The following is a 110,739-nucleotide window of genomic DNA, read 5'->3' on the forward strand; positions in this document are numbered from 1 at the left end:
GGGGTGGAGCAGCCCGGTAGCTCGTCAGGCTCATAACCTGAAGGTCGTAGGTTCAAATCCTACCCCCGCAACCAAAAATAATCGACATACCAAAGGCCTAGACCCTGACCGTTCGAGTCGGGCTTTCGGCGGTCCAGTTCTTGTCGACGCCCAGTCAACGTTTGAAGCGGCCACCTACGCCGAACGACGAGCTCCGGCTTCGGTTGGATGAAAGACAGTGGCAGAGCACGGTGAAGAGAAGCGGTCGATCTGCCTGCAGATGACGGCGGTAGAGCGACGGTGAGACGTTCTTTACGGGAATGCTTGTGGATGGCCTCAAGGGCTTACCTCCTCCGTCGGGCAGATCATTGCTGGGCCCCTGCTCCATCATCGCTCTGTCGCCAGCGCCGCCGATGCCGCCGATGTGGCGCAGCTGCTGCTGACCGCCGTAGACCTGCCGACCGACGCCGCAAACCGCTATCTGCACGCCTTTTCCGCCAGGCAGCACCAGCGCATCTCGATTGCCCGGGTGCTGGCCTCGCGGCACCGGGTCCTGATCTGTGACGTACTGAGCTCGGAGCTGGACCTGCCGGTTCGAGCGCAGATCCTGAACCTGATGAAGGATCAGCAGGCGCGGCTTGGGCTGACGATCCTATTCATCAGCCAAGGCCTCTCGGTTCTGCGCGAGATCCCCAAGATCTCGGCCACAGTGGAACTGTTCACCTGCCCCGCTGCCCTGCCCACTGGTTCTGCAACGCTGGCGCGTTTCCTGCCCGGTTTGCGACCGGACAGGATTTCCCTGTGGTTACCGCATCCCGGCCTTGACGAAACTGTCGATCACCTGCCGCTGCAGCGCGATATAGATCGCCAGCACCGGTAGACAGGCCAGCGAGGAAATCGCCATCAGCGGGCCCCATTGATTGCCTTCCTCGGTCAGGAACATCTGGATGCCGATTTGAATCACCGTGGAATTCTCGGACCTTGTCAGCAGCAATGGCCAGAAATAATCGTTCCAGGTCGAGATGAAGAGCAGGATCGCCAGCGCCGCCAGCGGCGCGCGCAGATTGGGGACGACCACCCGCCATAGCACCCGCCAGTGGCCAGCGCCGTCCATCTCGGCAGCCTCGATCACCTCAGTCGGAAATGACCGCATAGACTGCACCAGAAGCAGGATGGCGAAGGCAGAGACCATATTGGGCAAGAGCAGCGCCAGAAGATTGTCGACCAACCCCAGCCGCGAGACGAGGATGTAGTTCGGGATCATTACCACCTGAAACGGCACCAGCCAGGTTAGCGCGATCAACGCGAAGAGCAGCTTGTCCAGCGGAAAGCGCCAACGCACGAAGGCCCAGGCGGCCAGTACTGCGGTCAGCATTTGCGCCAGCGTGCTGGTCACCGCGTAGATCGCCGTGTTGCGCAGCATCGGCCAGACGGCAATGGAGTCCATCGCGTAGGTATAGTTGTCCAGCGTCGGTGAGCCGGGCCATGGCAGGCTGCTGTAGATGTCATTCTCGGGCCGCAGCGAGGTCACGAACATCCACCAGACCGGAAAGATGGACACGATGGCCAACGGGATCATCACCGCATGCGGCACCCAGCCGCGTCCGGTTGCGGTTTTAGTTGTCATGGAAAGTCACCCGGTTCATGAGCCACAGAAGGCCAGCGGCGACCACGCCGAAGCCCGCGAAGAGCAAGATGCCCGCAGCCGAGGCCCAGCCCGCCGCAAGGCTGCCGAAGCCGAACTGCCAGAGCAGATAATAAATGTTGTTGGAACTTCCCAAGGGTCCGCCCTGGGTCAAGACGTGGATGTAGGTGAAGCTCCATTGCGCGCCCAGCAGAATGGTCAGCAGCACCAGAAGGAAGATCACCGGCGACAGCAGAGGCAGGCGGATGCGCCGCGTGACCTGCCATTCGGTGGCGCCATCAAGGCGCGCAGCCTCGATCAGCGCGGGGTTGATATTGGCGAGGCTCGCCGAGACGATCAGCGTGGAAAAGCCGATCAGCTTCCAGCCGGTGATCCAGACGATGGTCCAGATCGCCAGATCGGGGCTTTGCAGGAACCGAACCGGGTAAAACCCAAGCGCCTGAATCGCCATGTTGACCAGCCCGAAGCCCGGGTCCAGCAACCAGCGCCAGACTGCGGCAGCGGCGACAGGCGCAATGATCAGCGGCACGAAGATCAGCCCGCGGTAGAGGTTGCGCCAACGCGGCGCCAGATCCTGGGTCAGGATCGCGGCGGCCACCGGCAGCGCGACGGTCAGCGGCAACAGGCCCAGCAGATACCACAGCGTGTTGCGCAGGGCCTGCGCCATTTCGGGCAGGTCGATCAGGCGTTCGTAATTCAGTGTCCCAACGCTGCGGATCGGCGCGAAGGGCAGCATGTTCCATTCGTGGAAGCTGAGCCACAAAGCGTAGCCCAGTGGTCCGTAGATCCAGACGGCCAGCGCCACCAGCGCCGGCGCCAGATAGAGCCAAGGCGCGAGGGGCTGGCGTAAGATGGCACTAAGCAGGCCGGCGCGGCGCGGAAATGGCATCGTCGTTTCGGACATCGGGCGTCCCCTTCTGGTGTAATGGGGCAGGCCACCGGCCCGCCCCCTTTGGATCACGACGGCATCAGCGCCTGCGCGCGGCGTTGCGCGTCGGCCATCAGCGGGGCGATATCGTCCGACGGGCCGAAGACCGCGCGCTCGGCGGCGTTCACCATCGTCTGCACGATCTGGCTGTAGTTCGGCCCGGCATGCGGCATCGCCGGTTCCAGCCGCTCCAGTTGCGCCAGATTGGGCAGGATCAGCGGGTTCTCGCGGATCCACGGCGCAAGGAATTCCTCGCTCTCGATGGCGTTGGGCCGCAGCGGCAGATAGCCGATTTCCGAGGTGATGACTGTGTAAGCCCAGTCCGAGGTGAGAAAGCGCATCAGATCCCAGGCCGCGCGCTGACGGGCCGGATCGCGGGTCATCAGCACCAGCGCCGAGCCGGAATTCGTCGGCCGCACCGGGAGGTCGCCGAAGGACGGCATCGTGGTCGCCCGCAATTCCCAGTTGCCCTCGGCGCCGCGCAGCAGGGTATTCTGCACCGCGCTGGTCTGCAGGTACATCCCGCCATTGCCCGCCGCCATCGCCTCGATGGCAGCGAAGTCGAAGACGGCTTCATAGGCGCCGGTCTGCGCGAGGCGGCGCAGAATAGTCAGCGCCTCTAGCGCTTCGGGTTCGGCAAACATCAAGGTGCTGCGGTCCTCGGACAGCACGCGCCCGCCGGCCGAGCGGATCACGCCCTGAAACAGCCAGTCGCCGGCCGTGTTGCCGAAGATGCCGGTCAGCAGTCCGGGCTTGCCGGTCGCCTGATGGATGGCGATGGCAGCGGCATGGACCTCTTCCCAGTTGGTTGGCGGGGCGTCCGGGTCCAGCCCGGCGGCGCGGAACAGGTCGGCGTTGTAGAACAGCACCGGCGTAGAAAAGACATAGGCCAGCCCGTAGGTCTTTCCGTCCAGCTGTCCCAGCCGCACGCCATTGGCCACCATCCCGGACAGATGCGCGTCGAGTTCCTCCTGCGGCACCGCGTCTTCCAGCGCCACGGCGCCCAGATAGTCACGCGCATAGGCAAGGCCCGAGAATGCCAGCTGCGCCACATCGGGACCGATGCCGGCGACCATATCGGCTTGAATGCGGCCCATCAGCTCCGACACGGGGACCGGCACGCCCTCGACGGCACGCTGCGGATGCGCCCCGGCGAAAGCGTCGAGCATCTTGCGGGTTGCCTCGGCACCGATCCCGGCCGAGGCGAGGTTGTAGTTATAGAAGCGCAGCGCGTCCTGTTGCTGGGCAAGCAGGCTGCGCGGCCGGAAAGTGGCGGTGGCGGCAAGCGCGCTCACCAGAAGGGTGCGACGGTCAAGCATAGGAAGAACTCCGGGGATGGGCGGAAGGGACGGGCACCGCAGGGTGCCCGCCGGCGGGGTCAGCGCGGGACGAGGGACTGCGCGCGGCTCTGGGCATCGGCTAGGATCGTCTCGATGTTGTCATCGGCGCCGAACACGGCCTGTTCCGAGGCATTCATCATCACCGTCAGGATCTGGCGGTAGCTGGGGCCGGGCAGCGGCACCCACGGCACCAGCGAGTCGAGCTGGTCAATGTTCGGCTGCACCACCGGGTTGGCCCGCAGGAAAGGCGCCAGATACTCCTCGCTGGTCACCGCATTCTGCCGCAGTGGCACATAGCCGATCTGCGATGTGATCACGGTGTAGCCATAATCCGAGGTCAGGTGCTGCATCAGTTCCCAAGCCGCACGCTGGCGCACAGGGTCCTGCGTCATGATGACCAGTGCCGAACCCGAATTGGTCGGCGTGGCCTGCTGATCACCGAAGGTCGGCATCGGCGCGGCGCGCAGGTCAAAGTTGCCTTCGGCCCCGCGCAGCAGAGCACCCTGAACCGCGCTGGTCTGAAGGTACATGCCGGCGTTCCCGCTGGACATCGCTTCGATGGCGGAACTTGAGGGTACCAGCGGCATCGCCCCCGCCTGAGCGATGGCGCGCAAGGTGGCAAGCGCTTCGACCGCTTCCGGCTCGGCGAACATCATCGTGCCGCGGTCTTCGGACATCACTCGCCCGCCGTTCGAACGCAGGAAGCCCTGATACAGCCAGTCATAGGCCGAGGGTCCGAAGATGCCGGTCAGCAGGCCGGGGTTGCCGGTCGCCTCATGGATCGCGATGGCGGCGGCGCTGACGTCTTCCCAGGTGCGGGGCGGTTGATCGGGGTCGAGACCAGCCTCGATGAACAGATCGGCGTTGTAGAACAGCACCGGCGTCGAGAAGACATAGGCCAGCCCGTAAAGATCGCCGTCGACGCGCGCCAGTTCGATCCCACGCGGGAACATGCCCGACAGATGCTCGTCCAGTTCTTCGGCAGGGGCGATGTCATCCAGCGCCGGAACGCCGAAGTTTTCCACCAGATAGCCGAGGTCGGCGAAGATGATCTGGGCGATATCCGGGCCTTGTCCGGCGATCACATCGGCCTGCACGCGGCTCATCACTTCCGAAGACGGGACGGGTACGCCTTCGACATTGATCAGCGGATTGGCCTCGGCGAACGTTCCCAGCATCTCCAGCGTGCCCTCGCGGCCCAGACCGGCCGAGGCGAGGTTGTAATTGTAGAAGCGGATGGTGACCGGCTCTTCGATGGCAGGGGCCATCTGGGCGAAAGCCGGGAAAGGCAGCGCTGCGGCGATAGCGCCGAGCAGCAGGTGGCGGACGGTTTTCATGTCATATCTCCGGGGGTTAGCGTTTCAGGCGGCGAATTGGGCCGCGCGCGCGGCCTCATACGCCTGCAGCTGTTCGATGGTCGAAATTCCCAGCTCGCGCCGGTCGCTGGGCAGGGGCGCGCAGGTCACCGTCAGCCCGCTGTCGCGCAGCGTGCACAGCGAGAAGGACGTGCCCTGAACGGAACGGATGCTGTCCACCATGGGGTGCAGCGGATCGAGCGCCGCATGCAGGCCCATGCCGACGATCAGCGGGATGCCGTGCCAATGGGTGAAGCGGTCCTGATGGATATGGCCCGAGAAGATGCCGGCGATCTGACGGCCCTTCAGCATTTCGGCCAGCCGGTCGGTGGCGGCGAAGGACAGGCCCTCCCATTCCCAGTCCGGGTCCTGATCCAGCGCCGGGGCATGGTGCATGACGAGGATCTTGGGAAGGTCAGGATGCGCATCGAGCGCCGCCTCAAGGAAGTTGAACTGCGCCTCAACAAGATGCCCGCCGATACGCAGCGGGTTCGAGGTGTCGAGGGTGATCAGATGGATCCCGTCGATCACCTGATGATGGTCATAGGTCTGGTCGGCGCTGTCGGTCGATCCCAGAAGCCCGGCGTAGAACCCCTCGCGCGTGTCATGGTTGCCAAGCGCCCAGACGACGGGAATGTCGAACCCCTCCATCATCCCGGCCAGCGCGCGGAACGAGGCCGCGTCGCCGTGGTTGGTAAGATCGCCGCTGGCGATGACGAAAGCGGGGCGCGGTTCGATCTGCCGGATCATCCCGAGCACTTTGCGGACTGTGGTGGTGGTGTCGCTGCGCAGCTTGCTGTCCATCAGTTCGGGGGCGCTGACATGCAGGTCGGTAATGTGGACGAAGGTAGTTTTCATCAGGTTTCTCCTTGGGGAAATTGTTCAGGTAAGGCTCTGCTCGACCCAGGCTTGGAACGGCTTCTCACCGCCCATCGCACGGGCGGCAAAAGCTTCCGCGCTGCTTTGCGTGCGCTTCAGCTCATCAAGTGCGGCGTCCAGATAGGCCGCCTCGATCCCGAAGATCGCGGCATGGGCGGTTTCCGGCACGCGGGACAGCAGCGACGCATCGGGGCGCCAGAGCGTGCCGGTGGCAAGAAAATCCGCCATTACCTGTTCGCGCGGGACCCCCAGCGCGAGCAAGATCAACGCGGCGGCAAAGCCTGTGCGGTCCTTGCCGGCGGTGCAGTGGAAGAACACGCCGCGGCCGCTGGCGCTGGCGAGATGCCTGAGAAAATCGGCATAGACCGGCAGATGCAAACTGGCGAAACCGGCATAGGCGCCGCGCATGGCGCTTGCGGCGCGCTCGTAGTTAGCCGCCTCAATCGCCTGCGCCAGTTTCGCGCTGGCGCCGCTGTCAATGGGCAGGGCGACGGCATGGTGGTGCAGATCCTGCGGCAGACGGTTCGGGCGCTCGGATACCTCATCGGCGCGGCGGAAATCCACGACCAGTGCCAGATCGCGCTCGGCCAGCAGGGTGCGCCACTGATCTTCGGTCAGGTCATGCAGCGCTGGGCCCCGCAGGAACGCGCCGCGCCGGACCTTGCGGCCATCGGCGGAAATGCCCTTCATCACCCGGAAATTGGGGTGAGACCCGTTGAAGACGGGGTCCCAGTCGTTGGTGGCGTTGGTGGTCTGCATGTCCTGCTCCGGCCGCTAACTACCGGATCACCATGCGCCCTGCCCTGAATCGCCCCCGTGACACTGGCCCCACGCTTTTTTGAAAACCGCCAAACAATGTTCGGCAGATGTCATGCGCATGACGGCCGGCTGACACGTCCCCGATTCACCGCGGGCTTAGACAGGGGAAAACTGGAAGGGATATTCACCGATGGCCAAGCTGATCTTCGAGGATGTAACCAAGTGTTTCAACGATGTCGTTGCCGTCGACCGCTTCAACCTCACCATTGCTGAGGGGGAATTTGTCGCCCTCGTTGGCCCGTCGGGCTGTGGCAAGACCACCTCGCTGCGGATGCTCGCCGGGCTGGAATCGATCAGCAGCGGCGCGGTGCATGTCGGCGACAAGGATGTTACCCGGCTCGCCGCCCGCGACCGCAATCTGGCGATGGTGTTCCAGTCCTATGCGCTTTATCCGCATCTGACCGCAGCTGAAAATATCGGCTTCTCGCTGACGCTGAAGAAGATGCTCAAGGCCGAGATCGCCACGCGCGTGCATCAGGCCGCAAACCGCATGGGGATCGCCCATCTTCTGCACCGCCGGCCCAGGGAATTGTCCGGCGGGCAGCGTCAGCGGGTAGCTGTGGCGCGCTGCATCGTGCGCGAACCGGCGGCCTTTCTTTTTGACGAGCCGTTGTCTAACCTCGACGCCAAGCTGCGCGGCACCGCACGGATCGAGATCACCCGGTTGCAGAAGGCGCTGGGGATCACCACGCTCTATGTCACGCACGATCAGGTCGAGGCGATGACCATGGCCGACCGGATCGTCATCATGGAAGGCGGGCGCATTCGCCAGATCGGCGCGCCGATGGACCTGTATCACAACCCCTGCGACCTGTTCGTTGCCACCTTCCTCGGCTCACCGGCGATGAACGTGCTGACCGGGACGCTCGGCAGGGACGGGCACCGCGTGTCCTTCACCACAGGCGGCGTCACCTTGCAGCTGCTCGAAGGCATTGATTGCCCCGCCGGCCCCGCCACGCTGGGCCTGCGGCCGGAACGAATCCGCGCGGAACCGGCCCATGCAGCAGGCGATCTGACGCTGCCGGCATCGGTGGTCCATGTAGAACGGCTGGGCGCCGAGACGCTGGTGCAGTTCGAGGTGACAGGCATGCCCGGGCTGGAATTGACCGCGCGGTTGTCGGGCACGCTGGCTCTGGCGCGGGGCGACAGGCGCGCCTTCTCGGTCCCCGCCGAGGCGCTGTATCTCTTCGATGCCGAAGGCCGCAGCGTTCCTGTCCGCCGCGCGCAGCGCTTCATCCCGGCTTTCAGCGAGGCGGTCTGAGGCTCAGAACCGCAGCAGTGGCACCATTCCGGGGCCGGGGGCCGCAAACATCTGCACGGCGATGTCTAGGACGATTCCAATCACCACCTCGGGATCATCCAGATCCAGCCGGTTGTCGATCAGCACCCGCATCCGCGACTCGCGGCCCTGGACATGGGTGCGGATGCCGAGGATCGCATGCACCCGCCACCCGATCTCAGCCCGGCTGAGCCAGGGTGCCTGCGCCAGCAGGCTGTCGATGATGATCTGATGCGGCGTCATCTCGGTGTCGATCTTGGTCAGCTCGGGTGTCACCGGCTTGACGAGCAGCGAGCCGATCTGTGACAGGAAACGGATCTCGGGGCTTTTGCCCACCGTCGGCCGGATCAGCGCATCCAGCACCTCGCGCAGCGGCGGCGCTCCGGCCTGCGAACGCTCCACCGCCTGTTGGAACAGCTCCACCCGGCGCAGGTTGATCCGCGCATAGACCCGTTGCGCGACCACCGCGATCAGCGCGTCCAGCGAGCCGAAATGATAGGACACCGCCGACAGACTGACCCCGGCGCGCTGCGCGATGGAGCGCACCGTAAGGTCACGCAGCTGCGCGCCATGACCGACAAGGTCGATGCAGGCGTCGATCAGCGCATTGGGGACCGTGGAGGCGGCGGGTAGAGCCATGAGCATCGCCTTGACCAGTGAGCGGCGCAGGATGGCAGGCATTCGTAACGGTCCGATGACAGAAGAAAGCCTGCCCGCGTCAGCCGCCCGTCATCTTCCCGGGTCAGGCTGGACGCTTTACGGTTCTCGGCAGAGGGACAAGTTCGAATTGCGCGTTTGTGGGGGGGAGAGCTCAACTATCATGGCCCCAGCCTGCTCAACCGAGTGATCGCATGCGTGCCGGAGAGGTGCGCCTTGTGCCAAGTCTGCGCGTTTGGGCACTGTGCGCCATCCGGAGGGTGACCAGACCGTCAAACACGGGTCCGCAAGAAAGTTACAGACCCTTGGCAGGGTGATCGTGATCGCCGCGGGGGTCGGGAGCAGCGCTCGGGCACAGTAGGAACTGCGCTTTACCCCCTCTGTGCCGGCAAATTCCTTGATCTATGCCAAGTTCCTTGAAGACTGGGCGCAGCGCGCTACCGTGAAGTCCGAGGGAATGAGACCATCCGGTTGTTCCCGGCGGGCACTCTCGCGCGTGATGCGGCTAGCTACCTCGACCGGATGCGCAGCGGCGGGATCGACATCGCCTGTTTCGTGCCGGGCTACGCGCCGGGCATGATGACCGAAGCGACCATTCCGGAAGCGGGAGGCTTCGGGCTAGGGAATGCGTCGACCAACGGCATCGTGGACAAAGACGTCCGAATAGTCGCCTGTCCGGGTGACTGGGTTCAGTCCGGAATGCAGCGTCTCCAGTTGCGTGTTTCGCACGCAGAGCATGGCCATGATCCTAGCCAACTTCGCCGCAATCCATTTTTCGTCGTCCTTTTTCATTGCCCGAGGATAGCTGCATCCTTGCCCTCTCGCCACGATTCGGACCTTGCATCCCGCCTATCTTCTCGTACAGGCCCGTGCCTGGTCGCGAAGCACGGCATAATCGGCAAGCCAGCGCACAATCAGCGCCCCTTCGGACAGCACGGCGACTTCTTCGGCCACGCGTGCCTGCTCGTCCCGGCTGTACGCCACCACCGGCGGGCAGGCGCCGGGCGGGGCGTCAGAATCCGCCGTCGCGCAGGCGGTCAAGGAGATCATCACGGCTGCGAGGGCGGCGCGCGGCGGCGCCCAGCATCTGGCGTTGGATCGCATCAGCGCGCTCCATCATGTCGAGACGCTGGCCGGCGCGCCCTGCGCGCTCACCCATTCGGCGTAAGTTGAGGATGAACAAAGTGACCGTGAGCGCGACAATAACTATGGTCGCTGCTCGAAGTGCCCAAGACCGGGCAATTATCTGGGTCAGAAGCCAGCCGATCACCGCCGCCCCCTCTTCCAATCATCGATGCGCGCGTGGATCGCGACGGCGATCCCGCCCAGCGCCACGGCGATGAACACCCATCGCAGGGTATCGAGATAGGGCACCAGCGGTTGGATCGACGATTGCGCTTCAGTAAAAGCCTCCTGCACGACCTCCAACCCAGCGGCGCCGACAGTGGCCGCGCAGGCCGCTCCACCCCCACGCAGCGTCCGACTGTCGGCCAGGACCTCGCGCGCGGGCGGGACCTCCGCGGAAAACGGCACTGTGCGCGCCGCAAACGACTCACCCCAGGACCGCGTTGGGCCCAGATCGATGTGCATGAAGCCCAACCGAGGGTAGTACCCAAAGCCAAGGAACCCCACCGTGCGCGCTGCGGCCTCAAACGCCACCGGGTCGTGGTTTGACATGGCGATGTCGAAGGCGGTGCCCAGCATGTGCCTGGACGCCGGCGCGCCGCCGACGGCACGGTTGTGCTCGGGACTGCGATAGGCCGACAGCACGATGAGCGGCTTGGCAAGACGGTTGCGCAGGCGCTGCAACCTGTCCATCGCTTCCGTGTTGAACTTGAGGGCGCCAGTGCCGCGGCAGGCCATCTCGGCCGGAGAGTAGCTGGGCCAATGCCAGACGGTTTCGGGCACGTCGCGCCAGTGGGCATAGGTCAGGGTCGTCATGATGTCCTCCAATTAGACAAAACCCGCCTTTGGGGCGGGTTGCGGTGGGCAATGGGAAAGGGGGCTATGCGTAGCGCTAGGGGCTTGAACCAAAGATCTTGAGCTTGAGCGCGATCCCGGCGAGCAGGCCGAGCATGACGCCGGTGGTGATCATCCGCACGGCCGTCTGCATCGCGGTGCGACGTACGAGCCGGATGCAGTCGAGCAAGGAGCGCAGATCCCGGATGTCGAGGGCAGCCTCCTCGCCGTCGAGGCCGACATTGGCCAGGGCGCGCCTGGCGCCAGCTTCGGCGGCGCGCGCCAGCAGGTCCTCGAACTCGGCATCGGGCATGCGAATAGGGTGCTTGCCGGAGCGGCTTGGTGTCAAGGTGGCAAAATCCTGCGTATTAATTCGTCGCGGTCGGACGAGAGAACTGACTGATCCGAGGTCAGGTCAGGGCGACTTTGTCCATCACCGCGGCGTTGTAGGGCCCCGCGAGCGGATCGAGGGCGAAGACCGTGTAGTCGAACCCGATGAGCGCCGGCAGCGAGAACTCCCCGCTGCCGTTACTCTGGCCGTGGAACAGGTATTTCTGATCCCCCCGGGCGACGGCGACCACGGGTCGTGAGACCGGCGCGTCGTCTGCGCGCACGATGCCCGAGAGCGCCCCGTACAAGGCTGGTGCGCTGTCACCCTCCGTGCCTGTCGAGAAATGCGACAGGTACGCGGGGAAACCTGTCCCGGTGCGACCGATCACCGAGAAGCCGGTATCGTTCGTGCTGGTATTGGACGCAGGGACATCCCAGGCGACGGGCTCGGGCTCGCCGATCGGCCAGGCCTTGGCGAAGACGCTGACGGTCCCGGTGCCTTCGACCCGCAGGCGCACAGTGATGGGCCAGCGATTGCGGCCCAGCGCGGCCAGATCGATCGTCCCAAGGTCGCCCTCGGCGCCCGAGGTGTTCCGGCGTCGAACCGCGACCGTTGACGAATGCGGCGCGACGAACACCGTACCATTCGGCGTCTGCGACCAAGTCTCGGGGGATCGGCAGAAGCACCGGCTGGTCTGATTGTTGAACGGGTACGGCACTACCGCGAGGATCTCGTTGGTCTCGCTGGGTGTGTCATCAGCAGTGATCCGGAAACTCGACCCTCCACCGCCGCCGCCTGCGCGGCCAAAGACCGATTGCAATCCGCAAGGGCCAAAGAAGCTCTTGAACCCGCCGCTGGTCAGCAGGGCGAGATCGGCTTCGGTATTGCTGAAGGCGTTGTCGGGCGTGGCCCAGCGCGCTGGGGCCAGCCATCTGAAGTGGGCCATGGTGTCAAAACTCCACGATGATGGTGTTGCTCGCCGGCGGGGCGAAGGGGGTGTCGGGCACAGTGAGGGTGATGTCCCCGCCTCGGGCGGCGCGTAGGGACCCGGCGCAGGCGGCGATGTCTCGCCGAACGCTAGGGTGAACGCTTCGCTTTCGGGCGGGCTGAAGGGCCCCCGCTGAAGGCGAGGACGATGCTGTCCGCCTCGGGTGGCTCATAGCGGTCCGGGGGTGGGGGCGCTGCACCACCGCGTTGGGCAAGAATCGCGGCCCGCATGAGGAGCAGGCTCATGCGATGCTCCCCGCCAGCGCACACTGAATCACCCAGGCGTCGGCCCCGCGCTTGGTTAGGGCTGCGCCGGAACAAGGCCCGTCGAGGTCAACCGATCCGGCAATCACGCCGTTCAGGGAACCGGCGGCCATCGGTCAGAGCATCGCTGATGAAGTCGAGGCTCCAGCGTTCGTTGGCTACCTGTGGCACGACCATCGGACGCCGTGTGCCCAAAGCCCGTTTGCGTCCGCCGCGCTTGCGCACCTAGAGCCTGCGCAATTTCTTGAGGTTCATCACAATCCCTTGCCGGTCCAGCATGATGTGAATGCGCCGATAGCCAAACCGGCGCCTTTCGGCCGCGACAGCCCTCATCGCAGCCCTCTCGGCGGCATCGTCCGGGCGGATACTCCTATAGCGGATGCTTGAACGCTCCACCGCCAGCACCTCGCACGCCCGACGCTGGCTTATCTCGTGCAACACCACGACATGCGCCACCGCCTCCCGCTTTGCATCGGGCGTCACATTTTTTTTGCTGCAACATCCTTCAGAACGGCCAGGTCGAGCATCGCCTCGGCCAGGAGCTTCTTCAGCTTGGCGTTCTCGTCTTCAAGCGCCTTCAGCCGCTGTGCCTCCGACACGTCCATGCCGCCAAACCACGCTTTGTATTTATAGAACGTCGCCGAGCTGATGCCGTGCTTGCGGCAAACCTCGGCCGTCGGCGATCCGCCCTCCTGTTCCTTCAGGATCCCGATGATCTGCGCTTGCGTGAAACGTGATTGCTTCATTGTCCGTCTCCTTGCGTGGACGGACTCTACCAAAAACTGCAGGAGGTTCAGGGGCTCAGGTCAAGTCCAATGACCAAAGCGCATTGGGATGCGCGGCAACCGGCATCGGCGCTCTCGTGCCGCGCGCCCGTTTCCGGCCGCGCCGTCGTCTCACCGACAGCCCTTCTTCGCGGTAGATCCTGTAGAGCTTCTTGTGGTTCATGCTCATGCCCTTGCGTTCCAGCAGCACGCCGATCCGGCGAAACCCGAACCGACGCCGCGTGCCGGCGATCTCCTGCATCTCCTTGCGGATCTCGGCGCAATCCGGCGGGCGCTCACGCCGGACTGTCTTGGGATCGACACCGACCAGCCTGCAGGCCGGGCGCTGCGAGATGTCATGATCCAGCATCGCCCTGAGCGCCGCCTCTGGCCGCCTGGTCAATGTTGTCGGTTCTTTCCCAGCAGATCTTTCAGAACCACGTTGTCGAGCATGGTGTCGGCTAACAGACGTTTGAGCTTGGCGTTTTCGTCTTCGAGCGCCTTCAGCCTGGCCGCCTCGGACACGTGCATGCCGCCATACTTGGCCTTCAGTTTGTAGAACGTCGCGGTGCTCAGCCCGTGCCTGCGGCACGCCTCAGCCGTCGGCATCCCGGCCTCCTGTTCCTTGGTCATCCCGATTATCTGCGCCTCGGGGAAACGGCTCTTACGCATGTGTCTGCTCCTTCAGAGTTGGCGCAGACCCTATATTAAAGTGACGGATTTCGCGGGGGGCAGGTCAGAGCCCAAAGCGACCCATCACTGTTTCTCGCTATACAATGAGTAACCGCCGTCCAGTATGAGGTCTTTTTATGCGCATGTATCAGGTCGATGCCTTTTCCGATCAGCTTTTCACGGGCAATCCGGCTGCTGTTCTGGTGCTGGAAGACTGGCTTTCTGACGAGCTGATGCTGGCGATCACGCAGGAAAACAACCTTGCTGAGACGGCGTTTGTCAAAGCTCGCCCGGAAGGTGCATGGGACTTGCGCTGGTTTGCCCCCGCGCATGAGGTGGATTTTTGCGGGCACGCCACTCTGGCAACGGCGCATATTCTGTTCACGAAACATGGGGCCGACGCCGATCTTGTGTTTCATACCCGCGTCGGCGAGCTGAGTGTGTCGAAAGAGGCAAAGGGATACAGGCTCGACATCCCTCGCTTGGATCCCGAAGCTATCGCCAGCTTGCCCTATGAAATAGCAGATATTTTTGTGACGACTCCCATAGGCATCTTTCGCAATTTTGAGAATTTCTTCGTGGATCTTGGCAGCGCCGACGCCGTGCGCAACTTCGTACCCGATCTCACAGCAATCGCGAAGCTCGGCTCAGTCGGCCTTGTGGTGACAGGCGCGGGAACCGGAGACGCGCGGGCGGACTTCGTATCCCGTTATTTCGCACCCGGTGCGGGAATCTCCGAAGATCCGGTCACGGGTTCAATTCACGCAACCTTGGTGCCGTACTGGGCAGAAAAGCTGGGCCGATGCCGGATGATGGCCTGTCAAGCTTCGGTCCGCAATGGATGGCTTGACTCTGAGTTAACCAAAGAGCGCGTCCTCCTGTCTGGCAATGCGGTGACATTTATGGAGGCGACGATTTTTCTTCCGAATTTTGCGTGACCGACCGGTAGGAAAGTCCGCTCACCGGACCTTGCAGCAAGACGCTGCGAACGACCGCCCTCCTCCCCCCACAAACCGCAGTGCGTATTTCCCCTCGCCCGAACCCGTCATTTTGATCCCGAACTTACAGGGGGCACAGGGATGCAGACGAGCGAGGGATTGCGTTCAACGAGCGGCTCGAGGGGGTTGTGCTGCGGGCCTATCTCGGCCCGGCGGGCCAATGGACCATCGGCGCCGGGCTGACCAAGGCCTCGGGCGTGGTCGATCGCAAGCCCGGCATGGTGATCACGGCGGTGGAAGCCTCGCGCCTGATGAGCGAAGTGCTGAGCACGCGTTACGAGCCTGCGTCACCCGCGCCATGCCCGGCGCAAAGCAGCACGAGTTCGACGGGGGCGTGTCGTTCCACTGGAACACCGGCGCGATCACCCGGGCGAGCTGGGTGCCCGCCTGGGCTTCGGACAATATCGCCGCGATGCGCGAGCGCCTGGCGCGGTGGAACAAGGGCGGCGGCAAGGCGCCACCGGGCCTGACCCGCCGCCGCGAAGCCAAGTTCCGGCTGATCGCGTACCGCGATTGCGGCGTGCCGGTGCGCGTGCAGACTCCGCGCGGTCTCGCCCGGGAGACGCTCGATGTCGCCCCTGAGGAAGTCGCCGCCGCCCGCGCGGCGCTCACCGCGCGCGGCTAGCCGACGCGCTTCAACATGCGATCGATCTTGATACTACCGACGGTGTGGGGACTGCAAAAGAAGATCGCGGAGAGGATTACGTCCTCGGGAAATACGTACCTTTGAACGAGATCGTATCGTGCTTTCCAATCGCCTTTGCTCATGGCAACAATTGTGGCTCCACAAGAAACCAATGGGCGACTGTCGAAGCGTGCAATAAGGCCTTCTCGCGAGCGTCTTCCTCGATCCCTTGTATCACCTGCCACCCGGCACGCTGCAGTTGCGCGAACGCATGCGGCAAAATTTCTGCGTGCAAGGGACTTGTCATCATCAACAAGCAATCTAGAATAAAAGTTGAATTGAAAATGTACCTTAAGCAACTTCACCACGCAGCCAGGAAAGAGCGATGCATCACCACGATTCCCGTGCATCGACCCAGTACAGCGTAATTCCCCGTCACGCGGCTGATCAGGCGGCGTTTTGCTCCTTTTATCGTGGTGATTCAACTTTGCGTCCTGTCTCAGACGGGACCGATTTTGCTTTCGACACGACCAACTCTGCAATCATGGACAACGGACCTGCCGAGGGGCAGAGCGCGCCACTGCGCCGGATGCGGCGTCCGGACAGCTATCGCGTTTTTGAAGACACCAACTGCAAGCATGGAATGCCAGCATGGACTGCTGCGTTTCTCGCGGCATCGACGTTTCCCATCACACTTCAACCAGCCCTTAGAGACCGAGGAGAACATCCCCATGAATTCATTTCCAAGCACCCTTGCTGCAATCCTGGGAGTGCTCGCCATTGCGGCCTGCACCACGCCAATCCGTAATCAGACCTATACGGCGACCTCGGCAGCGCAGATACCGGAATCTCAGGCACGGGCTGAATGCCAGTTCGCTGTAGAGGCGGCGACGGCCTCAATCGGGACCAACCGTGTTCCGCGTGGTACGTCTTTTGACCAGGAAATCGCAGACGCTATCGCGGATGGCGTTATGAGGGGCGACGAGCAGAACACTCTGTTTGTAAGCTGCATGCGCTCGAAAGGGTTTGTCGGCGGCTGATCGGGATCAGGCGGTCCCTCTGCCGCTGTTCCACGGCAAAGGGACTTTAACGGGTCAAGCCTGAGTGCTGGTCCGCTGTAACTCACTCCCCGGATTGAAGCGCCAAAAGGCACACATAACGACAATAGGAGGCCACTCATGCGGAAGAGATATCTACCCCTTGCGGTGATGTCACTGATGGTATCACCAGCCTATGCCGACAGCTGCGACACGGCAGAGGATCAGGCAACGATGACGCTCTGCGCCCGGCAGTCTTATCAGGCGGTCGACGGGCACCTCAACGCGCTCTACCACCAGATCCGGCAGCGCCTTGGCGACGACGTCGACGCGCTGCGCCTGTTTCGCGATGCCGAGCGTCAGTGGATCGCGTTCCGCGACGCCGAATGCGAGTTCGCCACCGCGAGCGTGGCAGGCGGTTCCGTCTATCCGATGATCTATGACGGCTGCCTAGAAGAGCTGACCGCTGAACGTGTCGCGCGTTTCGAGACGTATCTTGCGTGCGAGGAGGGTGACATGAGCTGCCCGGTGCCTGCGGGCGAATGATGGGCACGCTGAAAACTGTCCCGGCGGCTGGCCTGTTGGCCGTGGCGGGGTTGGTCTTTGGAGATTCGCGCGCGCATGCCGAGATGGTCAGCGCCGGATATGGCCTAACGGTGAGCCTCGCGTTCTCGGAGCTGGCGCTTGCCACCTTGTCGCGCCGCGGCGAGGCGGTGATTGTTGACGCCTCGTATTGGGGCACGCCGACGCCCGCAGGGGCTGCCCAGGCGGATGAGGCAGGGCAGATCAACTTGGGCGGCGACGCCGTCGAAGTGCCCGCCATCGAGGGCGTGGTCGAGATCACCGGCCGAGGGGTTCTCACGGATATGCTGGAATGGACCGTGGCGGGCAGCATCGGCGTGAACGTCAATGTCTACAGTGCGCGGCTGAGCAGTGACGACAATCTGCTCAGTTGCGATTTCATCGACGGCCCGCTTGCCGACGTGCAAACTTTAGCAATGCCGATCACCCTGAACTGCGGTCTGATCGAAGAGAATTTGGATACTGTGGCGCTACCCTGACACAGGCCGCGCTTGCTTGGATCCCCGTTCAGGGGACCGAGCGAACAAGGCTCGGACCATCGACTGACGCTGTTAACGGACCTCTGACGTGAAAACCGTTCTCTCCTTTCTGAACCGGCGGCTGTCTCTGAAAGGGCTCAAGACGCTGGGGCTGGCAATCACGCTGGCAATCTGGGCCGGGCAGGTCGCGGCACAGGATGCTCCGGCGGCCGATATGCCGGTTGGAGAACGCAATCTGCGCGTCGGGGTCTATGTGCACCCTCCCTTTGTCATGCGCGACGGCGACACGTTCACTGGCATGGCCATCGACCTGTGGGAGCGAATTTCGCAAGAACTCTCGTTGCAGAGCATCTATGTCGAGCTCGACAATACCGGAGACCTTGTCACGGCTGTTGCGAACGCAGACGTCGCCGTCGCCGTTACCAACCTGACCGTCACCAGAGCCCGCGCCGAGCGCGTTGACTTCACCCATCCGTGGTTCGACGCTGGCCAGCGCATCATGGTGAACGACGACCGGGGCGGCGGTTTCTGGGACGTCCTGAGGGGTCTTCAAGATTCAGGCCATCTGCGCGGCTACGCCTGGATAGCCTTCGTCATAGCCATGGCGACATTGCTGGTCACGCTGTTTGATCGACGCTTCAACAAAGAGTTTCCGCGGCGCTGGCGCGATGGGATCGCCGAAAGCTTCTACGTCGTCATGTCCGTTGCGACCTCGGGAAAATCGCCCACGCGGAAGAACTTTCTTGGCTGGGCCGGGCGCCTGTGGCAGGGGCTGTGGCTGGTCTGCGGGATTGCCGTTCTTGCCTATGTAACGTCATCGGTAACCAGCGTCATGACCACCTTGTCGCTGACCAACAAGATCAATAGCTTCGCTGATTTGCCCGGACGCGTTGTCGGCGTCCAGCCGGGCAGCGTGTCCGAGAGTTATGCGCAAGAGGCTGGCCTCACGACCCGTCCCTTTGCGCATATCGATCAGGCGGTCACAGCGCTTCTCGGCGGTCGGATCGACGCGATTGTCGGCGATGCGCCGGTGCTCGAATACTATGCGCACACGCACCCCGATCAACCCGTCAGTGTCGTTGGCCCAATCTTCGCACCCGACAAATATGCTTTCGGATTGACCCAAGGCAGCGATCTGACCCGCGCTCTCACCGTCGAGCTTATCGGCGCTCACGAAACCAGTCAGATCGATGCCATAAGAACGCGGTATTTTGGAAGCGATCCGTGATGAGATGGTTCTGACAAGAACAACCTGATCCCGAATATGTCCACGTTCAGAGGTCGTTTCTGGTCACGTTTTGCCCGCCATTGACCGGTTTTGGAACTCACGCGGCGTGAGGCCTTGATGGTTACGCCGCAGCCACTCTCGTGGCGCGGATGGAAGACGCGTCCCTGGATCAGGCGGTTGTCTGGGACGATGTTGCCATCTTCGACGGCCGCCCTTGGCGCTGCGCGGTGGACATCGTCACTGCGGGCTATCCGTGCCAACAGTTCTCCGTCGCGCGAAAGCGCCGGGGCGCGGACGACCCGTAACATCGCTGGCCGCAGGTCGCCCGCATCATCGCCGAGGCCGAGCTGCCCTTCGTCTTTCTCGAGAATGTCGCCCATCATCTCCGCCTCGGCTTCCTAGAAGTTGCCGCAGGACTGGTCGGCATGGGTGACCTGCCACTGAACTTTAATCCAGCCGCGACCGGAGCCCAATTGGTGTTTACGCCGGTTGGCGCAGGTTGAGCAATCGCCCGGCGCGCGGAGCTATCATCTCGCGCAGCGGGGCGGGCGATTGCGGTGGTCAGGGTCCGCGCGTAGTCGACCGGGGACTGGTAATCCAAGGCCGAATGCGGGCGTTCGGCGTTGTAGTCGTTCGCCCCTGCGGCGATCACGACGTGCGCGTGTGTCAGGTTGCGGAACATGGTCTCGTTTAGCAGCTCATCGCGCATCCGCCCGTTGAAACTCCCGACGAACCCATTCTGCATTGGCTTTCCCGGCGCGATGTAATGCCATTCGACCTTGTGTTCGGAGCACCATCGCAGGATCGCGTTACTGGTCCGTTCGGTCCCGTTGTCGCTGACAATAATCCCAGGCTTTCCGCGGCGTTCTATCAGAGCCGTCAGTTCACGCGCGACACGGCGCCCCGAGATCGAGGTGTCTGGAACCAGCAATGCCTTGACCCGGCGATGGCCCGCTCAGCATAAATCATATGTGTGTCATCCCGACATAAAAACCGGCACACGTCGGGGTAGAAACCAACAGGCGGTTCTCACAGGCGACCTATGACCAGCGACACGCAACACTCCCCGCTTCCTCGGCATCTTCGCCAGATTGTGGAAGCGATGGCCGGCAGGGTCGTCATCGTTGATGCGGCGCTTCGCATCACCTGGGCCAACCGCGCGTGGGAGCAGCGGACCGGCTGGTCGCTCGCAGAAGCGCGGGGGCGGGAGTTGGTGCATCTTGTCTGGGACGCGCAGGCCGACGAGATCGCGACGCTCACTGCCGCCATGGCCCGCGGAGACGCCTGTCAGTGCGAGACGCTCAGCCGTGACGCAACCGGAGAGCGACGCCCGGTCGAAGTCAGACTCGTACCGCTACAGGGTGACGACGGCGCGGTATCGGGCTTTGCCGTGCTCGACACAGACATCCCTGCACAGACGGATCACCGGGTCCACGCCGGGCGCCCTCTGGACGAGGCCGAGCGGGCCCGGGCGCAGCTGGCCAATGCCATAGAAGCGCTGCCCGACGGGGTGCTGGTGTGGGATGATCGCAACCGGCTGGTGATGGCCAATTCCGCTTACCGGCGCATGTATCCGCTGCTGGCCGATGTGCTGGTGCCCGGCGTCGACTTCGATCACGTGCTGGCCATAGGCGTGGAGAGGAACGTCTATCCCAATGCCAGCGGTCGCGAACAAGCGTGGCTGGCCGAACAGCACGCGCTTTTCATCAAGGGTTACGTGGGCGAAGTGCGCCTTGCCGACGGCCGCTGGATACGGCGACTGGATCTGCGCACCATCGATGGCGGTTGCATCACCGTGCGCATCGAAACCACGGAACGCCACCGGCATCTGGACGCGCTGGACGCGGCGAACCGGGCCCTGGCAGAGGCGCGCCAAACGCTGAACCAGATCATCGAAAGCACCGATGTCGGCACCTGGGACTGGAGCGTTGACGATGGCATTGAGCGCACCGGCGGGCGCTATGCGCAGATGCTGGGGTACGCGCCCGATGAACTTAGCCCAACGCTGACAAGCGCGTTCACGGATCTGGCGCATCCCGACGACCTGGCCCGGGTCATCGCCACCGAGGAAAAAGATTTGGCACCGCCCGCGGATGGCATCGAGAAGATCCGCGAACATTACGTGCGCATGCGGCGCAAGGACGGAAGCTGGGCCTGGATCCTGTCGCGCGCTTCGGTCACCGAACGCTTTCCGGACGGCCGGTTCCGACGGTTGGTCGGCATTCACATTGACGTGACGCGGCGCAAGCAACTGGAAGACGAAGTCGCCGCCAGCCGCACTTTTCTGAACGAGGTGATGGATGCCTCGATGTCGGCGATCGTGGTGACCGACCGCGACGGGCTGATCACCTACGCAAATGCAGAAGCCGGGCGCATTCTGGGCGTCGACCACCACGATCTTGAGGGGGCTGATGTCGTTTCGTGGGAACTGACCGAGCCTGACGGATCGCCGATGCCGGTATCCTCTTATCCGCTGCGCCGTGCCTTGACCAAGGGTGAAACCGTGCGTGGGATGCGCATCGGGATCATCCGGGCGGACGGATCCCGATGCACCTTGTCGGTGAATGTGGCGCCGCACAGCACTGCACTGGCAGCGGATGCTCCGGCCCGTTTCATCATGTCCTTCGCCGATATAAGCGACGACATCGCCAAAGCGGTGCGGCTGGAGCAGGCCCTTGAGCAGGCGCAGGCGGCGAACCGGTCGAAATCGACCTTTCTGGCCAACATGAGCCATGAGATCCGCACCCCGCTGAACGGCGTCCTCGGCATGGCCGAGCTGCTGGACGAGAGGATCACGACGTCGCCCGAGAAAAGCATGATCGGCACCATCCGTCAGTCGGGCGAGCTGTTGCTGAACGTGCTCAACGAAATCCTCGACATGTCGAAGATCGAGGCAGGCAAGATGACCGTCGAGGCCATCGCCTTTATCCCCGCGGATATTGCCCGCCAGATTGAACCGATGCACAGCCTGCGCGCGCAGGAAAAGGGTCTGCTCCTGGAGGTCTCAACCAGCCCGGGGGCAGAACGTGCCCGTCTGGGTGATCCGTTCCGCATCCAGCAGATTTTGAACAACCTGCTTAGCAATGCTGTCAAATTCACAGAACGCGGCTCGGTGGCGCTGTCTCTTTCTGGCTCGGACGATACGCCGCTGACGATCGAGGTCCGGGACACCGGGATCGGCATGACACCTGAGCAGGTCGGCCGAGTCTTCGAGAATTTTGAGCAGGCCGAGAGCGGCACCATGCGGCGCTTCGGTGGCACCGGGCTGGGCATGACCATCGTGCGCAGTCTGATCAGCCTGATGGGCGGCCACATCGCGATCTCAAGCACCCCCGACGCCGGAACGCGTGTGGAAATTTCGCTGCCGCTGCCGCTGGCCGACGATGCGCCGGCAGCGGATGTCCGCGTGGCTGACGCTATCACGTCGAACTCGCTGGTGGGGTTCAGGCTTCTCGTTGCTGATGATTCCATCACCAACCGCATAGTGCTGAGCGAGATGCTCAAGGCCAGCGGCGCGACCGTCGTGGTGGTGACCGACGGCGTTGAGGCCGTGAAAGAATGGCAACGGATGGTAGAGGCCGATACTCCCGCCGATCTGCTGCTGTTAGATATCTCCATGCCGGTAATGGACGGAATCGAAGCCCTGGCGGCGATCCGCGCGACGGGTGGCGCCGGGCTTTGCGTTCCTGCCGTCGCGGTCACCGCCAATGCGATGGCGCATCAGGTCCAGGAATACCTGACCGCGGGTTTCGCCGCGCACGTGTCGAAGCCGTTCCGTCGTCCCGATCTGCTCGCGGCCATTACCTCTGTGCTGAAGCGCGGGTGACGACAGGATCGCCTGCGGATTCAAGGTGCCTGACCTGCGCCCCGGGTCATCCCTGAGTTAAAACGAGAGTCTTTGGGTTGATAGTCGTCGGTTTCGGGTGCGCGAAACCCCTGATCACCAAGTCCCCGCGCTTCTGCGGCACCCCTTGCCGGAGCGGATCGCAAGATGGTCCGCTACCCGAGCTTGTTCGATCGATAGTGAGGGAGGGAGGAGACATCCACTGCGCGCTCGACCCTCCACCGGCAGACCACTCGCTAACACACCTGCGGCATAGCCCGATCGACCTAAGTTTGAGCGAAACCTGCAAACTTCCGAAAACCGTCTTCGCATGGCTCACTCAGCCGTTCTTGAGGCCCACGCCCTCTGACAGCAGGGTCTCGGCGACATCCATCGCCTCTTTGCGAGTCACTGCAATCCTCAACGGAAAACCCCAGAATTTGGAAAAGACCGCGCCGAAAGTCTTGAAGGCCAGACGCTTGCCAGCGCTCGGCTCAATCACGATCATCGCCCGCACCAGCGTCCGCAATTCGGCCTTGTGCTTCTTCATCCACAGCGCGGTGCGCTTCCTTTCTTCCTGGCTGTGGTCGTGGTCTTCGTCTTCGGTCGGAGCATTATCGCTCAGGATCACGAACGGTGCGCCGCGCTTAAAGCACGCCTCGAGTGCCGAGAAATCCTCGTCGTGGTCGTGATCGGGCGCTTCGTCATAGCTCATCCAGACAAGCGGGAAGTTACTGATATCCAAGGGCATGTTTCGTCTCCTGACGAGAATGGACGGTTTCAGGTCGAGCGAATGTGCTGCCATGTAAAGAGAAGCGCGACCACGCCCGGCAGCGTGACAGCCAGCAGTTCCAGACCCACAAGATGGCCGCCATCGCGCAAGCCATCGAAGACGCCAGCGAGCGTGCTCATGACGAACAGCAGACCGCCGAGGACGAGCATCGCCCAATCGGTCGCCCGCCTTGCGACAAGCGCCAGCAAGGGCGGGACGACCCAAGCGCCATAGAAAATGGACACGCCCCACAAGGCGGCGGGATCGAACGTCATGGCCTGCATCGTTCCGCCGCTGCCGACATAGACGTTCAGATAGGAAAAGCACTGGATCGTGACAAAGAGTGCGGCACCAACTGCAGGGATGAGCCATGCGAGCGCGAGCTTGACCGGGGCATTGTCGATCACGTGAAAACTCCTGTAGCTATGTGTCGGGCAGGTCAGCTCTGCCCCTTCAGTAACGGAGCGCGATCACAAGATCCGCCAGCCGCCTCTGCCCCACAGCAATACGCCAGCCGGCACGTGGCGTCATTGCGCAACCTTGCCATGATATGTTTCAATCCGGCCTGATCTGAGAATGCCGAGGTCTGAGATGTATCTGGACGTCCGTCGCGACTGGCTCGCCTATGTCGACGAGATCCCGCGTGCGTTGGTGGCAGCCAACGCGGTCGCCACCCTTGACGCCCTGGAGCAATCGCCCCGGCACCACCATCAAAAGGCGCAACTGCTCTTCACGGTGCGGGGCGTCGTCAATTGCGAGGTCGACGGCGCAGTCTGGATCGTACCGCCGCAATGCGCGGTGTGGATTCCCGGCGGACTGCCCCATTCCGTTTTCGGCTCGGGCGAGGTGGAGTGTCTCTCGCTCTTCATTGATCCTCCCGACTCCGCGAACCTGCCGAAAGACTGCTGCACGATCACGGTGTCACGTTTTTTCCGTGAGTTGCTGATGCGGGCAAACGCTCTGCCGGACCTCTATGATGTCGACGGTCCGGATGGCCGGATCGTGTCCGTTCTCTTCGATGAGCTGGCGGTGGCACCGGTCGAGGATCTCTGCCTCCCCATCCCCGGCGATCCGCGCCTGAAGAAGCTCACCGACCTGTTGATCGCGGCGCCTGCGGATCATGCGAGCGTCGCGGAGTGGGCCTCCCGCGTCGCGCTCAGCGAGCGCAGCCTGAGCCGTCTGTTAGCCGAAGAGGTGGGCATGAGTTTCGGCCGCTGGCGCCGACAGTTGCATATCGTGCTTGCCTTGCGGCGGCTGAGCGCGGGTCAGTCGGTTCAGGCCGTCGCCATCGATCTCGGCTATGAAAGCGCCAGCAGTTTCGTGACCATGTTTCGAAAGATGGTCGGCAAGCCACCAAGCCGCTATCTGCTCGACCGGAGTCGTTTACGATAGGGAAGAGCGATCGGAGGTGCCGAGTGTCGTCCACAATCGCCGCTTGGCGAATGCTCCGGCGTGGCCCGCACCCCGGCACGCGACGTGTTCACGGTCAAAACCTCTTTGTGACACCAAGCAGGTCTCAGTGCTCGCTTTCGCACGCCTGATGATCGGCAAGGGCGTGCAGCACCCGGCAGGGTTCGCCATCGGACTGACCGTCGCAGGTGTTCACGACGCGTACCAATTCAGCCTCCAGCCGCCGCAACCGCGCGATCCGATCACGGATTTCGATAATCCGATCCTTCGCGATGCGGTGCGCGTCGCCATGGGCAGCATGGGGTGTCTCCTGCAACGCGATCAGTTCGGCAATGGCGTCGAGGTCGAAACCAAGCTGCCGGGCATGGGCGATAAAGGACAACCGGTCCAGCTCGGCATCGCCGTAGCGGCGCTGCCCCCCGCCCGTGCGGCCGGGATCGGGCAAAAGACCACGCCCCTCATAGTAGCGGATCGTGGTCACCTTCACGCCCGTGCGCCTGGACAGCGCACCGATGGAATGGCCCTGCATCGCAATTACCCCTTGAAGCTACAGTGGCTGTAGATCGTATCTACCATGGGGACGAAACGAATCAAGAGCACTGCCATGACCAACCTACACCGCCGCAGCCCTGACCTGCCGGGCTTCGATGCCCCCACAATCCACCGCGGGATAAACGCGCATGTCGCGCGCCCGGCTGACACGGGCCTTTGGGCGGAGGGGCGGTGATGGGACACGATCACAGTCACGATCACAGTCACGGGCACGGGCACGATCACGCAAACGGGCATGGGCACAGCCACGCACATGGGCACGCGGGCCATTCGCACGGCCCGACCCTCTCGGCCAATGACACGCCCGAGGCGCGCCGGTCCAAGGAACGCGCCATCCTCATGGCCGCGGCCCTTACGGGCGGCTTCATGGGGGCCGAGGTCCTCGGCGGGCTCATCTCCGGATCGCTCGCGCTCTTGGCCGACGCGGGTCACATGCTGACCGACTTCGCCTCGCTCCTGCTGGCATGGTTCGCCTTCCGGCTGGCGCGTCGACCGGCGGACTGGAAGCGGACCTACGGCTTCGACCGCTTCTCGGTGCTGGCCGCTTTCGTGAACGGGGTCACGCTGTTCGCCATCGCGGGGTGGATCGTCGTCGAGGCCATCCAACGCCTGCGCGATCCGCATGAGGTGCTGGGCGGGCTGATGCTCTGGGTCGCCGTGGGGGGGCTCGTGGTGAACGTTCTGGCCTTCTGGGTGCTCAGCCGCGCGGAGGGCAACAACCTCAACGTCCGTGCCGCCGCCCTGCACGTCATGGGAGATCTGCTCGGCTCGGTTGCGGCGATTGCGGCCTCTCTCATCATCATCTGGACAGGTTGGACCCCCATCGACCCGATCCTGTCGGTGCTGGTTGCTCTCCTCATCCTGCGCTCGGCGTGGTCCGTGGTGCGCGAGAGCGGCCACATCCTGCTCGAAGGCGCGCCCGCCGGCTTCGATCCCCGCGCCGTCGCGGCCGACCTGGAAGCCACGCTGCCCGGCGTGGCCCGCGCCCATCACGTCCACGCCTGGTCGATCACTCAGGAGCGGCCCATGGCCACGATGGAGGTAGAGCTCGCGCCGGGCGCGGTGGCGGACGACGTGCGCCGCGCCGTGAAAGGCCGCGTGCGCGAGACGACCGGGATGGAGCACGTAACCGTCGAGGTGACGGCATGCGTAGAGCGCCGGACGGGTTAGACGCGATCCATCCCCGGCCAGGAACGGGCCATGGGTGTATCCGAACACGTCAGGCCTTTGCGCGTAGCGTCGCGAAAGCCTGGTTTGTCCAAGGTTTGTTGCTGCTGTCATCGCGAGATGCAGCGGCGATAAATCTGACAGTGAGCAAAGCGCGGGCGGAATTCCCTCCCCCGACGGGTTCTACACGTGCGCACGGCTACGTCGGGCAAGTCGTATCGCGGTGATCACCCCGTCCACCAAACCCAGACAAAGGCTGCGCCAAGCACCGCCTCCGCGATGGCAGACCGAAAGATGCCTGCGCTGGCACGCCGGGCGAGGAACTCGTAAAGACCGAGGCCCGCCAGCAAGACCGCTATTCCGCCCATGATCAGGCACATCGCCGAGCGGATGTCCGAAGGGCCGGCTGTTCGCGCGATGAAGAACACCAGCGCGAGGCCGAGGTACATCAGGCTCATCCGCCGTAGCAGGATGAGCGCGCCCGTGGTGCTCTCAAGTCCCCACTCTGTCAGCAGGCCACGACCGAAGAACAGGAAGCGGGCACCGAGACCAATGCACGCGGCTGTCATGACGAGTGCCAATATCTGGAAGGTCAAAGGTCGTCTCCATTTATCAAACCATTGCTGGATTCGAAAATAGGCAGTCGACGTCGGACGAACTATGCGCAAAACTCCATTCTTTGTTGGAGATCATCCAGAATGGACCCGCTGTCCGACATCATCTCGTTTCTGCGCCTGAGAAGCTATCTCGTGGGCGGCTTCGAGGCCGGTGGGAACTGGTCGGTCGGCTTTGACGCGCATGACGCCGTCAAATGCTACACCGTCGCCAACGGCTCGTGTTGGATCGCAGTGCAAGGCTTGGACGCGCCTGTGTTTCTGCAAACGGGTGATTGCTTCATCCTTCCCCGAGGCCAACCGTTTCACATCGCCAGTGATCTGAGCCTGCCCCCCGACGATTGGCAGCGCCACTTTCTCGGCGCTGAAGAAGGCACATTGGTTAAGCTCAACGACGGGACCGATGTGACCGTGCTCGGCGGACATTTTGCCCTCGCGGGGCCGCAGGCCGAGATTTTGCTCGGTATGCTGGCGCCAATCGTCCATTTGCGCGATAGGCCTGCGCGTGAAACGCTACGCTGGGCCTTGGCGCTGATGCGGCAGGAACTCGTCGATCTAAAGCCGGGTGGCATCCTTGTGGCGCAGCAACTCGCCTCTATGATCTTCATCCAGGCACTCCGCCTGCATCTCACTGAGAGCAAGGGTATCGGCTGGCTGTTCGCGCTGTCGGACAAACGCGTCGGCGCCGCCATTCAGGCGATCCATCGGGAGCCGTCGCGACGTTGGACGGTGGAGACCCTTGCCACTGAGGCCGGCATGTCGCGCTCCGGCTTCGCGGCGCAGTTCCGACACTTGGTTGGCGAAAGCCCGATCGAGTACCTCACACAGTGGCGCATGCGCCTCGCCGGACGCAGTCTGGAACAGGGCGAGCCGATCGGCGCGATTGCCCATGCCCTTGGCTATGAATCAGAAAGCGCGTTCAGAACGGCATTCAAGCGCGTCACGGGCAAGAGCCCCCGGCAGCACGCAAGGTCATTCGGAGGCGGCGACGCGATGCATTCCTCCTTGCCTCGGGGTTAGGTGGGTCAGGCTTCCTAGCCTTCGCAAGCGGGCGCTCGCAAAGTGAGCGCGGAGACTTGAGCCGTGCACGCGTTGCGCTCAGAACATGCTCCCTCAGCAACGTGTAGGTGCGCAGCGAAAGGCCGGTTTGAAGACGCTGCAGCGCACTATCAACTTGACCGACGAACGGCAGGTCTGGGCCGCGATTGACACTTGGCACCGACAACAGACCCTCATTGTCAGCCTCAGGCGTCCGCAATTCGTGCTCAACGCGCAATCGAGAGGGCGAAGGGGATCATGCCGTCGCGCGCCATCAAAGGCGGTACGAAGAGCATGAAGCTCTCGGGTCCGCTGGCGGTCGCGATCCCGCCGAGATCCTCGATCATGTCTTGTGCCCAGCCGAGATTTTCCAAAAGGCTTCGGACCCGCATTTTCGCATCCGGGTCATTGCCTGACAGAAAAACACTCGGCGGGCGCGACAGCAGGCCCGGATTGGCCATGACAATGAACAACATCGTATTCAGGGCTTTGACCACGCGCACATCGGGGAGCGTGTCTTGCAACGCCGACGCAACGCTGCCGTTGGGGTAGAGCAATCCGATCGGGCGGCCAGCGTCATCCCGCTTCAACGCGTTGGACACATCCAACAACACCTTGCCCCGCAATCCGCCGGCATGCGGCGCAAGATGCGCGATCGAGGTCTCACCCGGCGTTGCGTTAATGATGATCTCGGCGCGGCTTATCGCGGCCGCCGTGGTTTCAATTGCAAGGCTTTCCGTGGCCCATTCCGGGCGGGGGCTTTGGGGATCGCGGCGCCCCAGAGTGACAGTGTGGCCTGCGCCGAGCAGACCTTTGGTCAGAACGGACGCCACCCGTCCCGAGCCCAGAATTGCTATCTCAGTCATCTAAGCCACCTTCGTAAGAGTTTGATATTTCGGAGAGAGCAGCACAAACGCCGTTTGTGAATTGGGGCGGCGTGGCGACGAAGTCCCGAGCGTGAAGGGTCCAGTCGTTGCCTGCGCAATCCGTCACCCGGCCGCCTGCCTCGGACACCAGCAAAGCGCCCGACACCAGCCCGGAAAGCACGCCGCTGAACTGCCAGAATCCGTCCATGCGCCCGGCTGCGACCTGAACCAGTTGCAGCGTTGCGGGGACCGAAACCCGCACGGTCAGGACGTTGCCCAGCATCGCTGTCACCGAGGCGCCGATCCGGGCGTGGATGTCTGCGCCTTCGCCGGGGGCCGCCTGTCCGGTTCCCATCATGGCACCGTTCAGGTCAGGCTTGTTCGAGACCCTTATAGGGTGCCCGTTCAACCATGCACCTGTGCCTGCCGTCGCGGTGTAGAGGTCATTTTGAAGCGGCAAGAAGACGGTCGTCAGGACGATGGCATCATCGCGGATGAGGGTCGCAGTGATACACCAATCCGGCAGGCCGTGGATCTGATTTATCGCACCTTCGACCGGGTCGACCACCCAGAAGTCCCCGGCACCAAACCCGCCCGTCGCAAGTTCGTCTTCGATCACTCGGGAACCCGGAACGAGCGCCTCAAGACGAGGGACCAGTATCGCCATCGAAATGGCGTCATTGGCCGCGATCATCGCGCCGATATCGCGGCGGTCCTTGGGGCGGGCATCCGGTGAAAAGCGCGCCAGTATCGCCGCGCCCGCCTCGCGCACGGCGGCTTCGGCGCCTTTTGATAACTCTGAGAGGATGACAGGTTTTTGCATCTGCGCCTTCTTGCGGTTTTTCGGGTTTCACCATATTTACGAGCTATCGCTCACATTGGAAACTCGCATTGACCATGGCCAAGACCGATGCCCTGACAGTGCGCAAAACACCGCGTCAGACCCGATCCGCGGCCACGGTTGACGCAATCCTGGAAGCAGCTGCTCGCATTCTGGAGACTGGTGGTCTGTCCGAATATTCGACCAATGCCGTCGCCCGGCGGGCCGGGGTCAGCGTTGGATCGCTCTATCAGTACTTTCCGAACAAGGACGCGATCACCCGGGAACTGACGTTTCGACGGATCGCCGATCTGGTCGCAGATATTGACGCGGCTTTCTCTGGTGCGTCGAAAGTTTGCGCGCTGTCACAAGTCATCGACATCGCCGTCCGGCACCAACAACAACGCCCAAGACTGTCGCGGATACTGGACGCTGAAGAAAGCCGGCTTCCGCCCGATCCCGCGTTAAGGGAGTTGGCTCTAGGAGTGTTGGCGCATCTTCAACGCGGTCTTCATGCGAACGGGTATGAAGGAGACACAATGGAAGCGTCGCTGGATATCATGGCCATCATTCGCGGTATGGTCGATGCAGCAAACGCGCGGGGCGAGGATGATCCTATCAGCTTGTCATCGCGTGTTCGGCGTGCGGTGTTCGGCTATCTTGAGCACGGCGCGTGAGCACCGACAGTCGCGGCGCCGCCGTTTAGACGTCCCGACCAGGTGAGCGCTGGGTCTCCGGGTGACACTATCTCGGCGCAGTTGGCGTGCGTGTGGCTTTCCTTTCGGTGCCAAAAAGCTGGACGAGAGAATACCGCAGTAGGCAGGATAGTCTCAGGGGGGGCAACGGTTTAGATGCCCGACCTCCTGTACTCGGCATAGGGATGCAAGCAGTCGTTCCTGAGAGCGAGGGGACAGGCCCGGTATCCCCCTATGAGCGCTTGATCTGCGCGCCCTGATGCGCCGCGCGATCTCTTGCCGGCCATGGCACTTCCTGCCCGTATGGCTTTCCTGTACGATTGTCATCATGGAGCCCGCCCAGCAAAAGACGGTCCGCTCGGTCGAGCGCATCTTGCAGATCCTCGAATTGATGAACCGTGCGCCGGTGGTGCGCGTGCAGCACCTCGCGCAGGAGACAGGTCTCCCCGCGCCGACGGTCGTGCGCCTGCTGGAGACGCTCATGAGCGCGGGATACGTGCGCAAGATCGGGCGGCAGGCCGGGTACTGCGTGACCGAGAAGGTCGCGGCGCTCGGGGCGGGGCATCACGGGTTGCCTCAGGTTTTCGACGTGGCGCGTGAGTCGGCAGAAGCGCTGACCCGCCGCACGCTCTGGCCGACGGCGCTGGCGACGCTGGACGTGGATGCGCTGGTGATCCGCTTCAGCACCATTCCCATGAGCCCGTTGTCGCATTACCAGTCGACGATCAACCGCCGGATGACGCTGCTGGATTATGCCCACGGACGCGCCTACCTCGGTTTCTGTCCCAAGGAAGAACGCACGCATCTCGTGGCGTTGCTCCAGCAATCCGCGGCAACCCCGGCGGAGGCGGAGGCCATAGCGCAGCGCGCGGACTCGGTCGTGGCGCTCACCCGGGCCAGCGGCTTTGGCGAGCGCACCGGTAATATTCAGCCCGAAACACATTCCATAGCCGCACCGCTGCGGCTGGGGGCCAAGCTGGTCGGCACGCTGGGGATCACCTATTTCGCGCGCACCCATGTCGACGTGGCCGCGCTGAAGACCGAATTGCGCGCTGCCGCAGAGGCCTGCGAAAGGGGCGAGACCTACGTGTGAGCGGCTGCATCCTCGGGGTAGACGGTGCGCGCTCGGTCGTCGTCCTTTCCGGACGCGATGAGGCGCGGTTCGGCGTGCCGGAGATGGTGCAGATAAGCTTGCGCAGAGGCCGCGATCGCCGCGTCATCGCATTCGCGCGCGCCGGTTAGTGTAAAGGGCGGCAGATAGTGCATGCCGGTATGGACGGCCATCAGTTCGAAAGGCACGGCGACCTCGTCGAGCGTCCGACCGTATCGGCCGTCTGGCTGGTAGTCGCGGCCGTTTGACCCGGTAGAGAACGCGATGCCCAGCGTCTTGAGCCGCAGCGCTCGCCCACCGGGACCATAGGCCCAGCCGCGTTTCATGATCTCGATCTGCCAGAACGATAGCAACGGCGGGCAGGAATACCAAGTCAGGGGAAATTGCAGCACGATGCGGTCGTGATCGGCCACCAGTTGCCGCTCTGCCTCTCCGTCGATCTGCCCATCGGGGTAGCGCGCGTAGAGGTCGTGCAAGGTGATGTCGCCTGCGGCGCGGATGGCATCGGCCCAACAGCGGCTGATGCGGCTGCAGCCCATGTCGGGGTGGGCGAGAATGACGAGCGTTCGGGTCATAGCGGTCTCCGTTTCCGCCAGTCGTTGCACCGCTAGCGAACGCGCACAAGCGCGTGCCCGCCCAATTCCGCAGCGTGGAACAAGCGCGCGTTTCCCGTGCGCCGCGCGTTCCGTCATGCGAGTTGGAAGACCACCGCAGACAACACGCAGGCCCCCCATGTTCGATGACAGCGATCCGCGCAAGGCACTCACGTCCATGTCGAAAGAGCGCCGTTTCTCCGGGCCTTTCTGCGCCCCCGAAGTGGGCCATTTCAGCCAGGAGCCGCCGCAGCAGACGGGGGAGGGCTGGCAGGCATGGATGATGCGCTGCACCAACCTCGTGGTGCGGCTGGTCCGACTGGAGGGCGCCGCCACCTTTGCCCGTGCTGGGCAGATGGACGAGTACATGGTGTTTTCGACCGATGCCGAAGTCCGTTTCGACATCGAGACCGCGGCGGGCGCAGTTACCGACCATCCGGGCAATCACCTGTTTGTCGTCCCGCCGGGAGACAGCACCGTGACGATCCGTGGCACGGGGCAGGTGAGCTTTCTCTTCACCACGCGCTCTGCCGATCTTGTGGCGCAATGCGCCAACCCGAAGATCCCGGCCAATCCGAATATTCCGCCTTTCCAGCAATGGCCCGATCCGGTCGGCGGCTTTCGCCTGCGCGCCTATGACCTTGACGTGCCGGAGCAGGACGGCCGCTTTGGCCGCATCTTCCGCTGTACGACGATGATGGTGAACGTGCTGCCGCGTTTTACCGCGCCGCGCGATGCCTCGAAGGTCTCGCCGCATTACCACGCCAGCTTCGAGCAGGTCAGCCTGACGCTGGAAGGGGATTTCGAGCATTTCCTGCGTTGGCCCTGGACGTCTGACATGGCGGACTGGCTGCCGGACATGCACGTCCGTTGCGCCAGCCCTTCGGTTGCCGTGCTGCCGCCACCCGCGATCCACACGACGTTGTGGACCTCGGAGGCGACGCAGATCGTCGACATCTTCTCGCCGCCGCGCATGGATTTCTCGACAAAGAACGGATGGGTGCTGAACGCCGCCGATTACCCGTTGGCGCAGACCGAGATCGAGTGACCCTAATCCGCGATGTCACCAAGCGCGGGCATCGAAGCGATGACGATGGTGTCATGCGCGATTGGCGGCAGGGTGGGCAGGGGCCGGCGTGACAGGTCGCGCGCCGCGGCCTGAGACATTCCGAAGGCCATCAGAATGTGTTCGGATATCTGCTCGGGGTAGTCGCCGGGGGTCGTGCCGCTGGTGATCGACACCATGGCCGCTGCGACCGCACCCATGAGGATGTCGCGACCGATCTCTGCCGTGGGAATGTGGAACAGTCCTTCGTCCACGCCGCGCCGGATCGTCACCAGCGAATTGTGCCAGACCATCTCGCCAAAGGTATGCCCCGGTGCGCTGGAATGGATCATCGCCCAACCCCACGCGGGGTTCTTTTCCGCCGCATGCAGATAATAGCGGATGGCGACAGCGCTTTGTTCGGCGGCATTTTCCAGCGCGCCGAACATGTGATGCACAGCGCGGTCGAATTCCCCGGTCATTTCTTCAAGCAGCTGGTAGCGCAGCGCTTCGAGATCGTCGAAGTGGTTGTAGAAGGTGCCCCGCGCAACGCCCGCCGCCTTGCAGATGTCCTCGATCCGGACACTGCGTCCGTCCGCACGCCCGTAGCAGTCGAAGGCTGCGGTGAGAATCGTGTTGCGCGACTTGGCCCGACGCGCGGCGCCAATCTCGGCACGGCGGTGGTTCTGCGCAGTGCGATACCCCAAGCGGACAATGACGTCGTCGGCGTTCCCGGTATTTTCTGGCATGCGCGAAAAAAGGCCTCCGGCGATGGATTGCGACTGGCTACTTCCAAGGTATGCCGCAGCCGCAAAGCCAGGGCCACCCCGAAGTGGCACCACCCAGCCAATTCCACTCTGCGAAATTTGCAAAATGACTATTTGTTCAAATTACGATCTGCTGTAGGCTTTGGATATGGCGGCGGTAGGGCTGCCAGCAACGAGGGCCCGGGAGAGCCCGCAGGGAGGACAGCAACATGAACACACGACAACGACCGGGTTAAGCCGTCCGGAGGCGCGATCCCGCGCCATCACCCGACATTTCCGTGACTAACGCAACAGCGCGCGAGACGCACCCATGGGGGCGCGGCGGCTTCTGTTTGCCTGGTCTTTGGTGGGCGCTCTGCGCCAGCCGTCACACGGCGCCGAAACGGCGACCGTCCCGAAAACTTTTGACTGAGAGAAGGATAACATCATGGGGATTAACCGTATCGACCACGCCGCCATCAGGGTCGGCGATCTCGGCCGCGCGCTTGCCTGGTACGAGGACGTGCTGGGCCTGACCGTGCTGTCGCGTGACGCCGAAACCGTCCACCTGGCGTGCCGCGGCAAGGCCGCAGACATTACGTTGGTCAAGGGCACGCAATCGCTGGAAAACTTCACATTTGGCGTCGACGACCAAGAGGATCTCGACCGGGTCGAGAGCATCCTGAAAAAGGAAGGCGTGGCGGCCGAGCGTCTGAGCGGCGACAGCCGTCCGGGCGAGGGCGCGACGCTGAAATTCCACCTGCCGTCGGGCCACGAGCTGCGGCTTTGCACCGGCGGGGCCGAACGCCGCGCAGGCATTTCGGACTTCGATGCCAAAGGCTCGCACATTCCGACCGACATGGACCACATCAACCTTCTGGGCGAAGTCGATCCGGCGGTGATGCGCGACTTTCTGATGATGATCGGCTTCAAGTCGTCCCTGAACATTTCCGTGGGCGGGCAACTGGCAGGCATCTGGCTGCGCGGCTCGGCCTTTGACCATGACATCGCTTACATGCAGGCGACGCGCCCGTCAGATCGTCTCCACCACGTCGCCTTTGCCGTAGAAGACGGCAACCATTACTTCCGCCTGTCCGACCGCCTGCTGGAAAGCGGCCATCGCTGGGAATTCGGCCCGGGACGGCACAATGCGGGTCTGGGCAAATCCACCGGCTTCGGCACCAACAACTACGCTTATGCCTTCGACCCCTTCGGCAACCGCAATGAGTTCTCGTCGGGGATGGAGCAATTCGCCGACGACGCGACCCCGCTCGACGTGAACATCGCACCCGAGCAACTGACGGACGTGATGAACGGCTGGGGCTACGAGATGGCCGAGACCTTCATGACGGTGGGATCGTGAGCCTGTCGGCTGAAACCTTCCTGGCGGCGCAGGACCTTGTCCTGCGCTTCTGGGCGGTGGTGGACGAGGTGGACGACACGCCCGGCGCGGCTCTGTTCACCCCCGAAGGCGCGCTGGTGATCGAAAGCTTTCGCGCCGAGGGCACGGCAGAGCTGTCCCGCTACTTCGCCGCCCGCCGCACCCTGTCTGCCGAACGGCAACGCAGCACCCGGCATCTGTGTACCAACCTTCGGGTGCTGCCCGGCGAGGGCATACGGCTCGCGGCGACGGTAACGGTGTTCTCCGGCACGGGGTCACGCCCCTTGCCACTGGAGGCGCCGTCCTCTCTGGCGGACTTCACTTTCGATTGCCTAAAGACGCCGGACGGCTGGCGGTTTCGCGAAGTTCGCGGGAAGCTGGTGTTTGCCGGGGCCGACACGCCCGACCTGACGAAAGCCGCGCAGGCAGCCAAGGGAGCCCCGGCATGAAGCGGGTCGCACTTGTCCACGGCTGGGGCGGCTCCTACGCCGCGACATGGCAGGCCGATGGTTGGGACGACGCGCTGCGCGACGCGGGGTTCGAGCCGGTCGGCGTCGACATCGCGGGGCATGGTCCGCAGGGCGGTCCGCATGATCCGCAGGCCTATGCCGATCTTGCCAGCGATCTTGCCGCGAAACTGCCCGCCGGGTTGCACGGCGCCATCGGGTTTTCGCTGGGGACCAAGCTGCTGTTGGAACTGGAGGCACGCAATCCCGGCGCGAACGGCAGGCTGGTGCTGGGCGGGATCGGCGACAACCTCTTTGCCCCCGAAGCCGCCGGTCCGGCCCTTGTCGCGGCCCTGCGTGGTGAGGCGACGGACCATGCGCCGCAGGTCGCAGCCCTTCTGGCTTACGCGGCCAAAAGCGGATCGGACCCCGCCTGTCTGGCCGCCGTGCTGGAGCGACCCGCGAACCCGGTCCTCACGGCGGAACGCCTCGCCGCCGCAACGGCGTCGATCCTGATTTTCAACAGCCGCGCCGATGCCGTGGCGCAGCCCGATGCGCGGCTCGTCTCGGCCCTGACAGGCGCCACGCATCAACTGATCGATGGCCCCGGCCATGTCGGCCTGACAGCCGACGACCGCTTTCGTGACGCGGCCATCGCATTCCTGACTGATTGAACCGCATAGGGAGGAGAAGACCCATGTTTGACGACACCACATCGATGATCGACCGCGTTCGCGCGATCCTGCCACAGATCAAGGCCAACGCGCCAAAGGCCGAAGCGGACCGCATGGTCCCGGCGGAAAACATCGACCTGCTCAAGGGCACCGGCCTGCACCGGGCCTTTCAGCCGAAGGCCTACGGCGGTCTGGAAATGCCGGTGCCCGACTTCGAGAACTGCATCGCACTGATCGCCACCGCCTGCGGATCGACCGCCTGGGCGATGTCGCTGCTGGCGGAGCATTCGCACCAGATCGCGCTTTATTCCAAGACGTTGCAGGACGAGATCTGGGGCGAAGACCCGGACACGCTGTCCTCGTCCTCAATCGCGCCTTACGGAAAGGCGGTCGAAGTCGAGGGCGGTGTGCGCTTTTCCGGTGAATTCGGCTGGTCCTCGGGCTGCGACCATGCGCAATGGGCGATCCTCGGGTTCCTGAGGGACGACGCGGAGATGGGCAAGGTCTACAGTTTTGCCATCGTGCCGCGCGCCGATTATGAAATCAAAGACAACTGGTTCACCGCCGGGATGCGCGGCACGGGGTCGAAGACGCTGGTGGTCAAGGATGCCTTTGTGCCCAACCACCGCATAGAAAGCGTGCCCGCGCTGATGACGCTGACTTCGGCAGGAGGCAATCTCTACCCGGACAGCCAGATCTATCACGTGCCCTTCATCTACGTCTTTGCCAGCTGTTTCTCGGCGGTCAGCCTCGGCATCGCAGAGCGCATGATCGAGCTTTACACCGAACGCACGCAGGGCCGCGTGCGTGCCTACACCGGCGCGAAGGTCGGCCAATCGATCCCGGCCTGCATGCGCCTGGCCGAAAGCACCCACCAGGTGGCGGCGGGCCGGGCGTTTCTGGAAAAGACATGGGCCGAGATGCGCGACCATGCCGCACGCCACGAATACCCGACGCCGACGCAGATGGCTTTCTGGCGGACCAATCAGGCCTATGCGGTCAAGATGTTCGTGGCGGCGGTGGACCGGCTGTTCGAAGCGTCGGGCGGGTCGGCATGGTTCGACGATGCCGAGGCGCAGCGCCTGTTCCGCAACAGCCACATGACCGCGGCGCATGCCTATACCGACTACGACATCTGCGCGCAGATCCTGGGACGCGCGCTGATGGGTCTGGAGCCCGATCCCTCGCTCTTCTGATCCATCCGGGCCCGCTTCGCCCACCGGGGCGGGCCCGTCCTTCCCGTCAGATTTTCCCACCCATCTGGAGGTCCCCCATGGCCAGCATGACTTTTCCCGCCGAGAGCGGGTTCGATCCGCGCGCCTTTCGCGCAGCGCTCGGGTGCTTTGCCACCGGTGTCACCGTGATCACCGCGCAGGCGGATGGCCAGCGCGTCGGCGTCACGGCCAACAGTTTCAACTCGTTATCGCTGACGCCGCCGCTGATCCTATGGAGCCTGCTCAAGACCTCGTCGAGCTACCCCGTCTTCGAGGCCGCAAGCCATTTCGCGGTGAACATCCTCGCCCAGGACCAGATCGACCTGTCGAACCATTTCGCCCGCCGAAGCGACGACAAGTTCGCCGGGATCGACGTCACCGAAGGGCAAGGCGGATGCCTGCTTCTGCCCGAGACCTGCGCCAAGATCCAATGCGCCCGCGAAAACATTCTCGACGGCGGCGACCACTGGATCCTGATCGGCCGCGTAACCGGATTCGAGACCTCGGAAAGCGCGCCGCTGCTGTACCACCGGGGTCAATACTCGCTGGCGCAGCCGCACCCGCAGGTGGCGGCCCAATAGGCCCCGGCTTTCGCCGTCTTCGAAAAACTCAGCGAGGAGACCTTGTGACGGTGACCTACACCCTTGGCGACGCAGCGGTCGCGCTGACCGTGGCCGCCGAACCAGCCCAATCCATCGACGGGGGGGCGGCGGATTACACAATCCTGCCAGGCGGCACGACGCCGGGGATGCTGTACGCGAAGCAACAGTCATGGGGCACGTTGCGGCTGAACGGCGCGACCAAGATCCAAGCCCTGTATGGCAAGGATTTCAACGTCGAACGCGGCTTTGAATGCGATGTGAAGGTGTTCTGAAACCGTCCAAGACCCGGAGGCGATCCGGGCTGACCCAAACCAAAGGATTCCCCGTGCCTCGGACTTCGAAAAAGACCATCATTTCCTGCGCCGTGACCGGCTCCATCCACACGCCGTCCATGTCCCCTCACCTGCCGGTGACCGCCGATCAGATCGCCGAAAGCGCCATCGCCGCCGCCGAGGCCGGGGCCGCCGTGTTGCACCTGCACGCGCGCATGCCGAAAACGGGCGCGCCGAGCCAGGATCCTGCGCATTATGCCGCCTTCCTGCCGCGCATCCACGCGGCCACGGATGCCATCGTGAACATCACCACCGGCGGCGGGTTGGGCATGTCGATGGAGGCCCGCATCGCCCCTGCGCTGCAGGCCGCACCAGAGCTGGCCTCGCTCAACATGGGGTCGTTCAACTTCAACATCGCGGCGGCGGAAAAGAGCTGCCGCGATCCACAGCCGTGGGAGATCGACTACCTGCGCGGCACCCGCGACCTCATCATGTCCAACACCTTCACCCAGATCGAGACGGTTCTGGCCAAACTGTCCGAAACGGGCACCCGTTTCGAGTTCGAATGCTACGATACGGGCCACCTTTATAACCTAGCGCTTTTCGCGGACCGGGGTCTGGTGAAGCCGCCGTTCTTCGTGCAGGCGATCTTTGGTATCACCGGGGCGCAGGGCCCCGACCCCGAAAACCTCATGCACATGCGCGCCACGGCAGAGCGGCTTTTCGGCGACGATCACCTGCTGTCGGTGCTGGGCGCAGGCCGGTCGCAGTTCCCTTTGGTCACCATGGGGGCGATCCTTGGCGGGCATGTCCGCGTCGGGCTGGAGGACAATCTCTATATCGCCAAGGGTCAGCTCGCGCAGAGCAATGCGCAGATGGTCACCAAGATCCGGCGTATCCTTGAGGATCTGGGCCACGAAATCGCCACCCCGGACGAGGCGCGCGCGATGCTCGGGACCAAGGGCCGGGACAAGGTGTCTTTCGGATGAGGGCCGGATTTCGCGCCCGCCTGCGCGCGCCCGAGCCGGTGCTGGGCACCTTTCTCAAGATCCCCTCGACCCAGCCCGCCGAGATCCTCGGCTCTCTGGGCTTCGACTTTGTCGTCATCGACGAGGAACACGCGCCGCTGAACCCCGAGACGACCGATGCCATCCTGCTGGCCTGCCGGGCGCACCGCATGGCGGGACTGGTGAGGGTACGTCAGCCCGGCGACATCCTGCGCGTGCTGGACAGCGGCGCCAATGGTGTGCTGGTGCCGCATGTGACTTCTGCCGCCGTCGCCCGCGAGATCGTCGCCCTTGCGCGGTATGCGGGTGGGCGTGGCCTCTCCCCCACCACCCGCGCCGGAGCGTTCGGTGGCATGCCCGTGGCGGACCACATGGCGGCGCAGGATGCACGAACTGCCGTCATCGCAATGATCGAAGACGCCGAAGCCTTGGACCGGATCGATCAGATCGTCGCGACCGAAGGACTCGACGCGATCTTCATCGGCCGCGCAGACCTTGGGGCAAGCATGGGCGCGGCAGCGCAAGATGGGGGGCTGGACCGCGCGGTCGCGGGTCTCTTGACCGCGGCGAAATCATCGGCTCTGCCCGCCCTCGTGCTTGCAGCCGACCGCACCGACGCCACCGCGATGCGCGATCTGGGGGCGACCGGGTTTCTGACGGGGTCTGATCAAGGGTTCCTGAGGACTGCCGCAACCGCCGCACGCACCCGATTGTTCGAGTGACAAAACGCCAGACCGATAGCGGCGCGATGTGGTTCGGCAAACCGTTTCGCCACACGGCAGTTTGCGCGCGGCGGCAAATTCCTGATCGATCCGAAGCGGGAAGAGCATGCGCACCGCTCCTTCTATAGGGTGTACGCACTGTCACTGGATGAAGTCGGTGACCGTCGCGGCGGTCAGCGGCGCGAGCGCAGGCGGCCCAGAATCTCATCCGCGTTTAACGGAACGCCGGGCGCAGCACAGCGTTGCGACAGGACCACATCGCGATTGTCGAAGATGACGGTGCGAAACCCGGTGGCGGCGAAACCGTCGATCGGCGCCTGTGGCCAGTGCGCAATTCGGCTGCCTTGCCCGTGAATGAGAACCAAGGGCGTCGCAGATTTGGGGGCCGTGGTATTCAACCGCGATTGAGAGGCCGTTTGCCCGAATGATCTGGCTTCCATAAGGTTTTCCGTTCTTCAGCAAGGTCCGAATGTGCATCACGCCACGGCGTCAAGGCGTCCGGCATCTTTGCCACGAACAACCCAGCTTCCTTTTTTGTAGCGCTGAGCATACCCTTCACTGCCTTCCAGTGTCACAAGCGTCAGCCAGTCGTTGTCGAAAAGCGTCCGGACATCAGGCTTGCGTTCCAGAACGCGGTCGATCATCACGACGGGTGCCTCGATGGCGACGACGAGCCGGCTTGGCACATGGCGCTGTGCCGCACCGTCGTGCACGGATTGCCACGGCAAGCCGACCCTGAGCGGACCGCCGTTGCCCTCGAGCACGCCGAACCCGCCGACGACGTTGTGCAACAGCTTGTTGCCCGCTCCGAACATCTCGGACGCGACCGTCGAGCCGTGATATTGCAGCGCGATCCAGCTTGCGACGACGACCGGGGCGCTCAGGATCAGTTCCAGCGTCCTTGCCCCCTCGTCCTGCCGCCAGTCGTAGTCATGGAGAAAGACTTGGCCATCGAGGTCGCGCCCGACTGTCCGGGTCCGTGGTGCGGCAATGAAACCACGGCATCCCGCAAGCCCCCATTCGGGCCGGACTTCGGACCAGTCGCGTCCCCGCCGCGCCAGCGATTCAGCCGATCCGCGCGGCAGCGTTTGCGCACGTTCTGTGCGGGTCAGCGCGCCGGCCATCGACAGCGCGGCACGAAGACGATCGACATCAGCCCGGTGGCTCGCGGGCACCGCGTCGGCAAACAACTGAACGCTATCAGCGACCGTGTCGTGCAGTCCGGCAACGAAAAGCGTCTCAGCAGGGATCGTCACACCGCGGCTTTTGAGAGCGCCGCGCACAGCCTTGTCGTTCAGGAGCGCCGCTAGAAGGCGCGCGTTGACGTCGCCGGCGAACCCGCCACAGGCCCCGCATTGCAGCGCGCTGGCTTGGGGCGCATTGGCGACTTTTGCGCCGTGTCCACAGACCAGCACGAGTGGGGCAAAGCCCTCTGTCAGCGACATTGCCCGCAAAGTGCTGTACGCAAACGCCGTGCGTTCGTCGAGAGACAGGTCGAGCTCCGGGGCTGGATCGTCTGACGAGGAGAAGGCAAGGCCGAGGCCGTCCTGGACGAGCTTGCCGACATAAAGCGGCCCTGCGGCCTCGACGAAAGCGAAGGCCGAGACAGCCGCTCGTTTGAAGCGTCCCCAGGCCCGAACAGTCCGCAGCCGGACCCGCGTGCGTGTCTCCGCCTGAGCATCTCCCGGTGAATGGGTCGGGATTCCAGGGGCCAGCAAAACCGGGCAGCGCGCTTCGTGCGTGTCCGAGGAAAAGGCTTTGTGGCGGATCGGAAGCCCGAAGAAACCCGCGAAGCCGATCGTACGGATCGTCGGATCGGATGCTTCCAGCGCGCGGCGCAGGCGTTCTGAGCGCACATCAATGCAAAACGCGGCCTGAATCGCGGGCGGGCCGGCTGGATGCGTGCCCGTCTCCCCGCAGAGCGACACGGCCAGACGGCGTTCCGCGCTCAGATCGACAGCGTCCTGAAGCGCGGCATCAAGCAGCATGTCCGGCGCAATCGGGATCGGCTGCGCACAGGCGGTCTTCACCCGCTCCCATGCCGCAAGCCGCGCCGCACCGCCTGCCTTCAGAAGGGCAACCTCCCAGACAAGGCGCAGGGTCAGCAACTCGAACAAACTGCTGTCGCGGGTCCCGTCGCGTTCGGCGGTCCAGCCGAAATGGCGGGCGTATTGCGCCCAGCCTGAAAGCGTCACAAGCAGCCGGTGGAAATAGAGCGGTGCGGCCTCGGCGGGCAGTTCAAGTGTCTGACAGGCATCCGCGAAGGCCGCGCGCGCGTCCGTCGGCATCGCCGCCACAAACGCAGCGAACCCGGGCAGGCCCGCAAGCCCCACGGTCAGGTCGCGGCTGGCATAGGCCCGCCACGCCGCCCAGACCCCGGTCTCGGGCGCGGGCCAGAACGCCTGCCCCCGGTCGAAATGCGCCGCCGCCCAATGACCGATGCGTTCCTCGACAAGGGCTGGCCAGTCGACGCCGTCGTTCTCGAACGCAATGTCGGCAAGCGTTGGCAGCCCCTGCTCAGTCGGTGATGCCGTCTTGCTTGCTTGGGCAAGGCGGTCCGCGTCGATACCTTTGGCCGCTGCGGCGTCGTTTAGATCCGCCGCGCTCACCTCGCCAGCCTTGATCATCGCGGCCACCGTTTCGCGCGGCACAAACAGCCGGCCCGCACCGACGCGCGCCATGCGTGCGGCCGCTTCAAGGCGGCTCTCGCCCAGCTGGCCGAGCCAGGGATTAACCGCGACGGTCGCTTCGAGCGGAAAGGCAGGCGGGATCTGCCGCATGGCATCCTCGGCCGCGGCGAAGAGTTCGAGGGTGTGACCGGGCCAGGTCATGTACGCTTTCATTTTGTTGCTCCCTGTTTCGGGGTCCAGCGACCGGACAGCCGGTCCGAGATGGCGTTGAGGTAAAGGCCGTTCATCAAGTGGACCCGCAGTCCCGCCGCCGCCGGGTGCCCGGCCCAGAGCGGAAAGGTCGTCTGTGCCACCGCAGCAACCGCGAAGCTGGCTAGCGCAAGCACGATCGTCGCCCAGATCAGCCCGTCAGGTGGCGGGGGCGGTGGTAGCGTCCCTGCCGAGAGCCATGTCGCGGACTGCTGGAACGCAAAATAGGCCACCGTCGCGCCGACCGACAACGTGATGGTGCGCCAGGTGAGCGCGCGCGGTGCCAGATCAGCAAGCCCTTGGGCGATCAGGTAGACGACGCCAAAGATCAGGATCGCACCCAGAGCGACAGTCTGCGGCGGCTTCGCGGTGATCCCGAAACCCAGCCCGACGATGACATAAAGCGCGAGCGCCAAGCCGAAGGCGCGCGTAACCGCAGCCAAGTTTGGCACTGCAACGGCTCCGGGGCGGCGGATAGACGCCACGTCCTTCACCGCGCCGCCCGAGGCAAGAAAGGCATGCGCCTTGTAGAGCGAATGGGCCACTATATGCAGCAGCGCCAGCGGGAAAAGCGCGAGTCCGCATTGAAGCACCATGAAGCCCATTTGCGCGCAAGTGGACCAGGCGAGCGCCGTCTTTACAGCCGGTTGCGTCAAGGACACGGCGGCACCAAGAAGCGCACTGAACCCACCGATCAACGCCAGCACGGCAAGCACGCCCGGTACGCTGATGAGGACATCTGCAAAGCGGATCAGAAGAAACCCGCCCGCGTTGACCACTCCGGCATGCAAGAGTGCAGAAACGGGCGTCGGGGCTTCCATGACTTCGGTCAGCCACCCATGCGTCGGCAGGAGCGCAGACTTGATGACCGCAGCAAGCCCCAGAAACAGCGCGGCCAGCCACAGCCAGTTCGCCCCCTCGCCGACCCGTGCCGCCGCATTGATTGTTGCAATGTCCGAAGTGCCGAAGCCCGCGACAAGGATGCCGCCCGCGATCAGCAGCGCCGCGGTTGCGACGATCCCGCTCACCGCCTTTTTGCGGGCGGCGCGACGTGCCCGTGGCCGGTCCGGGTAATGCACCAGCAACCGATGCAGCGTTACGCCCGTCGCGGCCCAGCCGACAGCAAGCTGGATGGCGTTCCCCGCGCTGACCAGAAGCAGAACGCAGGCAATTGTCGCCGCCATCCAGCCCATGAACGCGGGCTGCCGTGCGTCACCGTCGAGAGCCACACGGGAAAACCGCAGGACGATCCAGCCAACGAAGGCGACTGTCAGCGTCATCGCGACGCTGACGATGTCGGTGCGCGCCGAAAAGCCAATCGACGCTGCGCCCAGCAGCGGGCTGGTCGAGGCTCCCGTCAGCGCGAGACCTGCAGCGGCGACAATTCCAGCCGCCAACGCCCCGAGAGCCGCAAACTCGGGAAGCCGCAGTCGCCAGTGTGCCCGTGCGGGTGGCTTGAGACCTAGTGCAAGCGTAGCGGCGGCAAGGGCCGCTGGGGCAATCAGAAGCAAGAAACTCATCGGTGACCTCCGGGGCTAGGGCTCCGGTCGATGTAGAGAGGCTGTCGATTGAAGAAAAATACATTGTATGGATAGATTTGTTCTATTTAAGTGAACGTCATGCGTCTGAACTATCATCATCTCAGGTATTTTCAGCAGGTCGCCCGGGAAGGGAACCTGACCCGTGCCGCAGCGCAGCTTAACCTGTCGCAATCTGCGCTCTCGACACAGATCCGGCAGCTTGAGGAGCGGCTGGGGCACGCGCTGTTCGAGCGCACAGGTCGGACGATGAAATTGACCGAGGCCGGACGGATCGCGCTCGATCATGCCGACCGCATCTTCGATGTCGGAGACGATCTGCTGGCGACGTTCACTGGAAAAAGCGCAGCGTCCGCACCCCTGCGGGTTGGTGCGCTGTCGACGCTGTCCCGAAACTTCCAGCTTCGTTTTCTGCGACCGGCTCTGGCCGGGAATGCCGAACTGGTGCTGTCCTCAGGCAGCAGCCAGCCATTGCTGCGGGCGCTGGAGGATCTCGCCCTGGACGTTGTGCTGCTGACCGATTCCCCGCCGCGCGACACGTTCCCGTCGCTTGTTGCACACCGTATCGCCGAGCAGCCGGTTGCCCTGCACGGAAGGGCATACCGCCTTGACCATCCCACGCTTGCCGATCTGCTGGCGTGTGAACCCGTGATCCTTCCGACCGAAAGCTCGATCCGCACAGGGTTTGACAGTCTGGCCGCACGCCTTGGCGTAAGCCCAAAGATTGCCGCGACAGTCGACGACATGGCTATGGTCCGGCTGCTTGCACGCGAAGATGTCGGGCTGGCGATCACACCTGCTGTTGTGCTGGCTGACGAACTGGCGCTGGGGCTGCTCGCCACCGCGCGTTTCCCGCTCGATATCGTCGAAAGCTTTTATGCCGTGACCGCTCCCCGCACGTTTCCACATCCTTTGCTCGAAAGGCTGATAGCGCACCCGATGGAGGCCGAGGAGACGTGAAGCAAGCCAGCTTTGCGGACGCTAGCCGATCATGCTCTGAAGCACTCAGCCTTCCGTGTGAGTGCTGCCTTTTTCGGCCTGTGACCGAAGAAGTCGTACAACGGCTTCTTTGGAGAGGCGGATCGTCTCGGCGTTGACTGTACCTGCCCGTTCGGAATCGCCACGCTCGATCGCTTCTACCAACTGGCCCCAGAGCTGCGCGGATTCAGTGCGGCGTTGCGGGCTGTGCAAGCCAAGCTGGGCATAACGCAGGGTTTGACGCCATAGCGTTTTCAGCATCGCCAACAACCGCGGGTTTCTGGCGGCGTCTGCAATGATCTGTCCACATTGAGAGCTGAGGGCTGAGTAAAGGTTGGTATCAGCGGCGTCAAAGCTCTGCATATCTTTAACGATATTCTTGAGCTGTTGCAGAGCTTTAGGTGTAATGTTCTTCGCAGCGTTCTGCGCCGCGAGCGAGGACAACACAGCGCGAATGTCGAACAACTGCTCGACCTCGTCGATGGTCAGTTCGGTAACTTGAGCGCCCCGTCGCGGGGAAAATGTCACCAGGCCTTCCTGTTCGAGAAGGCGCAGGGCTTCGCGGATAGGCCCGCGGCTTACATTATACGTTGATGCGAGCGGAACCTCGCGGATCCGCTCGCCAGGCTGATACTCGCCCGCAAGGATAGCCGAACAGATCCCATCCGCGATCTGTTCGGGCAGGCTAAGCATCGTGCCCTGCGGACGAAAGCGGATCGTATTCTGAAGGGTCTGCTGCGGCAGATTTTCCTGTTCGCGGTCAGAGTTCATCGTATCGCCTCTGCAACAGACGTGGCATTCCACGCCTAACATCAAATACCCGCCTGCGTCCTGACATTCCGGGCGAAGGGGGTCACGGACGCAGCCGTGCAACCGTCTGTCCCTCTGCCACAGGGTCATCCTTGCTGACAAGGATTTCCACGATTTCACCGGAGCAGGGCGCCCCGACCGGGATTTCCATCTTCATGGATTCGAGTGTGACGACAGGATCGTCTTCGTCAAGGCGCTGTCCGACTTCAACGTCTACGGTCCAGACGACTCCGGTGATGTTGGCAACGATGTCGATGGTCTTGGTCATAGTGGTCTCTCAGGTTGAGGTTTTGGAAGGGGAAGCGCTCAGGCGTATGGCCAGTTTGCCAAACGCCGTTTGCCGAGGCCGCCTGTCGGCGCGCGGTTATGCAATTCCAGGGCGCGGATCAGATGAGATCTGGTCTTTTCGGGCGTGATCACGGCTTGGGCCGAGAACATTCCCGCAAGCTCAAAGGGGGAGCTATCCGCCGAAAGGGACGCGTGAAGTGACTTGAATTGCTCTGGGTCGTCGCGGGCGCTGACACCATGCACGATATTCACGGCGATTCCCGGATCCATGAAGCTGGCTTCCGCCCGGTCCCATAGAATGAACTCGTCAGAATTCGCGCCGCCGCCCATGTTGACGAAGGCAGCACCATAGGTTTTGCGCAGCACGACAGACAGTTTGGGCACAGACGCCATTTGCAGCGCCTGAATGTTAGACATGATTTTTGCGGGCATCCCGCGCAGTTCACCCTCCATCCCAACCAAAAAGCCGGGCTGGTCGACCAGCTGGACTACCGGGACGTTAAACGAATCGCACAGAACCAGCAGGTTAATTGCTTTGCTACACGCGTCGTAGTCGAGAGCACCGCCTTTGTGCATCGGGTTGTTCGCGATGATACCAACGGTCCGTCCGTCGAGCCGCGCGAGTCCCGTAACCAAATTCTGCGCGAACCGCTGCTTGAGGGGAAAGAAGCTGTCAGCATCGACCAGCGCATCCAGAACCTTGCGCATGTCGTATACCCGCGCGCGGTTTTCGGGGACGATTGTACCCAGCATCTCTGGGTCCACTTTGGGCGCAATGCTTGCCACGCGGGGCGGTTGTTCCCCGGCGTGAGACGGCAGATAGCTCAGGAATGTGCGGATCGCGGCGATCGCTTCTTCATCCGTATCGACAACCTGGTCAATCAGGCCTGATTTGCGGGCATGCATTTCGCTGCCGCCCAACTCTTCGGGGTCGATGTCCTGGCCGATCGCCTGAGCGGTCACGCGCGGGCTGGCAACGGCCAGGATGGCGCCTTTGCGCATGACAGCGAAATCCGAAAGGCAGGTGTACCAGGCGGACGAACCAAATGCCGGCCCCAGAACGGCGCTGGCCCAAGGGGTTTCGCGGATCCGTGCGTATTGCTGGGAATCCCAAGCCGACGCCCCCATACCGCGTGCGCCCATATTGTCCGGGATCCGTCCGCCCGACGATTCGCCCAGAAATACCAGCGGCAGGCCGTTGGCGCTGGCCATTTTTTTGGCATAGGCGATCTTGCGACCATTAACGGTGCTCGACGACGCGCCCATGACCGTAAGGTCGTTGGAAACTGCCGCAACCTGGCGACCGTCGACAGCGCCAAAGCCCAGCACCTTTCCGTCTGCCGGGGTACGATCGCGGTCTTCAGCGCGTTCCGAGGCCGCGAAGAGCCCAGCCTCATGAAACGCGCCATCATCAAACAGCAGTGCCATGCGTTCGCGGGCGTTCAGCAGCCCGGCGTTACGGCGGGCCGCCAGTTTCCGTGGTCCGCCCATCCCCAGCGCCCTGGACTTGCGAAGTTCGTAATCTGTCATATGGCTTCCTCCCCGCATATGCTTCGGGCACGATTGAAAGATTGTCAACAATCATAAAATCAACAATAGGGTTGACGACAGTCGGACTGGTGTGAATGATCAGGGCCGAAGCAGGGAGGACATTATGCAAGGCACGACAGACGAACGGCGGGGGCCGCTGGCTGGATACAGAGTGCTGGAACTATGCAGCACCATCGCCGGTCCTGCTTGTGCCAGGCTGTTTGCCGACTTTGGTGCCGAGGTCATCAAGGTCGAGCCGCGCGACGGCGATTCCGTGCGCAGCATCGGCGGGCTGGACCGCAACGTTTCTCTCTATGGCGCAGGAATTTTGCGCAATAAATCAACGGTTTCAATAAACCTGAAAACCGATGAGGGGCGCGATTTGCTCCTTGATATGGCCCAGAACGCCGACATCGTGATCGAGAACTTTCGCCCCGGCACGATGGAGCGGCTCGGCTTGGGCTATGATGTGCTTTCTGCGCGTAACCCGCGCCTGGTTCTGGTTCGGATCAGCGGCTACGGGCAGGATGGCCCCTTGGCGACAAAGCCTGGATACGGCGCGATCTGCGAGGCCTTTGCCGGTGTCCGGCATCTGACCGGCGATCCTGATCGCCCACCTACACGCACCGCGCTTGCTGTGACGGATTATGTCACCGCAGTCTACGCGGCGTTTGGCGCGCTGATGGCGCTGATGGAAGCTCAGAAAACCGGACAGGGGCAAGTTGTCGACGCCGCGCTGTATGAAGCAGCGTTTTCCATGATGGAAATGGTGGTGCCCGATTACGACCGCCTGGGCGTGGTCCCGTCCCGCCAAGGGTCGCGGTTGCCTGGCACGGCGCCCAACAACCTCTACCGGGCTTCGGACGAACGCTATGTGTTGATCGCGGCCAACAACAATGCAGTGTTTGAGCGCATGGCGCGCGCGATGCAGCGCGATGACCTTTGGAAAGACCCGCGGTTTAATACGATCCGGGGACGCAACACCAACCACACGATCCTGGACGAAGAGGTCGCAGCCTGGGCAGCAACGCTGCCCGCCGCAGAAATCGTTGAGCGGATGGAGGCCGAGGGCGTTCCGGTATCGCTTGTGAACACTATCGCCGACATTTTCGTCGATCCGCATTTCAGGCATCGTGAGATGTTGCTCGAGCTTCCGCATCCTGTCCTGGGAACCGTAATGTTGAACGGCGTTGTGCCGAAGCTCTCGCGCACCCCGGGCGAGGTTCGGCATGCGGGCCGCCGCATCGGCGAAGATACCCATGCTGTCCTTAGCCGTCTCTTGGGACTGTCAGACGTGCAGCTTGCCCATCTCACCGAGACCGGCGTTATCCACCAGAATGCAGGGGTGGCCAGCGAATGAAGACCGATACAAAGCCGGTTTGGCACACCGAAATTGCTGATATCGAACATCGCCGCGCCCTTGCGCGCGAGATGGGCGGAGACGAGGGCATCGCAAGGCAGCGTCGTTCCGGCAAGCAGACTGTCCGTGAGCGCGTCGACCAACTCTGCGATCCTGACAGCTTCCGCGAGTTCGGGTCTCTGGTTGGCAAGGCCGTCTATGGCGACGACGGCGCGCTGGAATCCTTCACGCCGGCGAACGCGGTTGTCGGCACCGGAAAGGTCGACGGCAGGACCATTTGTGTTGCCGCAGATGATTTCACCATCCGGGGTGGCTCGTCCGAGGCCGCAAATCCCGATAAATGGGTCTACCTTGAGCGCCTTGCGTTGGAGTCAGCCAAGCCGCTGGTGCGACTGGTCGATACGGCCGGCGGCAGTATCAAGCTCCTCGATCAGAACCAGACGACGCGGTTCCCCGACTATTCCAAGTGGCCCATCCTGCCGTTGCTGGAAGCGGTGCCGGTTGTGAGCGTGGCCATGGGGGCATGCGCGGGACTGGGCGCGCTGAAGGTCGTGGCGTCGCACTTCTCCGTCATGGTGCGCGATACAAGTCAGGTTTTTGCCGCGGGCCCGCCCTTGGTGCGGCAAGCGCTGGGGGTCGAGATCGACAAGAACGACCTTGGCGGATACCGCGTTCATTCGCGAAAATCGGGCATGGTGGACAATGAAGCGGTCGACGAGGCCGACGCCTTGGACCAGACGCGCCGATTCTTGTCATTCCTGCCGCCGAATGTCTGGACGCTGCCGCCGGTCGTGAAGACTGACGATCCTACTGACCGCGAAGATGCCTGGTTGGACTCGGCAATCCCTCACGACCGCCGCAAGGTTTACGATCCGCGTAAGATCCTGGACACGATCTTTGATCGCGGCTCTCGGTTTGAGATCGGTCGCTATCACGGCAAATCCGTGATCACGTCGCTTGCGCGTCTTGGTGGGGTGCCGGTCGGCGTCATGGCCGGGGACCCGCGTGAGATGGGGGGGGCAATGACCGCCGCTGCATGCCGCAAGATGGAACAGTTCATTGAACTGTGCGACCGGTTTCACTTGCCAATGATCAATTTGGTCGATCAGCCGGGCACGATGGCGGGGCTTGACGCTGAGCTTGCCGGAACTGTCGGCAATGCTTTCCGCATGATGAAGGCGATCGAGCGGGCCAAGATCCCGTGGGTTACGATTGTCCTGCGCCGGGCATTTGGTCTGGGTGGAGGACTGCACGGAGCGCAGTTTGGCCTTGATGGGGCCCGTCGCCCGCTCAACCATCGCTTCGGATGGCCTTCAGCGCGGTGGGGGTCGATCCCCGTCGAAGGCGGAGTACGGGCTGCTTTCCGGCGCGATATCGAAGCCGCTGAAGATCCCGCAGGGACGCAAGCAGAGCTTGAAGCGCACTATCACGCGCTCAGTAATCCCATGCGGACTGCCGAGCGGTTTCTGATCGTCGATATCGTCGAGCCACGAACAACACGACGGCTTTTGTGCGAATGGGTCGAGCTGTGCTCGGACAGATTGCGCATGATCGTTGAAGGAGTTCCGAGACAGAACTGAGGAACGATTCCAGAAGCCCGGGGAGGGGTGTCTGGGTAAAGACCAACAACCACAGGGAGGAAACCATGAGCTATTCAAACGTCCTGTTCAGGCTGGCAGGTGCCGCGCTGACGGCAGCACTGGCTCTACCAAACGTCGCCATTGCAGCCGATTTCACCATGCGTCTGGCACACCACTATCCCGATGTGCACATTCAAGCCGGTCCGCTGCGCACCTTCGTGGAAGAGGTCGAGCAGAACTCGGAAGGGCGCATCGAGATCAGTGTGTATCCGGCCGAGACACTGGTTTCGGGCCGCGAGATGCTGGAGGCGGTCGAAGGCGGTGTCGTGCAGGTCGCGCCGATGCCGGGGAACTACCAGACCGGTGCAATTCCGCAGCTGGACTACATGACTTATCCCTTCATGTTCGACGATGCCGAGCATTTCCGGCGCGCTGTCGATGGTGGAATCTTTGATCTGCTCGCCACCGAGTACGAGCAGCGCGGGATTACCTTGTTGAACTACTATCACAAGGGCGCGCTGCACTTCATGCACCGCTCGGCCTTCCTGAACACCCCTGCCGCCTTCGACGGCGAGCGTATTCGCAGTCTGGGTTCGACGATCAGTGCGCTGATCGAAGCCATGGGCGGCAATGCTCTTTCGGTCCCTTTGGGTGAAGTCGACGCCGCCATCGAGCGGGGCATGATTGACGCGATTACCACCAACTGCGCCGCTCATCTGTCGCGTGGCTGGTCGCGTGGGCTGCCTTACGTGACCTACGTGGACATGTCGCAGGGCGGCGAAGGTCTGGGCATCAACACGGATTTCTTCGAGAGCCTGCCAGACGACCTGCAGCAGGTTGTCAGTGACGCGGCGCAGCGGATGGCTGATGCAGAATGGGATCTGATGATCGAATACGACACCCAAACCTGTCCTCGCCTCTGGCAGGAAGCGGGGATCAACGTTCATCGCACGACGGACGAAGAACGTGCTGCCTTTGTCGATGTGACCCGCCCGATATTTGCGCGCGCAGTTGCCGACAATCCTGCGCTTCAAACCTATCTCGACATCGCTGACCAGACCCGGTGACCCCATGACCCAGCCCCGCAAACCCCTCATTGACCGGCTGGCGTCTGCCCTTCAGATGTTGGCGGGGCTGGTGATCCTTGTCACTGCTGCCGGTGTCACGCTGAACGCCCTTGCGCGGTTCGCCTTTAGCCGAGACCTCTCGCTGATCAGCGAGCTAGGCGGGTTCGTCTTTCTCGTGGTCATTTTCCTCGGCCTTGCTGCAACCTTCCTATCAGGGTCGCATGTCTCGGTTGAGCTGCTCTCACTGGTTGTTCCCGAACGCTTCTCGCGTTGGTTTGAAACGACTGTAGTGCCGGTCTTGTGTTTCATCTTCGTGACTGCCCTCCTGGTGACCTCGACGATGATGACACTGCGGTACTTTCATTCTGGCCGCGTCACGATCGGCCACTACCCGTTGCCGTATTGGGCGATCATCGCGGTTGTTCCGATTGGAACGCTGATGCTCGACCTTGTGCTCATTCGTCTCATCATCCTCAGACTGCGTGGCCGCTGAGCGCCGTTCTGCTGATCCTAGGACTCCGGGAGTTCCCATGCCTATCGAGCTAATTGCCGTCATTTTCTTGGCGGGGATGTTGATCGCCATTTTCATTGGCCTGCCGGTCGCCATTGCCCTTGGAAGCGTCGGCATGCTGGGTCTGCTGTATGTCGGGGGGACGCAGACACTGGTCATCATGACCGGCAGTACCGCCCTGCATGAGTTGTCGCATTTCGGGTTGCTCGCCATTCCGCTCTTCATGCTGATGGGGGCCATTGTGACGGCCTCGGGCATTGGCAGCGCGATCACCGATGTCGTCACAAAATGGCTTCACCGCATCCCCGGCGCCCTGCATTCTGCGGCGGCCGTATCCTGCGCTCTCTTTGCCGCGATGTCATCGTCGTCTGTCGCCACTGCGGCTGCGATCGGGGGGTTCATGCTTCCCGAGTTCAAGCGGCGGGGACACAACCTGCGCCTTGGAATTGGCGCGATTGCCGTGGGGGGCACCCTGGGCATCCTTATTCCACCCAGCAACTATTTCATCATGTACGGAGTGTTGACTGAAACCTCGATCATCGAGTTGTTTCTGGCCGGTATCGTGCCCGGTATCATGATCACTGTCGTGATCGTTGTCTTCAACACGATCCTGTTCTGGATAAAGCCGTCTCTGAACGATGAAACCCTTGTCGAGGACGCCCCGAGTTGGGCGGACAAATGGCTGGCGCTGCGTCACGCCTGGACTGGCATCGTGCTGATCACCGCAGTTATCGGCGGGATCACGCTGGGTGTCGTGACGCCGACCGAAGCTGGCGGACTGGGTGCGATCCTTGCGCTGCTTATCGGTACGTTTGTGCTTAAGAAGATTAATTTCGGGCGAATGGCCGGGATCCTGATCCAGGCGGTGCAAGCGACCAGCATGATGGGTTTCATCATCTTTGGCGGTCTGCTGCTGGCACGGTCTTCGACGATGCTCAACATCTCGGGCTGGCTGATCACCGCCATTTCCGACAGCGAGCTTTCGCCTTGGACAGTGATGCTATGCATCAACGTGTTCCTTCTGCTTCTGGGCATGTTCATGGATGCATCAGCGATCACGATGCTGACGGTCCCGCTGCTCTTCCCGGTGGTCACCGCGCTGGGTTTTGATCCGATCTGGTTCGGGGTCGTGGTCGCCATCAACATGGAACTGGCACTGGTCACACCGCCGCTGGGACTGAACATCTTTGTCCTGAAGGCTGTTTCCGGCGCGCCAATGCGCGACGCAATTCTGGGCACGCTGCCCTATGCCGGGCTGTTGTTCATGTGCCTTGTCCTGATCATCGCCTTCCCGGCGATCACCCTGTGGCTGCCTGGCCTCGTATACTAGACGTTGACGAACTGGAGATACCCTCATGAAACGCATCCTGATCGCTAACCGGGGTGAGATCGCCCGCCGCGTCATCCGATCTGCGCGCGCGCTGGGACTGGAAACCGTTGCCGTTTATTCCGACGCCGACGCAGGCGCCCTGCATGTCAGCGACGCGGATCAAGCCATCGCAATCGGGCCCGCCCCTGCGCGGTTGAGCTATCTGAACGCTGAAGCGGTCCTCAATGCCGCGCAGCTTTCCGGGGCTGATGCTGTCCATCCGGGCTATGGCTTCTTGTCCGAGAATGCCGATTTCGCCCAGGCGGTAAAAGACGCCGGGATGATCTGGATCGGACCGGACCCGGAAACGCTGCGCTCTATGGGCGACAAGCAGCGCGCGCGGGAAATCGCGCGGGCTGCAGGTGTGCCGGTCGTGCCGGGCAGCGAGCGCTTCGGCGATACGGTCACGGCAGAGACACTGTTGGCCGCTGCGCAGACGGTCGGCTATCCGTTACTGGTGAAGGCAGCGGCGGGTGGTGGCGGCATCGGGATGCGCCGCGTCGATGGCCCTGAAACTCTGGTGGACGCGGTGCGCACGACGCAATCGCTGGCCGCCCGTGCGTTTGGCGATGGCACTGTGTTTCTTGAGCGTTTCGTCCCCCGTGCCCGGCACATCGAGGTGCAGGTCTTTGGCTTCGGGGACGGCAACGCCGTTCATCTGTACGAGCGCGACTGTTCGCTTCAGCGGCGCTTTCAAAAGGTGATCGAAGAAAGCCCGGCGCCCGGTTTGCCGGATGCGAAGCGTGCCCGGATGGCTGACGCGGCGATCGCGCTCTGCGCAGCAACCAAGTATCGCGGGGCAGGGACCGTCGAGTTCATTGTCGATGCCGACAGCTTCGATTTCTACTTTTTAGAGATGAACACACGGATTCAAGTCGAGCACGCGGTCACCGAAATGGTCACGGGTGTTGATCTGGTCGCGATGCAGATTGATTTCGCGCGAGGTCAATTGACGGGGATGGAGCAGGACGCAATTGCAGTTGAAGGCCACGCCATCGAATGCCGGTTGTATGCCGAAGATCCGCTGCGCAAGTTCCAACCGTCACCCGGCGTACTTGAAGAGTTGTCCCTTCCCCACGAGGGACCAGCCCTGCGTGTCGATTGCGGCTACCGCACCGGCGACAACGTCACACCCTATTATGATCCGATGCTCGCCAAACTGATCGCGTCAGGTGCGACGCGCAGCGAAGCCATCGCTGGCGCTCTGCGCGCGCTGGATCAGATCCGGGTTCAGGGTCCGAAAACAAACAGCGCCTTTCTGGCAGCGTGTCTCGGCAACGAGGCATTCGGGAAAGGCGACGTGCATACGGGCTTCATCGACGCATCCGGTGACGCTTTGCTCAAATCCAAGGAAAGGAATGAGATATGACTTCGAAATCGGCGACACTTTTTCTGACAATGGTTCCGCCCACGGCGAGCAAAGAGGCCCGCTTCTGGCGCGACGCTTTGATCGTCGTGTCGGGAACCGTGCTTCTTGCCCTCTCGGCCCGTGTGCAAGTGCCGATGTGGCCGGTGCCGATGTCGATGCAATCGCTTGCGGTGCTGATGCTCGCGATGACCTTGGGCGCGCGTTTGTCCGTCGCCACTGTGGCCGCCTATGTGGTTCAGGGTGCCGTCGGTATGCCCGTCTTCGCTTCAGGTGCAGGGCTTGCCTATCTGGTCGGACCGACGGGCGGATATATCATTGGGTTCGTGGCGCTGGCAGCAGTCACAGGCTGGTTGAGCGATCGTGGATGGACCCGCAGCTTTCTGCCCGCGCTGACCGCGGCTTTGGTGGGGTCGGCAGTCTTGTATGCCTGCGGTGCGACATGGCTGGCAGCGAGTATCGGCTTTGACCGGGCGGTGGAGTTGGGCGTCTTGCCGTTCTTGCCGGGGGATCTGGTAAAGGCTGCACTCTCTGCGCTCGCGGTGTCTGCCGCATGGGCTGCCCGGCGTCGTCAGCAGTGACCTTGGGGACTGGCAAGAACGTTGCTGACCGTCTTGCCAGTCTTGCCTCTGCGGAAGAGGAAACCGGGTTGGCGCTGCTCGACGAGCGCGCGCCACCACTGTCGCTAAGTGCGCAGCGACGCAAGGAAGTTCTCAGCAGCGCGGCTGAGGCTGCGCTCGCTGTGGCTGAGGGCGATAAAGGCGCGTTCGGGGAAGCTGAAAGGCACCTCGAACACCCGCCCGGCAGCGCAATGCGGGGCGGCGGCGTGCTCGGACAGGACGGTGGCGCCATGTCCGGTTTCGACGGCGGCGATGCAGGCCTCGTTTGAGGGCAGTTCCAGCATCGGCGTGACCGGATCGATCCCGTGTCCCTGCAACGCTTCATCGAACAGTGCGCGCGTCCCTGATCCGGCTTCGCGCAAGACCCAATCGGCGGCGGCCAGCGCTGTTGCAGTCAGCTGCGGCTGTTGCTGCCAAGGGTGGCTCTTGCCGACCAGAAGCACCAGGCGATCGCCGCCGACCGTCGTCTGGCGCAGGCCGTGGCTGTCAACCCGGCCTTCGACGATTCCCAGATCAGCCTCGCCCGAGCGGACAGCAGCGGCCACGGTGGCGGTGTTGCCCTGAATGAAGTGCAGCGTTACGCGCGGATGCAGGCTCTGGAAGCGGATCAGATGGCTGGGCAGGAAGTAGGTCGCCACAGTCTGGCTGGCCTGCAAGCGCAGCGTTCCGACCTCACCGCCGCGCAGTTCGGCGAGCCAGTTCTCAGCTTCGTTTGCGCGTCTGAGCACCGCTTCTGCCAGCGGTGTGAACATCCGTCCGGCATCATTCAGCACGATCCCTCGCCCAACCCGGTCGAAAAACGGTACGCCATGCTGCGCTTCCAGTGCGGCCAGCGAGGCGCTGACTGCGGACTGGGTGAGGTGCAGCGTCTCGGAAGCGCGAGTCACATGCTGAAGGCGCGCAACCTCAAGGAAAATGCGCAGTTGTTCGAGGGTCATCGCGGATCTTCCGGGCTGAGCTGGGTGGCTTCTGGGGGATATGTTCGTCAAAGCAGATCATTTTATCAATAACAATAAATTGGATTGTTGGAAGGGCGGTCTGTAGACCTCTGCCAAGACCTTGCCGTCGACAGGAGCCCCCATGACCGCCCTCGCCAACCACTTTCTTGAGACACTGCGCGGTCTGTTCCCGGGGTCGCTGCTTGTTGCGGTCGTCACTGCTGCTGCGTTTCATGCCCACAGCTTGCCCGGTCTGGTTGGCCTTAGCCCGGTGATTTTGGCCATCCTGCTGGGCATGACCTATGCGAATGTGGTTGGCGTAAACGAGGCTTGCGGCCCCGGCATCGCGTTTTGCGCGCGCCGGGTCATGCGCACTGCCGTGGCGCTCTTGGGCGCGCAGATAACCGTGGGCGATCTGATGTCCTTTGGCTGGCAAGGGCTGGTGGGCATCGTCGCAGCCGTGGCAGTGACGCTGCCCGTTTCTTATGCCGTCGGTCGGAAACTGGGGGTGGCGCGGGATCTGTCGATGCTGATCGCAACCGGCAGCGCGGTTTGCGGGGCCTCGGCCATTGCCGGGGTCAATACTGTCATCCGTGCGCGTGAGGATTCCGTCAGCTATGCCGTCGCTGTCATCACGCTGTGGGGTACGGTGGGGCTGTTTGCCGTGCCACTGCTGAGCGACCTTCTGGGGCTGAGTGCCGTGCAGGCGGGCCTGTGGGCGGGGCTGTCGCTGCACGAGGTCGCGCAAGCCGTCGGTGCCGGTTTTGCGGGGGGCGATGCGTCTGGTCATGCGGCGGTCGCGATGAAACTGGGGCGCGTGCTGATGCTGGCCGGGGTGATTTTCGCGCTTGCCCGCGCATGGCGGCAGTCGCCGGGAACGATGGGGGAGCGCCCGCGTGCGGTGCCGGAGTTCCTGATCGCGTTCCTTGCGCTCTGCGGGCTGAATTCGCTGGGCCTGTTGCCGGACGAACTGCGCAGCGCTGCGGTGATCGCGACGCCGTTGTTACTGGCGGCGTCGATGGCGGGACTGGGGATGAACACGCGCTTCGCCAGCCTGCGCGCGCTCGGCCATGCGCCGCTTTGGCAGGGCGCGGTGACGTTCGCCGTCATCTCGGGGCTGGGTCTTCTGGCGGCGGTGTGGATCAGCGACTCCGCGACCGCGCGCGGGATTGCGACGGCGGTGGCGGCAACGCAGCAACCGTGACGTGCAGCGCCCGGTACGACCGCTGAGGCGTCAATAGCCGCTGTCCCGTCAGCGACCTGGCCCGCGTGCACCTGCGCTGCGAGCGGCTGCTGAAACCTTGATCTTCGTGTCGTGCAGATCGCCTTCGGCGGGAGCGCGGGCGATCGGTTTTTCTTATCGCGTGCAATTGTCGATAAAATATGCACAATTGTTCAGAGTCCCCGATGTACAGGTTTGCCGTGTCCCAGGCGTTGGTTCCGAGTACTCTGTTCGACGTTCCAGACAGATTCCACCGGCAGGCGGTTTGGTTGATCTGCTGTGCCGTACTGATCGCCTTTGCGGTGTTGATCTTCGGCTGGGGGTTTGGGATCGACCGGTTCGTGCGCATCCAACAGCCCTTTCCAGCGATGGTGCCGCTGACTGCCTTCAGTATCATCGCTGCCGGGGTCGGGTCTTTGATGATGCGCACTGCGCCGGGGAAGGCTGCGGGCATCCTGTGCGCCGTGCTGATCGTGGGCAGTGTGCTGCTCGAAGACGTCTCGGATCTGCGTTTGCTGTTTCACGATGCCGATGAAGGGATGTCCTGGGCCTCGCAGGCGGCTGCCTTGCTGGCAGCGGCTGCGCTGCTGGCGCAAGCGATGATGCCCGATTGGCGGCGTCTGATCACGCGACTGGATTCGGTCGGGTTGTGCGTCGCCTGCCTGCCGTTGCTCGGATACATCTTCAACTCCGAGGCGCTTTTTGGCAACGTCGTTTACACCAAGCTGGCGTTGCATACGGGGATCGCCTTTTTCCTGCTGTTTGCCGGTCGGCTGATGATGCGCGCCGATGAGACCTGGATCGGTGTTCTGTACGCACAAGAGCGTGGCAGTCAGGTGGGCCGGCGGATCCTGCCGGTGGTGATCCTGGGGCCCATCGTGATGTGCTATCTTGCGCTGGTCGCCACAGAGCAACAGTTCGTCACCGCTGACTTCCGGCTGACCTGTCTGGCGTTTGCGGTCGTGGCAATGGGTACCATTGCCGTGGTGACGGTGGCGGACCGGGTCAACCGGCTGGAACGCTCAGCCCGCGCCTATGAAGAAGAACTCAAGGAACGTGATCTGGAACTGGTCCGGTCACAGAAGGTTGCCGTTCTGGGGCGGCTGGTCGGTGGTGTGTCGCATGACTTCAACAACTTGCTGTCCGTCATCATTGGCAATCTTGAGCTGTTCGATCATGATGAAAGCCCCGAGAACCGCGATCATTACAAAGATCAGGCGCTCAAGGCTGCGTCAAACGCGGCAGCGCTGACGCGTCAGTTGCTGACCTATGGCCGAAAGTCGCGGCTCGATCCGGAACCGTTCGTGCTGGACGAGTCTGTCGCAGAGACATTGCAAATGTTCCGCCGGATCGTCGATCCGGGCCTGCGGATCATCGAGCAATTCACGGTGCCGGGTCATCAGGTCTTCCTTGATCCGTCGAATTTTCAGCAGGTGCTGCTCAACATCCTGATCAACGCGCGCGATGCGATGGACACGCAGGGGATCATCTTTGTCACCACGGGTCTGGTCACCGATGTGCCGTCGCCCCGCGTCGCAACACATGATGAGGGGCCGCTGAACGAAGGGCCGTATGTGACTGTTCAGGTGCGCGATACCGGCAGCGGGATGGCGCCGGGCGTGCTGGAGCGTATCTTTGAGCCTTACTTTACCACCAAGGGTGTGGGCGAGGGATCAGGGCTTGGCCTGCCGATGGCGCAGGGTTTCTGCCGTCAGTCGGACGGGGATATTCGCGTCGACAGTGCTGTGGGCCTTGGCACCACCGTCACGCTGTACTTCCCGCTCTCGGGCACCGTCGAACGCGCGGTGGTGCCCATCACTCGGCCCAAGCCGCACACGCCAAAGGGGCGGGCCCGTATCCTTGTTGTCGATGACGAGGACGCGATCACCGAGATGATGGCGACCCAGCTGAGCCAGGACGGCTATGAGGTCGAGACAGCCAAGGACGCCCGCGCAGCGCTGGATCTGTTCGAGTCGTCGCCGCGTTTCGATCTGGTCATCTCGGACGTGATCATGCCAGGCGACTTGCAGGGCCACCACCTTGCAGGCCGGGTTCATGCCCTGTGGCCCGATGCCAGGGTGTTGCTGATGTCGGGTTATGAATCGAACCGGCTGCGCGAGCAGTTCACCTTCGCGGGCCGGATCGAGTTTCTGCAAAAGCCGATTGATCGCAAGACGTTGCGGCGCACCATCACCGAATTGCTCGAGTCGTGAACCCTGCCGTCCCCCTCTTTCGCGGCGCGCTGGCGGCGAAAGAGGGGGCACTGGTTACATTGTGCTGGGCAGGAACAGCACAAGGCCCGGAAAGACAACCAGCAGGATCAGCCGCAGGATGTCCGTCGCGATGAAGGGCAGGACGCCGCGAAAGATCGTCCCCAGCGGTACGTCTTTGGCGATGGTATTTATCACGAACACATTGATCCCCACCGGCGGCGTGATCAGGCCCAGCTCGGCGACCATGACGATGATGATGCCGAACCAGATCGGATCAAAACCCAGCTGAATGATCACCGGATACACGATCGGCACCAGCAGCAGGATCATGGCCATGGTGTCCAGAATGCACCCGGCGATAACAAAGGCGATCAGGATCAGCGCCAGCGTTCCATGCGCCGAGAAATCCAGATCCACCAGCCACGCCGTCAGCTTTTGCGGCGACCGGGTGATGGCAAGGAAATAGCTGAACAGCATCGCGCCGATCAGGACCGAATACACCGACACCGAGGTGCGCAGCGCCTCGACCAGACTGTCGAGGATCTCTCGCGGGCCCAGTCGGCCACGGACCACGCCAAGGACCATGGTCAGCAAGGCACCAACGGCGGCGGCTTCGGTGGGGGTTGCGATGCCCATGTAGATGACACCGATCACCCCAAGGAACAGCACGATCACCGCCCAGACGCCGGACAGCGCCGACAAGGCTTCCTGCAGGTCAAACGGGGTGCCGGCGGGAAGGCCGCGACGATGCGCGGTGAGGATCGTCACCATGTAGAGGATGACGGCCAGAATGCCCGGAACGATACCCGCGATGAACAACTGACCGACGTCGGTTTCGGTGATGTAGGCATAGATCACCAGCACGACAGACGGCGGGATCATGATGCCCAGCGTCCCGCCCGCCGCGATCACGCCTGTCGCGGTATCCTCGCGATAGCCGAAGCGGCGCATTTCGGGCAGGGCGATCTTGGTCATCGTGGCAGCTGTGGCGACCGAGCTGCCACAGATCGCAGCGAAGCCCGAGCAGGCGGCAATGGTCGACAGCGCGACACCGCCCCGGAACTGTCCCAGCCATGAATTCGACGCGCGAAACAACTCTCGACTCATGCCTGAATTGGTTGCCAGCACGCCCATGAGGATGAAAAAGCTTACCACGCTCAGGTTGAAGTCGGTGACCACGCGGATGGGTGAGGTTGCCAGGACGTTGAGGGCCGGGGTCAGGCCGCGCATCGCGCCATAGCCGGCCACGCCAACCAGACCCAGCGCCACACCAATCGGTACCCGCAACAGCAACAGCGCAAAGAGGCTTACAAAGCCCAGAATTGCGATCAGGTCAGCGTTCGCCATGAGAGGCCTCTTCCAATTCGCGATCGTCGGCCGAGTCGACCAATTCGCGTCCCGTGATTATGCGCAGCAATTTGACACTGACGGTCACGACACTTGCTGCGGCGCCAAGCCAGATGACGCCCAGAAAGGGCCAGGCTGCGAGGCGCAGTTCAAACGTGCTTTCGTTGGTGCGCATCGCGCTCTGAACGCGGCCCAGCATCTTCCAGGCGATCAGGGCGATGAACAGCAAGAGCAGGGCCCAGGCGAAGGTGTCGATCCAGCGGCGGGCGCGCGGGCCGACAAGATCGGCAATGATGTCGACCTGAATGTGCCCGCCTCGCAGGCCGATGACGGCAAAGCCCCACATCACGCAGGCACCCAGCAGGTAGCGCGAAATGTCAAAGCTGTCAGGGACAGGCATGGCAAGGGCGTAGCGACCAAAGGTCGACACGACGACCAGAAGCATGACGATACCCAGAAGGATCGCTGCGATCGTTTCAACCGTTCGACAAAAGACTTCGATCAGGCGGGACATGGGTGCTCCGTCACTGCATTTGGCTGAAGAAAGGGGATGTCCCCGGCCTGCGCGCGGGCACGCCGGGGACAAGGATGGCCTCAGGGCTGATAGGCGCCGTCAGCGGCGACAAGGCGCGCCTCAAGATCGGCCAGTGCTGCTGCCGGATCGGCCAGACCAGCTGCGGTGGCGTTGGTCGCCCATTCGGCGCGCAGCTCTTGCGACAGCTCTTGCCACTGCGCCAGTTGCTCGGCGTTCGGCGTGTACATCGTGTGGCCTTCGGTCTCGACGAAGTAGGGCCGCGCCTCACGCTCTTGCATCGCCCAGGGCGTGCTGACGCGCTCGGACCATTCGGGCGTGCAGTGATGGTCGATCACGGCGCGGTTCTCGTCCGAAAGGTTGTTGTAGACGTCAAGGTTGATCGCCCAGACGAAGGCCACCGAATAGAGCGGCAGGTCCAGATGGTGCGTCACGATGTCTTCAACGCCGAACAGGCGAAGGCTGTTCCACGGTCCGCTGGTCACGTCGGCACCGCCGCTCGACAGGATCTCGCGCATTTCAGGCACCGGCACCTGTACCGGGCTGGCACCCATGTTGCTGATCAGGCGGGCGATGGTGCCCTGCGGCGGGCGCACGTTCATGCCGGCGAAATCGTCAGGGCCGGCGATCGGGCCGCGGGTGGCGTGGAAGGTGCCCGGTTCGTGCAGGTGGACAAGGCAGACATGCACATCGCCCATTTCCTGCTCGGCGTATTGTGCATACCATTCGTGCAGCGCACGGCTTGCCGAGGTGCCGTTCGACACCAGGAACGGCAGCTCTGCCGCTGCGATGATCGGGAAGCGGCCCGCCTGATAGCCGGGGTTGATGAAGCTGATATCGACAACACCGTCGCGCGCCATGTCATAATGGTCCGGCGCTGCGCCCAATTGCTGGGCGGGATAGATGTCGACCTGAATGCGGCCGTTCGATTCCTCGGCGATGGATTGCGCCCAGGGCACCATCCCCAGCGTGTCGACGGTGTGCACCGGCGGCACCCAATGCGACAGGGTGAGCGTCACTTCCTGCGCCTGCACGACCGGCGCGAACGCCAGGCCAAGCGCGGTCGATGCCGCGAATACGGATTTTTTCATGGTCTTCCTCCCTCAATGTGGCGCAGCCCCCCGCCGCGCCGGTACCCGTCGCCACCATGGCGGCGGGTCGGTCTGTTGTGGCGGGCTCAGCCGCGCCGCAAATTGGTGATGACCCGGTCCATAAGCCCGAGCAGTTGATCGGTTTCCTCGGCGCTCAGCCCGTCCAGCGTGCGCGTTTCCAGTTCAAGCGCCTGTGCCGTCAGGTCGGCGACTACCGCCTGGCCATGGTCCGTCGGCCAGACCGCGTTCGAGCGCCGGTCGCCATCGACCGCGCGGCGCTCGAGAATGCCGTTGGCTTCCATCTTGTCCAGAATCGGCACCAGGCTTGAGCGTTGCAGGCCCACGGCCTCGGCCAGCTTGATCTGCGACTGGCCGGGGTTCTGGCAGATGATCGACAGCAGGCCCAGATAACGCGCCGCGCCGCCGTGATCGGGCACTTTCGCCTCGAAGCTCTTGTAGGCGAGGATCTGCGCCATCCGCAGGCGGAAGTTGACACTGCGTTCCAGCGACGGCTGCAGTTCCAGCGGTGCTTCGGCGTCGATATCGGCCAGCAGTTGGACGGCGCTTTGCATGATTTCTCCCAGATAGTCGGATACTGGATTGATCGAAGTCGAACAATTGGATATCACGACAGTCAGGAGCTGTCCAGATACTCTGTGGGCACGTGGGAGGAATGACATGACCGAGACAAACGACCGTACCGGGCTTGCCTGGTGGCACCCCAGCGCTCAGGGGCCTGCTCTGCTGGACATCACGCTGGGCGATTTTCTGGACCAGCAGGCCGATGCACGCGGATCGCGTCTGGCGATTGTGGTCGACGACCGCAGCCGCGATGTGTTGACCGAGTGGACCTTCGCCGCGCTGCGGGCCGAGGCTGACCGGCTGGCGCGCGGAATGATCGACTGGGGCATCGGCGCTGGCGACCGGGTGGCGGTCATGGCCCCCAATTGCGCCGAGTGGGTGCTGTTGGAATTTGCGCTGGCCAAGATCGGCGCGGTGCTGGTGACGGTGAACCCGGCGCTGAAACGCAACGAGCTGGACTATCTGCTGGGGCAGGGTCAGGTCGCGGCGCTGTTCTTCTCGGCCAGCTTCCGCGGCAGCGACATCATCGGCGATCTGCGCGCGCTGTTGCCGGATCTCGCCACGGGTCCCGACGGTTTGCGCCAAGGCTCCGCCATGCCCGCCCTGCGCCGACTGGCACTGATCGGGCCGGGCGAGGCACCGTTTGCGATGCCCTTCGACAGCCTGCTCGCGCGCGGTGACGGCGTGGACGACAGCGCCCGTCAAGCGCGTCAGGCGCAGGTGCGCCCGCGCGATGTGGCGCAGATCCAGTACACCAGCGGCACTACGGGCAAGCCCAAGGGCGCGATGCTGACCCATCATTCCACCGTCAACAACGCGCGGCTGATGGCCGACCGGGGCAGCTATGTCGAAGGCGACGTGATGCTGTCGGCGATGCCGCTGTTCCATACGGCGGGCTGCGTGTGCAACGTGATGGCGATGCTCGCCTGTGGCGGGGCGCTGGTGACGATGGACGCGTTCGAGGCCGGGCGCATGCTCGATCTGTGGGACAAATATCAGCCGAGCCTGCTCAATGCTGTGCCGACGATGATGGTGCGCATGCTGGAACATCCGACCTATCCGCAGCGCAACACCCGCACCATGCGCCGCATCATCACCGGCGGCACCAGTGTCCCGCCCAGCCTGATCCGCCGGATGCGCGATGAAACGGGCGGCGAGCCGCTGGTTATCATGGGCATGACCGAGTGCAGCCCGATCATCACCCAGACGCAGGACAGCGACGATCTGGAAACCCGCGTCAGTACGGCGGGCGTGCCGCTGCCGCATACCGAAATCCGCATCGTCGATCCCGAAACCGGAGCGGTGAAGGGTTGGGGCGAGGCAGGCGAGCTGTGCATTCGCGGCTATCTGACCATGGCGGGCTATTTCGACATGCCCGAGAAAACCGCCGAGACGATCGAGCCGGACGGCTGGCTGCATTCCGGCGACCTGGCCGTGCTGGCCGAGACCGGGCATCTGAGCATCGTGGGCCGGATCAAGGACATGATCATCCGGGGTGGCGAGAACGTCTATCCGGTCGAGATCGAGGATTGTCTGCTCGACCATCCCGCCGTGAGCGAGGCGCAGGTTGTCGGCGTGCCCGACCCGGAACTGGGCGAAGAGAACTTTGCCTATGTCGTGCTGGTGCCCGGCGGCGAGGTGACGCCGCGCGCCTTGCAGGATTTCTGCCGTGAACGCATGGCGCGTCACAAGATGCCGAAATACATCGCCGTCGTGACCTCGATGCCAATGACGGCCAACGGCAAGATTCAGAAATTTGCGCTGCGCAACGAGGCCGCCGAGGCGATCCAGAGCGGGCGGATCAAGGCGGTACGCGGATGACGGAACTCCCCCTGCTCTTTACCCGTGAGGGGTCCGTTGCGGTCCTGACAATGAACCGGGCCACGGCGCGCAATGCGCTCAGCCCTGAGCTGACCTGCCGTCTGGCCGATGCACTGGCCGAGATCGACGCCGATGACACCATCCGCGCTGTCATCCTGACCGGTGCGGGGGACAAGGCGTTTTGCTCGGGCGGTGATCTGGCGCTGTCGCTGCCGCTGCTGTCGGGCGCGCGTCAGCCGGAAACCGAGTGGGATCACCGCTTTCTGGCCGACGACAGCATCAACGACCGCATCGCTTATCGCAATGTCGAGCTGCACAAGCCGGTGATCGCGGCGGTGAATGGCGCCTGCATGGCGGCGGGGATGGAGATGCTGCTGGGCACTGACATCCGCATCGCCGTGCCGCAGGCCCGCTTTGCGCTGCCCGAGGTGATGCGCGGCGTGATCCCCTTTGCCGGTGCGCTGGCGCGGCTGCCGCGTCAGATCCCCTATGCGATGGCGATGGAGATGCTGCTGACCGGCGAGCCGATTGACGCCGACACCGCGCTGCGCGCGGGTCTGATCAGCCGGATCGTCGCGCCTGACGCGCTGATGTCCACCGCCATGCAGATCGCGCAGCGCGTCGCCGCGAATGCGCCGGTCGCGGTGCAAGAGACCAAGCGCACGGTGATTGCCGCAACTGGCCGCACGCTGGCCGAAGGCTACGCGCTTGAGGAACTCTCGAAGGCGCGGGTGATGGCGACGGAGGACGCGCGCGAAGGGCCGCGCGCCTTCATGGAAAAACGCGCGCCGGTCTATCGCGGGCGCTAAGGCGGAGACGGGACGATGCTGTCAGGAAAAGTTCTGCTGATCACCGGCGCGGGGCAAGGGATTGGCCGCGCCACCGCGCTGGCGGCGGCGCAGGCCGGGGCGGCAGTGGTGGTCAACGACATCGACGCCGATGCCGCGCAGTCCGTGGTCGAAGAGATCGGCCAATCCGGGGGCCGCGCGGTGGCCGAGGTGGCGGCGATCGGCGTGAACGGCGCGGCCGAGGCCTGTGTCGGTCGTGCGGTTGAAGCGTTCGGGCGGCTGGATGCGCTGTTTTCCAACGCCGGTGTGCTGCGCGATTCCGTGCTGTGGAAGACCGAGGATGACGCGTTCGATCTGGTCCTTTCGACCCATCTGCGCGGCACCTTCCAATGCGGGCGCGCTGCGGCACGGCAGTTCAAGGCGCAAGGCGGCGGGGGCAGTCTGATCCTTGCGGCTTCGCCGGCCGGACAGCTGGGCAATTTCGGACAGGGCGCCTATGCGGCGGCCAAGGCGGGCATCGTCGGCATGATGCGGTCGTGGACGCTGGAACTGGCGCGCGACCGGGTGACGGTCAACGCCATCGTGCCGACGGCGCTGACACGGATGACGGCGACGATCCCTGCGCTGGCCCCGCATGTTGCGGCGATGGAGCGCGGCGAACCCCTGCCCGAGCAGCTGCGCGCCAGACACGGCATCGGCACGGCGGCTGATATTGCGCCGCTGGTGGTGTTTCTGGCCTCGGATGCGGCGCGCGGGGTGAGCGGCCAGTGCATCGGCATCGGCGGCGACCGCCTCAGCCTGTGGTCGCACCCCGCCGAGATCCGCACCGAATTGCAGACGCAAGGCTGGACGCCCGAGGCACTGGCGGCGCAGTGGGAGAGCTTCTCAAACGGCGCGGTGCAACGCGTTGGCGTGCCGCTGGATTTCGACTGAACGAAGGGCGTTGGGCCGACGCAAAAATCACCGGTGATTTCACGCGGACACCAACATGGATCAGTGTGGTCGAAAGACCGCTGACGGATAATGCGAAAAGCTCACCGCGTATTGGTGAGTGTTACACTGTCCAGCTACGCCAACGTCACACGGGAAGGCTGTTGCCCTTCGTTTCGGTCGTCCCGTGTGTCTGGCGTGTGCGGACGTATCTGGAAAGTTCGCTGATGACCTCGACTGCCTTCGCCTGTTTTCCCTGCCTCAGGGCCCGATCATGACGCGCACCGCCCTTCTTGTGGTGATCGCGGGGCTGGCCGTCGTGGCGATGGTCGCGGCCTATATGGTCTATCAGGACCGCCAGAGCGGCATCAGCATCCAGATCGACGGGCACGGCGTTTCCATCGACGGACATTAACCAACGCAGCCGGGTCGATCACCGCAACCCGGCAGGCCGATAGCACCCCAACAGAAAGCACCCGCCATGTCTCTTGGCTTGATCCTTGTTATCCTTCTGGTCCTCGTTCTTTTCGGCGGCGTCAGTGGCCGATTTGGCGGCTATGGCTATGGCTATGGCCACACCAGCGTCGGCGTTCTGGGCACGATTCTGATCGTTGTGGTGATCCTGATGCTGATGGGCCGCATCTGAGCCCGTTCAGCGCAGCAGCGGACCCGCGTGATCCAGATAGACCGGATCGAACCCGGCGAACTCCCGCAACCTATCGTAATCGTCAAACGTGACGTAGCCGTCGCGAAAGGTCAAAAGCCCCGTCTCGCGCAATTGCCGCAAGACGCGGTTGACGTGCACGGCGCTCAGCCCCAGCGCGTCGGCCAGCAGGTATTGCGTCAGCGGGCAGGTGTAGCCCGCCTTGGTCGCCAGCCCGACGAGCGACAGGCGCGCTCCCAGCTCAAGCAGGAAATGCGCCATGCGCTCGGCGGCGTGGCGGCGTCCGATATCCACCAGATGCTCAACCACCATCGCTTCATCGCGCGACGCGGCCCATAGCACGGCCGTCGCCAGCCGTGGCGTGCGGGTGAAGGCGCCCAGCAGGTCGCTGGCCTGCACCTCGCAGACCTCGATATCGGTGATCGGTTCGATGCTGTGATCGGCGGTGTGCAAAAGCACGCTGCGCAGGCCGAGAAAATCACCGGGGATCTGGAAGTCGACGATCTGCCGCTCGCCATCGCGCAGGATCTTGTAGGAACAGGCCCAGCCCGACGCCAGAATATAGGCTGCTTGGTCGGACTGCCCCTGATGGACAAGATCGCGCCCCGCGACAAAGGTGCGGCGCCGTTTGTGCATTGCGTCGAGCACAGAGAGCTCGACATGGGTCAGAGCGACGAAAGCGCCCAGTTTGCGGGCCAGTGGCAGGGTGGCGATGATCTGTCCTTTATCGTTGGCACGTCGGGTACGGGTTAAAAACAGAGCGGCGACTGATGTTGATCAGCCAAAGGCGACACGTTCTGAACGATTCTCTTGGCGGCACGGCTCAGCCACTTTGCGCGGGGGCCGAATTCCTTGAAGGGCACAAGATGACCGACGATACCACATACGCAGGCATGGCAGCGCTCTCAATTTGCGAGGCTTTGCTGCTGGCCCTGAATGACGCCAACATCTTGCCTGAGAGCGAAATTGTCGGCGTTCTCAAGGACGCCGCTGCCTCGCACGCGAGCGCCGAGGGAACCGAGGCCGAGTTGCTGATACACGCCTCGGTCGCGGCGCTGATCAATCGCATCATTGCGGGCGGGAACTCGGTCCGCAGACCCTGAGGGGCTCATGTCGCCCCGCTGGGTGACACCAGGACCGAGACAAGTAATTCTGCCGTCGTGTCTTTGCTGCCGACGAACTGCCCTGATACCGGCACCGCCTGCCGCACATCGCGCACCACAGCCACCGGGATCAGGTTGCCTGACCCCACGCTGCGGTTGGTTGGATCAAAGGCGATCCAGCCAGCGCCGGGCACGAAGATCTCGGCCCAGGCATGGGTCGAGCCGGAATCGGCTGAGCCGATCAGGCTGCCCGTCGGGTCATACAGATAGCCCGACACGATGCGCGCGCCAAAGCCCAGCGTGCGCGCAGCCTCGGCAAAGAGCACGGCGAAATCGCGGCACGAACCCCAACCCCGGTCCAGCGTGGCCAGGGGCGATTGCGTGCCCTCCATCTCGCGGCTCTGGTATGAAATCCGGTTCGACACGCCGTTGCTGATGTCCTTGAGCAGCGACAGCGTGTCGGTCGGTTGCTTGAAGATAAAACCCGCGACCCAGCGCGCAAAACGGCCGTTCTCGTCGCGGAATTGCGGTGTGGGCAGCGCGCCCAGATCGGTCCAGTCATCGGGTGAATACTGAAACGGATAGGTCGTGGCCGACGCAGCGATCGAGAACACCGGCCAAGCCGGCGCGGTCAGTTCGAGCGTGGCGCGGCTTTCGATCACCAGCGTATCGGTGGGGGTGGTGAAACTGGCCGTGGCAACAGCGTTCCCGGCCACGTCATGCGCCCAGGTAACCGTCGCCTCGGGCGTGATCGTAACGCTATGCGACAACAGCTTGAGATCGCGCGACTCACGCGGGCGCAGCATCAGGCGGTGCGGCCCAAGCGAGACGGGGTTCTGGTAGCGGTAGGTGGTCGTATGGACCGTTTCGAGAGTTGTCACAGCAAGTCCTGTTAAAGAGGGGCAGGGCGGGGCCTGCCATAGAGGGTACATTCAGCGGCGCGAGCCCGAGGGAGCCGCGTTGCGCCAGGCTTTCTGGCCCTTGCAACGCTTGCAGATACGCTCGCCAAAGCCTTCGCTGACAAAGGCGGTGTTGCAGCGCAGGCAGTTGCGGGTTTTCGTCACGTCGTTTTCGGCCGGTGTGACCACGGGCATTTCCAGCGTATGGAGCGGTTTTTGGGTCATGGGACAGTGTCCTCGGTCAACCGGGCCTTGCGCTCGACACAGGTCGAACAGGGCGGCGGCATTCGGGCTTGGCAGGCCGGGCTAGCGTTTGACTGCCAGCACCGGCGTGCCCTCGTTCTCTGCGACCTGAGGGGCGCGAAGTGGGGGCTGCTGACGCAACGCGGCATCTGTAAGCGCCGCGCTGTTCGACGGATCCGGGCGCTCCCGCGTTTCCGACAGGCCCGTGGCCAGCAACCCCGCCGCAAACGCCAGATCAGGCGCGGGCCAAAGCGAAGAATCGGGCCAGAGCGAAGAATCCTGCGCCAGCGCTGCGTTGAGCGCTTCCAGCGAAAGCGTCAGATGCCGCACCATGCTTGGATGCGAGGCGCGCGGCTGCAGCAGGATGCGCACCATCGCCTTTCTGCTGTCAGGGTCGTCACCCCAAGGCGTCGCGGTGACCTCGGTTTCGATCGCATAGACCCCGGCAGGCAAGGTTTCGTGCAGGCCGCGCAGGGTGAAGGCGCGCTCGAAGATCGCCGTGCTCTTGTGGGTCAGGCGTTTCATCGGCGCGCACTCCGGTTGCCGGGTGCCGCGGGCTCAGAGTTGAGCCCGCAGGGTGACGTCTCAGGACGGTTTCTTGTCCGGTGACACCTTGGGCGCGGCAGGCGCCGGGGTTTTGGTGGCATCGGGTGTCTTGGTGGATACAGCAGGGGTCGCCGCCGGGTTTGCCGCGCGGGTCGTCAGGTCCTTGAAGGACATGGTGTTGATCCTTTGATCGCTGGCAGCAGTGCGCCAGCCCTTCATAGATGGGGATTGGCTCGCCCCATTACCATGGAACGCCGCCGGATCAGGCCTTGCCGTCGGTGATTTCGTCGGTCCAGACCTCGAAACCAGACAAGGTGTTGGGGCCAAAGGTCTGCACCAAAGGCACATCGGCCGCGTCACGACCTTGCGCCATCAGCACCCGGCCCATGCGCGGCACGTTGTTGCGCGGGTCGAACATCCACCATTGCCCGCCCAGATAGACCTCCATCCACGCGGCAAAGTCGCCGGGGGGATGCGGCAGGGGCTCGCCGATGTCGCTGAGATAACCGGTGCAATAGCGTGCCGGGATGTTCATGCAGCGGCAAAGGGTGATTGCCAGATGGGTGTAGTCGCGGCACACGCCGTGACCCTCGGCCAGTGCCTGCGACGCGGTGCGCGTGGCGCGGGCGTGTTCGTAGCCAAAGCGGATATGGTTGTGCACATAGTCGCAGATCGCCTGCACCCGCGCCGTGCCCGTCGGACCATTTCCGAACAGCTGCCAGGCTTGGTCCGACAAAAGGTCGGTGTCGCAGTAGCGACTGCCCAGCAGGTAGACCAGCGTTTCCGACGGCAGATCCTGCACCGCGTGCTGGTCCATCATCGGCGGCACCGGATCGCGCAGCCCCGCATCGCGGCAGATCCCGTCCGTGGTCAGCGTGAACTGACCCTCGGGCGCGACCAGCCGCACGCACCAGTTTTCAAACCGGTCGCGGTAGCTTTCCAGCGGAACGGCGGGGATGGTGGTCAGATAGTCTGGCCGTTCCAGATCGCCGAAGCGCGAATAATGCATGTTGAGCATGACGATCATCGGCGTCGCCTGCGTCAGTTGATAGGTGAGCCGACAGCCCAGTGTTATGCGCATGAAGAGGGTTCCAAAGTCAGGCTGAAAAAAGGGGACAGAGGCCTCTTACGAGGCCTCCAGATCCAGTTCGGCGATGCAGGCCTGGGCCAGATCGCGGCTCGGGGCATCGGCACCCGGCATGGTAGCCCAGCCGGTCGCCATCACCGCATCGCGCTGGCGATAGGCGGCAACGTCGCGGATGCTGGCCAGTTGAGCTTCGCGGGCCGGATCAGCGCGCGACAGGCCGACACAGACCGGGATCATCGCCGTGATCACGTCGTTCCGCGCCATTTCGCTCGCCATCGTGTTTGCGCTGCTGCTGGTCATCCAGCCACCCCAGCTAAAGCCAACGATCGCAACAAGAACTGCGCCGCCAATGGCGCCATAGATACCGGGTTTCAGCCAATCGGGAGTGGTCAAATCAAGTCCTCCTGCGGAGAAAGCGCCGCATCGCTTAAGTCAGGGCCGTTGCGGCCCTCCTGAGCGCGGCAGAGGGCCGCCTCAAGATCGCGTCTGGTCGTCTGGCGCAATTCGGTCACGCCGTTGAGAAAGCCGGTTCCGGGTACGCTCAAATAGCGCGCCGAGTCTGGCCGGGACGCGTCGGTTTCGATGATGATCTCGTAATCGCCCGCCGGCAGCTTGTCGGGGTATCCCCTCAACCGGAACGGTCGGGCAAACGTCAGGGTCGAACGGGTTGACCGCGTGTTCATCCGGTTTCCTTGGCTGAGGTCGCTGTGTCGGGCGCGCTGCGCCCCTGCAAGGCGTCGCGTCAGGCGCTTGTGGCGTCATCACTACACACACGCACGATACCGCGCGCGTATCAAGGTCAGACTGATCGAGGTTAGTGCCGAGTCGGCGCATCGCGTGATCTATGGGCGGAACCGCAGGGCTTGGCCTGTATCCGTGCTGATCTGGATCAGCACGGGGTCACGCATGGCCGTTATTGTGCAGGGAGCCTGTCTGCGTGTTGTCAGCTTCTGCGGGCGGCACGGGACAGAAGACGCCGCTGCGCCACGCCCGGCGCCGTGCGAACGCAGGAGATCACCATGAGCGGACCCTCGATTGAACACCCGCACGGCACGCAATTCGATGCGTTTCTGTATGCACCGGTGGGCGATGACCAGAACGGCTTCGTGGTGACCGTGTTGTCTGCGCTGGCCCGTCTGGGTCTCGATCCGTGGAAAGAGGCGTCCGAGCTGGGCGCGCTGCCGCGTGAGGCGGCAAGCAGCCGGTTGGGCACGTTGCTGGCCAGCTTCCGCGACGTGCCTGCCATGGTGCGCGAGCATGCGGCAACCTCGGACCGGCTGACCCGCTTGCTGCCCGAGCGCATGCGCCAGACGCCCAAGCTGCCGGGCACGCTTGGCGCGGCGACGCAGTCGCTGCCGCTCGGCGCGATCATCGCGGTGTCGGTGGTGCTGCTGGTTCTGGCGCAGCTCTTCTTCTTTGCGCCCCTGGGGTCGGGCGGATGATGCGCGCCGTGACGCTGAGCCGCCACCACGAGCCCGATCTGTGGGAGATGGAAGAGCACTTCTGGACCGCCGGACTGGATGCCGCGCGCGGCACCTCGGCCACCGGTGCGGTGATGATCCTGCCCTATGCGCCGGGCATTCTGCAGGGCCAGACCATCTGGCAGCACCTGAAAGACCAGCCGCTCTGGCGCACGATCACCATGACCGAGAAGACCTACAGCCGTCAGAAAGATGTGGCCGTGCTGGCGTACCACGCCTCGGCAGAACGGGAGGGTGCGCCGATCTACGAGGCGCTTTGCGTCTCGACCTATCTGCACGACGACGGCCGATGGGTGCGCCTGTCGCATCAGGAAACGCCGGTCGCCTGAGGTCAGTAGGCCGACAGGCCCGCGTTGGTATTGAGCAGGTATTGCGAAAAGATCGGGCTGCTGGCGGCACCGATGGCGCGGGCGTTCTCGCCCACGCTGCCCGCTTCGATGCGCGGCTCGATCAGCCCGCGCTTGTCCTGATTGATCAGGTAGCGGCGGACCCGCTCGACCAGTTCGGCGCGGACATCGGGCGGGAAGGCCCCGTCGATGACGATGGCCTCGAAATCAATCACCGAGCAGATCGACAGCGAGGCCTTGGCCAGTTCCTGCGCCGTTTCGCCGATCCATGGATCGACATAGCGCGCCAGCCCCGTCCAGTCCTGCGGCGTTTGCCACAGGATCTGCGGGTTGATCCCGGCTTCGATCAGACGTGCCTCAAGCAGATGCAGCGACGCCACGTCGATCAGCTGCTGGCTTTCGCCCAGCGGCCCGGTGCTGCGCATCGACCCCAGCGCGCCCGCGTTGCCCTGATTGCCCTCGAACACCGTGCCATTGAGCGCCACGCCGCCGCCGATGAACGAGCCGATGAAGAAATACGCGTAATCGCGGAACTCTCGGCCACGGCCGTAGAGGTGTTCGGCGTGGCAGGCGGCGGTGCCGTCGTTGACCACAAAGGCGGGCAGGTCGCTGAACTGCGCGACCTCATGGGCGAAATCCACATCCTTCCACGAGCGGAACTTGTCGGCGGCGAGGCCGACGATGTTGTGCCATTTCCACAGCTCGAAAGGCGTGGCGATGCCGATGCCGCAGATACGCGGCAGCAGGGCAGGGGGCAGCTGCGTCAGCATCTCGCCCAGCCCGTCCTTGAGGAAGCGAAAGACGTTCTCGGGCAGCGGGTAGGGATAGGTGGTGTGGATCTGCGCGCGCACGGTGCCCGCGAAATCCAGCAGCAACAGATCCGCGCTGCGTCGACCGATCTTGAGGCCAAAGGCCAGAACGCCGTCCGGGTTCAGTTCCATCGGGATCGAGGGCTTGCCGACCTTGCCGCGATTGGGCGCGCCGCGCCGCAGGATGCCGTCGCCTTCCAGCTTGCGCGTGATGATCGAGGCGGTCTGCGTCGACAGGCCCGTGCGACGGGCCACGTCGATGCCGGGCATGGCACCATAGCGATGGATAACAGACAGGATCAGGCGTTCGTTGTGATCACGAACCCCGCTTTGGCTGACGCCCCCTGACAGTTCTCTGACGTGATCGCCATCCATGCTGCGGACCATAGTCGCCTCTCTGACCCAAGGGAAGGTCGCATGGATGGATTAGTAAATCAACTTGATTTATTAATTGACAGACTCAAGGGAATCAGGTCATTTGAGCGTCACCTGCCCTTGAGGATGCGGCAGGGGGGGGTCGGGGCAGCCGCACCGGACACCAAGGGATCCAAGGGAGGACACCATGAAACTACTGCTCACCAGTTCGGCTCTGGCACTGGCCGCGATGACCACGGGTGCGATGGCGCAGGACGCCACCGCCTGCCTGATCACCAAGACCGACACCAACCCGTTCTTTGTGAAAATGCGCGAGGGCGCGACCGAAGCCGCGAACGCCGCAGGCATCAACCTGCTGACCTATGCCGGTGCCATCGACGGTGACGTCGAAGCGCAGGTCGCCGCCGTCGAGACCTGCATCGCAGCAGGCGCGGCGGGCATCCTGATCACGCCGTCCGACTCCCGCGCTCTGGCGCCGGTCGTGACACAGGCCCGTGAAGCCGGCATTCTGGTCATCGCGCTGGATACCCCGTTCGAGCCCGCCGAGACCGCCGACGCGACCTTTGCCACCGACAACTTCGTCGCCGGTCAACTGATCGGCCAATGGGCTGCGGCGACGATGGGCGATACTTCGGGCGCGCGCATCGCGCTGCTGGATCTCAATGCCTCGGAAATCTCGGTCGACTATCTGCGCGACAACGGGTTCCTGCAGGGCTTTGGCGTCGACATCATGGACCCGACCGACATCGGCGACGAAACCGATGAGCGCATCGTCGGCAACGACGTGACCAACGGCAATGAAGAGGGTGGCCGCACGGCGATGGAGAACCTTCTCCAGCTCGATCCGGGCGTCAACGTCGTCTACACGATCAACGAGCCCGCCGCCGCCGGTGCCTATGAAGCCCTGCGCGCCTTCGGTCTGGAAGAGCAGGCGATCATCGTTTCGGTCGATGGCGGTTGCCCGGGCGTGCAGAACGTCGCCGAAGGCATCATTGGCGCGACCTCGATGCAGTTCCCGCTGCGCATGGCGGCTATGGGCATCGACGCGATCATCGCCTTTGCGGCGGATGGCACGCGGCCCGAGAACACCCCCGGACTGGATTTCTTCAACACCGGGGTTACGCTGGTCACCGATCACCCGGTGGAAGGCATCGACTCGATCACCTCGCAGGAAGCGCTGTCGCTCTGCTGGGGCTGATCCCCTGAACGACCGACGGCCGGGCGGTCAACGCCCGGCCGCAGGTGACGCGAGCCACGGCTCTTGGGGTGCGTGACACAACGGCCCGAAACTTCTCTGTTGGAGGAAAAGATGGCAGAGCGATCCACCGCATCTGGGCAAGAGTTCGAACAGACTCTGAACCAAAGTGACACCTCTGTCGCTGACTTCGCCAACAAGCGTCGCGCGCCCTTGCAGCGGGTGCAGCACACATTGCATGCCAACCCGACGTTGGTGCCGATCATCGTGCTGGCCGTCGCGATTGTGGCCTTTGGCCTGATCGCGGGCGAGCGGTTCTTCACGCCCTTCAACCTGACCCTGATCATGCAGCAGGTGTCGATCATCGGCATTCTGGCCGCCGCGCAAAGCCTGGTGATCATCACCGCCGGTATCGACCTGTCCGTCGCCGCGATCATGGTGCTGATCAGCGTGATCATGGGCAATTTGGGCGTCAGTCTGGGCGTGCCCACCGTGCTGGCACTGCTGCTTGGCTTCGTTGCCGGGGCGGCAGCGGGGCTGCTGAACGGGCTGTTGGTCACCAAGATCAAATTGCCGCCCTTTATCGTCACGCTGGGCACCTGGAACATCTTCTTTGCGCTGAACCTGTGGCTATCAGGCGCGCAGTCGATCCGCAGTCAGGACATTGACGCCAACGCCAGCTTCCTGAAATTCTTCGGCACCAACATCATTCTGGGATCGGCGCGGCTGACCTATGGCTCGCTGCTGATGATCGCGATCTTTCTGGTGCTCTGGTATGTGCTGAACAAGACCGCCTGGGGCCGCCATGTCTATATGATCGGCGACGACAAGGAGGCCGCCGAAATGGCCGGTATCCGCACCAACCGCACGCTGGTGCAGGTCTATATGGTCGCCGGGTTCATCTGCGCGATTGCCGCCTGGGCCTCGATCGGGCGGGTCGGTGCGATCTCGCCGCAGAGTTTCTACGAGGGCAACCTGTCGAGCATCACCGCTGTGGTGATCGGGGGCATCTCGTTGTTCGGCGGGCGCGGCTCGATCCTGGGCGCGCTGTTCGGGGCGCTGATCGTCGGCGTGTTTGAATCGGGGCTGCGTCTGGCCGGGGTCGACGTGCTCTGGCAGGTCTTCGCCACCGGCTGGCTTATCATCATCGCGGTCGCCATCGACCAGTGGATCAGAAAGGTATCGGCATAATGTCTGGGATCACACCTGTCGTCAAAGCCACCGGGATCGTCAAACGCTACGGCCATGTCACGGCCATCGACAATGCCGATTTCGAGCTCATGCCCGGAGAGATCCTTGCCGTCATCGGCGACAACGGGGCAGGGAAATCGTCGATCGTCAAGGCGATCTGTGGCGCGATCCAGCCCGATGCGGGCGAGATCCTGATCGAGGGCAAGCCGGTCAATTTCTCATCCCCCATCGACTCCCGCGCGATGGGGATCGAGATCGTCTACCAGACCCTCGCCCTGTCACCCGCGCTGTCGATTGCGGACAACATGTTCACCGGGCGTGAGATCCGCCGTAACGACTTCTTCGGCAAATATCTGGGCCTGCTGGACAAGAAGGCGATGGAGAAATTCGCCCGCGAAAAGCTGACCGAGCTGGGGCTGATGACCGTCCAGTCGATCAACCAGACCATCGAGACGCTTTCGGGCGGGCAGCGTCAGGGCGTCGCGGTGGCGCGCGCTGCGGCCTTCGCGACCAAGTTCATCATCATGGACGAACCGACCGCCGCGCTGGGCGTCAAGGAAAGCCGCCGGGTGCTGGAGCTGATCAAGGACGTGCGCGACCGGGGCATCCCGATTGTGCTGATCAGCCACAACATGCCGCACGTGTTCGAGGTCGCCGACCGCATCCACATTCACCGGCTGGGCAAGCGGCTGTGCGTGATCGACCCCAAGGACTATACCATGTCCGACGCCGTCGCTTTCATGACCGGCGCGAAAGAGGCCCCGGCGCTGACCGCAGCCTGAAGCGAACCGCACCGCAACCGGGCGCCATCGGACAAACCGTCCGGTGGCGCTTTTTGCATTGCGTCCTGTCCCCGGCAGCCCGCCGTTTTCATACTTGTGAAACTGTTTGCTCTCCATGCGATAGGTTTTGACAAGTTGGCCAAAAGCCCGGCTCCTAGAACGCGGAAGGGCGTGGATTTCGATCCGTCAGGGAGGCTCTCACAACACCACAAAACCGGCCGCACAGCCTGCGGCGACGGGGTGTTTCGGGCTGCTCCGCTGACAGATCGGGTGCGACGCGCGCCCCATGTGCAACAGCCGGAGGCGACATGCCCCTGATCCTACTCGATGACCCTGACTCGACCCTGTCCATGCTGCGCGACAGTGTGGCCGGGCTGGCCGCCCGCGCCGATGGCCCGGCCACGATGCGCCGCCGCCGCGCCGATGGCGCCGATCTGGACGCCGCAGTCTGGAGCGCCATGGCCGAGGCCGGATTTCTGGGCCTGACCCTGCCCGAGGATCTGGGCGGCATGGGGCTGGGCACCGCCGAACTGGTCGTACTGGCCGAGGCGCTGGGCCGCGCGCTGCTGACCGAAGCCTACACGCCGCTGGCAGTGTTCCCCGGCGCGTTGCTGGCCGGGCTGACGCGCAGCGCCGCCCTGATGCAGCTGGCCGAAGGGCTGATCGCGGGCGAACAGATCCTGCCGGTGCTGTGGCAGGACGCGCGCGGTCGCCGTGCCCCGCTGACGCTGAGTGCCGAGGGCACGCTGACCGGCGAGGCGCATCTGGTCCCGGGTGCCGCGTCGGCCACCGGCTTTCTGGTGCTGGCGCAGGATGCGGACGGGTTGGCGCTGGTCCATCTGGACGCCGGGGCCGACGGGCTGCGCCTCCACCAGCGCCCCGGCGTTGATGGCGCGACACTGGCGCGGGTGACGCTGCACGCGGTGCCGGTCAGCGCGGCGCAGGTTCTGGGCCGGGGTGCGACTGTCGAGGCCGCGCTCACCAACGCCATCGGACTCAGCCGTCTGGCACTGGCCGCCGAACTGGCAGGCCTTGCCTCGCGTGCGCTGGAGATCACCGTCGAGTACACCAGCAACCGCGTGCAGTTCGGCAAGACCATCGCCAGTTTTCAGGCTATCCAGCACCGTCTGGTCGATATGTGGTCCGAGGCCGAATTTTCCTGTGCCGCCGTCGCCCATGCCGCCACTACCACCGCCGAAGACCGCGCCCAGGCCGTTCTGGCCGCCAAGGCACGGGCCGGCGATGCCGCCACCTCGATCACCCGCAAAGCCATCCAGCTGCACGGCGCGATGGGCTTCACCGACCAATGCGACATCGGCCTCTATCTGAAACGCGCGATCAGCCTGAACGCGACGCTGGGCCAACCCGAGGCGCTGCGCCTTGCGTTTCTCGATGCCGACCTCGCTGCCTGAAAGGACCACTCCATGCGTAACGACCTGATCAAGACCGAGATTGCCGACCACATCGCCGTGGTCACCATGGATGCCCCGCCGGTGAACGCGCAATCGCGCGAATTCATGGAAGAGCTGATCGAGGTGTTCGACGAACTCAATGAGACCCCCGGTGTGCGCTGTGTGGTGCTGACGGGCGCGGGCAAGTGCTTTTCCGCCGGGGCCGACATCAAGTCGCGCGCCAAGGTCGCCGACGGCGCGCCCGGTGACACCTACCGCCACCTGCGCCGCGCGCGTGAGGTGGGCTTTGTCATCACCGAGATGAACATCCCCGTCATTGCCGCCGTTAACGGCCCGGCGCTGGGCGCAGGCATGGGGCTGGCGATCTGTTCGGACATGATTGTCGCCTCGACCAATGCGGTGTTTGGCCTGCCCGAGATCGACATCGGCCTGATGGGCGGCGTGCGCCACACGATGCGGGTGTTCCCGCTGTCGCTGACCCGCCGCATGGTGCTGACCGGCTGGCGCGTTCCGGCGGGCGAGCTGTATCGCCGCGGCCTGATCGAAGCCTGCGTCGAGCCTGAGGAGCTGATGGAAACCGCGATGGGTCTGGCGCGTCAGATCGCGTCGAAAAGCCCGGCGGGTATCCGTCTGGCCAAGCGCGCGCTCAACACGGTCGAGACGATGGGCCTGAAGGACGGCTACCGGTTCGAACAGAACCTGACGGTCGAGATGACGCGCCATGACGACAGCAAGGAAGCCATGCGCGCCTTCATCGAAAAGCGCCCGGCCGTGTTCAAGGACGAACTGTGATGCTGCCCGCGCAACAAGACTGGAACGCGCTGAGCGACGAGGATTTCCGCGCGATCTTCCGTGATTGGGTCGATGCCAATTGCGCGGCGCATCTGCGCTTCATGCGCAAACAGCGCCCGGTGTTCGACGAGGTCGCCGACTGGTATCTGGCGCTGTCTGCCAAGGGCTGGCTGTCGCCGATCTGGCCGCAGGAACACGGCGGCATGGGGCTGAACGCCGCCAAGCATATTGTGTATGTTGAGGAATGGGCGCGCCTTGGCTGTCCGCGCATCCCCGATCACGGCATCGGCCTGACCGGCCCCTTGCTGATCGAATTCGGCACCGAGGCGCAGAAAGAGTTCTTCCTGCCCAAGATCCTGACCGGTGAACACGTCTGGTGTCAGGGCTATTCCGAACCCAATGCCGGGTCCGATCTGGCGTCGTTGCGCACCTCGGCGGTGCGTGATGGCGATGAGTTCGTGATCAACGGCCAGAAGATCTGGACCACGCTGGCGCATTGCGCGAACTGGATCCTGCTGCTGGCGCGCACCGACAAGGACACACCCAAACCGCAGGGCGGTATCACCGTGTTGCTGGTCGATCTGACCTCACCCGGCGTCGTCGTGCGACCGATCCCCAACTTGCGCGAAGAGGCCGATTTCTGCGAGGTGTTCTTTGATGACGTGCGGGTGCCCGTCAAGAACGTGGTCGGCGAGATCAACGGCGGCTGGGCGCTGGCCAAGGCGGTTCTGGGGCACGAGCGGATCTTTCTGGGCGCGCCTTCGCGGCCCGAATACGCGCTCAAGCGGCTGGAGCTGCTGGCGCGCGACCGCGGCGCGTTCGACGACGCGGCGTTCCGTTCGCGCTATGCCAAGCTGCGGCTGGATCTGTACGACCTTGGCTCGGCGTTCGAGCGCTTCGCCAAGGTGCTGCGCGAAGGCGGCACGCTGGGCGCGGATGTGTCGGTGCTCAAGCTGTTCTGCACCGAGCTGTACCAACGCATCACCGAAGAAACCCTCGACGTCGCGGGCGAGGAGGCGCGGTTCTATGACGATCTGGACATCGCCGACGGCCATGTCGACGCGATGAACCTGTTCCTTGACGCTCGGGCCCCGGCGATTTTTGGCGGCTCGAACGAGATTCAGCGTAACATTCTGGCCAAGGCTGTCCTTGGCCTGCCGTCACGGTGAGGGCCCCATGAGCACTCCGACCGACTACGCCCTTGAAGCGCGCGGCCTGACCAAATCCTTTGGCGGGTTCCACGCGGTCAAGGATGTGAACCTTAAAGTCAGGCGTGGCGCGATCCACGCGCTGATCGGGCCGAACGGGGCGGGCAAGACGACCTGCTTCAACCTGTTGACCAAGACCCTGACGCCGACCAGCGGGCAGGTGCTGCTGGACGGGCAAGACATCACTGGCCTGCGCTCGGCGCAGGTGGCGCGGCTGGGGCTGGTGCGCTCGTTCCAGATTTCGGCGACGTTTCCGCATCTGACCTGTCTGGAAAACATCCGCGTTGCGTTGCAATCCAGTCAGGGCACGGCGTTCCGGTTCTGGCGCTCGCTGGGCTCGATCAAGGCGCTGAACGAGCCGGCGCGCGCGCTACTGGCGCAGGTAGGGCTGGCCGGGCAGGAGGACACGCTGGCAACCGAGCTGTCCTACGGCAAGAAACGCGCGCTCGAAATTGCCACGACGCTGGCGCTGGACCCCAAGGTGATGCTGCTGGATGAGCCGACGGCGGGCATGGGTCACGAAGACATCGCGCCGATCACCGACCTGATCCGCGCGGTGTCGGCCGGGCGCACCATCCTGATCGTCGAGCATAACCTCTCGGTCGTTTCCAGCCTGTGCGAGCGCATCACCGTGCTGCAACACGGCGAGGTGCTGACCGAGGGAACCTATGACGAGGTCTCCAACGACCCTGAGGTCATCACCGCCTATATGGGAGGCGTCGATGACGAGTGACGCGCTGCTTTCGGTCGAAAACCTGCACGCCTGGTACGGCGAGTCCAAGGCGCTGCACGGGATGAATTTCACCGTCCGCCCCGGAGAGCTGGTCACGCTGATCGGTCGCAACGGCGCGGGTAAATCCACCACGCTGCGCTCGATCATGGGCATCGTGGGCAAGCGCACGGGCTCGATCCGTTTCGACGGGCAAGAGCTGATCGGCAAGCGGACCTATCAGATCGCCCGCGCCGGGATCGCCTATTGCCCGGAAGAACGCGCGATCTTCTCGTCGCTGAACGTGTCGGAAAACCTGACCCTGCCGCCGGTGCTGAAACCCGGCGGGATCGCGGACAGCGATTTGCTGGCGCAGTTTCCGAACCTGCAGCGGCGGCTGAAAAGCCCCGGCACCAAGCTGTCGGGCGGCGAGCAGCAGATGCTCGCCATCGCCCGCATCCTGCGCACCGGCGCGCGCTTCTTGTTGCTGGACGAACCCAGCGAGGGGCTGGCTCCGGTGGTGGTCAAGGAAATCGGCGAGCAGATCCTGCGGCTGAAGGCGCAGGGATTCACCATCCTGCTGGTCGAGCAAAACCTGCAATTCGCCCGCCGCGTCGCGGATCGCCATGTCGTCGTTGAGAACGGCGTGGTGGTGGACACGCTGGATGCCGAAACCCTGCGGACCGACATGGACCGCGTCAAACATTACCTGGGGGTCTGAGCCGATGTTCGACCATATCTCGATCCAGCTGCTGGCAGGCCAGTTGCTGATCGGCCTGATCAACGGGTCGTTCTATGCCATGCTCAGTCTGGGGCTGGCGATCATCTTTGGGCTGATCCACGTGGTGAACTTTGCCCATGGCGCGCAATACATGCTGGGGGCCTTTGTGGCGCTCTTGCTGCTCAACGTGCTGGGCATTCCCTATTGGGGAGCGCTGTTCATCGCGCCGGTGATTGTGGGGGCCTTCGGGCTGCTGATGGAGCGAACCATCCTGCGGCCCCTTCGCGGCCTCGATCCGCTCTACAGCCTGCTCGCCACCTTTGCCTCGGTGCTGATTATTGAGGGGCTGATGCGGCTCGAGTTCGGCTCAAGCGGGTTGCCCTACCGCTCTCCCATGCCCGGCGGCATCAATCTGGGGTTCATGTTCCTGCCGTGGTATCGCGGCTGGGTCGTGGTGTTCTCGCTGGCGGTCTGCCTTGGGACGTGGCTGTTGATCGAAAAGACCAAGCTGGGCGCTTATCTGCGTGCGGCGAATGAGCGGCCTGAGATCGTGGAGTCCTTCGGCATCAACGTGCCCCGGATGATGAGCCTGACCTATGCCTTCGGCGTCGGTCTGGCGGGTCTGGGCGGCGTGCTGGCCGCGCCGATCTATCAGGTGTCGCCGTCGATGGGCTCGAACCTGATGATCGTCATCTTTGCGGTGGTGGTGATCGGCGGCATGGGCTCGATTCTGGGCGCGATCCTGACCGGTTATCTGATCGGCATCGTCGAGGGGCTGACCAAGGTGTTCTACCCCGAAGGCTCGAACCTTGCGATCTTCGTCATCATGATCCTTGCCCTGATCCTGCGGCCCAACGGCCTGTTTTCCGCCCCGGAGAAATCCCGATGACCCGCTACGCCCTTTTCGCGCTGTTCGCTGTTCTGGCCGTGCTCGCGCCGTTCCAGATCTATCCGATCCTCTTGATGACCATCCTGTGCTTTGTGGTCTTCGCCTCGTCGTTCAACCTTCTCCTGGGCTACGCTGGCCTCTTGTGCTTTGGCCACGCGATGTTCTTTGGCACGGCGGCCTATCTGTCGGGCTGGATGCTCAAGCACACCGCGCTGTCGATCGAGCTGTGCTTCATCCTTGCCGCGCTGGCGATGGCGGCGCTGGGCTGGCTGGTCGGGCTGATCTCGGCCCGGCGGGGCGGCATCCAGTTTGCCATGATCACGCTGGCGATCTCGCAGTTCGTCTACTTCCTGCTGCTGCGCGCGCCCTTTACCGGCGGCGAGGACGGCTTGCAGCGCATCCCGCGGTCGGCGTTGTTCGGGGTGTTCGATGTCAGCAGCAATGTGGCGCTGTATTTCGTCGTGCTGGTGTTCTCGGTGCTGGCCATCGCGCTGTTCTACCGCATCGTCCATTCGCCCTTTGGCGAGGTGCTGCGCGCGATCCGCGACAACGAGGACCGCGTGGAATCGCTGGGGTTCCAGCCCGAGCGGTTCAAGATCCTCGCCCTGACCCTGTCGGCGGGGCTGGCCGGTCTGGCGGGCGCGATGAAAGCCGCCGTGTTCCAGATCGCCACGCTGCATGATTTGTCGTTCCATGTGTCCGGCACGATCATCTTCATGACGCTGCTGGGCGGACTTGGCACGATGACCGGGCCGATGGTCGGGGCCGCGCTGATCGTGCTGCTGAACGACGAACTGGCGCAGTTCGGCGAATGGGCGCTGATCATTCAGGGGACGGTCTTCCTGGCGGTGATCCTGTTCTTCCGCAAGGGCGTGGTTGGCGAGATCAAGGCGCGGTTCTGGAAACCGGCGAAAAGCTGAAGACTGCCCGCAAGGCACGAAAAAAGGGGCGCGCCGGATCATCGGCGCGCCCCTTTCCTGTTGCAGCCGGGGTTAAGCCCCGACCAGATGATCCTTCCACGCCGCGCGCAGCACCTTCTTGTCCAGCTTGCCGGTCGCCGTCAGCGGCAGCGTGTCGACAAAGACCAGCGCGTCCGGCAGCCACCAGCGGGCGACCTTGTCGGTGAGGAAATCGAGGATCTCTTGCGGTTCTGCCGTGCTGCCCGGTTTGCGGATCACCAGCATCAGCGGGCGCTCCTGCCAGCGTTCATGCGTGACGCCGACGACCGCCGCCGCTTCGACCGCCGGGTGGTCGAGGGCGGCGTTTTCCAGCTCGATCGAGCTGATCCACTCGCCGCCCGACTTGATCACATCCTTGGAACGGTCGGTGAGCGTGACGAAGCCCTCAACGTCGATCTTGGCCACATCGCCCGTGGCGAACCAGCCCTCGGCATCGACCACCTGCCCGCCAACCCCGCCGTAATAGCCCGAGGTCACCCACGGCCCGCGCACCATCAGTTCGCCCGAGACCGAACCATCCTGCGGCAACTCGCTGCCATCCTCGGCGACGATCTTCAACTCGACCCCGAACATCGCACGGCCCTGCCGGGCAAGCACGTCGATCTGGTCGGATTTCGGCAGGTCGCGGTGATGCGGCAGCAGGGCGGCGACGGTGGCGACGGGGCTTGTCTCGCTCATCCCCCAGGCCTGAAACGCGTGGACGCCCGCGTCATGGAAGCGTTGCAACAGCGCACGCGGGGCCGCCGAGCCGCCGATCAGCACGCGCTGGAAGGGCAGGCGTTGCACGTCGATCCCGGCCTCATCAAGGTATTTGAACAGACCCAGCCAGACCGTCGGCACACCCAGCGAGAAGGTGCAGTCCTCGGCCACAGCCAGTGAAAACAGGCTCTCGCCATCCAGTTTCGGCCCCGGCAGCACCAGCTTGGCGCCGCACATGGCGCTGGCATAGGGGATGCCCCAGGCGTTGACGTGGAACAGCGGCACGGCCAGCAGGGTGCTGTCATCGCGCGACAGGTGCAGCCCGTCGACCTGACAGCACAGGAAGGCGTGCAGCACGGTCGAGCGGTGGGAATATAGCACGCCCTTGGGGTTGCCCGTGGTGCCCGAGGTATAGCACAGCCCCGAGGCGCTGCGCTCGTCAAAGCGCGGCCAGACCAGCGTGCCATCCTCGGCACTGATCAGGGTCTCATAGCTGGTCAGCTCGGCTCGCCCCTCGGGCAGATGCGCCGCGTCGGTCAGCACGACCTGATGGCGAACAGCGGGGATCTTGCCCGCCAGCCCATCGACCAGCCCCAGGAACGGCAGATCGAACAGCAGCACCTCGGCCCCGCCGTGGTTTAGGATGTATTCGATCTGCTCGGGGAACAGCCGGGGATTGACCGTGTGCAGCACCGCACCGATCCCGGCAGCGGCATAGTACAGCTCCAGATGCCGGTGCGTGTTCCACGCCAACGTCGCCACCCGGTCGCCCGGCTTGACGCCCATCCGCAACAGCGCCTGCGCAGTTTGCCGTGCCCGCCGGGCCAGTTGACCCCAGTCCGAGCGCACGGTCTCACCTTCGCAGGTGACCGAGACGATCTCGCTGCGCGGGTGGTAGCGTTCAGCATGGGTGAGAAGGGATGAGATCAGCAGCGGCTGATCCTGCATGAGACCGAGCATGGGGCAAACTCCGGGATGAAAGGGGGCAGCCCGGCCGCGCGAGGCGGCGGCCGGGTGGGGAAGCGGGTACGGCAGGGGCGCTCAGCGCGCGGCGGTTTCCAGCGCGGGGGCCGGTTCAAACACCAGATCACGGTAGCCGTTGGCGGTGACCGCCTCGCAGGCCTCGCGGTATTTGTGGAAGCCGCCGGTGAACATCGACATGCCCTGCGGCTTGCCCTTCACGTTCGACCCCGTCCACCACGTCTTTGCCTTCAGCATCAGCGACCGGCTGGCCAGCGTCTGGATCTGCGCCATCCAGGCATCCTCGGCCGCAAGAGACGGCTCAACCGCCCCCTGTCCCCTGGCCTGCATCTGCGCGATCACCCCGGCGATGAAATCCACATCGTTTTCCGAGATGGTGAAGATATTCGCCAGCGCCGCCGGGCCGTTCGGTCCCGTGGTCATGAACATGTTCGGGAAACCCGCCATCATGATCCCGAAGAGCGAACGCGGCCCGCCTTCCCATTTGTCCTTGAGCGCGACGCCCTCTTTGCCGGTGATCTCGAAGGCCAAGAGCGCGCCGGTCAGCGCGTCATAGCCGGTGGCAAGGATCAGCACGTCAAGCTCATGCTCGCCCGATTGCGTGCGGATGCCCGTTTCGGTGATCTCGACGATCGGGTCAGCAAGGCAATCGACCAGATGCACATTCGGCCGGTTGTAGGTCTCGTAATAGTCGGTATCGAGGCAAGGCCGCCGCGCAAAGATCGGATAGCCGCGCGGCTTCAGCTTCTCGGCCACGGTCTTGTCGGTCACGGTGTCATGGATGCGGTCGCGGACGAAATCGGCCACCTGATCGTTGGCCGCCTGATTGACCATCAGGTCGGAAAAGATGCCAAGGAACGTGTGTCCGCCGTGCTGCCAGGCCTGTTCCATCAACTCTTGCCGGTGGTCGGCCGGGATCGAGAAGAAAGGCCGGGTCGAGACGGGGCGCGCGCCGCCCGTGGGGTTCATCTTGCAGGCCGCGCGGATCGAGGCGTAGTTGGCCTTGAGCTCGGCCACGTCGCGGTCCGAGACTTTGCGGTTGCGCATCGGCAGGGTGAAACTGGGCGTCCGCTGGAACACGAACAGCTCGCACTCGGTGCGGCCCAGCGTCTGGATGATCTGCATCCCCGACGAGCCGGTGCCCAGCACCCCGATCCGCTTGCCTTTGAGATCCGGCTCCTCGTGCGGCCAGCGCGCGGCCCGCAGGGTCAGGCCCTTGAAGCGGTTCAGGCCGGGGATGTCGGGGTCGGTCGGCTTGGACAGCGGGCCGGTGGACATGACGCACCACGTCGCTTCAAGCACCTTGCCGTCATTGGTGCGCACGACCCAAAGCTGGCGTTTGTCGTCCCATTTGGCGCTCTCGACGCGGGTTTCAAAACGGTAGTGCTTGCGCAGATCCAGCCGGTCGGCGACGAAATTGGCATAGGCCAGGATCTCGGGCTGGGCGGCGAATTGCTCGGACCATGTCCATTCTTGCTGCACCTCTTCCGAGAATCCATAGCTGTAATCGACCGACAGCAGGTCGCAGCGCGCGCCCGGATAGCGGTTCCAGTACCAGACGCCGCCGACGTCTTTGCCCTCTTCGATGCTGACGATCGACAGGCCCATCTCGCGGAATTTCCAGGTGGCATACATGCCCCCGAAACCTGCGCCGACGATGACCATGTCGACCCGCTCGGCCTTAGCTGAATTGCGATCCATGTGTGCCCTTCCTCCGATTGGACTGCTGCGGGCATCGGGTGCCGGGGGCCTGCGCAATCGCCGGACCGGGGCGCCAGAGCGCGGCCTCCTCCTGAGGGTCGCGCGCCGCTTGGGCGCATGAAACGCGCTCAGGCGGCGACGAGCAACACTTCAGCAGAATTGGGCGAAACATTCACATCCGTGAAATGTGAGGGGGTTCACAGCTCGATATGGATGGGGGTGTCAAAGCCCGGATCGCGTTTGACCGACCGCGCGGCGGCCATCAGCGCGCCGAGGTATTTGTCGAAGTTCTTCTTCAGCCGCTCGGTGACGCCACCCACCGCCAGCGTCACCGGGCTGCCCAGAATGGTGCCCGGCATCAGCACGGCGATGGTTGCGCCGCCGGCAAAGGGCACGCCCTCGGCCCAGCCATAGCCCCGGCGGCGGACCTCGGCGACGGATTTCAGGATCTCGGGCATCAGCACGCGCTCGGCCGGATTCTGCGTGGCGATATTGGCGCGGCGGACCATGTTCTCGATCTTGTCGTCGGGCATGGTGGCCAGCAAAACCCAGCCCGCCGCCGACTGCGTGATCGGGCGCACCGTGCCCTCATCGATGTAGAAACGCAGCGCGTGCAGGGATTGCTTGGTCTTGAGGTATTGCAGGTAGACATCGTTGCGGGTGCCGACAAAGACGCCTTCGCTGGTGATCGCGTGCACGTCGTTCATCGCGTCGATGATCTGGCCCGAGCCGAACAGTGCGCGCGGCACCCAGTCACCAAGGCCGGTGACCTTGGTGGTGGGGAAGTAGACGCGCTTGCTGCGGTCGTAGTTCAGATAGCCAAGATTAACCAATGTTTTCAGCAAGACCGTGGTGCTGGACAAAGGGTAGCCAAGGTCCGTCGACAGCTCGGACATGGTGCGGGGCTGTTGGGACAGGCGGAAGTGTTCGAGGATCTCGAACGCCCGCATCGCGGATTTGACCTGAGCGTTCGACACGGCATCCCCCCGGAATTCACAAGTGTGAAACTCAAATTCACTTACGGAATTTTCTGGCTGCATGCAAACGCTCGTGCAATCTTCACGTCACGCCTTACTGCCCAAGGGTCGCGTCGTGTGGTCCGCCCTGTTTGCTCTGCCCGCCGCTGAATGGCGCGGGCAGTGTGCGCAACCGGCATGCCCTTTGGAAGCGCGTAAGGCCACGGAATTATCGGCGGTTTTGCACATCGCCGGCCCAGGGAGGGGACAAGACGCATGCAAGGCAGACTGACAGGTCGGGTGGCAATGGTAACCGGCGGAGGCGGCGGCATCGGGCGTGCAATCAGCCTAGCCTATGCCCGCGAAGGGGCCGCTGTCGGCGTTGTCGATCTGAAGCTTGAGGTGGCCGAGGCGACCGTCCAAGAGATCGTCGCCGCAGGCGGAAAGGCGATTGCCCTGCGCGCCAATGTCGCCGACCGCGAAGAAGTGTTCACCGCCGCCGCGCGCATCAAGCATGCGCTGGGGCCGATCACCATTCTGGTCAACAACGCGATGTATAACCGCTACGGCCCGCTGGAAGACCAGACCGAGACGATGATCGGACGGATGATCGACGTGGGCTTCAAGGGTGTGATCTGGGGCTATCAGGCCGCCGTTCCGCAGATGCGTCTGGCGGGCGGGGGCGTGATCGTCAACATCGCCTCTCCCTCGGCTGTTTTGGCGATGAAGAACGGCATCATGTACAGCGCGATCAAGGCGGCGGTGGCTGCTGCCACGCGCTCGGGTGCGGCTGAGTTCGGCCCTGACAATATCCGCGTCACGGCGATTGCGCCGGGGCCGACCCAGACCGACGGCGCCAATCTGGTGGTGTCGGAAGAGGCCTGGGAACGCCGCCGCCAGCGCATGCCGATTGGCCGCCTGGGACAGCCCGAAGATATGGCGAATGCCGCCGTGTTTCTGGCCTCGGACGAGGCATCTTTTGTGACCGGGGACATGCTGTTTGTCGACGGAGGGGTCACCTACGCGTTTTCGTGACCGCTGAGAAATGAACCGGCAAGGCTGGAGGAGCCGAGCCAATCCAATGGGAGGAAGACCATGAAAACCACGAAAGCCTTCGGGCTCATGATGACCTGCACCGCGCTGACCGCTTCGCCGGCCTTTGCAGATTTTTCCGACGGTGTGATCCGTATTGGCGTGATGAACGACCAGTCGGGCCCCTATGCCGATAACTGCGGCGCGGGCTCGGTCGCGATGGCGCGGCTGGCGGTCGAGGATAACGGCGGCGCGATCAACGGCACGCCCATCGAGATCGTCATCGCCGATGACCAGAACCAGCCCGACATCGGTGTGTCGACCGCACGGCGCTGGGTCGAAGAAGAGGGCGTCGATGCGATCATCGGCTGCTCGGCCTCGTCCATCGCGCTGGCGGTTCAGGACGTGATGCGCGAAAACAACCGCCCCTATCTGATCGCGGGAACGGCCACGACCGAAACCACCAATGGCCAGTGTTCGCCGATGACGACGAACTGGGCCTATGACACCTATACGCTGGCGCGCGGCTCGGTGAATGCCCAGCTCGAACAGGGCAACCTGACCTGGTACTTCATCACGGTTGACTACACCTTCGGCCAGCAATGGCAGGCTGATGCCACCCGCTTCGTTGAAGCGGCAGGCGGGACGGTGCTGGGCTCGACCCTGCATCCGCTGGGCGCGAACGACTTTTCATCGCAGCTGCTGCAAGCACAGGCCAGCGGCGCGCAGGTGATCGGGATCGCCAACGCCGGGGCCGATCTGGCCAACGTGATCAAGCAAGCGGAAGAGTTCGGCATCGTCGCCGCCGGTCAGCATCTGGCGCCGCTGGGGATTCAGGTTAACAACGTCTACAGCATCGGGTTGGAAGCGACGCAGGGGTTGGTGTTCTCGGCTGCGGCCTACTGGAATTCGGACGATGAGACCCGCGCCCTGACCGAGCGCTACAACGCGGCCTATGACGGGCGGTATCCCAACGAGTCGCAGCTGGTCACCTATTCGGCGATGAACCATCTGCTGCAATCCATGGCAGCAGGCGGCAGCGACGATGGCGTCACGGTCATGGAACAGATGCGGGCGCTGCCGGTGAACGATCCGGTCATGCACGATGTGTCGATCCGTGCCGATGGCGTGGTGATGCACCCGATGCAACTGGTGCGCGTGCAGACGCCTGAGGCCTCGACCGGGCCGTGGGATCTGTACGAAGTGCTCGGCCAGATCCCGGCTGAACAATCCTGGCGGTCGCAGGCTGAAAGCGCCTGCCCGCTGTTCACCAACTAAGTTCCTCCCCACCTGGCGACCGGTCTTCGGGCTGGTCGCCAATTTTTTCGGGACACGCGATGACCGCCCCTATCGACACAAAGATCAAAGCCCAACGCGTCGGGCCAAGCCCGGACATGCTGGGCGAAAGCCCGTTGTGGGACGACCGGCGCCAGCGTTTGTACTGGGTGGACGGCGTGTCGCGCATGATCCGCTTTCTGGACCCGTCCAGCGGTGCGTCGGGGCAAATGCTCATGCCGTCGATGATTGGCTCGATCGGGCTGTGCGAGGATGGGCGGCTGGTCGCAGGCCTGTTCGACGGGATCTATCTTGTCGATCTGGATGCAGACAGCCTTTCGCCGCTCTACCGCCCGGCGATCCCCAGCGACCGCGTGCGCTTCAACGATGGCAAGGTTGACCGTCAGGGTCGCTTCGTCTGCGGCGGCATGGGCGTGTTTGCCGAGCCGGTGGGCGAGCTGATCCGCGTCACCGGTGACGGGCAGGCCGAGGTGCTGGCCAACGGCATCCGCATCTCGAACTCGCTGTGTTTCAGCCCGGACGGGCGCACGATGTATTTCTCGGACAGTCTGGACCGCTTCATCCGCGCCTATGACTATGACGACGGCGAACTTTCGCATCCGCGCGTGTTTGCCGATACGCAGCAATTCAATTCCGGCCCTGACGGCGCAACCGTCGATGCCGAAGGCCATGTCTGGGTGGCGCTGGTCAATGTCGGCAAGATCGCCCGCTTCGCTCCCTCGGGCAAGCTGGAGCGTCTGGTCGAGGCCCCCACGGATATGCCCAGCTGTCTGGCGTTTGGCGGTCCGAATCTGGACCAGCTTTATGTCACCTCGATCAAGGACAGCGGCTCGGGCCGCGCGATCTCGCGCCATCCGCAGGGCGGGTATCTGTTCGCGCTCGACGGGCTGGGCGTCACCGGGCTGGCCGAACCGCGCATGAAACTGGGAGGGGCCGCGCATGTCTGACGCCTTCGCCGCCCTCATGGCCCCGCGCAGTGTGGCGCTGGTCGGCGCCTCGGATGATGTATCGCGCATCGGGGGCCGCCCGCTGCGCTATCTGCGCGAGGCGGGCTTTGCCGGGCGCGTCCTGCCGGTCAACCCGCGCCGCGAAAGCGTGCAGGGTCTGCCCGCCTTTCCCTCGATCGCCGCTTTGCCCGAAACACCCGACACCGCCATTCTGGCGCTGCCCGCCGCCGCGACCTTGCAAACGGTTGAGGAATGCGCGGAGCGCGGCGTGCGTTCGGCGGTGATCTTTTCGGCCGGGTTTGCTGAAACGGGGCTCGAGGGCGAATACCTGCAATCGCGTATCGTCGCCACCGCGCGCGAGGCGGGCATGCGGCTGCTCGGCCCGAACTGTCTGGGCGTCTTCAACCCGGCGATCGGCTATTACGGCACGTTCAGCGTCATTCTGGACACCGCACTGATCACCCCCGGCCCGGTTGGCATCGTCTCGCAAAGCGGGGCGTATGGCGCGCATATCGCCCATCTGGCGCGGCAGCGCGGGCTGGGCATCAGCCAGTGGATCACCACCGGGAACGAGGCCGATATCGACGTGGCCGAGGCGCTGGACTGGGTCGTCCGCCAGCCCGAGACGCGCGTGGTCATGGCCTATGCCGAAGGCGTGCGCGACCGCGATCTGTTCCTGAACGCGCTGGAGACTGCGCGCGATCTGGGCAAGCCGATTGTGTTCATGAAAACCGGGCGCTCGTCGGTCGGGGCCGCCGCTGCCGCCTCGCATACCGCCGCGCTGGCCGGGTCGGACGCCGTGTTCGACGCCGTGCTGCGTCAGTACGGTGTGCACCGCGCGGCCACGACGGCCGAGCAGATCGACGTCGCCTATGCCTCCGCCTCGGGCCGCTTTCCGGCGGGCAACCGGATCGGGATTTTCACCATGTCCGGCGGCTTTGGCATCCAGCTCGCCGATGATGCCGAGGCGGCGGGCCTCGACGTCTCGCCCATGCCCGAGGATGCGCAGGCCGAGTTGCTCGAGATGCTGCCCTTCGCCGCGCCGCGCAATCCGGTCGACGCCACCGCGCAGGCGGTCAGCGATCTGAACCTGTTGCAGCGCTGCGTGCAACTGATGATGACGCGCGGCGAGTATGATCTTTTCACCGCCATCCTGGGCACCGGCCCGGCCAGCCGCACCTATGCCGACCCACTGCGCAAGGCGCTGATGGAAGCGCTGGGCGAGGCTGGCGACAGTATCCGCGCGCTGACCATGTCCGCCCCCCCTGAGGTGGTGCGCCGCTACGAGGCCGACGGGTTTCTGGTGTTCGAGGATGGCTCGGCGCTGGCCCACGCGCTGGGCGCGCTGACCCGGTTCCGCGATGCCTTTGCCCGCCGTGACGAAGCCCCCGCGCCGATGGAACCGATGGAGTTGCCGCAAGGCCCGCTGAGTGAAGCGCGCGCCAAGGCGCTGCTGACGCGCGCGGGGATCCGCTTTGCGCGCGAACACCTTGCGGCGGATGCTGCCTGCGCCGCGCGCCTTGCGCCGACGCTGGGTTTCCCCGTGGTGGTCAAGATCTGCTCGCCCGACATCGCCCACAAGACCGAGATCGGCGGCGTCGCCGTCAATCTGCAAGATGAAGAGGCCGTGCGGCAGGCCGCCGCCGATATCCTCGCCCGCGCCGCCACGGCGATGCCCGACGCGCGGATCGAGGGCGTGCTGGTCGCGCCGATGGTGCAGGGCGGCGTGGAGACCATCGTCGGCGTCACCCGTGATCCGGTGCTGGGGCCGGTGGTGATGTTCGGTCTGGGCGGTATCTTTGTCGAGGTGCTCAAGGACGTCACCTTCCGCGCCGCGCCCTTCGGTGTCGCCGAGGCGCATCGCATGATCCGCGAAATCCGCGGCTTTGCGTTGCTTGAGGGTGTGCGCGGCGCGCCGCCCAGCGACATCGACGCGCTGGCGCAACTGCTCAGCGACCTGTCGCGCTTTGCTGCCGCCCATGCCGAGCAGGTGGTAAGCGTCGACCTGAACCCGGTGCGCGTGATGCCCAAAGGGCAGGGCGTCATCGCGCTGGATGCCTTGATCGAACTGGAGGGCCAGCCATGACACCCGATCTAGCCGCGCAGATCACCGAATTGCGCGATCGCGAGGCGATCAAGGATTGTCTGCACCGCTATTGTCGCGGCGTGGACCGCGCCGACGAGGTCGCGCTTCGCTCGGCCTATTGGCCCGATGCCACCGACCGGCACGGCCCCTATCAGGGCAGCGCCGAGGGTTTCATCAACTGGGCGCGCAGCGTCTTCGCCACCGGGCCGCGCAATGTGCATGTGCTGACCAACATCCTGATCGACTTCGCCAGCCCCACCGAAGCCGCCGTCGAAAGCTATTTCACCGCCCACCAACGCGGCAAGGGTGCGGATGGCGTGGTCCGGCAAGTCATGCTGATCGGCCGTTATTGCGACCGGTTCGAGAAGCGCGGCGACGACTGGCGCGTCGCGGCGCGCACCGTGGTCTATGACTGGGCCGAGGATCAGACCGTGCCCGAGGGCAGCGAGGCCGAGCGTTTTGGCGTGCGACAGCCGGTCGGCAGCAGCTGGCCCGATGATCCCGTCTACCAGATCCTCAAACCCGTCTGACCAGCCCCTGCCAATGGAAAGCGCTCCCATGAAAGATCGGCCCAACGCCGTCGCGGTCGACGACTACAAGACGGCGATGCGCCATGTCGTCTCGCCCGTCGCCGTCGTCACCTATCGCCACGCTGATGCGTGGGAGGGGATGACCGTCACCGCGATCTGCTCGGCCACGACCGAGCCGCCGACGCTGGTGGTCTGCATTCGCAACGACCGTCCCGCTGCCGAACGTATTCGCACGGCCGGGGCTTTCGTGGTGAACTTCCTGTCTGATGAGCAGGCCGATATTGCCCGGCGGTTTTCCTCGACCCCGCTCGATGATCGTGGCGCGTTTGATCTGGGAACCTGGGAAGAGGGGCAGGCGGGTGCGCCGATGCTTGATGGCGCGGTCAGCCGCTTTGACTGCGTGGTGGCGCAAGCCTTTACGCAAGGCAGCCACACGGTGTTTCTGGGGTCGGTCGTCGGCCTGCGCATCGCGCCCGGCGCGAACCTGCTTTACCGCGACGGATTCTTTCGTCGCCTGACTGCGGAGTGATCCCCATGACCCCCACCAGAACCTGTATCGTCACGGGTGCCGCCGGTGGCATCGGCCGCGCTTTGCTGGCCGAATTCGCCGCCCCCGATGTGCGGCTGATCGCCGTGGACCTGCCCGGCAGCGGCGTGGCCGAGGCGGTGGCGGAACACGGGGCCCAGCATGTCGGGCTTGAGTGTGATCTCTCGGACGAGGCGCAGATCGTCGCCCTGTTCGCGCAGATCGACACGCTGTGCGACGGCGTGGATATCCTGCTCAACAACGCCGCGATGGGGCCGACCATGGCGCCCACCGTGCAGACCGACATCGCCCATTTCCGCCTGACCCTGCGCACCAATCTGGCCGGGCCATTTGTCATGGCGCGTGAGGCGGCGGCGCGGATGCCCTCGGGCGGGGTGATCGTCAACACCGCCTCGCTCGCCGGGGTCTTGGGCAACCCGACGCGCAACGCCTATGCCGCATCGAAAGCGGCGCTGATCTCGCTGACCCGCTCGCTGGCCTGCGAATGGGCGGCGCGAGGGATCCGGGTGAATGCCATCGCGCCGGGCTATGTGCGCACACCGATGGTCGCGGCGCTGGAGGCGGCGGGCAAGGCCGACCTCAGCGCAGTGCGCCGCCGTATCCCGATGGGCCGGCTGGCGCGGGCGGATGAGATGGCCTCGGCGATCGGGTTTCTGGCCTCGGACAAGGCGCGCTATGTGACGGGGTCCGTGCTGGGCGTCGATGGCGGCTGGATGTCGTTTAACCAGCCCGGCGACGCGCACCCGCCTGCGGATCGTGTCCCCGCTGCCGAGCAGACCCGCCCCGCCGCCGATCCTGCGCCGCGCGTCGTGGTGGTGACGGGCGCTGCAGACGGCATTGGCGCGGCAATTGCGGCGCGGTTTGTGGCCTCGGGCGACAGGGTGGCGATTGTGGACCGCAACGGTGAGGGCGCGCGGGCGCAAGCCGCCACATTGGGCACGGCGGCGCAGGCCTTTGTCTGCGACGTGACGGATGAACAAGCCGTCACCGACTGCTTCGCGCAGATCGTGCAGGCCATGGGGCCGGTGGATATTCTGGTCAACAACGCCGCCATCGCCGACGCCTTCCAGCCAGCGACCGAGCAGACCACAGCCGATCTGGAGCGCGTGCTCGACGTCAACCTCACCGGCGCATTCCTGTGTGCCCGTGCGGCGATCCCCGGCATGCAGGCCGGGCGCGGCGTGATCATCAACATCGGCTCGATTGCCGGGCTGGTGCCGATGGCCCCACGGCATGCGTATGGCGCGTCCAAGGCGGGGGTCGACATCCTGACCCGCTGTTTCGCCGCCGAACTCGGCCCGCAAGGCATCCGCACCGCCACCGTCGCGCCGGGCTATATCCGCACCCCGGGCGTGGCGGCGCTGGAAGAGGCCGGGCGTATCGACAGCGAATCGATCCGCGCGCGGATTCCGATGGGCGATCTGGGGCAGCCGCAGGATATAGCCGAGGCGGTGTGGTTCCTCGCCTCGCCCGGTGCCAGCTATATCAACGGCACGTTGCTCAGCGTCGATGGCGGCTGGAACGCCTTTGGCAGCGCCGGCGACGCTAGCGACGCCTGAACCGCGCCACCCCGGCCGACCGGGAGGATTTTCCATCCTCCCGGACCCACCTGGAGGATATTTTCAGACAGAAAATGGGCATGGTTAACAAAAAGTTAACGCCATTTTCTGTCCTTAAATATCCTCAGGGGGTGAGGCCCGGAACGGGCCGAGGGGGGCCGAGGCCCCCCTGCTCTGACCCGCAAAGCTGCGCTTCGGAAATGAAAAATCCAGCCCGAGCGGTCGGGCTGGATCAAAGGGACGGTCTGAATGCAGGGGGTCAGCCCATGCGTTCGGACGAATAGGAACCGGGCGAGGCCGGGAAGACCACGGTCTTGTTGCCGTTCAGGAACGCCCGGCGGTGGGCATGCGCGTGGATGGCGCGGGCCAGCACCTGGCTTTCCACGTCGCGGCCAAGGCTCACGTAATCCTCGGGGCTTTGGGCATGGGTGACGCGCACGGTGTCCTGTTCGATGATCGGACCCTCGTCCAGATCGGCGGTGACGTAGTGAGAGGTCGCTCCGATCAGCTTCACGCCACGCTCGAACGCCTGCTTGTAAGGGTTGGCCCCTTTGAAGCTGGGCAGGAACGAGTGGTGGATGTTGATGATCTTGCCCGACATCTTGGTGCACATGTCATCCGACAGGATCTGCATGTAGCGCGCCAGCACGATCAGTTCGGCGCCGGTTTCGACAACCACCTGCATGATCGCGGCTTCGGCCTGCGGCTTGTTGGCCTTGGTCACCTTGATGCAATGGAAGGGGATGTCGTTGTTCACGACGACCTTCTGGTAGTCCATGTGGTTCGAGATCACCGCGACAATCTCGACCGGCAGCGCGCCGATGCGCACGCGGTAAAGCAGGTCGTTCAGGCAATGGCCGAAACGCGAGACCATGATCACGACCTTCATCTTGGTCGCCTCGTCATGGAAGGCGTAGTTCATGTCGAATTTCGTGGCGACGGGCGTGAACGCTTCGGTCAGAGCCGCCGGGTCGGCGCCGGTTTCCGAGGTGAAGCTGATCCGCATGAAGAAGTTGCCGGTCTCCATGTCGTCGAATTGCGAGCTGTCGGTGATGTTGCAGCCGTTCTCGGCCAGAAAGGCCGAGATCGCGGCGACGATGCCACGGGTCGAGGTGCAGGTCACGGTCAGGCAGTATTTGGTCATAAGTGCTCCTGGTGCGAAGGATCGAGGCCCGGTCGGCCATGGGCCGGGGGCGGAAGGGGGCAGGGCTCAGGCAGTCAGCCCCGTGGGTTCAGGCAGCCCGTGCGCGCGGCAGCAGGCGGTGACGGTGTTGGCCAGCAGGCAGGCGATGGTCATCGGACCCACACCACCGGGCACCGGCGTGATGGCACCGGCGACCTGAGCTGCGCTGTCAAAATGGACATCCCCCACCAGCCGGGTCTTGCCCTCACCCTTTTCAGGCGCGGGGATCCGGTTGATGCCGACGTCGATAACCGTGGCACCGGGTTTGATCCAGTCGCCCGGAATCATTTCCGGCCGTCCGACAGCAGCGACGAGGATATCGGCACCCCGGCACACAGCCGCCAGATCTTTGGTGCGCGAATGCGCGATGGTCACCGTGCAGCTGTCACCCAGCAACAGCTGGGCCATCGGCTTGCCAACGATGTTCGACCGGCCTACCACGACGGCATTCAGGCCCGACAGCGAGCCCAGTTGATCGCGCAGCATCATCAGGCAGCCCAGCGGCGTGCAGGGCACCATCGACTTCTGCCCGGTGCCCAGCAGCCCGACGTTCGAGATATGGAACCCGTCCACATCCTTGGCCGGGTCAATCGCGTTGATGACCAGATCGCTGTCCAGATGACCCGGCAGCGGGAGCTGCACCAGAATGCCATGCACCGAGGCATCGCTGTTCAGCTGGGCAATCAGCGCCAGCAGATCAGCCTGCGTCGTATCGGCGGGCAGTTTATGCTCGAACGAGGCCATGCCGGCCTCAAGCGTCTGCTTGCCCTTGGACCGGACATAAACTTCGGACGCCGGGTCTTCACCGACCAGCACCACGGCCAGACCGGGGGTCAGCCCGTGCCCGGATTTCAGGCGGGCGACATGCTCGGCCACTTGCGCGCGGATCTTGCCCGCAAAGGCTTTGCCGTCGATCAGTTCTGCTCCCATCCTCACTCTTCCCTTTCGTGCATCGCTCATGCCAGCGGCCTTACGGTCGTGGTGATCTCGATGCGTTCCCCCGCCCGTTGTCTGGTCCGTTTCCGAACAGCCCGGTGCGATCTGCGCCAAAGCGGCATCAAAAACGCGCGCCGCGCAGTATAGCGCCTCTCTTGTTGCAAACGCGCCGCGCTGTTCCGGCCCGCCCGGTCAGGGGCAAGCGGAGCAGAGCGGCGATACGGGATAATTCCGGCTCAACTGTGCAGAGTATTGTCAGGCGGCCTGAGGGTGAAGGGCAACGGGCGATAATTCCGCGTTAACCGCTGTTTTCAACGGAATGAATCAGAGAAATCGTTGCCCATCATGAACTTGAGTTCACCATTGGCGTCACCGGCGCGAATCGCCTCCACTTGCCTGATCTCTCATGGCTGATCCAGCGCCGCCGTCCATTCTGCCAGAAACCGCCTGCGGGTCATTGAATCCAGCGAGGACAGCAGGCCGGGGTCCAGACGAATCGGCCTGAGCCACGGCTGTGTGGCAAAGGTCTCGGGGCGCATGACGGCGAAGCCGGTGGCGCGGGACTGGATCAACTGGCCCTCGTCCGACAACAGAAAGCGCAGCAGCGCCGCGCCGGCCTCAGGCAGGGGGGCATTGACCGGGATCAGCGCGGTGCGTTGCAGGGTGACGGTGAAATCCTCCAGCGCAATGGCCTGCACGCCCGATCCTTCGGGCAGGTTCGCGGCGGCATAGCTGCCCAGCACGTTATAGCCGACCAGCAGATCGCCGGACAAAAGCCCGGCGATCATGTCGCCCGAGCAGCAATAGAGCCGGGCATCGAGCCGCCCCATCACCTCGGCCAGCCGCCAGATGGAATCGGACATGCGGGCGTCCTGGGTCAGGAACAGATACCCGGCGCCCGAGATGCGCGGGTCATAGGTGCCGATGCGCCCGGCAAACAGCTGCGGATGGTCGCGTAGAAGCGCAATCAGGTCGCGGCGCGAGCGGGGCGGGGCCATTCCGTCGGGCAGGGCGGCATCGGCCAGTAGCAGCACCACGGGCTCTTGCGCGATCGACACCAGCCGGTCGCGCCAGCGCGCCCAGACCGGCAGTTCAGCGACCAGATCGGCAGGCAGGGCGCGGGCGTAGCCGTCGTTGGCCAGTTTCATCTGCAGGTCCATCGCGGATGAGATCACCAGATCAAACGCCGCTCCCTCACCATCAATGGCGCGGTACAGATCCTGACTGCCCGCCTGCACATAACGTAGCGCCAGATTGGGCTGGCGGGCCAGAAACGCCTCGGCCAGCGGGGCGAAAAAGCTGATGTCGGTGGTGGACAGCACGGCCAGTTCATTGGTCGCGCCTTCGGGGCCGAAGCGGTGCTCGGCCTCGATCTCGAAGGCCAGCGCGGGCTGGCCCAGCAGCGCGGCGATCAGGACGAGAAGGGGAACCAGAGCGTAGCGCATGTGCCGCCGTCCTTTCTGTCTTTCAGGGCAAAGCGCCCGCCCATCGCCGCCGCCGTCTCGCTGACAATCGTCAGGCCCAGCCCCGAGCCGACCACACCACCGACATTCCCGCCGCGCCGGAAGCGTTTGGACAGCGCCGCCTGCGTCTCGCCGCCCAGACCACGGCCCCGGTCGTTCACGTCGAGCCGGGCGAAACCCTCATCCTCGCGCAGGGTGATCAGGATGCGCGATTCGGCGGGCGAGTATTTCAGCGCGTTGTCGATCAGGTTGCGCAGGGCGGATTCGATCAGCACCGCGTCGCCGGTGGTTTCCATCGGCGCAGCAGGCAGGTCCAGCGTGATCTCCATCTCTTTCAGATCGGCGGTGGGGCGGAACCTGTCAGCCAGCGCCGAGACCATCGCGCCCAGTTCGACCCGGTCCTGCGCGCGCTGATCGGCGCGAAACAGCACCGTTGCGTGGTCGAGCAACTGGTTAGCCGAGCGCGCGCTTTCCTCGGTCGCGCGGATCATGCCGCGCAGGCGGGCGCGGGTCGGCTCGTCCCCGGCTTGGCGCAGGGCCAGCTCGGCTTCGGACCGCAGGGTGGCCAGCGGCGTGCGGATGTGATGCGCGGCCTCGGCGATGAAGGTTTCGGTCTGTGCAAGGGTCTGGCGCAGCCGGGCGATGAAGGCGTTGAGTTGCTCGACCAGCGGCATCAGCTCGGCGGGCGCAGGGTGGCGCACCGGGCGCAGATCGTGACCGCCGCGCCGCCCGACCGCCTCGGCCAGCCGCCCGATGGGACGCAGCAGCGTGCCCGTCGCGAACAGACTGAGGGGCACGGCGACCAGAAACACCACCAGCCCCAGCGCCGCCGCGCGGTTGCCCAGATCGCGGGCGATGGCGCGCTGACCCTCGCGCGTCTGACCGACGATGACCAGCACCGGGGCGGCGCGGTTCTCGATCATCAGGCTGCGCGCCACGGCGGCCAGCCGCAGATCGGCGTCGCGGTAGGTGGCGTCGTAAAACGCGGGTTCCAGCGCGGTGGGGGTGGTCGGTGGCAGGGGCAGATCGTCATAGCCGGTGACGGGCAGGCCCCGGATGTCGATGCGGTGAAAGATCCGTTCTTCGCCCATTGCCGCCAGCATCGAGAAGGTGCCAGGCGACAGGTCCAGCTCGGCCCCGCCCTCGACGCTGCGCAATTCCTCGGCGATGGTCGTCGTGGCCGCGCCTAGGATACCGTCGAGCGTCGCTTCGGAGGCGCGTTCGGCCCCCAGCCGTACCGCAACATAGAGCGCGACCGCCAGCACTGCCGACAGCACAAGCAGCTGCACCATCAGGCGACGGCGCAGGCTGGGGGCGGCGCGGGGGCTCATCCTGAGGTCAGCCGGTAACCCAACCCGCGCACGGTTTCGATCCGCGCGGCGCTGCCGTCGATCTTGCGGCGCAGGCGGGCGATATAGACCTCGATGGCGTTGTCGCTGACCGGTTCGGCATAGGAAAACAGCCGGTCGCAGAGCTGGTCTTTGGACAGGATGCGGCCCGGCGCGGACAAAAGAACCTCCAGCAGCCGCAGCTCGCGGTTGCGCAGATCGCGGACCTCGCCCGCGACGGTGACGCAGGCCCCCATTGGGTCAAAGGTCAGATCGGCATAGGTCTGCAACGTGGTCGCCGCGCCGCCCCGGCGGCGCAGAACAGCGCGGCAGCGGGCCTCAAGTTCCGCGAAATCAAAGGGTTTGGTCAGATAGTCATCGGCGCCCAGATCCAGCGTATCCACCCGGTCCGACACCGCCGAGCGCGCGGTCAGCACGATCACCGGCGTATCGGCCTGCGCGGCGCGGTGGCGCTGCAAGAAGCTGCGACCGTCGCCGTCGGGCAGGGTGATGTCCAGCAAGATCAGGTCATAGCGCGCGACGGCCAGATGATCGTCAGCATCGGCCAGATCGACGGCGTGGTCGACGGCGTGCCCCTCAAGTTCAAGCCTCTCGCGGACCGAGCGGGCGAGGTCGGCGTTATCTTCGATCAAAAGAAATCGCATTCCGCCTCATTTTCTGGCGCGATGACGCGTCCGTGACAGGTCTGTGCAAGGTTTTCAGCGAATGGTGCACGACGCAAGGGGGGAACATGCGCTGGCCAAGCAGCCGGGCGCAGCCGCCTTTGCGGAATGTTTCAGGGAGGAAGTTCCACATGACCCGTTTGACTCTGTCCGCGCTTTCACTGGGCGCGCTGGCGGCACTGGCCGTTCCGGCCGCTGCCACCGAATGCATCGCCCCGGCCAACCCCGGCGGCGGCTGGGATTTCACCTGCCGTCAGATCGGCCGCATCCTGTACGAAATCGGTGAAGTCCCCGCGCCTGTCGTGGTGACCAACATGGCCGGTGCCGGTGGCGGCGTGGCCTATGCCAACGTGGTGAATGAGCGCAACACCGACGAAGATCTGATCGTTGCCGCCTCGTCGGCCACGACCACCCGTCTGGCGCAGAACGCCTTTGGCGGTGCGACCGCGGATCAGGTGCGCTTTGTCGGCTCGATCGGGGGCGATCCCGGCGTGATCGTGGTGGCCAATGACAGCCCCTACCAGTCGCTCAACGATCTGGTTGATGCGGTTCTGGCCGACCCGGGTTCGGTCGCTTTTGCCGGTGGCTCGGCTGTGGGTGGCTTTGACCATATGAAGCCCTTGCAGATCCTGCGCGCCGCTGGGCTCGAGGATATCCGTCAGGTTCGCTACATCGGCGTTGATGGCGGCGCGGATGCGATCACGCAGACCGTCGGCGGCTTCACGCAGGCGATGACCGGCGACATGTCGGAAATCGTGGGCTTCGTGCGCTCGGGTGAAGTGCGCGTTCTGGCCGTGTTGACCGAAGAGCGCGTTCCGGGCTTCGAGGACATCCCCACCGCGCGCGAGCAGGGTTATGACGTCGTTGCCGTGAACTGGCGCGGCATCTATGTTCCCGGCGGCATCTCGGATGACGCGTTCCACGCCTGGGCTGACCGTCTGACCGCCGTTGCGAACAGCGAGCAGTGGCAAGAGGCGATGGTCGCCAATGGTCTGGCGCCCTTTACCCGCGTCGGCGATGAGTTTCAGACCTGGATCGACGGCGTAATCGCCCAGACCCAGGAGCTGAGCCGCGAGATCGGCGTGATTCAGTGATGAAAGCGGACCGGATCTTTGGTCTGGTCCTGATGGCGGTGGCGCTGGGGTATCTCTACAGCGCCACCTCTATTCAGACCAGTTTTCTGTCGGACCCGGTGGGTCCGCGAGTGTTTCCCTACCTGATCGGCGGCTTTGTCGTGATCGGGTCGGCCTTTCTGATCATCAAGCCCGACGCCAACGCCGACTGGCCGGGCATCGGCACGCTGGTGCAGCTGGCGATCGCGCTGGCCGTGCTGCTGGGCTACGCCAGCGCCGTGCGCCCGTTTGGTTTCGTGATCCCGACGGCGATCGCCGCCGGTGTGCTCAGCTATCAGATCAATCCCAAACCCGTCACCGCTGTGTTGACCGGGGTGGGCCTGTCGGTCGGTCTTTTCGTGCTGTTCAACATGGTGCTGGGGCTGAGCCTGGTGGGTTTTCCGCGCAGCTGGTTCTGACGCGGTGACGTAAATTCGGGGCGCGCACGCAAAACGGGCCGCCCCCGGGGGAGAGACATGGACATTCTGTCAAACCTGGCAATGGGCTTTTCCATCGCCTTGTCGCCATGGTCGCTGATGTTGGCCGTGATCGGCTGCTTTATCGGCACCATCGTCGGCGCACTTCCGGGGCTTGGCCCGGCCAATGGCGTGGCGCTGCTGATCCCGATCACCTTCTCGATGGGTCTGGACGCGATGTCGGCGCTGGTGCTGCTGACCTCGGTCTATTACGGCGCGATGTATGGCGGGCGGATCTCGTCGATCCTGCTGAACATTCCGGGTGACGAACCCGCGATGATGACCACGCTCGACGGCTACCCAATGGCAAGGCAAGGTCGAGCGGGCGAGGCCCTAGTCGTCTCGGGCGTTGCGTCCTTCGTCGGCGCGTTTCTGGCCACCATCGGCCTGATGCTGCTGGCCCCGGTGCTGTCGCGCGTTGCCTATCAGTTCGGCCCGGCCGAATATTTCGCGCTTTACCTGCTGGCGTTCTGCACGCTGGGTGGATTGGGGTCGAACAATCAGGCGAAATCGGCGCTGGCCGCGCTGATTGGTCTGGGCATCGCGATGATCGGTCTGGACAAGACCACCGGCATGCCGCGCTTTACCTTCGGTGAGCTGCATCTGATGGATGGTATCGACTTTCTGGTCGCCATCGTCGGTCTGTTCGCCGTGTCCGAAGTATTCTTCTTCATCGAGAGCCACGGCAAGAATTCGGCCATCGGCGTCGTGCTCGACAAGGTGACGATCCCGTGGAAGGCCCTGCGCCACACGACCGGCGCGATGCTGCGCGGTACGGGCATCGGCTTTGTGGCCGGAATTCTGCCCGGTGCCGGGGCCTCACTGGGCTCGTTCTTGGCCTATGTCGCCGAAAAAGCCGTGGCCAAGGACAAGGACAGCTTCGGCAAGGGCAACGTCCGGGGTGTGGCTGCACCTGAGGCGGGCAACAACGCCGCCGCGGGTGGCGCGCTGATCCCGATGCTGACGCTGGGCGTGCCGGGATCGGGCACCACCGCCGTGCTGCTGGCCTTGCTGCTGACGCTCAACATCACCCCCGGCCCGCTTCTGTTCACCGAACGGCCCGAGGTTGTCTGGGGCCTGATCGCTGCGCTCCTGATCGCCAACATCGTGCTCTTGATCATGAACGTGCCGATGGTGAAGATCTTCGTGAAGATCCTCTCGGTGCCCTCGCACATCCTGCTGCCGGGCGTGACGATGGTCGCCTTTGTCGGCATCTACTCGCTGACCGGCTCGACGTTCGACATGCAGCTCATGGTCGCCTTCGGCATCCTGGGCTATGTCTGCCGCAAGCTGGATATCCCGACGGTGCCGATCATTCTGGGCATCCTGCTGGGCAACGCGATGGAAGACAACCTGCGCCGCGCCATGGTGTTGTCGAACGGCGACTGGACGTATCTCTTCTCGTCGTCGGTCTCGACCGGCCTGTGGATCGCGGCAATCGTCGGCTTCCTGGCGCCGATCTTTTTGCGGCGCTTTCTGAAACGGCCTGAGGTTCAGCCTGAGGCAATCGGAGACTGAAATGAGCACACGCGTTCTGGTGCCTTCGGGCGTTCTGGGACTGGGCTTTGACCGCGCGGCACTGTCGCGCGGTCTTGGGCTTAAGCCGGACATCATCGCCATCGACGGTGGCTCGACCGACTCAGGCCCCTGGTCGCTGGGCGCGGGCGAATCCAAATATTCGCGCGCCGCGACAAAATCCGAGTGGCGCACGCTGATGCAGGCGCGGGCCGAGGCGGGCGTGCCGCTGATCATCGGCACGGCGGGCACCTGCGGTGCCGACGCGACGGTCGACTGGATGTACGCGCTGACTGCCGAGATTGCGGCAGAACTGGGCATGACCCTGAAAGTGGCGCGGCTCTATTGCCAGCAACCCGCCGAACGTCTGGTGCAGGCACTTGAGGCCGGGCAGATCACCCCCTTGACCCCCGCGCCAGCGGTCGACGCTGACGCCCTGCGCGCGATGACCAACATCGTGGCGCTGGGCGGCGTCGAGCAGGTGCAGGCGGCGCTGGCCACCGGCGCGGACATCATCATTTGCGGCCGCGTCACCGACACCGCCACCATCGCCGCCCTGCCGTTGGCGCGCGGCGATCACGCTGGGGCCGCGTGGCACGGGGCCAAGATCGCCGAATGCGGCGCGCTGTGCTCGACCAACCCGACCTCGGGCGTGATCATGGTCGATTTCGACGCCACCGGCTTCACGGTCGAGGCCATGGCCGAGACGGCGCTTTGCACGCCGCACTCCGTCTCGGCGCATATGCTTTATGAGAACTCCGACCCGTTCCAGCTGTATGAACCCGGCGGCTATCTGGACGTCCGCGGCGCGCACTACACGGCGCTCGACAAGCGCCGCGTCCGGGTCGAAGGCTCGCAGTGGGTGCCCGGTGCCTATACCGTCAAGCTTGAGGGCGCGCGCGCCGCGGGCTACCAGACCACCATTCTGGCCGTCCTGCGCCAACAGCACTATGTCACCAACGCGCAGGTCTGGGCCGACAAGCTGCACGCGTATCTCACCGGCCAGATCACCGAACGCATGGGCCTGACCCCGCCCGACTACACGCTCGAATTCCGCATGATCGGTAGCAATGGCGCGCTGGGCACGCTGGAGAACCGCACGGGTCAGCCGGTCGAGGTTGGCGTCCTGGGTATCGTCACCGCCGCGACGCAGGCCATCGCCAGCGAGATCGGCAAGCTGATCAACCCCTTCGTGCTGCACTACCCGCTGACCGAGGATGAGGAACTGCCAACCTTCGCCTTCCCCTATTCCCCGGCCACCACCGACCGCGGCCCGCTCTACGAGTTCGCGCTCAACCACATTCTGGCGCTGGACGACCCTATGTCGGCCTTCCGCCTCACCGTATCGAGGGTTGGCTGATGGCACGTCTGGGCGATTTGGTTTTGAAAGTGCGGTCCAAGAATGCCGGGCCGTTCTGGATCACGATTGACATCTTCTGCGGCAGCGAGGCGGCCTATGCCGAAGTTTCGGAGAAACTCGAAACTCAGCGCGTCGCCGATCTGACCGGCACGCCGCTGCAACTGGTCAAACGCTTCGACATTGCCGATCTGCGGGTGGTCAAACTGTCGATCCCGCGTCCCGTGGTGCAAGGCAGCCGCGACGACCGCGACATGCACGGCGCGGCGATGGCGGTGCTGCTCGACGAGATGGAACTCTAACGCTCCAGCAGGGCTTTCAGCTCGGCCATCTCGCCGGCGCTAAGGCCCTGCGCGCCGCGTTTGAACATCCCGCGCACCTCTTCGCCGGTGGCCATGAGCGTCTCGCCCATGGTCACCTCATAGCCCAGCACCAGCGCCTTGCGGCCCCAGTCGCGCACGCTCATCGTGATGGTGACGGTGTCATTAGGCTGCATCGGGCGGCGGAATTTCGCATCCGCCTGCATCAGCCCCAGCCCGATCGCGCCCAGCGCGGCACAGATCGCCTGATGCCCGCCGAACCCGGCCAGCCAGTCGTGGAAGGTGCGGTCGAACCAGCCATAGATATTGGGATAATAAACAATCCCCGCCGGATCGCAGTCCCCGAACGTGACGGTATAGGTCAGGCTATGCGTGGTGGTCACCCGTCTGCTCCCAATCTGTCTTTGCAGGTGCAGAAACTATCCCGCCCCACGCTGGGTGTCGAGGCTACCCCGCCGCCCCATCATCTTGTTCAAAATACTCAAACAGTTGGGACACATTGCGCCATCACCGCCTGCGCTCAGCCCCCAACCCGGGTAGGGTGCGCTTCAGCGCACCGCTCCTTCACACCGGTCGCCACTCGCTCAACGCCTTTTCGACGCGGCCCCACTCCGCCCCGTCCGGCAGCCCCAGTCTGAGCCAGGTGCCCGAGTACGGAAACCGCCGTGTCCAGATCGCCCGGCGGGCCAGATGGTCCTGCGCGCGCGCGGCGTCTGGTGTCGCATAGGTGCGAAACAGCGCCGTGCCGCCGACCAGCACCCAGCCCGCCCGTGCTGCCATCCGATCCAGCCGCGCGGCGTCATCCGCCAGCCGTTCGGTCGTCACGCTCTGCCACGCCGTGTCGCGCAGCGCCTTGGCGCCGATGCTCAGCGCAGGGCCGCTGACCGACCACGGCCCGGCCAGCTCGCGCAGCCGCGCGACCATCGCGGGGGCACCCAGCAGAAAGCCCAGCCGCACGCCCGCCAGCCCGTAGAATTTGCCAAACGAGCGCAAGACCACCAGCCGTTCGCTCACCTGATCGGCAACCGACAGGTCGGGATGCGGATCGGCGAAACTCTCGTCGACCACCAGCAGGCCCACCTTCCTGGACAGCGCCACCAGCGCCTCGGGCGTCCAGCTGCGGCCATCGGGATTGTTGGGATTGACCACCACCGCCAGATCCGCCCCGGCCAGCCCGCGCAGCCCTTCGACCGGCGAGACGGTCCAGCCCTGCGCGGCGAGCGAGGCGGCGTGTTCGTTATACGTCGGCGTCAGCACCCGCGCGTCGCCCGGCGCGGCACAGCGCGGATAGAGCTGGATCGCGGCCTGTGCGCCAGCCAGCGGCAGAACCGTCTCGGGCGCGGCGCCGAAAGCCTCGGCTGCGGCCTCGATGAGCGCCCCTAGCGCGGTCGCGGTGGGCAGTGCCGTCCACGCGTCAAGCGGCAGCGCGGGCACCGGATAGGGTCGCCGGTTGATCCCCGTCGACAGATCAATCCAGCCGCTGCCGCCGTACTCGGCCCGCGCGGCATCCAGATTGCCGCCATGATCGCGCGTCACCATCCCCACACTCCCCCTGCGGCGATCATCACCGCCAAGACCCCCATCGCCCGGACATAAAGCGCAAGACCCCGCGTCACGTCGCGCGCCGACGGATCGGGCGCGCCCTCGTTGACCCAGGGCTCATGCGCCACCCGGTCCCCGTAAACGCGCGGACCCGACAAACGGATCCCCAGCGCGCCCGCCATGGCGGATTCCGGCCAACCGGCGTTGGGCGAGCGGTGGTGGCGCGCATCCCGCGCCATGGTTTTCAGCGCCTTACCGGGGCGCGCGGAAACCAGCGCGAAGACCACGCCCGTCAGCCGCGCGGGGATCAGGTTGACCAGATCGTCGATCCGGGCCGAGGCCCAGCCGAACTGCTCATAGCGCGCATTGCGGTGGCCGATCATCGAATCCAGCGTGTTGATCGCCTTGTACGCGGCGATCCCCGGCAACCCGGCGACGACGCCCCAGAACAGCGGCGCGACGATCCCGTCCGAGGTGTTCTCGGCCAGACTTTCCACCGCCGCGCGGGCGATACCGGCGCTGTCCAGCTGCGCCGGATCACGCCCGACGATCATCGACACGGCATAGCGCGCGCCCGCCAGATCGCCCCGGCCCAGCGGCGCGGCGACGGCGGCGACGTGTTGGTGCATCGAACGGATGGCAACCAGCGGCCATGCCAGAACGCCGGTCATCACGGTGCCGACCCAGCCCCCCGGCAGCAGCGCAAGGATGCCCCATGCCAGCCCACCAGCCAGCCCGATCACGATCAGCGCCGTCAGCACGCCCTTGGCGCGGCGCGCGTCCCCCCGGTTCAACCGCCCCTCAAGCGTGGAGATGAGCCAACCCGCCCACGTCACCGGGTGCCCGATGCGGCGATAGAGCGCGTCGGGCCAGCCGATCGCAGCGTCGATGCCCATGGCGATGAGCATGGCAAGACAAAAGCTCATGCGCCGCCCCCTTGGAAGCGGATCACGCCGGTCAGTCCTGCTGCGGTCAGGGCGGCCTGCGCCCCCACGGGCACGGTGCCGGGCGCAAAGATCAGCCCGCGCGCGCTACCGGTGTGGGCGATCATCCAGCCCAAAGCGCCAAGGTCGCGGGCCAGATGGGCGGTGGGATCATCGGACGGACCGCGCAGGACCAGGGTCCGGCGGGCGGATTGCGTGGTCAGCGCGGCCATCGCGGGCAGATCCGCCAGCGCCGCCCACTGTCCGACCAGATCGGTGATGTCGGGGAAGGCCTGATCCTCGGCCCGTGTGCGCTGGCCGGGGCCGAAGAAACCGCCGATCACCTCGAACGCGGGCAAGGCGGGCAAATCCGCCACCACGCGCCCGTCGCGCGGGGCAAAAAGCAGACGCTCGGCGC

114 protein-coding genes and 4 pseudogenes (1 of these 118 only partly in view) are annotated in these 110,739 nt (G+C 64.1%); 63 read left to right on the forward strand and 55 right to left on the reverse strand.

The window, feature by feature from the left end; genetic code table 11:
• The first annotated feature begins 403 nt into the window (after positions 1–403).
• Complete coding sequence (locus tag EAE28_RS15310) at positions 404–859, forward strand: ABC transporter ATP-binding protein (protein ID WP_127107823.1); 456 nt, start codon at positions 404–406, stop codon at positions 857–859.
• Here the strand turns inward: EAE28_RS15310 and EAE28_RS15315 are convergent.
• Genes EAE28_RS15315 through EAE28_RS15340 form a run of 6 tightly spaced genes read right to left on the reverse strand, consistent with a single transcriptional unit; the run spans position 785 to position 6,885 of the window.
• Complete coding sequence (locus EAE28_RS15315) at positions 785–1,606, reverse strand: carbohydrate ABC transporter permease (protein WP_127107825.1); 822 nt, start codon at positions 1,604–1,606, stop codon at positions 785–787. The genes EAE28_RS15310 and EAE28_RS15315 overlap by 75 nt on opposite strands.
• Complete coding sequence (locus EAE28_RS15320; RefSeq protein ID WP_127107827.1) at positions 1,596–2,528, reverse strand: carbohydrate ABC transporter permease; 933 nt, start codon at positions 2,526–2,528, stop codon at positions 1,596–1,598. Before EAE28_RS15320 ends, EAE28_RS15315 begins: the two co-directional genes overlap by 11 nt.
• 53 nt (positions 2,529–2,581) lie before the next feature.
• Positions 2,582–3,871 (reverse strand): ABC transporter substrate-binding protein, encoded by a 1,290-nt coding sequence (locus tag EAE28_RS15325; protein ID WP_127107829.1) that lies wholly within the window; start codon positions 3,869–3,871, stop codon positions 2,582–2,584.
• Between the two features lie 59 nt (positions 3,872–3,930).
• Positions 3,931–5,229: an ABC transporter substrate-binding protein gene (locus EAE28_RS15330; protein WP_127107831.1), complete on the reverse strand. Its 1,299-nt coding sequence runs from the start codon at positions 5,227–5,229 to the stop codon at positions 3,931–3,933.
• Positions 5,230–5,253: 24 nt separating this feature from the next.
• Positions 5,254–6,105, reverse strand: a complete 852-nt coding sequence (locus EAE28_RS15335; protein WP_127107833.1) for a metallophosphoesterase — start codon at positions 6,103–6,105, stop codon at positions 5,254–5,256.
• A gap of 24 nt (positions 6,106–6,129) precedes the next feature.
• On the reverse strand, positions 6,130–6,885 hold the full coding sequence (locus EAE28_RS15340; RefSeq protein WP_127107835.1) for a tyrosine-protein phosphatase: 756 nt from the start codon (positions 6,883–6,885) through the stop codon (positions 6,130–6,132).
• Positions 6,886–7,075: 190 nt separating this feature from the next.
• Here EAE28_RS15340 and EAE28_RS15345 point away from each other — a divergent pair, with 190 nt between their 5' ends.
• Positions 7,076–8,206: an ABC transporter ATP-binding protein gene (locus tag EAE28_RS15345; RefSeq protein ID WP_127107837.1), complete on the forward strand. Its 1,131-nt coding sequence runs from the start codon at positions 7,076–7,078 to the stop codon at positions 8,204–8,206.
• Between the two features lie 3 nt (positions 8,207–8,209).
• Here EAE28_RS15345 and EAE28_RS15350 read toward each other — a convergent pair whose 3' ends face one another.
• The 7 genes and pseudogenes from EAE28_RS15350 to EAE28_RS15390 all read right to left on the reverse strand — a co-directional run.
• Entirely contained in the window at positions 8,210–8,905 is a 696-nt protein-coding gene (locus tag EAE28_RS15350; RefSeq protein WP_127107839.1) for a TetR/AcrR family transcriptional regulator, read from the reverse strand.
• 825 nt (positions 8,906–9,730) lie between these two features.
• On the reverse strand, positions 9,731–9,931 hold the full coding sequence (locus EAE28_RS15355; RefSeq protein ID WP_127107841.1) for a hypothetical protein: 201 nt from the start codon (positions 9,929–9,931) through the stop codon (positions 9,731–9,733).
• Positions 9,932–10,147: 216 nt separating this feature from the next.
• A complete protein-coding gene (locus EAE28_RS15365) occupies positions 10,148–10,822 on the reverse strand; it encodes a YcbK family protein (protein WP_127107845.1) in 675 nt (224 codons plus the stop codon).
• A gap of 76 nt (positions 10,823–10,898) precedes the next feature.
• Positions 10,899–11,153: a DUF6127 family protein gene (locus tag EAE28_RS15370; RefSeq protein ID WP_181954496.1), complete on the reverse strand. Its 255-nt coding sequence runs from the start codon at positions 11,151–11,153 to the stop codon at positions 10,899–10,901.
• 97 nt (positions 11,154–11,250) lie between these two features.
• A complete protein-coding gene (locus tag EAE28_RS15375; protein WP_127107849.1) occupies positions 11,251–12,117 on the reverse strand; it encodes a hypothetical protein in 867 nt (288 codons plus the stop codon).
• A gap of 404 nt (positions 12,118–12,521) precedes the next feature.
• Positions 12,522–13,168 (reverse strand): annotated as a pseudogene (locus EAE28_RS24230) (transposase); the annotation flags it as partial.
• 64 nt (positions 13,169–13,232) lie between these two features.
• Positions 13,233–13,858 (reverse strand): annotated as a pseudogene (locus EAE28_RS15390) (transposase); the annotation flags it as partial.
• A gap of 137 nt (positions 13,859–13,995) precedes the next feature.
• On the opposite strand from EAE28_RS15390, the gene EAE28_RS15395 reads away from it, so the two are divergent.
• The 6 genes and pseudogenes from EAE28_RS15395 to EAE28_RS15420 all read left to right on the forward strand — a co-directional run bounded on the left by EAE28_RS15395 (position 13,996) and on the right by EAE28_RS15420 (position 18,807).
• Positions 13,996–14,796, forward strand: coding sequence for a PhzF family phenazine biosynthesis protein (locus EAE28_RS15395; RefSeq protein ID WP_127107855.1), 801 nt, complete (start codon positions 13,996–13,998; stop codon positions 14,794–14,796).
• Between the two features lie 188 nt (positions 14,797–14,984).
• Positions 14,985–15,481, forward strand: a pseudogene (locus EAE28_RS15400) (lysozyme).
• Between the two features lie 731 nt (positions 15,482–16,212).
• The gene (locus EAE28_RS15405) at positions 16,213–16,521 is read left to right on the forward strand and encodes a hypothetical protein (protein ID WP_164736654.1); all 309 of its coding nucleotides are present in this window, start codon (positions 16,213–16,215) and stop codon (positions 16,519–16,521) included.
• Between the two features lie 138 nt (positions 16,522–16,659).
• A complete protein-coding gene (locus EAE28_RS15410) occupies positions 16,660–17,064 on the forward strand; it encodes a lysozyme inhibitor LprI family protein (protein WP_127107861.1) in 405 nt (134 codons plus the stop codon).
• On the forward strand, positions 17,064–17,579 hold the full coding sequence (locus EAE28_RS15415) for a hypothetical protein (protein WP_127107863.1): 516 nt from the start codon (positions 17,064–17,066) through the stop codon (positions 17,577–17,579). The genes EAE28_RS15410 and EAE28_RS15415 overlap by 1 nt, the downstream gene beginning before the upstream one ends.
• An 88-nt stretch (positions 17,580–17,667) precedes the next feature.
• A complete protein-coding gene (locus EAE28_RS15420) occupies positions 17,668–18,807 on the forward strand; it encodes a transporter substrate-binding domain-containing protein (protein WP_220443944.1) in 1,140 nt (379 codons plus the stop codon).
• Here the strand turns inward: EAE28_RS15420 and EAE28_RS24445 are convergent.
• Both EAE28_RS24445 and EAE28_RS15430 read right to left on the reverse strand, forming a co-directional pair.
• Entirely contained in the window at positions 18,762–19,190 is a 429-nt protein-coding gene (locus tag EAE28_RS24445; protein ID WP_425466777.1) for a hypothetical protein, read from the reverse strand. The two genes, EAE28_RS15420 and EAE28_RS24445, sit on opposite strands and share 46 nt — an antisense overlap.
• A 191-nt stretch (positions 19,191–19,381) precedes the next feature.
• A pseudogene (locus EAE28_RS15430) lies at positions 19,382–19,732 on the reverse strand (integrase core domain-containing protein); the annotation flags it as partial.
• A gap of 117 nt (positions 19,733–19,849) precedes the next feature.
• Between EAE28_RS15430 and EAE28_RS15435 the strand changes: the two are divergent.
• Positions 19,850–22,633: a PAS domain-containing hybrid sensor histidine kinase/response regulator gene (locus tag EAE28_RS15435; RefSeq protein WP_127107865.1), complete on the forward strand. Its 2,784-nt coding sequence runs from the start codon at positions 19,850–19,852 to the stop codon at positions 22,631–22,633.
• Positions 22,634–22,970: 337 nt separating this feature from the next.
• Here the strand turns inward: EAE28_RS15435 and EAE28_RS15440 are convergent, their stop codons facing one another.
• Together EAE28_RS15440 and EAE28_RS15445 are read right to left on the reverse strand one after the other, a co-directional pair.
• The gene (locus EAE28_RS15440) at positions 22,971–23,381 is read right to left on the reverse strand and encodes a hypothetical protein (protein ID WP_127107867.1); all 411 of its coding nucleotides are present in this window, start codon (positions 23,379–23,381) and stop codon (positions 22,971–22,973) included.
• Positions 23,382–23,410: 29 nt separating this feature from the next.
• Entirely contained in the window at positions 23,411–23,809 is a 399-nt protein-coding gene (locus tag EAE28_RS15445; RefSeq protein ID WP_127107868.1) for a hypothetical protein, read from the reverse strand.
• 184 nt (positions 23,810–23,993) lie between these two features.
• On the opposite strand from EAE28_RS15445, the gene EAE28_RS15450 reads away from it, so the two are divergent.
• Positions 23,994–24,794, forward strand: a complete 801-nt coding sequence (locus EAE28_RS15450) for an AraC family transcriptional regulator (RefSeq protein WP_127107869.1) — start codon at positions 23,994–23,996, stop codon at positions 24,792–24,794.
• A 124-nt stretch (positions 24,795–24,918) separates the two neighbouring features.
• On the opposite strand, the gene EAE28_RS15455 is transcribed toward EAE28_RS15450, so the two are convergent.
• Positions 24,919–25,341: a MerR family transcriptional regulator gene (locus EAE28_RS15455; RefSeq protein WP_127107870.1), complete on the reverse strand. Its 423-nt coding sequence runs from the start codon at positions 25,339–25,341 to the stop codon at positions 24,919–24,921.
• 197 nt (positions 25,342–25,538) lie between these two features.
• Between EAE28_RS15455 and EAE28_RS15460 the strand changes: the two genes are divergently transcribed.
• Entirely contained in the window at positions 25,539–26,534 is a 996-nt protein-coding gene (locus tag EAE28_RS15460; RefSeq protein ID WP_127107871.1) for a cation diffusion facilitator family transporter, read from the forward strand.
• 224 nt (positions 26,535–26,758) lie between these two features.
• Here EAE28_RS15460 and EAE28_RS15465 read toward each other — a convergent pair whose 3' ends face one another.
• On the reverse strand, positions 26,759–27,127 hold the full coding sequence (locus EAE28_RS15465; RefSeq protein ID WP_164736655.1) for a hypothetical protein: 369 nt from the start codon (positions 27,125–27,127) through the stop codon (positions 26,759–26,761).
• A gap of 102 nt (positions 27,128–27,229) precedes the next feature.
• Here EAE28_RS15465 and EAE28_RS15470 point away from each other — a divergent pair, with 102 nt between their 5' ends.
• A complete protein-coding gene (locus EAE28_RS15470) occupies positions 27,230–28,165 on the forward strand; it encodes an AraC family transcriptional regulator (protein WP_127107873.1) in 936 nt (311 codons plus the stop codon).
• 245 nt (positions 28,166–28,410) lie between these two features.
• On the opposite strand, the gene EAE28_RS15475 is transcribed toward EAE28_RS15470, so the two are convergent.
• Positions 28,411–29,049: an NADPH-dependent F420 reductase gene (locus EAE28_RS15475; protein WP_127107874.1), complete on the reverse strand. Its 639-nt coding sequence runs from the start codon at positions 29,047–29,049 to the stop codon at positions 28,411–28,413.
• Complete coding sequence (locus tag EAE28_RS15480; RefSeq protein WP_127107875.1) at positions 29,042–29,872, reverse strand: inositol monophosphatase family protein; 831 nt, start codon at positions 29,870–29,872, stop codon at positions 29,042–29,044. Before EAE28_RS15480 ends, EAE28_RS15475 begins: the two co-directional genes overlap by 8 nt.
• 74 nt (positions 29,873–29,946) lie before the next feature.
• On the opposite strand from EAE28_RS15480, the gene EAE28_RS15485 reads away from it, so the two are divergent.
• Both EAE28_RS15485 and EAE28_RS15490 read left to right on the forward strand, forming a co-directional pair.
• Entirely contained in the window at positions 29,947–30,546 is a 600-nt protein-coding gene (locus tag EAE28_RS15485) for a TetR/AcrR family transcriptional regulator (protein WP_127107876.1), read from the forward strand.
• Between the two features lie 346 nt (positions 30,547–30,892).
• Complete coding sequence (locus EAE28_RS15490; protein ID WP_127108217.1) at positions 30,893–31,657, forward strand: DNA-binding transcriptional regulator; 765 nt, start codon at positions 30,893–30,895, stop codon at positions 31,655–31,657.
• Here EAE28_RS15490 and EAE28_RS15495 read toward each other — a convergent pair.
• Complete coding sequence (locus tag EAE28_RS15495; RefSeq protein ID WP_127107878.1) at positions 31,648–32,250, reverse strand: NAD(P)H-dependent oxidoreductase; 603 nt, start codon at positions 32,248–32,250, stop codon at positions 31,648–31,650. The genes EAE28_RS15490 and EAE28_RS15495 overlap by 10 nt on opposite strands.
• A 157-nt stretch (positions 32,251–32,407) precedes the next feature.
• Between EAE28_RS15495 and EAE28_RS15500 the strand changes: the two genes are divergently transcribed.
• Positions 32,408–33,316: a cupin domain-containing protein gene (locus EAE28_RS15500; protein WP_127107879.1), complete on the forward strand. Its 909-nt coding sequence runs from the start codon at positions 32,408–32,410 to the stop codon at positions 33,314–33,316.
• A gap of 2 nt (positions 33,317–33,318) precedes the next feature.
• Here EAE28_RS15500 and EAE28_RS15505 read toward each other — a convergent pair whose 3' ends face one another.
• Entirely contained in the window at positions 33,319–34,062 is a 744-nt protein-coding gene (locus tag EAE28_RS15505) for a TetR/AcrR family transcriptional regulator (RefSeq protein WP_127107881.1), read from the reverse strand.
• Between the two features lie 445 nt (positions 34,063–34,507).
• Between EAE28_RS15505 and EAE28_RS15510 the strand changes: the two genes are divergently transcribed.
• From EAE28_RS15510 to EAE28_RS15545, 8 genes are all read left to right on the forward strand, one after another.
• The gene (locus tag EAE28_RS15510; RefSeq protein WP_127107883.1) at positions 34,508–35,422 is read left to right on the forward strand and encodes a VOC family protein; all 915 of its coding nucleotides are present in this window, start codon (positions 34,508–34,510) and stop codon (positions 35,420–35,422) included.
• Positions 35,419–35,889 carry a nuclear transport factor 2 family protein gene (locus tag EAE28_RS15515; protein WP_127107885.1) on the forward strand — a complete coding sequence of 157 codons (471 nt, stop codon included), beginning with the start codon at positions 35,419–35,421 and terminating at the stop codon, positions 35,887–35,889. The genes EAE28_RS15510 and EAE28_RS15515 overlap by 4 nt, the downstream gene beginning before the upstream one ends.
• Positions 35,886–36,560: an alpha/beta fold hydrolase gene (locus EAE28_RS15520; protein WP_127107887.1), complete on the forward strand. Its 675-nt coding sequence runs from the start codon at positions 35,886–35,888 to the stop codon at positions 36,558–36,560. Before EAE28_RS15515 ends, EAE28_RS15520 begins: the two co-directional genes overlap by 4 nt.
• Before the next feature lie 23 nt (positions 36,561–36,583).
• Positions 36,584–37,756 (forward strand): p-hydroxyphenylacetate 3-hydroxylase oxygenase component, encoded by a 1,173-nt coding sequence (locus EAE28_RS15525; RefSeq protein ID WP_127107889.1) that lies wholly within the window; start codon positions 36,584–36,586, stop codon positions 37,754–37,756.
• Positions 37,757–37,833: 77 nt separating this feature from the next.
• Entirely contained in the window at positions 37,834–38,355 is a 522-nt protein-coding gene (locus EAE28_RS15530) for a flavin reductase family protein (RefSeq protein ID WP_127107891.1), read from the forward strand.
• Positions 38,356–38,405: 50 nt separating this feature from the next.
• The gene (locus EAE28_RS23985) at positions 38,406–38,648 is read left to right on the forward strand and encodes a hypothetical protein (RefSeq protein WP_181954497.1); all 243 of its coding nucleotides are present in this window, start codon (positions 38,406–38,408) and stop codon (positions 38,646–38,648) included.
• Positions 38,649–38,701: 53 nt separating this feature from the next.
• On the forward strand, positions 38,702–39,637 hold the full coding sequence (kce, locus tag EAE28_RS15540) for a 3,5-dioxohexanoate:acetyl-CoA acetone transferase (protein WP_127107893.1): 936 nt from the start codon (positions 38,702–38,704) through the stop codon (positions 39,635–39,637).
• Positions 39,634–40,377, forward strand: a complete 744-nt coding sequence (locus EAE28_RS15545) for an HpcH/HpaI aldolase family protein (protein WP_127107895.1) — start codon at positions 39,634–39,636, stop codon at positions 40,375–40,377. Before kce ends, EAE28_RS15545 begins: the two co-directional genes overlap by 4 nt.
• 173 nt (positions 40,378–40,550) lie before the next feature.
• On the opposite strand, the gene EAE28_RS15550 is transcribed toward EAE28_RS15545, so the two are convergent.
• Genes EAE28_RS15550 through EAE28_RS15560 form a run of 3 tightly spaced genes read right to left on the reverse strand, consistent with a single transcriptional unit; the run spans position 40,551 to position 44,776 of the window.
• On the reverse strand, positions 40,551–40,817 hold the full coding sequence (locus EAE28_RS15550; protein WP_127107897.1) for a hypothetical protein: 267 nt from the start codon (positions 40,815–40,817) through the stop codon (positions 40,551–40,553).
• 36 nt (positions 40,818–40,853) lie between these two features.
• Positions 40,854–43,220 carry a YbcC family protein gene (locus tag EAE28_RS15555; protein WP_127107899.1) on the reverse strand — a complete coding sequence of 789 codons (2,367 nt, stop codon included), beginning with the start codon at positions 43,218–43,220 and terminating at the stop codon, positions 40,854–40,856.
• The gene (locus EAE28_RS15560; RefSeq protein ID WP_127107901.1) at positions 43,217–44,776 is read right to left on the reverse strand and encodes a proton-conducting transporter transmembrane domain-containing protein; all 1,560 of its coding nucleotides are present in this window, start codon (positions 44,774–44,776) and stop codon (positions 43,217–43,219) included. The genes EAE28_RS15555 and EAE28_RS15560 overlap by 4 nt, the downstream gene beginning before the upstream one ends.
• A 99-nt stretch (positions 44,777–44,875) precedes the next feature.
• On the opposite strand from EAE28_RS15560, the gene EAE28_RS15565 reads away from it, so the two are divergent.
• Positions 44,876–45,754: a LysR family transcriptional regulator gene (locus EAE28_RS15565; RefSeq protein WP_127107903.1), complete on the forward strand. Its 879-nt coding sequence runs from the start codon at positions 44,876–44,878 to the stop codon at positions 45,752–45,754.
• 45 nt (positions 45,755–45,799) lie between these two features.
• Here EAE28_RS15565 and EAE28_RS15570 read toward each other — a convergent pair whose 3' ends face one another.
• The 3 genes from EAE28_RS15570 to EAE28_RS15580 form a co-directional block, all read right to left on the reverse strand.
• Positions 45,800–46,543 (reverse strand): GntR family transcriptional regulator, encoded by a 744-nt coding sequence (locus EAE28_RS15570; RefSeq protein WP_164736656.1) that lies wholly within the window; start codon positions 46,541–46,543, stop codon positions 45,800–45,802.
• An 82-nt stretch (positions 46,544–46,625) separates the two neighbouring features.
• Complete coding sequence (locus tag EAE28_RS15575; protein WP_127107907.1) at positions 46,626–46,850, reverse strand: acyl-CoA carboxylase biotin carboxyl carrier protein subunit; 225 nt, start codon at positions 46,848–46,850, stop codon at positions 46,626–46,628.
• Positions 46,851–46,888: 38 nt separating this feature from the next.
• Complete coding sequence (locus tag EAE28_RS15580) at positions 46,889–48,400, reverse strand: acyl-CoA carboxylase subunit beta (protein ID WP_220443946.1); 1,512 nt, start codon at positions 48,398–48,400, stop codon at positions 46,889–46,891.
• A gap of 124 nt (positions 48,401–48,524) precedes the next feature.
• Between EAE28_RS15580 and EAE28_RS15585 the strand changes: the two genes are divergently transcribed.
• The 7 genes from EAE28_RS15585 (at position 48,525) to EAE28_RS15615 (ending at position 56,234) form a co-directional block, all read left to right on the forward strand.
• The gene (locus EAE28_RS15585) at positions 48,525–49,760 is read left to right on the forward strand and encodes a CaiB/BaiF CoA transferase family protein (protein WP_127107911.1); all 1,236 of its coding nucleotides are present in this window, start codon (positions 48,525–48,527) and stop codon (positions 49,758–49,760) included.
• Entirely contained in the window at positions 49,757–51,340 is a 1,584-nt protein-coding gene (locus tag EAE28_RS15590) for an acyl-CoA carboxylase subunit beta (protein WP_127107913.1), read from the forward strand. Before EAE28_RS15585 ends, EAE28_RS15590 begins: the two co-directional genes overlap by 4 nt.
• A gap of 65 nt (positions 51,341–51,405) precedes the next feature.
• A complete protein-coding gene (locus EAE28_RS15595) occupies positions 51,406–52,407 on the forward strand; it encodes a TRAP transporter substrate-binding protein (protein ID WP_127107915.1) in 1,002 nt (333 codons plus the stop codon).
• Between the two features lie 4 nt (positions 52,408–52,411).
• Positions 52,412–52,900: a TRAP transporter small permease subunit gene (locus EAE28_RS15600; protein WP_127107917.1), complete on the forward strand. Its 489-nt coding sequence runs from the start codon at positions 52,412–52,414 to the stop codon at positions 52,898–52,900.
• Positions 52,901–52,937: 37 nt separating this feature from the next.
• Positions 52,938–54,248, forward strand: a complete 1,311-nt coding sequence (locus EAE28_RS15605; RefSeq protein WP_127107919.1) for a TRAP transporter large permease — start codon at positions 52,938–52,940, stop codon at positions 54,246–54,248.
• 25 nt (positions 54,249–54,273) lie between these two features.
• A complete protein-coding gene (locus EAE28_RS15610) occupies positions 54,274–55,656 on the forward strand; it encodes an acetyl-CoA carboxylase biotin carboxylase subunit (RefSeq protein ID WP_127107921.1) in 1,383 nt (460 codons plus the stop codon).
• Entirely contained in the window at positions 55,653–56,234 is a 582-nt protein-coding gene (locus EAE28_RS15615; RefSeq protein ID WP_127107923.1) for a biotin transporter BioY, read from the forward strand. Before EAE28_RS15610 ends, EAE28_RS15615 begins: the two co-directional genes overlap by 4 nt.
• A 104-nt stretch (positions 56,235–56,338) precedes the next feature.
• Here EAE28_RS15615 and EAE28_RS15620 read toward each other — a convergent pair whose 3' ends face one another.
• The gene (locus tag EAE28_RS15620; RefSeq protein ID WP_127107925.1) at positions 56,339–57,211 is read right to left on the reverse strand and encodes a LysR substrate-binding domain-containing protein; all 873 of its coding nucleotides are present in this window, start codon (positions 57,209–57,211) and stop codon (positions 56,339–56,341) included.
• A gap of 142 nt (positions 57,212–57,353) precedes the next feature.
• Between EAE28_RS15620 and EAE28_RS15625 the strand changes: the two genes are divergently transcribed.
• Together EAE28_RS15625 and EAE28_RS15630 are read left to right on the forward strand one after the other, a co-directional pair.
• Complete coding sequence (locus EAE28_RS15625) at positions 57,354–58,415, forward strand: YeiH family protein (RefSeq protein ID WP_127107927.1); 1,062 nt, start codon at positions 57,354–57,356, stop codon at positions 58,413–58,415.
• 287 nt (positions 58,416–58,702) lie between these two features.
• A complete protein-coding gene (locus tag EAE28_RS15630; protein ID WP_164736657.1) occupies positions 58,703–60,646 on the forward strand; it encodes a response regulator in 1,944 nt (647 codons plus the stop codon).
• A 54-nt stretch (positions 60,647–60,700) separates the two neighbouring features.
• Here the strand turns inward: EAE28_RS15630 and EAE28_RS15635 are convergent, their stop codons facing one another.
• From EAE28_RS15635 to EAE28_RS15650, 4 genes are all read right to left on the reverse strand, one after another.
• On the reverse strand, positions 60,701–61,993 hold the full coding sequence (locus EAE28_RS15635; protein WP_127107931.1) for a TRAP transporter large permease: 1,293 nt from the start codon (positions 61,991–61,993) through the stop codon (positions 60,701–60,703).
• A complete protein-coding gene (locus EAE28_RS15640; RefSeq protein WP_127107933.1) occupies positions 61,980–62,507 on the reverse strand; it encodes a TRAP transporter small permease in 528 nt (175 codons plus the stop codon). The genes EAE28_RS15635 and EAE28_RS15640 overlap by 14 nt, the downstream gene beginning before the upstream one ends.
• 80 nt (positions 62,508–62,587) lie before the next feature.
• The gene (locus EAE28_RS15645; RefSeq protein ID WP_127107935.1) at positions 62,588–63,616 is read right to left on the reverse strand and encodes a TRAP transporter substrate-binding protein; all 1,029 of its coding nucleotides are present in this window, start codon (positions 63,614–63,616) and stop codon (positions 62,588–62,590) included.
• A gap of 86 nt (positions 63,617–63,702) precedes the next feature.
• Positions 63,703–64,188: a MarR family winged helix-turn-helix transcriptional regulator gene (locus tag EAE28_RS15650; protein ID WP_164736658.1), complete on the reverse strand. Its 486-nt coding sequence runs from the start codon at positions 64,186–64,188 to the stop codon at positions 63,703–63,705.
• Positions 64,189–64,294: 106 nt separating this feature from the next.
• Between EAE28_RS15650 and EAE28_RS15655 the strand changes: the two genes are divergently transcribed.
• The 5 genes from EAE28_RS15655 (at position 64,295) to EAE28_RS15670 (ending at position 68,383) form a co-directional block, all read left to right on the forward strand.
• Positions 64,295–66,019 (forward strand): AMP-binding protein, encoded by a 1,725-nt coding sequence (locus EAE28_RS15655; RefSeq protein ID WP_127107939.1) that lies wholly within the window; start codon positions 64,295–64,297, stop codon positions 66,017–66,019.
• The gene (locus EAE28_RS15660) at positions 66,016–66,828 is read left to right on the forward strand and encodes an enoyl-CoA hydratase/isomerase family protein (protein ID WP_127107941.1); all 813 of its coding nucleotides are present in this window, start codon (positions 66,016–66,018) and stop codon (positions 66,826–66,828) included. The genes EAE28_RS15655 and EAE28_RS15660 overlap by 4 nt, the downstream gene beginning before the upstream one ends.
• Positions 66,829–66,843: 15 nt before the next feature.
• Positions 66,844–67,740 carry an SDR family NAD(P)-dependent oxidoreductase gene (locus tag EAE28_RS15665; RefSeq protein ID WP_127107943.1) on the forward strand — a complete coding sequence of 299 codons (897 nt, stop codon included), beginning with the start codon at positions 66,844–66,846 and terminating at the stop codon, positions 67,738–67,740.
• 271 nt (positions 67,741–68,011) lie between these two features.
• A complete protein-coding gene (locus EAE28_RS23815) occupies positions 68,012–68,152 on the forward strand; it encodes a hypothetical protein (RefSeq protein ID WP_164736659.1) in 141 nt (46 codons plus the stop codon).
• A 66-nt stretch (positions 68,153–68,218) separates the two neighbouring features.
• Positions 68,219–68,383 (forward strand): DUF3309 family protein, encoded by a 165-nt coding sequence (locus EAE28_RS15670; protein ID WP_127107945.1) that lies wholly within the window; start codon positions 68,219–68,221, stop codon positions 68,381–68,383.
• 6 nt (positions 68,384–68,389) lie between these two features.
• Here the strand turns inward: EAE28_RS15670 and EAE28_RS15675 are convergent, their stop codons facing one another.
• Positions 68,390–69,049 carry a Crp/Fnr family transcriptional regulator gene (locus tag EAE28_RS15675; protein WP_246022377.1) on the reverse strand — a complete coding sequence of 220 codons (660 nt, stop codon included), beginning with the start codon at positions 69,047–69,049 and terminating at the stop codon, positions 68,390–68,392.
• A 218-nt stretch (positions 69,050–69,267) separates the two neighbouring features.
• On the opposite strand from EAE28_RS15675, the gene EAE28_RS15680 reads away from it, so the two are divergent.
• Positions 69,268–69,504: a hypothetical protein gene (locus tag EAE28_RS15680; RefSeq protein WP_127107949.1), complete on the forward strand. Its 237-nt coding sequence runs from the start codon at positions 69,268–69,270 to the stop codon at positions 69,502–69,504.
• A gap of 5 nt (positions 69,505–69,509) precedes the next feature.
• On the opposite strand, the gene EAE28_RS15685 is transcribed toward EAE28_RS15680, so the two are convergent.
• From EAE28_RS15685 to EAE28_RS15710, 7 genes are all read right to left on the reverse strand, one after another.
• A complete protein-coding gene (locus EAE28_RS15685) occupies positions 69,510–70,385 on the reverse strand; it encodes a transglutaminase family protein (protein WP_181954498.1) in 876 nt (291 codons plus the stop codon).
• Positions 70,386–70,436: 51 nt separating this feature from the next.
• Positions 70,437–70,628: a hypothetical protein gene (locus tag EAE28_RS15690; RefSeq protein ID WP_127107952.1), complete on the reverse strand. Its 192-nt coding sequence runs from the start codon at positions 70,626–70,628 to the stop codon at positions 70,437–70,439.
• A gap of 81 nt (positions 70,629–70,709) precedes the next feature.
• Positions 70,710–71,171 carry a hypothetical protein gene (locus EAE28_RS15695; RefSeq protein WP_127107954.1) on the reverse strand — a complete coding sequence of 154 codons (462 nt, stop codon included), beginning with the start codon at positions 71,169–71,171 and terminating at the stop codon, positions 70,710–70,712.
• Positions 71,172–71,231: 60 nt separating this feature from the next.
• The gene (locus tag EAE28_RS24370) at positions 71,232–71,366 is read right to left on the reverse strand and encodes a hypothetical protein (RefSeq protein WP_281279603.1); all 135 of its coding nucleotides are present in this window, start codon (positions 71,364–71,366) and stop codon (positions 71,232–71,234) included.
• Between the two features lie 88 nt (positions 71,367–71,454).
• Positions 71,455–72,273 carry a transglutaminase-like domain-containing protein gene (locus EAE28_RS15700; protein WP_127107956.1) on the reverse strand — a complete coding sequence of 273 codons (819 nt, stop codon included), beginning with the start codon at positions 72,271–72,273 and terminating at the stop codon, positions 71,455–71,457.
• A gap of 45 nt (positions 72,274–72,318) precedes the next feature.
• Positions 72,319–72,672 carry a hypothetical protein gene (locus EAE28_RS15705; RefSeq protein WP_127107958.1) on the reverse strand — a complete coding sequence of 118 codons (354 nt, stop codon included), beginning with the start codon at positions 72,670–72,672 and terminating at the stop codon, positions 72,319–72,321.
• The gene (locus EAE28_RS15710; RefSeq protein ID WP_181954499.1) at positions 72,669–72,962 is read right to left on the reverse strand and encodes a hypothetical protein; all 294 of its coding nucleotides are present in this window, start codon (positions 72,960–72,962) and stop codon (positions 72,669–72,671) included. Before EAE28_RS15710 ends, EAE28_RS15705 begins: the two co-directional genes overlap by 4 nt.
• A gap of 336 nt (positions 72,963–73,298) precedes the next feature.
• On the opposite strand from EAE28_RS15710, the gene EAE28_RS15715 reads away from it, so the two are divergent.
• Positions 73,299–73,721 (forward strand): hypothetical protein, encoded by a 423-nt coding sequence (locus tag EAE28_RS15715; RefSeq protein WP_127107960.1) that lies wholly within the window; start codon positions 73,299–73,301, stop codon positions 73,719–73,721.
• Positions 73,718–74,089 (forward strand): hypothetical protein, encoded by a 372-nt coding sequence (locus EAE28_RS15720; RefSeq protein ID WP_246022380.1) that lies wholly within the window; start codon positions 73,718–73,720, stop codon positions 74,087–74,089. Before EAE28_RS15715 ends, EAE28_RS15720 begins: the two co-directional genes overlap by 4 nt.
• 2 nt (positions 74,090–74,091) lie before the next feature.
• Here EAE28_RS15720 and EAE28_RS15725 read toward each other — a convergent pair whose 3' ends face one another.
• Complete coding sequence (locus tag EAE28_RS15725; RefSeq protein WP_127108221.1) at positions 74,092–75,291, reverse strand: ROK family transcriptional regulator; 1,200 nt, start codon at positions 75,289–75,291, stop codon at positions 74,092–74,094.
• Positions 75,292–75,478: 187 nt separating this feature from the next.
• Between EAE28_RS15725 and EAE28_RS15730 the strand changes: the two genes are divergently transcribed.
• From EAE28_RS15730 to EAE28_RS15775, 10 genes are all read left to right on the forward strand, one after another.
• On the forward strand, positions 75,479–76,489 hold the full coding sequence (locus EAE28_RS15730; protein ID WP_127107962.1) for a sugar ABC transporter substrate-binding protein: 1,011 nt from the start codon (positions 75,479–75,481) through the stop codon (positions 76,487–76,489).
• A 111-nt stretch (positions 76,490–76,600) separates the two neighbouring features.
• On the forward strand, positions 76,601–77,677 hold the full coding sequence (locus tag EAE28_RS15735) for an ABC transporter permease (protein WP_127107964.1): 1,077 nt from the start codon (positions 76,601–76,603) through the stop codon (positions 77,675–77,677).
• Entirely contained in the window at positions 77,677–78,459 is a 783-nt protein-coding gene (locus EAE28_RS15740) for an ATP-binding cassette domain-containing protein (protein WP_127107966.1), read from the forward strand. The genes EAE28_RS15735 and EAE28_RS15740 overlap by 1 nt, the downstream gene beginning before the upstream one ends.
• A 308-nt stretch (positions 78,460–78,767) precedes the next feature.
• Entirely contained in the window at positions 78,768–79,871 is a 1,104-nt protein-coding gene (locus tag EAE28_RS15745; protein WP_127107968.1) for an acyl-CoA dehydrogenase family protein, read from the forward strand.
• Between the two features lie 12 nt (positions 79,872–79,883).
• Positions 79,884–80,663, forward strand: a complete 780-nt coding sequence (locus EAE28_RS15750; RefSeq protein WP_127107970.1) for an enoyl-CoA hydratase/isomerase family protein — start codon at positions 79,884–79,886, stop codon at positions 80,661–80,663.
• Positions 80,663–81,832, forward strand: coding sequence for an acyl-CoA dehydrogenase family protein (locus EAE28_RS15755; protein ID WP_127107972.1), 1,170 nt, complete (start codon positions 80,663–80,665; stop codon positions 81,830–81,832). Before EAE28_RS15750 ends, EAE28_RS15755 begins: the two co-directional genes overlap by 1 nt.
• A gap of 7 nt (positions 81,833–81,839) precedes the next feature.
• Entirely contained in the window at positions 81,840–82,604 is a 765-nt protein-coding gene (locus EAE28_RS15760) for an ABC transporter ATP-binding protein (protein WP_127107974.1), read from the forward strand.
• Positions 82,594–83,301, forward strand: a complete 708-nt coding sequence (locus EAE28_RS15765) for an ABC transporter ATP-binding protein (RefSeq protein WP_246022382.1) — start codon at positions 82,594–82,596, stop codon at positions 83,299–83,301. Before EAE28_RS15760 ends, EAE28_RS15765 begins: the two co-directional genes overlap by 11 nt.
• Positions 83,302–83,305: 4 nt before the next feature.
• On the forward strand, positions 83,306–84,190 hold the full coding sequence (locus EAE28_RS15770; protein WP_127107978.1) for a branched-chain amino acid ABC transporter permease: 885 nt from the start codon (positions 83,306–83,308) through the stop codon (positions 84,188–84,190).
• Positions 84,187–85,110, forward strand: a complete 924-nt coding sequence (locus tag EAE28_RS15775; protein WP_127107980.1) for a branched-chain amino acid ABC transporter permease — start codon at positions 84,187–84,189, stop codon at positions 85,108–85,110. Before EAE28_RS15770 ends, EAE28_RS15775 begins: the two co-directional genes overlap by 4 nt.
• A 72-nt stretch (positions 85,111–85,182) precedes the next feature.
• Here the strand turns inward: EAE28_RS15775 and EAE28_RS15780 are convergent, their stop codons facing one another.
• From EAE28_RS15780 to EAE28_RS15790, 3 genes are all read right to left on the reverse strand, one after another.
• Positions 85,183–86,808 (reverse strand): long-chain fatty acid--CoA ligase, encoded by a 1,626-nt coding sequence (locus EAE28_RS15780; protein ID WP_127107982.1) that lies wholly within the window; start codon positions 86,806–86,808, stop codon positions 85,183–85,185.
• 81 nt (positions 86,809–86,889) lie between these two features.
• On the reverse strand, positions 86,890–88,530 hold the full coding sequence (locus tag EAE28_RS15785; RefSeq protein WP_127107984.1) for a flavin-containing monooxygenase: 1,641 nt from the start codon (positions 88,528–88,530) through the stop codon (positions 86,890–86,892).
• A 197-nt stretch (positions 88,531–88,727) separates the two neighbouring features.
• A complete protein-coding gene (locus EAE28_RS15790; protein WP_127107986.1) occupies positions 88,728–89,507 on the reverse strand; it encodes an IclR family transcriptional regulator in 780 nt (259 codons plus the stop codon).
• A 255-nt stretch (positions 89,508–89,762) separates the two neighbouring features.
• Here EAE28_RS15790 and EAE28_RS15795 point away from each other — a divergent pair, with 255 nt between their 5' ends.
• Genes EAE28_RS15795 through EAE28_RS15825 form a run of 7 tightly spaced genes read left to right on the forward strand, consistent with a single transcriptional unit; the run spans position 89,763 to position 97,483 of the window.
• On the forward strand, positions 89,763–90,521 hold the full coding sequence (locus tag EAE28_RS15795) for an SDR family NAD(P)-dependent oxidoreductase (protein WP_127107988.1): 759 nt from the start codon (positions 89,763–89,765) through the stop codon (positions 90,519–90,521).
• 60 nt (positions 90,522–90,581) lie between these two features.
• Positions 90,582–91,796: an ABC transporter substrate-binding protein gene (locus EAE28_RS15800; RefSeq protein ID WP_220443947.1), complete on the forward strand. Its 1,215-nt coding sequence runs from the start codon at positions 90,582–90,584 to the stop codon at positions 91,794–91,796.
• Between the two features lie 59 nt (positions 91,797–91,855).
• Positions 91,856–92,761, forward strand: a complete 906-nt coding sequence (locus tag EAE28_RS15805; RefSeq protein WP_246022384.1) for an SMP-30/gluconolactonase/LRE family protein — start codon at positions 91,856–91,858, stop codon at positions 92,759–92,761.
• A complete protein-coding gene (locus EAE28_RS15810; protein ID WP_127107990.1) occupies positions 92,754–94,847 on the forward strand; it encodes an acetate--CoA ligase family protein in 2,094 nt (697 codons plus the stop codon). The genes EAE28_RS15805 and EAE28_RS15810 overlap by 8 nt, the downstream gene beginning before the upstream one ends.
• The gene (locus tag EAE28_RS15815) at positions 94,844–95,377 is read left to right on the forward strand and encodes a nuclear transport factor 2 family protein (RefSeq protein ID WP_127107992.1); all 534 of its coding nucleotides are present in this window, start codon (positions 94,844–94,846) and stop codon (positions 95,375–95,377) included. Before EAE28_RS15810 ends, EAE28_RS15815 begins: the two co-directional genes overlap by 4 nt.
• 28 nt (positions 95,378–95,405) lie before the next feature.
• A complete protein-coding gene (locus tag EAE28_RS15820; RefSeq protein WP_164736660.1) occupies positions 95,406–95,906 on the forward strand; it encodes a flavin reductase family protein in 501 nt (166 codons plus the stop codon).
• A gap of 5 nt (positions 95,907–95,911) precedes the next feature.
• Entirely contained in the window at positions 95,912–97,483 is a 1,572-nt protein-coding gene (locus tag EAE28_RS15825) for an SDR family oxidoreductase (RefSeq protein WP_127107996.1), read from the forward strand.
• 259 nt (positions 97,484–97,742) lie between these two features.
• On the opposite strand, the gene purU is transcribed toward EAE28_RS15825, so the two are convergent.
• The 5 genes from purU to EAE28_RS15850 form a co-directional block, all read right to left on the reverse strand.
• Entirely contained in the window at positions 97,743–98,627 is an 885-nt protein-coding gene (gene purU, locus EAE28_RS15830) for a formyltetrahydrofolate deformylase (RefSeq protein ID WP_127107998.1), read from the reverse strand.
• A gap of 66 nt (positions 98,628–98,693) precedes the next feature.
• A complete protein-coding gene (folD, locus tag EAE28_RS15835) occupies positions 98,694–99,596 on the reverse strand; it encodes a bifunctional methylenetetrahydrofolate dehydrogenase/methenyltetrahydrofolate cyclohydrolase FolD (RefSeq protein WP_127108000.1) in 903 nt (300 codons plus the stop codon).
• Between the two features lie 410 nt (positions 99,597–100,006).
• Positions 100,007–101,047: an ABC transporter substrate-binding protein gene (locus tag EAE28_RS15840; protein WP_127108002.1), complete on the reverse strand. Its 1,041-nt coding sequence runs from the start codon at positions 101,045–101,047 to the stop codon at positions 100,007–100,009.
• A complete protein-coding gene (locus EAE28_RS15845; protein WP_127108004.1) occupies positions 101,014–102,396 on the reverse strand; it encodes a sensor histidine kinase in 1,383 nt (460 codons plus the stop codon). Before EAE28_RS15845 ends, EAE28_RS15840 begins: the two co-directional genes overlap by 34 nt.
• Entirely contained in the window at positions 102,393–103,058 is a 666-nt protein-coding gene (locus tag EAE28_RS15850; protein ID WP_127108006.1) for a response regulator transcription factor, read from the reverse strand. Before EAE28_RS15850 ends, EAE28_RS15845 begins: the two co-directional genes overlap by 4 nt.
• 149 nt (positions 103,059–103,207) lie before the next feature.
• On the opposite strand from EAE28_RS15850, the gene EAE28_RS15855 reads away from it, so the two are divergent.
• Genes EAE28_RS15855 through EAE28_RS15875 form a run of 5 tightly spaced genes read left to right on the forward strand, consistent with a single transcriptional unit; the run spans position 103,208 to position 107,838 of the window.
• On the forward strand, positions 103,208–104,170 hold the full coding sequence (locus EAE28_RS15855; RefSeq protein ID WP_127108008.1) for a Bug family tripartite tricarboxylate transporter substrate binding protein: 963 nt from the start codon (positions 103,208–103,210) through the stop codon (positions 104,168–104,170).
• Positions 104,170–104,607: a tripartite tricarboxylate transporter TctB family protein gene (locus EAE28_RS15860; RefSeq protein ID WP_127108010.1), complete on the forward strand. Its 438-nt coding sequence runs from the start codon at positions 104,170–104,172 to the stop codon at positions 104,605–104,607. The genes EAE28_RS15855 and EAE28_RS15860 overlap by 1 nt, the downstream gene beginning before the upstream one ends.
• A gap of 57 nt (positions 104,608–104,664) precedes the next feature.
• On the forward strand, positions 104,665–106,182 hold the full coding sequence (locus tag EAE28_RS15865; RefSeq protein ID WP_127108011.1) for a tripartite tricarboxylate transporter permease: 1,518 nt from the start codon (positions 104,665–104,667) through the stop codon (positions 106,180–106,182).
• A gap of 1 nt (position 106,183) precedes the next feature.
• A complete protein-coding gene (locus EAE28_RS15870; RefSeq protein ID WP_127108013.1) occupies positions 106,184–107,539 on the forward strand; it encodes an acyclic terpene utilization AtuA family protein in 1,356 nt (451 codons plus the stop codon).
• The gene (locus EAE28_RS15875; RefSeq protein ID WP_127108015.1) at positions 107,539–107,838 is read left to right on the forward strand and encodes a DUF4387 family protein; all 300 of its coding nucleotides are present in this window, start codon (positions 107,539–107,541) and stop codon (positions 107,836–107,838) included. The genes EAE28_RS15870 and EAE28_RS15875 overlap by 1 nt, the downstream gene beginning before the upstream one ends.
• Here the strand turns inward: EAE28_RS15875 and EAE28_RS15880 are convergent.
• From EAE28_RS15880 to EAE28_RS15895, 4 genes are all read right to left on the reverse strand, one after another.
• On the reverse strand, positions 107,835–108,239 hold the full coding sequence (locus tag EAE28_RS15880; RefSeq protein ID WP_127108017.1) for an acyl-CoA thioesterase: 405 nt from the start codon (positions 108,237–108,239) through the stop codon (positions 107,835–107,837). The genes EAE28_RS15875 and EAE28_RS15880 overlap by 4 nt on opposite strands.
• Positions 108,240–108,420: 181 nt before the next feature.
• Positions 108,421–109,395, reverse strand: a complete 975-nt coding sequence (cobD, locus tag EAE28_RS15885; RefSeq protein ID WP_127108019.1) for a threonine-phosphate decarboxylase CobD — start codon at positions 109,393–109,395, stop codon at positions 108,421–108,423.
• Positions 109,389–110,324 carry an adenosylcobinamide-phosphate synthase CbiB gene (gene cbiB / locus EAE28_RS15890; RefSeq protein WP_127108021.1) on the reverse strand — a complete coding sequence of 312 codons (936 nt, stop codon included), beginning with the start codon at positions 110,322–110,324 and terminating at the stop codon, positions 109,389–109,391. Before cbiB ends, cobD begins: the two co-directional genes overlap by 7 nt.
• Positions 110,321–110,739 carry the 3' portion of a propanediol utilization protein gene (locus tag EAE28_RS15895; RefSeq protein ID WP_246022386.1) on the reverse strand. The gene runs 388 nt beyond the window's last position, so 419 of the gene's 807 nt are visible here — the last part of the coding sequence; the start codon falls outside the window, past its right edge — the gene reads right to left on this strand; it ends in the stop codon at positions 110,321–110,323. Before EAE28_RS15895 ends, cbiB begins: the two co-directional genes overlap by 4 nt.

The organism is Pararhodobacter zhoushanensis (assembly GCF_003990445.1).
Lineage (GTDB): Bacteria > Pseudomonadota > Alphaproteobacteria > Rhodobacterales > Rhodobacteraceae > Pararhodobacter > Pararhodobacter zhoushanensis.

Coding starts and splice junctions, on each gene's coding strand:
- EAE28_RS15725 (WP_127108221.1), bottom strand. CDS start 75,291: ATGGATGGCGATCACGTCAGAGAACTGTCAGGGGGCGTCAGCCAAAGC.
- EAE28_RS15780 (WP_127107982.1), bottom strand. CDS start 86,808: ATGCTCGGTCTCATGCAGGATCAGCCGCTGCTGATCTCATCCCTTCTC.
- EAE28_RS15340 (WP_127107835.1), bottom strand. CDS start 6,885: ATGCAGACCACCAACGCCACCAACGACTGGGACCCCGTCTTCAACGGG.
- EAE28_RS15870 (WP_127108013.1), top strand. CDS start 106,184: ATGAGCACACGCGTTCTGGTGCCTTCGGGCGTTCTGGGACTGGGCTTT.
- EAE28_RS15335 (WP_127107833.1), bottom strand. CDS start 6,105: ATGAAAACTACCTTCGTCCACATTACCGACCTGCATGTCAGCGCCCCC.
- EAE28_RS15545 (WP_127107895.1), top strand. CDS start 39,634: ATGAGGGCCGGATTTCGCGCCCGCCTGCGCGCGCCCGAGCCGGTGCTG.
- EAE28_RS15600 (WP_127107917.1), top strand. CDS start 52,412: ATGACCCAGCCCCGCAAACCCCTCATTGACCGGCTGGCGTCTGCCCTT.
- EAE28_RS15355 (WP_127107841.1), bottom strand. CDS start 9,931: ATGATCTCCTTGACCGCCTGCGCGACGGCGGATTCTGACGCCCCGCCC.
- EAE28_RS15485 (WP_127107876.1), top strand. CDS start 29,947: ATGGCCAAGACCGATGCCCTGACAGTGCGCAAAACACCGCGTCAGACC.
- EAE28_RS15455 (WP_127107870.1), bottom strand. CDS start 25,341: ATGCAGGGCCATTCCATCGGTGCGCTGTCCAGGCGCACGGGCGTGAAG.
- EAE28_RS15800 (WP_220443947.1), top strand. CDS start 90,582: ATGAAAACCACGAAAGCCTTCGGGCTCATGATGACCTGCACCGCGCTG.
- EAE28_RS15610 (WP_127107921.1), top strand. CDS start 54,274: ATGAAACGCATCCTGATCGCTAACCGGGGTGAGATCGCCCGCCGCGTC.
- EAE28_RS15660 (WP_127107941.1), top strand. CDS start 66,016: ATGACGGAACTCCCCCTGCTCTTTACCCGTGAGGGGTCCGTTGCGGTC.
- EAE28_RS15805 (WP_246022384.1), top strand. CDS start 91,856: ATGACCGCCCCTATCGACACAAAGATCAAAGCCCAACGCGTCGGGCCA.
- EAE28_RS15365 (WP_127107845.1), bottom strand. CDS start 10,822: ATGACGACCCTGACCTATGCCCACTGGCGCGACGTGCCCGAAACCGTC.
- EAE28_RS15760 (WP_127107974.1), top strand. CDS start 81,840: ATGAGCACTCCGACCGACTACGCCCTTGAAGCGCGCGGCCTGACCAAA.
- EAE28_RS15470 (WP_127107873.1), top strand. CDS start 27,230: ATGGACCCGCTGTCCGACATCATCTCGTTTCTGCGCCTGAGAAGCTAT.
- EAE28_RS15635 (WP_127107931.1), bottom strand. CDS start 61,993: ATGGCGAACGCTGACCTGATCGCAATTCTGGGCTTTGTAAGCCTCTTT.
- EAE28_RS15520 (WP_127107887.1), top strand. CDS start 35,886: ATGAAGCGGGTCGCACTTGTCCACGGCTGGGGCGGCTCCTACGCCGCG.
- EAE28_RS15715 (WP_127107960.1), top strand. CDS start 73,299: ATGAGCGGACCCTCGATTGAACACCCGCACGGCACGCAATTCGATGCG.
- EAE28_RS15810 (WP_127107990.1), top strand. CDS start 92,754: ATGTCTGACGCCTTCGCCGCCCTCATGGCCCCGCGCAGTGTGGCGCTG.
- EAE28_RS15765 (WP_246022382.1), top strand. CDS start 82,594: ATGACGAGTGACGCGCTGCTTTCGGTCGAAAACCTGCACGCCTGGTAC.
- EAE28_RS15450 (WP_127107869.1), top strand. CDS start 23,994: ATGTATCTGGACGTCCGTCGCGACTGGCTCGCCTATGTCGACGAGATC.
- EAE28_RS15565 (WP_127107903.1), top strand. CDS start 44,876: ATGCGTCTGAACTATCATCATCTCAGGTATTTTCAGCAGGTCGCCCGG.
- EAE28_RS15690 (WP_127107952.1), bottom strand. CDS start 70,628: ATGACCCAAAAACCGCTCCATACGCTGGAAATGCCCGTGGTCACACCG.
- EAE28_RS15500 (WP_127107879.1), top strand. CDS start 32,408: ATGTTCGATGACAGCGATCCGCGCAAGGCACTCACGTCCATGTCGAAA.
- EAE28_RS15785 (WP_127107984.1), bottom strand. CDS start 88,530: ATGGATCGCAATTCAGCTAAGGCCGAGCGGGTCGACATGGTCATCGTC.
- EAE28_RS15775 (WP_127107980.1), top strand. CDS start 84,187: ATGACCCGCTACGCCCTTTTCGCGCTGTTCGCTGTTCTGGCCGTGCTC.
- EAE28_RS15570 (WP_164736656.1), bottom strand. CDS start 46,543: ATGAACTCTGACCGCGAACAGGAAAATCTGCCGCAGCAGACCCTTCAG.
- EAE28_RS24370 (WP_281279603.1), bottom strand. CDS start 71,366: ATGTCCTTCAAGGACCTGACGACCCGCGCGGCAAACCCGGCGGCGACC.
- EAE28_RS15875 (WP_127108015.1), top strand. CDS start 107,539: ATGGCACGTCTGGGCGATTTGGTTTTGAAAGTGCGGTCCAAGAATGCC.
- EAE28_RS15770 (WP_127107978.1), top strand. CDS start 83,306: ATGTTCGACCATATCTCGATCCAGCTGCTGGCAGGCCAGTTGCTGATC.
- EAE28_RS15505 (WP_127107881.1), bottom strand. CDS start 34,062: ATGCCAGAAAATACCGGGAACGCCGACGACGTCATTGTCCGCTTGGGG.
- EAE28_RS15700 (WP_127107956.1), bottom strand. CDS start 72,273: ATGCGCATAACACTGGGCTGTCGGCTCACCTATCAACTGACGCAGGCG.
- EAE28_RS15350 (WP_127107839.1), bottom strand. CDS start 8,905: ATGCCTGCCATCCTGCGCCGCTCACTGGTCAAGGCGATGCTCATGGCT.
- EAE28_RS15415 (WP_127107863.1), top strand. CDS start 17,064: ATGGGCACGCTGAAAACTGTCCCGGCGGCTGGCCTGTTGGCCGTGGCG.
- EAE28_RS15745 (WP_127107968.1), top strand. CDS start 78,768: ATGCCCCTGATCCTACTCGATGACCCTGACTCGACCCTGTCCATGCTG.
- EAE28_RS15510 (WP_127107883.1), top strand. CDS start 34,508: ATGGGGATTAACCGTATCGACCACGCCGCCATCAGGGTCGGCGATCTC.
- EAE28_RS15315 (WP_127107825.1), bottom strand. CDS start 1,606: ATGACAACTAAAACCGCAACCGGACGCGGCTGGGTGCCGCATGCGGTG.
- EAE28_RS15670 (WP_127107945.1), top strand. CDS start 68,219: ATGTCTCTTGGCTTGATCCTTGTTATCCTTCTGGTCCTCGTTCTTTTC.
- EAE28_RS15585 (WP_127107911.1), top strand. CDS start 48,525: ATGCAAGGCACGACAGACGAACGGCGGGGGCCGCTGGCTGGATACAGA.
- EAE28_RS15735 (WP_127107964.1), top strand. CDS start 76,601: ATGGCAGAGCGATCCACCGCATCTGGGCAAGAGTTCGAACAGACTCTG.
- EAE28_RS15555 (WP_127107899.1), bottom strand. CDS start 43,220: ATGAAAGCGTACATGACCTGGCCCGGTCACACCCTCGAACTCTTCGCC.
- EAE28_RS15815 (WP_127107992.1), top strand. CDS start 94,844: ATGACACCCGATCTAGCCGCGCAGATCACCGAATTGCGCGATCGCGAG.
- EAE28_RS15860 (WP_127108010.1), top strand. CDS start 104,170: ATGAAAGCGGACCGGATCTTTGGTCTGGTCCTGATGGCGGTGGCGCTG.
- EAE28_RS15825 (WP_127107996.1), top strand. CDS start 95,912: ATGACCCCCACCAGAACCTGTATCGTCACGGGTGCCGCCGGTGGCATC.
- EAE28_RS15750 (WP_127107970.1), top strand. CDS start 79,884: ATGCGTAACGACCTGATCAAGACCGAGATTGCCGACCACATCGCCGTG.
- EAE28_RS15865 (WP_127108011.1), top strand. CDS start 104,665: ATGGACATTCTGTCAAACCTGGCAATGGGCTTTTCCATCGCCTTGTCG.
- EAE28_RS15330 (WP_127107831.1), bottom strand. CDS start 5,229: ATGAAAACCGTCCGCCACCTGCTGCTCGGCGCTATCGCCGCAGCGCTG.
- EAE28_RS15605 (WP_127107919.1), top strand. CDS start 52,938: ATGCCTATCGAGCTAATTGCCGTCATTTTCTTGGCGGGGATGTTGATC.
- EAE28_RS15440 (WP_127107867.1), bottom strand. CDS start 23,381: ATGCCCTTGGATATCAGTAACTTCCCGCTTGTCTGGATGAGCTATGAC.
- EAE28_RS15710 (WP_181954499.1), bottom strand. CDS start 72,962: ATGAACACGCGGTCAACCCGTTCGACCCTGACGTTTGCCCGACCGTTC.
- EAE28_RS23815 (WP_164736659.1), top strand. CDS start 68,012: ATGACGCGCACCGCCCTTCTTGTGGTGATCGCGGGGCTGGCCGTCGTG.
- EAE28_RS15410 (WP_127107861.1), top strand. CDS start 16,660: ATGCGGAAGAGATATCTACCCCTTGCGGTGATGTCACTGATGGTATCA.
- EAE28_RS15820 (WP_164736660.1), top strand. CDS start 95,406: ATGAAAGATCGGCCCAACGCCGTCGCGGTCGACGACTACAAGACGGCG.
- EAE28_RS15625 (WP_127107927.1), top strand. CDS start 57,354: ATGACCGCCCTCGCCAACCACTTTCTTGAGACACTGCGCGGTCTGTTC.
- EAE28_RS15730 (WP_127107962.1), top strand. CDS start 75,479: ATGAAACTACTGCTCACCAGTTCGGCTCTGGCACTGGCCGCGATGACC.
- folD (WP_127108000.1), bottom strand. CDS start 99,596: ATGGGAGCAGAACTGATCGACGGCAAAGCCTTTGCGGGCAAGATCCGC.
- EAE28_RS15845 (WP_127108004.1), bottom strand. CDS start 102,396: ATGAGCCCCCGCGCCGCCCCCAGCCTGCGCCGTCGCCTGATGGTGCAG.
- EAE28_RS15695 (WP_127107954.1), bottom strand. CDS start 71,171: ATGAAACGCCTGACCCACAAGAGCACGGCGATCTTCGAGCGCGCCTTC.
- EAE28_RS15530 (WP_127107891.1), top strand. CDS start 37,834: ATGGCCAGCATGACTTTTCCCGCCGAGAGCGGGTTCGATCCGCGCGCC.
- purU (WP_127107998.1), bottom strand. CDS start 98,627: ATGACCAAATACTGCCTGACCGTGACCTGCACCTCGACCCGTGGCATC.
- EAE28_RS15370 (WP_181954496.1), bottom strand. CDS start 11,153: ATGCCCGATGCCGAGTTCGAGGACCTGCTGGCGCGCGCCGCCGAAGCT.
- EAE28_RS15655 (WP_127107939.1), top strand. CDS start 64,295: ATGACCGAGACAAACGACCGTACCGGGCTTGCCTGGTGGCACCCCAGC.
- EAE28_RS15475 (WP_127107874.1), bottom strand. CDS start 29,049: ATGACTGAGATAGCAATTCTGGGCTCGGGACGGGTGGCGTCCGTTCTG.
- EAE28_RS15665 (WP_127107943.1), top strand. CDS start 66,844: ATGCTGTCAGGAAAAGTTCTGCTGATCACCGGCGCGGGGCAAGGGATT.
- EAE28_RS15720 (WP_246022380.1), top strand. CDS start 73,718: ATGATGCGCGCCGTGACGCTGAGCCGCCACCACGAGCCCGATCTGTGG.
- EAE28_RS15460 (WP_127107871.1), top strand. CDS start 25,539: ATGGGACACGATCACAGTCACGATCACAGTCACGGGCACGGGCACGAT.
- EAE28_RS15840 (WP_127108002.1), bottom strand. CDS start 101,047: ATGCGCTACGCTCTGGTTCCCCTTCTCGTCCTGATCGCCGCGCTGCTG.
- EAE28_RS15495 (WP_127107878.1), bottom strand. CDS start 32,250: ATGACCCGAACGCTCGTCATTCTCGCCCACCCCGACATGGGCTGCAGC.
- EAE28_RS15550 (WP_127107897.1), bottom strand. CDS start 40,817: ATGGAAGCCAGATCATTCGGGCAAACGGCCTCTCAATCGCGGTTGAAT.
- EAE28_RS15855 (WP_127108008.1), top strand. CDS start 103,208: ATGACCCGTTTGACTCTGTCCGCGCTTTCACTGGGCGCGCTGGCGGCA.
- EAE28_RS15580 (WP_220443946.1), bottom strand. CDS start 48,400: ATGACAGATTACGAACTTCGCAAGTCCAGGGCGCTGGGGATGGGCGGA.
- EAE28_RS15575 (WP_127107907.1), bottom strand. CDS start 46,850: ATGACCAAGACCATCGACATCGTTGCCAACATCACCGGAGTCGTCTGG.
- EAE28_RS15375 (WP_127107849.1), bottom strand. CDS start 12,117: ATGGCCCACTTCAGATGGCTGGCCCCAGCGCGCTGGGCCACGCCCGAC.
- EAE28_RS15740 (WP_127107966.1), top strand. CDS start 77,677: ATGTCTGGGATCACACCTGTCGTCAAAGCCACCGGGATCGTCAAACGC.
- EAE28_RS15850 (WP_127108006.1), bottom strand. CDS start 103,058: ATGCGATTTCTTTTGATCGAAGATAACGCCGACCTCGCCCGCTCGGTC.
- cobD (WP_127108019.1), bottom strand. CDS start 109,395: ATGGTGACGCGCGATCATGGCGGCAATCTGGATGCCGCGCGGGCCGAG.
- EAE28_RS15650 (WP_164736658.1), bottom strand. CDS start 64,188: ATGCAAAGCGCCGTCCAACTGCTGGCCGATATCGACGCCGAAGCACCG.
- EAE28_RS15640 (WP_127107933.1), bottom strand. CDS start 62,507: ATGTCCCGCCTGATCGAAGTCTTTTGTCGAACGGTTGAAACGATCGCA.
- EAE28_RS15480 (WP_127107875.1), bottom strand. CDS start 29,872: ATGCAAAAACCTGTCATCCTCTCAGAGTTATCAAAAGGCGCCGAAGCC.
- EAE28_RS15590 (WP_127107913.1), top strand. CDS start 49,757: ATGAAGACCGATACAAAGCCGGTTTGGCACACCGAAATTGCTGATATC.
- EAE28_RS15490 (WP_127108217.1), top strand. CDS start 30,893: ATGGAGCCCGCCCAGCAAAAGACGGTCCGCTCGGTCGAGCGCATCTTG.
- cbiB (WP_127108021.1), bottom strand. CDS start 110,324: ATGAGCTTTTGTCTTGCCATGCTCATCGCCATGGGCATCGACGCTGCG.
- EAE28_RS15595 (WP_127107915.1), top strand. CDS start 51,406: ATGAGCTATTCAAACGTCCTGTTCAGGCTGGCAGGTGCCGCGCTGACG.
- EAE28_RS15320 (WP_127107827.1), bottom strand. CDS start 2,528: ATGTCCGAAACGACGATGCCATTTCCGCGCCGCGCCGGCCTGCTTAGT.
- EAE28_RS15560 (WP_127107901.1), bottom strand. CDS start 44,776: ATGAGTTTCTTGCTTCTGATTGCCCCAGCGGCCCTTGCCGCCGCTACG.
- EAE28_RS15525 (WP_127107889.1), top strand. CDS start 36,584: ATGTTTGACGACACCACATCGATGATCGACCGCGTTCGCGCGATCCTG.
- EAE28_RS15325 (WP_127107829.1), bottom strand. CDS start 3,871: ATGCTTGACCGTCGCACCCTTCTGGTGAGCGCGCTTGCCGCCACCGCC.
- EAE28_RS15435 (WP_127107865.1), top strand. CDS start 19,850: ATGACCAGCGACACGCAACACTCCCCGCTTCCTCGGCATCTTCGCCAG.
- EAE28_RS15405 (WP_164736654.1), top strand. CDS start 16,213: ATGAATTCATTTCCAAGCACCCTTGCTGCAATCCTGGGAGTGCTCGCC.
- EAE28_RS15620 (WP_127107925.1), bottom strand. CDS start 57,211: ATGACCCTCGAACAACTGCGCATTTTCCTTGAGGTTGCGCGCCTTCAG.
- EAE28_RS15345 (WP_127107837.1), top strand. CDS start 7,076: ATGGCCAAGCTGATCTTCGAGGATGTAACCAAGTGTTTCAACGATGTC.
- EAE28_RS15680 (WP_127107949.1), top strand. CDS start 69,268: ATGACCGACGATACCACATACGCAGGCATGGCAGCGCTCTCAATTTGC.
- EAE28_RS15795 (WP_127107988.1), top strand. CDS start 89,763: ATGCAAGGCAGACTGACAGGTCGGGTGGCAATGGTAACCGGCGGAGGC.
- EAE28_RS15645 (WP_127107935.1), bottom strand. CDS start 63,616: ATGAAAAAATCCGTATTCGCGGCATCGACCGCGCTTGGCCTGGCGTTC.
- EAE28_RS15395 (WP_127107855.1), top strand. CDS start 13,996: ATGCGCATGTATCAGGTCGATGCCTTTTCCGATCAGCTTTTCACGGGC.
- EAE28_RS24445 (WP_425466777.1), bottom strand. CDS start 19,190: ATGATGGGCGACATTCTCGAGAAAGACGAAGGGCAGCTCGGCCTCGGC.
- EAE28_RS15755 (WP_127107972.1), top strand. CDS start 80,663: ATGCTGCCCGCGCAACAAGACTGGAACGCGCTGAGCGACGAGGATTTC.
- EAE28_RS15615 (WP_127107923.1), top strand. CDS start 55,653: ATGACTTCGAAATCGGCGACACTTTTTCTGACAATGGTTCCGCCCACG.